127 protein-coding genes, 1 tRNA gene and 1 pseudogene (2 of these 129 running past the window's edge) are annotated in these 109811 nt (G+C 63.6%); 55 read left to right on the top strand and 74 right to left on the bottom strand.

Going from position 1 to position 109811, the window contains the following annotated elements:
- The 14 genes from HNP60_RS09435 to HNP60_RS09500 all read left to right on the top strand — a co-directional run.
- A protein-coding gene (locus HNP60_RS09435; protein ID WP_184152883.1) for a hypothetical protein crosses the window boundary here: on the top strand, positions 1 to 2603 show its 3' portion. 1003 nt of this gene lie to the left of the window's left edge; only the last 2603 of its 3606 coding nucleotides appear in the window; its start codon lies beyond the left edge, outside the window; its stop codon occupies positions 2601 to 2603.
- On the top strand, positions 2600 to 3196 hold the full coding sequence (locus HNP60_RS09440) for a DUF4376 domain-containing protein (RefSeq protein WP_184152886.1): 597 nt from the start codon (positions 2600 to 2602) through the stop codon (positions 3194 to 3196). The genes HNP60_RS09435 and HNP60_RS09440 overlap by 4 nt, the downstream gene beginning before the upstream one ends.
- Positions 3193 to 3453 carry a hypothetical protein gene (locus HNP60_RS09445; protein ID WP_184152889.1) on the top strand — a complete coding sequence of 87 codons (261 nt, stop codon included), beginning with the start codon at positions 3193 to 3195 and terminating at the stop codon, positions 3451 to 3453. Before HNP60_RS09440 ends, HNP60_RS09445 begins: the two co-directional genes overlap by 4 nt.
- A gap of 13 nt (positions 3454 to 3466) precedes the next feature.
- Positions 3467 to 3739, top strand: a complete 273-nt coding sequence (locus tag HNP60_RS09450) for a hypothetical protein (RefSeq protein WP_184152892.1) — start codon at positions 3467 to 3469, stop codon at positions 3737 to 3739.
- A gap of 67 nt (positions 3740 to 3806) precedes the next feature.
- Positions 3807 to 4730, top strand: coding sequence for a phage BR0599 family protein (locus HNP60_RS09455; RefSeq protein ID WP_184214994.1), 924 nt, complete (start codon positions 3807 to 3809; stop codon positions 4728 to 4730).
- A 6-nt stretch (positions 4731 to 4736) separates the two neighbouring features.
- Positions 4737 to 5081 (top strand): hypothetical protein, encoded by a 345-nt coding sequence (locus HNP60_RS09460; protein ID WP_184152898.1) that lies wholly within the window; start codon positions 4737 to 4739, stop codon positions 5079 to 5081.
- A complete protein-coding gene (locus HNP60_RS09465; RefSeq protein WP_184152901.1) occupies positions 5078 to 5272 on the top strand; it encodes a hypothetical protein in 195 nt (64 codons plus the stop codon). The genes HNP60_RS09460 and HNP60_RS09465 overlap by 4 nt, the downstream gene beginning before the upstream one ends.
- The gene (locus tag HNP60_RS09470; RefSeq protein ID WP_184152904.1) at positions 5269 to 7686 is read left to right on the top strand and encodes a phage tail protein; all 2418 of its coding nucleotides are present in this window, start codon (positions 5269 to 5271) and stop codon (positions 7684 to 7686) included. Before HNP60_RS09465 ends, HNP60_RS09470 begins: the two co-directional genes overlap by 4 nt.
- Positions 7687 to 7746: 60 nt before the next feature.
- Positions 7747 to 8016 carry a DUF7940 domain-containing protein gene (locus tag HNP60_RS09475; protein ID WP_184152907.1) on the top strand — a complete coding sequence of 90 codons (270 nt, stop codon included), beginning with the start codon at positions 7747 to 7749 and terminating at the stop codon, positions 8014 to 8016.
- Positions 8009 to 8509 carry a lysozyme gene (locus HNP60_RS09480; RefSeq protein WP_221414615.1) on the top strand — a complete coding sequence of 167 codons (501 nt, stop codon included), beginning with the start codon at positions 8009 to 8011 and terminating at the stop codon, positions 8507 to 8509. Before HNP60_RS09475 ends, HNP60_RS09480 begins: the two co-directional genes overlap by 8 nt.
- On the top strand, positions 8509 to 8973 hold the full coding sequence (locus HNP60_RS09485; RefSeq protein WP_184152910.1) for a hypothetical protein: 465 nt from the start codon (positions 8509 to 8511) through the stop codon (positions 8971 to 8973). The genes HNP60_RS09480 and HNP60_RS09485 overlap by 1 nt, the downstream gene beginning before the upstream one ends.
- A gap of 99 nt (positions 8974 to 9072) precedes the next feature.
- Complete coding sequence (locus tag HNP60_RS09490; RefSeq protein WP_184152915.1) at positions 9073 to 9384, top strand: hypothetical protein; 312 nt, start codon at positions 9073 to 9075, stop codon at positions 9382 to 9384.
- Entirely contained in the window at positions 9381 to 10613 is a 1233-nt protein-coding gene (locus tag HNP60_RS09495; RefSeq protein WP_184152918.1) for a hypothetical protein, read from the top strand. The genes HNP60_RS09490 and HNP60_RS09495 overlap by 4 nt, the downstream gene beginning before the upstream one ends.
- A 468-nt stretch (positions 10614 to 11081) precedes the next feature.
- A complete protein-coding gene (locus tag HNP60_RS09500) occupies positions 11082 to 11531 on the top strand; it encodes a hypothetical protein (protein WP_184152922.1) in 450 nt (149 codons plus the stop codon).
- Between the two features lie 52 nt (positions 11532 to 11583).
- On the opposite strand, the gene HNP60_RS09505 is transcribed toward HNP60_RS09500, so the two are convergent.
- From HNP60_RS09505 to HNP60_RS09555, 11 genes are all read right to left on the bottom strand, one after another.
- Positions 11584 to 12786, bottom strand: coding sequence for a DNA methyltransferase (locus HNP60_RS09505; RefSeq protein ID WP_184152925.1), 1203 nt, complete (start codon positions 12784 to 12786; stop codon positions 11584 to 11586).
- The gene (locus tag HNP60_RS09510) at positions 12783 to 13085 is read right to left on the bottom strand and encodes a hypothetical protein (RefSeq protein WP_184152928.1); all 303 of its coding nucleotides are present in this window, start codon (positions 13083 to 13085) and stop codon (positions 12783 to 12785) included. Before HNP60_RS09510 ends, HNP60_RS09505 begins: the two co-directional genes overlap by 4 nt.
- A gap of 228 nt (positions 13086 to 13313) precedes the next feature.
- Positions 13314 to 13574, bottom strand: coding sequence for a DUF2312 domain-containing protein (locus tag HNP60_RS09515; protein ID WP_184152930.1), 261 nt, complete (start codon positions 13572 to 13574; stop codon positions 13314 to 13316).
- A 156-nt stretch (positions 13575 to 13730) separates the two neighbouring features.
- On the bottom strand, positions 13731 to 14051 hold the full coding sequence (locus HNP60_RS09520) for a hypothetical protein (protein ID WP_184152933.1): 321 nt from the start codon (positions 14049 to 14051) through the stop codon (positions 13731 to 13733).
- 7 nt (positions 14052 to 14058) lie between these two features.
- The gene (locus HNP60_RS09525; RefSeq protein WP_184152936.1) at positions 14059 to 14838 is read right to left on the bottom strand and encodes a deoxynucleotide monophosphate kinase family protein; all 780 of its coding nucleotides are present in this window, start codon (positions 14836 to 14838) and stop codon (positions 14059 to 14061) included.
- Complete coding sequence (locus HNP60_RS09530) at positions 14835 to 15290, bottom strand: hypothetical protein (RefSeq protein ID WP_184152939.1); 456 nt, start codon at positions 15288 to 15290, stop codon at positions 14835 to 14837. Before HNP60_RS09530 ends, HNP60_RS09525 begins: the two co-directional genes overlap by 4 nt.
- Positions 15291 to 15299: 9 nt before the next feature.
- Positions 15300 to 15500, bottom strand: coding sequence for a hypothetical protein (locus HNP60_RS09535; RefSeq protein WP_184152942.1), 201 nt, complete (start codon positions 15498 to 15500; stop codon positions 15300 to 15302).
- Complete coding sequence (locus HNP60_RS09540) at positions 15493 to 16137, bottom strand: hypothetical protein (RefSeq protein WP_184152945.1); 645 nt, start codon at positions 16135 to 16137, stop codon at positions 15493 to 15495. The genes HNP60_RS09535 and HNP60_RS09540 overlap by 8 nt, the downstream gene beginning before the upstream one ends.
- A gap of 12 nt (positions 16138 to 16149) precedes the next feature.
- The gene (locus HNP60_RS09545) at positions 16150 to 16542 is read right to left on the bottom strand and encodes a hypothetical protein (RefSeq protein WP_184152948.1); all 393 of its coding nucleotides are present in this window, start codon (positions 16540 to 16542) and stop codon (positions 16150 to 16152) included.
- Between the two features lie 22 nt (positions 16543 to 16564).
- Positions 16565 to 16858, bottom strand: coding sequence for a hypothetical protein (locus HNP60_RS09550; RefSeq protein WP_184152951.1), 294 nt, complete (start codon positions 16856 to 16858; stop codon positions 16565 to 16567).
- A 12-nt stretch (positions 16859 to 16870) separates the two neighbouring features.
- Complete coding sequence (locus tag HNP60_RS09555) at positions 16871 to 17113, bottom strand: DUF7220 family protein (RefSeq protein WP_184152954.1); 243 nt, start codon at positions 17111 to 17113, stop codon at positions 16871 to 16873.
- A gap of 127 nt (positions 17114 to 17240) precedes the next feature.
- Here HNP60_RS09555 and HNP60_RS09560 point away from each other — a divergent pair, with 127 nt between their 5' ends.
- Positions 17241 to 17492 (top strand): hypothetical protein, encoded by a 252-nt coding sequence (locus HNP60_RS09560; RefSeq protein ID WP_184152956.1) that lies wholly within the window; start codon positions 17241 to 17243, stop codon positions 17490 to 17492.
- Complete coding sequence (locus HNP60_RS09565; protein ID WP_184152959.1) at positions 17492 to 21802, top strand: Ig domain-containing protein; 4311 nt, start codon at positions 17492 to 17494, stop codon at positions 21800 to 21802. Before HNP60_RS09560 ends, HNP60_RS09565 begins: the two co-directional genes overlap by 1 nt.
- A gap of 266 nt (positions 21803 to 22068) precedes the next feature.
- Here the strand turns inward: HNP60_RS09565 and HNP60_RS09570 are convergent, their stop codons facing one another.
- The 36 genes from HNP60_RS09570 to HNP60_RS09740 form a co-directional block, all read right to left on the bottom strand.
- A complete protein-coding gene (locus HNP60_RS09570; RefSeq protein WP_184152967.1) occupies positions 22069 to 22350 on the bottom strand; it encodes a hypothetical protein in 282 nt (93 codons plus the stop codon).
- Complete coding sequence (locus HNP60_RS09575; RefSeq protein ID WP_184152969.1) at positions 22347 to 22517, bottom strand: hypothetical protein; 171 nt, start codon at positions 22515 to 22517, stop codon at positions 22347 to 22349. The genes HNP60_RS09570 and HNP60_RS09575 overlap by 4 nt, the downstream gene beginning before the upstream one ends.
- Positions 22514 to 22705, bottom strand: coding sequence for a hypothetical protein (locus HNP60_RS09580; protein WP_184152971.1), 192 nt, complete (start codon positions 22703 to 22705; stop codon positions 22514 to 22516). Before HNP60_RS09580 ends, HNP60_RS09575 begins: the two co-directional genes overlap by 4 nt.
- Positions 22702 to 22908 carry a hypothetical protein gene (locus HNP60_RS09585; RefSeq protein ID WP_184152973.1) on the bottom strand — a complete coding sequence of 69 codons (207 nt, stop codon included), beginning with the start codon at positions 22906 to 22908 and terminating at the stop codon, positions 22702 to 22704. Before HNP60_RS09585 ends, HNP60_RS09580 begins: the two co-directional genes overlap by 4 nt.
- Positions 22905 to 23252, bottom strand: a complete 348-nt coding sequence (locus HNP60_RS09590) for a hypothetical protein (RefSeq protein ID WP_184152975.1) — start codon at positions 23250 to 23252, stop codon at positions 22905 to 22907. The genes HNP60_RS09585 and HNP60_RS09590 overlap by 4 nt, the downstream gene beginning before the upstream one ends.
- Positions 23253 to 23442: 190 nt before the next feature.
- Positions 23443 to 23931, bottom strand: a complete 489-nt coding sequence (locus HNP60_RS09595) for a Lar family restriction alleviation protein (RefSeq protein WP_184152976.1) — start codon at positions 23929 to 23931, stop codon at positions 23443 to 23445.
- A complete protein-coding gene (locus tag HNP60_RS09600) occupies positions 23928 to 24641 on the bottom strand; it encodes a hypothetical protein (RefSeq protein WP_184152979.1) in 714 nt (237 codons plus the stop codon). Before HNP60_RS09600 ends, HNP60_RS09595 begins: the two co-directional genes overlap by 4 nt.
- Positions 24634 to 25113: a hypothetical protein gene (locus HNP60_RS09605; RefSeq protein ID WP_184152981.1), complete on the bottom strand. Its 480-nt coding sequence runs from the start codon at positions 25111 to 25113 to the stop codon at positions 24634 to 24636. The genes HNP60_RS09600 and HNP60_RS09605 overlap by 8 nt, the downstream gene beginning before the upstream one ends.
- Complete coding sequence (locus tag HNP60_RS09610) at positions 25106 to 25483, bottom strand: hypothetical protein (RefSeq protein ID WP_184152984.1); 378 nt, start codon at positions 25481 to 25483, stop codon at positions 25106 to 25108. The genes HNP60_RS09605 and HNP60_RS09610 overlap by 8 nt, the downstream gene beginning before the upstream one ends.
- Positions 25476 to 25766: a hypothetical protein gene (locus tag HNP60_RS09615; protein ID WP_184152986.1), complete on the bottom strand. Its 291-nt coding sequence runs from the start codon at positions 25764 to 25766 to the stop codon at positions 25476 to 25478. The genes HNP60_RS09610 and HNP60_RS09615 overlap by 8 nt, the downstream gene beginning before the upstream one ends.
- Positions 25763 to 26065: a hypothetical protein gene (locus tag HNP60_RS09620; protein ID WP_184152988.1), complete on the bottom strand. Its 303-nt coding sequence runs from the start codon at positions 26063 to 26065 to the stop codon at positions 25763 to 25765. Before HNP60_RS09620 ends, HNP60_RS09615 begins: the two co-directional genes overlap by 4 nt.
- 30 nt (positions 26066 to 26095) lie before the next feature.
- Entirely contained in the window at positions 26096 to 26779 is a 684-nt protein-coding gene (locus HNP60_RS09625; protein ID WP_184152990.1) for a MazG nucleotide pyrophosphohydrolase domain-containing protein, read from the bottom strand.
- Positions 26776 to 27135, bottom strand: coding sequence for a DUF3307 domain-containing protein (locus HNP60_RS09630; RefSeq protein ID WP_184156990.1), 360 nt, complete (start codon positions 27133 to 27135; stop codon positions 26776 to 26778). The genes HNP60_RS09625 and HNP60_RS09630 overlap by 4 nt, the downstream gene beginning before the upstream one ends.
- A 3-nt stretch (positions 27136 to 27138) precedes the next feature.
- Positions 27139 to 27657 carry a MazG-like family protein gene (locus HNP60_RS09635; protein ID WP_184152991.1) on the bottom strand — a complete coding sequence of 173 codons (519 nt, stop codon included), beginning with the start codon at positions 27655 to 27657 and terminating at the stop codon, positions 27139 to 27141.
- Positions 27654 to 27941 (bottom strand): hypothetical protein, encoded by a 288-nt coding sequence (locus HNP60_RS09640; protein WP_184152993.1) that lies wholly within the window; start codon positions 27939 to 27941, stop codon positions 27654 to 27656. Before HNP60_RS09640 ends, HNP60_RS09635 begins: the two co-directional genes overlap by 4 nt.
- Before the next feature lie 75 nt (positions 27942 to 28016).
- Positions 28017 to 28331, bottom strand: coding sequence for a hypothetical protein (locus HNP60_RS09645; protein WP_184152995.1), 315 nt, complete (start codon positions 28329 to 28331; stop codon positions 28017 to 28019).
- Between the two features lie 237 nt (positions 28332 to 28568).
- Entirely contained in the window at positions 28569 to 29207 is a 639-nt protein-coding gene (locus HNP60_RS09650; RefSeq protein WP_184152997.1) for a hypothetical protein, read from the bottom strand.
- Positions 29204 to 29365, bottom strand: coding sequence for a hypothetical protein (locus tag HNP60_RS09655; RefSeq protein ID WP_184153000.1), 162 nt, complete (start codon positions 29363 to 29365; stop codon positions 29204 to 29206). Before HNP60_RS09655 ends, HNP60_RS09650 begins: the two co-directional genes overlap by 4 nt.
- Positions 29362 to 29655: a Y16D family protein gene (locus HNP60_RS09660; protein ID WP_184153002.1), complete on the bottom strand. Its 294-nt coding sequence runs from the start codon at positions 29653 to 29655 to the stop codon at positions 29362 to 29364. Before HNP60_RS09660 ends, HNP60_RS09655 begins: the two co-directional genes overlap by 4 nt.
- Positions 29652 to 30014, bottom strand: a complete 363-nt coding sequence (locus HNP60_RS09665; RefSeq protein ID WP_184153005.1) for a VHS/ENTH/ANTH domain-containing protein — start codon at positions 30012 to 30014, stop codon at positions 29652 to 29654. Before HNP60_RS09665 ends, HNP60_RS09660 begins: the two co-directional genes overlap by 4 nt.
- Before the next feature lie 20 nt (positions 30015 to 30034).
- Positions 30035 to 30160 (bottom strand): hypothetical protein, encoded by a 126-nt coding sequence (locus HNP60_RS19945; protein ID WP_260394813.1) that lies wholly within the window; start codon positions 30158 to 30160, stop codon positions 30035 to 30037.
- Positions 30157 to 30525, bottom strand: a complete 369-nt coding sequence (locus HNP60_RS09670) for a DUF1523 family protein (RefSeq protein ID WP_184153008.1) — start codon at positions 30523 to 30525, stop codon at positions 30157 to 30159. The genes HNP60_RS19945 and HNP60_RS09670 overlap by 4 nt, the downstream gene beginning before the upstream one ends.
- Positions 30522 to 30911: a hypothetical protein gene (locus HNP60_RS09675; protein WP_184153011.1), complete on the bottom strand. Its 390-nt coding sequence runs from the start codon at positions 30909 to 30911 to the stop codon at positions 30522 to 30524. The genes HNP60_RS09670 and HNP60_RS09675 overlap by 4 nt, the downstream gene beginning before the upstream one ends.
- 784 nt (positions 30912 to 31695) lie before the next feature.
- Positions 31696 to 31863, bottom strand: a complete 168-nt coding sequence (locus HNP60_RS09680; protein WP_184153014.1) for a hypothetical protein — start codon at positions 31861 to 31863, stop codon at positions 31696 to 31698.
- Positions 31857 to 32093 carry a hypothetical protein gene (locus tag HNP60_RS09685; protein ID WP_184153018.1) on the bottom strand — a complete coding sequence of 79 codons (237 nt, stop codon included), beginning with the start codon at positions 32091 to 32093 and terminating at the stop codon, positions 31857 to 31859. Before HNP60_RS09685 ends, HNP60_RS09680 begins: the two co-directional genes overlap by 7 nt.
- A 12-nt stretch (positions 32094 to 32105) precedes the next feature.
- Positions 32106 to 32711 (bottom strand): hypothetical protein, encoded by a 606-nt coding sequence (locus HNP60_RS09690; protein ID WP_184153021.1) that lies wholly within the window; start codon positions 32709 to 32711, stop codon positions 32106 to 32108.
- A 27-nt stretch (positions 32712 to 32738) separates the two neighbouring features.
- A complete protein-coding gene (locus HNP60_RS09695; protein WP_184153024.1) occupies positions 32739 to 33569 on the bottom strand; it encodes a hypothetical protein in 831 nt (276 codons plus the stop codon).
- 28 nt (positions 33570 to 33597) lie between these two features.
- Positions 33598 to 33837 carry a hypothetical protein gene (locus HNP60_RS09700; protein ID WP_184153027.1) on the bottom strand — a complete coding sequence of 80 codons (240 nt, stop codon included), beginning with the start codon at positions 33835 to 33837 and terminating at the stop codon, positions 33598 to 33600.
- A 269-nt stretch (positions 33838 to 34106) separates the two neighbouring features.
- Positions 34107 to 34247: a hypothetical protein gene (locus tag HNP60_RS09705; RefSeq protein WP_184153029.1), complete on the bottom strand. Its 141-nt coding sequence runs from the start codon at positions 34245 to 34247 to the stop codon at positions 34107 to 34109.
- On the bottom strand, positions 34244 to 34435 hold the full coding sequence (locus HNP60_RS09710; protein WP_184153032.1) for a hypothetical protein: 192 nt from the start codon (positions 34433 to 34435) through the stop codon (positions 34244 to 34246). The genes HNP60_RS09705 and HNP60_RS09710 overlap by 4 nt, the downstream gene beginning before the upstream one ends.
- A gap of 375 nt (positions 34436 to 34810) precedes the next feature.
- Complete coding sequence (locus HNP60_RS09715) at positions 34811 to 35074, bottom strand: hypothetical protein (RefSeq protein WP_184153035.1); 264 nt, start codon at positions 35072 to 35074, stop codon at positions 34811 to 34813.
- A gap of 85 nt (positions 35075 to 35159) precedes the next feature.
- A complete protein-coding gene (locus HNP60_RS09720) occupies positions 35160 to 35459 on the bottom strand; it encodes a hypothetical protein (RefSeq protein WP_184153038.1) in 300 nt (99 codons plus the stop codon).
- A 62-nt stretch (positions 35460 to 35521) separates the two neighbouring features.
- Positions 35522 to 35713: a hypothetical protein gene (locus HNP60_RS09725; RefSeq protein WP_184153041.1), complete on the bottom strand. Its 192-nt coding sequence runs from the start codon at positions 35711 to 35713 to the stop codon at positions 35522 to 35524.
- 45 nt (positions 35714 to 35758) lie between these two features.
- Positions 35759 to 36208, bottom strand: coding sequence for a hypothetical protein (locus tag HNP60_RS09730; protein WP_184153044.1), 450 nt, complete (start codon positions 36206 to 36208; stop codon positions 35759 to 35761).
- 930 nt (positions 36209 to 37138) lie between these two features.
- Positions 37139 to 39628, bottom strand: a complete 2490-nt coding sequence (locus HNP60_RS09735; protein WP_184153047.1) for a VapE domain-containing protein — start codon at positions 39626 to 39628, stop codon at positions 37139 to 37141.
- Positions 39628 to 39909, bottom strand: a complete 282-nt coding sequence (locus HNP60_RS09740) for a hypothetical protein (protein WP_184153050.1) — start codon at positions 39907 to 39909, stop codon at positions 39628 to 39630. The genes HNP60_RS09735 and HNP60_RS09740 overlap by 1 nt, the downstream gene beginning before the upstream one ends.
- Positions 39910 to 40070: 161 nt before the next feature.
- Here HNP60_RS09740 and HNP60_RS09745 point away from each other — a divergent pair, with 161 nt between their 5' ends.
- From HNP60_RS09745 to HNP60_RS09805, 13 genes are all read left to right on the top strand, one after another.
- Entirely contained in the window at positions 40071 to 40622 is a 552-nt protein-coding gene (locus HNP60_RS09745; protein ID WP_184153053.1) for a hypothetical protein, read from the top strand.
- 169 nt (positions 40623 to 40791) lie between these two features.
- On the top strand, positions 40792 to 41085 hold the full coding sequence (locus tag HNP60_RS09750) for a hypothetical protein (RefSeq protein WP_184153056.1): 294 nt from the start codon (positions 40792 to 40794) through the stop codon (positions 41083 to 41085).
- Complete coding sequence (locus tag HNP60_RS09755; protein WP_184153059.1) at positions 41079 to 41573, top strand: methyltransferase domain-containing protein; 495 nt, start codon at positions 41079 to 41081, stop codon at positions 41571 to 41573. The genes HNP60_RS09750 and HNP60_RS09755 overlap by 7 nt, the downstream gene beginning before the upstream one ends.
- Positions 41570 to 42808 (top strand): DUF2800 domain-containing protein, encoded by a 1239-nt coding sequence (locus tag HNP60_RS09760; RefSeq protein WP_184153062.1) that lies wholly within the window; start codon positions 41570 to 41572, stop codon positions 42806 to 42808. Before HNP60_RS09755 ends, HNP60_RS09760 begins: the two co-directional genes overlap by 4 nt.
- Positions 42809 to 42810: 2 nt before the next feature.
- The gene (locus HNP60_RS09765) at positions 42811 to 43467 is read left to right on the top strand and encodes an ssDNA-binding protein (protein WP_184153065.1); all 657 of its coding nucleotides are present in this window, start codon (positions 42811 to 42813) and stop codon (positions 43465 to 43467) included.
- A 51-nt stretch (positions 43468 to 43518) separates the two neighbouring features.
- Positions 43519 to 43863, top strand: a complete 345-nt coding sequence (locus tag HNP60_RS09770) for a winged helix-turn-helix domain-containing protein (protein ID WP_184153067.1) — start codon at positions 43519 to 43521, stop codon at positions 43861 to 43863.
- Entirely contained in the window at positions 43860 to 45215 is a 1356-nt protein-coding gene (locus HNP60_RS09775; RefSeq protein ID WP_184153070.1) for a DNA cytosine methyltransferase, read from the top strand. The genes HNP60_RS09770 and HNP60_RS09775 overlap by 4 nt, the downstream gene beginning before the upstream one ends.
- Entirely contained in the window at positions 45212 to 45898 is a 687-nt protein-coding gene (locus tag HNP60_RS09780) for a DUF2786 domain-containing protein (RefSeq protein WP_184153073.1), read from the top strand. The genes HNP60_RS09775 and HNP60_RS09780 overlap by 4 nt, the downstream gene beginning before the upstream one ends.
- Complete coding sequence (locus HNP60_RS09785) at positions 45895 to 47892, top strand: hypothetical protein (protein WP_184153076.1); 1998 nt, start codon at positions 45895 to 45897, stop codon at positions 47890 to 47892. Before HNP60_RS09780 ends, HNP60_RS09785 begins: the two co-directional genes overlap by 4 nt.
- Entirely contained in the window at positions 47889 to 48359 is a 471-nt protein-coding gene (locus HNP60_RS09790; RefSeq protein WP_184153079.1) for an SLOG family protein, read from the top strand. The genes HNP60_RS09785 and HNP60_RS09790 overlap by 4 nt, the downstream gene beginning before the upstream one ends.
- Before the next feature lie 29 nt (positions 48360 to 48388).
- Positions 48389 to 49867 (top strand): DEAD/DEAH box helicase family protein, encoded by a 1479-nt coding sequence (locus tag HNP60_RS09795; RefSeq protein WP_184153082.1) that lies wholly within the window; start codon positions 48389 to 48391, stop codon positions 49865 to 49867.
- Positions 49864 to 50223: a hypothetical protein gene (locus tag HNP60_RS09800; protein WP_184153084.1), complete on the top strand. Its 360-nt coding sequence runs from the start codon at positions 49864 to 49866 to the stop codon at positions 50221 to 50223. The genes HNP60_RS09795 and HNP60_RS09800 overlap by 4 nt, the downstream gene beginning before the upstream one ends.
- Before the next feature lie 42 nt (positions 50224 to 50265).
- The gene (locus HNP60_RS09805) at positions 50266 to 50961 is read left to right on the top strand and encodes a hypothetical protein (protein ID WP_184153087.1); all 696 of its coding nucleotides are present in this window, start codon (positions 50266 to 50268) and stop codon (positions 50959 to 50961) included.
- Between the two features lie 227 nt (positions 50962 to 51188).
- Here HNP60_RS09805 and HNP60_RS09810 read toward each other — a convergent pair whose 3' ends face one another.
- Entirely contained in the window at positions 51189 to 51968 is a 780-nt protein-coding gene (locus HNP60_RS09810) for an alpha/beta fold hydrolase (protein WP_184153090.1), read from the bottom strand.
- 412 nt (positions 51969 to 52380) lie between these two features.
- Here HNP60_RS09810 and HNP60_RS09815 point away from each other — a divergent pair, with 412 nt between their 5' ends.
- The gene (locus HNP60_RS09815; RefSeq protein ID WP_260394826.1) at positions 52381 to 53877 is read left to right on the top strand and encodes an aldehyde dehydrogenase family protein; all 1497 of its coding nucleotides are present in this window, start codon (positions 52381 to 52383) and stop codon (positions 53875 to 53877) included.
- Positions 53878 to 53927: 50 nt separating this feature from the next.
- Here the strand turns inward: HNP60_RS09815 and HNP60_RS09820 are convergent, their stop codons facing one another.
- Positions 53928 to 54878: a 1-phosphofructokinase family hexose kinase gene (locus HNP60_RS09820; protein ID WP_184153096.1), complete on the bottom strand. Its 951-nt coding sequence runs from the start codon at positions 54876 to 54878 to the stop codon at positions 53928 to 53930.
- A gap of 228 nt (positions 54879 to 55106) precedes the next feature.
- Between HNP60_RS09820 and HNP60_RS09825 the strand changes: the two genes are divergently transcribed.
- Complete coding sequence (locus tag HNP60_RS09825) at positions 55107 to 56501, top strand: MFS transporter (protein WP_184153099.1); 1395 nt, start codon at positions 55107 to 55109, stop codon at positions 56499 to 56501.
- 49 nt (positions 56502 to 56550) lie between these two features.
- On the opposite strand, the gene HNP60_RS09830 is transcribed toward HNP60_RS09825, so the two are convergent.
- The gene (locus HNP60_RS09830; RefSeq protein WP_184153102.1) at positions 56551 to 57177 is read right to left on the bottom strand and encodes a TetR/AcrR family transcriptional regulator; all 627 of its coding nucleotides are present in this window, start codon (positions 57175 to 57177) and stop codon (positions 56551 to 56553) included.
- Positions 57178 to 57343: 166 nt separating this feature from the next.
- On the opposite strand from HNP60_RS09830, the gene HNP60_RS09835 reads away from it, so the two are divergent.
- From HNP60_RS09835 to HNP60_RS09850, 4 genes are all read left to right on the top strand, one after another.
- Positions 57344 to 59656 carry a TonB-dependent receptor gene (locus tag HNP60_RS09835; protein WP_184156992.1) on the top strand — a complete coding sequence of 771 codons (2313 nt, stop codon included), beginning with the start codon at positions 57344 to 57346 and terminating at the stop codon, positions 59654 to 59656.
- 26 nt (positions 59657 to 59682) lie between these two features.
- The gene (locus HNP60_RS09840; protein ID WP_184153105.1) at positions 59683 to 60555 is read left to right on the top strand and encodes an alpha/beta fold hydrolase; all 873 of its coding nucleotides are present in this window, start codon (positions 59683 to 59685) and stop codon (positions 60553 to 60555) included.
- Positions 60556 to 61836 carry a spinster family MFS transporter gene (locus tag HNP60_RS09845; protein ID WP_184153108.1) on the top strand — a complete coding sequence of 427 codons (1281 nt, stop codon included), beginning with the start codon at positions 60556 to 60558 and terminating at the stop codon, positions 61834 to 61836.
- A gap of 95 nt (positions 61837 to 61931) precedes the next feature.
- Positions 61932 to 63179, top strand: a complete 1248-nt coding sequence (locus HNP60_RS09850) for a glycosyltransferase family 4 protein (RefSeq protein WP_184153111.1) — start codon at positions 61932 to 61934, stop codon at positions 63177 to 63179.
- Here HNP60_RS09850 and HNP60_RS09855 read toward each other — a convergent pair.
- From HNP60_RS09855 to HNP60_RS09880, 6 genes are all read right to left on the bottom strand, one after another.
- Entirely contained in the window at positions 63147 to 63485 is a 339-nt protein-coding gene (locus HNP60_RS09855) for a DUF4919 domain-containing protein (RefSeq protein WP_184153114.1), read from the bottom strand. The two genes, HNP60_RS09850 and HNP60_RS09855, sit on opposite strands and share 33 nt — an antisense overlap.
- Positions 63485 to 64753 carry an ATP-dependent Clp protease ATP-binding subunit ClpX gene (gene clpX / locus HNP60_RS09860; protein ID WP_184153117.1) on the bottom strand — a complete coding sequence of 423 codons (1269 nt, stop codon included), beginning with the start codon at positions 64751 to 64753 and terminating at the stop codon, positions 63485 to 63487. The genes HNP60_RS09855 and clpX overlap by 1 nt, the downstream gene beginning before the upstream one ends.
- 342 nt (positions 64754 to 65095) lie before the next feature.
- On the bottom strand, positions 65096 to 65731 hold the full coding sequence (clpP, locus tag HNP60_RS09865; protein WP_014076371.1) for an ATP-dependent Clp endopeptidase proteolytic subunit ClpP: 636 nt from the start codon (positions 65729 to 65731) through the stop codon (positions 65096 to 65098).
- 104 nt (positions 65732 to 65835) lie between these two features.
- The gene (locus HNP60_RS09870; RefSeq protein WP_184153120.1) at positions 65836 to 66798 is read right to left on the bottom strand and encodes a glycosyltransferase family 2 protein; all 963 of its coding nucleotides are present in this window, start codon (positions 66796 to 66798) and stop codon (positions 65836 to 65838) included.
- A gap of 11 nt (positions 66799 to 66809) precedes the next feature.
- Positions 66810 to 68408 carry a trigger factor gene (gene tig / locus HNP60_RS09875; protein WP_184153123.1) on the bottom strand — a complete coding sequence of 533 codons (1599 nt, stop codon included), beginning with the start codon at positions 68406 to 68408 and terminating at the stop codon, positions 66810 to 66812.
- A 72-nt stretch (positions 68409 to 68480) separates the two neighbouring features.
- Positions 68481 to 68565, bottom strand: a tRNA-Leu gene (locus HNP60_RS09880).
- Between the two features lie 126 nt (positions 68566 to 68691).
- Here HNP60_RS09880 and HNP60_RS09885 point away from each other — a divergent pair.
- The gene (locus HNP60_RS09885) at positions 68692 to 68883 is read left to right on the top strand and encodes a hypothetical protein (RefSeq protein ID WP_014076374.1); all 192 of its coding nucleotides are present in this window, start codon (positions 68692 to 68694) and stop codon (positions 68881 to 68883) included.
- A gap of 6 nt (positions 68884 to 68889) precedes the next feature.
- On the opposite strand, the gene gatB is transcribed toward HNP60_RS09885, so the two are convergent.
- The gene (gatB, locus tag HNP60_RS09890) at positions 68890 to 70389 is read right to left on the bottom strand and encodes an Asp-tRNA(Asn)/Glu-tRNA(Gln) amidotransferase subunit GatB (RefSeq protein WP_184153126.1); all 1500 of its coding nucleotides are present in this window, start codon (positions 70387 to 70389) and stop codon (positions 68890 to 68892) included.
- 124 nt (positions 70390 to 70513) lie between these two features.
- On the opposite strand from gatB, the gene HNP60_RS09895 reads away from it, so the two are divergent.
- A complete protein-coding gene (locus HNP60_RS09895) occupies positions 70514 to 73048 on the top strand; it encodes an AMP-binding protein (protein WP_184153129.1) in 2535 nt (844 codons plus the stop codon).
- A gap of 20 nt (positions 73049 to 73068) precedes the next feature.
- Here HNP60_RS09895 and gatA read toward each other — a convergent pair whose 3' ends face one another.
- The 3 genes from gatA to HNP60_RS09910 are packed head-to-tail and all read right to left on the bottom strand — an operon-like array spanning position 73069 to position 76668.
- Positions 73069 to 74550, bottom strand: a complete 1482-nt coding sequence (gene gatA / locus HNP60_RS09900; protein WP_184153132.1) for an Asp-tRNA(Asn)/Glu-tRNA(Gln) amidotransferase subunit GatA — start codon at positions 74548 to 74550, stop codon at positions 73069 to 73071.
- The gene (gatC, locus tag HNP60_RS09905; protein ID WP_014076378.1) at positions 74550 to 74837 is read right to left on the bottom strand and encodes an Asp-tRNA(Asn)/Glu-tRNA(Gln) amidotransferase subunit GatC; all 288 of its coding nucleotides are present in this window, start codon (positions 74835 to 74837) and stop codon (positions 74550 to 74552) included. The genes gatA and gatC overlap by 1 nt, the downstream gene beginning before the upstream one ends.
- A 31-nt stretch (positions 74838 to 74868) precedes the next feature.
- A complete protein-coding gene (locus tag HNP60_RS09910; RefSeq protein WP_184153135.1) occupies positions 74869 to 76668 on the bottom strand; it encodes an ABC transporter permease family protein in 1800 nt (599 codons plus the stop codon).
- A gap of 154 nt (positions 76669 to 76822) precedes the next feature.
- On the opposite strand from HNP60_RS09910, the gene HNP60_RS09915 reads away from it, so the two are divergent.
- Genes HNP60_RS09915 through HNP60_RS09940 form a run of 6 tightly spaced genes read left to right on the top strand, consistent with a single transcriptional unit; the run spans position 76823 to position 81546 of the window.
- On the top strand, positions 76823 to 77947 hold the full coding sequence (locus HNP60_RS09915; RefSeq protein ID WP_184153138.1) for a DUF3089 domain-containing protein: 1125 nt from the start codon (positions 76823 to 76825) through the stop codon (positions 77945 to 77947).
- Positions 77929 to 78405 carry a Holliday junction resolvase RuvX gene (gene ruvX, locus HNP60_RS09920; protein WP_184048775.1) on the top strand — a complete coding sequence of 159 codons (477 nt, stop codon included), beginning with the start codon at positions 77929 to 77931 and terminating at the stop codon, positions 78403 to 78405. The genes HNP60_RS09915 and ruvX overlap by 19 nt, the downstream gene beginning before the upstream one ends.
- Positions 78406 to 78449: 44 nt before the next feature.
- Positions 78450 to 79031: a hypothetical protein gene (locus HNP60_RS09925; protein WP_184153141.1), complete on the top strand. Its 582-nt coding sequence runs from the start codon at positions 78450 to 78452 to the stop codon at positions 79029 to 79031.
- 7 nt (positions 79032 to 79038) lie between these two features.
- Complete coding sequence (locus HNP60_RS09930; RefSeq protein WP_184153146.1) at positions 79039 to 79311, top strand: DUF1294 domain-containing protein; 273 nt, start codon at positions 79039 to 79041, stop codon at positions 79309 to 79311.
- 34 nt (positions 79312 to 79345) lie between these two features.
- Positions 79346 to 80332 carry an aspartate carbamoyltransferase catalytic subunit gene (locus HNP60_RS09935; protein ID WP_184153148.1) on the top strand — a complete coding sequence of 329 codons (987 nt, stop codon included), beginning with the start codon at positions 79346 to 79348 and terminating at the stop codon, positions 80330 to 80332.
- Positions 80323 to 81546: a dihydroorotase gene (locus tag HNP60_RS09940; protein ID WP_184153152.1), complete on the top strand. Its 1224-nt coding sequence runs from the start codon at positions 80323 to 80325 to the stop codon at positions 81544 to 81546. Before HNP60_RS09935 ends, HNP60_RS09940 begins: the two co-directional genes overlap by 10 nt.
- Positions 81547 to 82159: 613 nt before the next feature.
- Here the strand turns inward: HNP60_RS09940 and HNP60_RS09945 are convergent.
- The 3 genes from HNP60_RS09945 to HNP60_RS09955 are packed head-to-tail and all read right to left on the bottom strand — an operon-like array spanning position 82160 to position 84976.
- Complete coding sequence (locus HNP60_RS09945; RefSeq protein ID WP_184153155.1) at positions 82160 to 83590, bottom strand: SPOR domain-containing protein; 1431 nt, start codon at positions 83588 to 83590, stop codon at positions 82160 to 82162.
- A 13-nt stretch (positions 83591 to 83603) separates the two neighbouring features.
- Positions 83604 to 84272 (bottom strand): hypothetical protein, encoded by a 669-nt coding sequence (locus HNP60_RS09950; protein WP_260394829.1) that lies wholly within the window; start codon positions 84270 to 84272, stop codon positions 83604 to 83606.
- A complete protein-coding gene (locus HNP60_RS09955) occupies positions 84272 to 84976 on the bottom strand; it encodes an AAA family ATPase (protein WP_184153159.1) in 705 nt (234 codons plus the stop codon). The genes HNP60_RS09950 and HNP60_RS09955 overlap by 1 nt, the downstream gene beginning before the upstream one ends.
- Positions 84977 to 85226: 250 nt before the next feature.
- Here HNP60_RS09955 and HNP60_RS19950 point away from each other — a divergent pair.
- Both HNP60_RS19950 and HNP60_RS09960 read left to right on the top strand, forming a co-directional pair.
- Positions 85227 to 85394, top strand: a pseudogene (locus HNP60_RS19950) (SPOR domain-containing protein); the annotation flags it as partial.
- A gap of 70 nt (positions 85395 to 85464) precedes the next feature.
- The gene (locus HNP60_RS09960; RefSeq protein WP_260394830.1) at positions 85465 to 86247 is read left to right on the top strand and encodes an SPOR domain-containing protein; all 783 of its coding nucleotides are present in this window, start codon (positions 85465 to 85467) and stop codon (positions 86245 to 86247) included.
- Positions 86248 to 86288: 41 nt separating this feature from the next.
- Here HNP60_RS09960 and serB read toward each other — a convergent pair whose 3' ends face one another.
- Complete coding sequence (gene serB, locus HNP60_RS09965; RefSeq protein ID WP_260394831.1) at positions 86289 to 87167, bottom strand: phosphoserine phosphatase SerB; 879 nt, start codon at positions 87165 to 87167, stop codon at positions 86289 to 86291.
- A gap of 4 nt (positions 87168 to 87171) precedes the next feature.
- On the opposite strand from serB, the gene miaA reads away from it, so the two are divergent.
- The 8 genes from miaA (at position 87172) to HNP60_RS10005 (ending at position 95395) form a co-directional block, all read left to right on the top strand.
- On the top strand, positions 87172 to 88110 hold the full coding sequence (gene miaA / locus HNP60_RS09970) for a tRNA (adenosine(37)-N6)-dimethylallyltransferase MiaA (protein ID WP_260395036.1): 939 nt from the start codon (positions 87172 to 87174) through the stop codon (positions 88108 to 88110).
- Between the two features lie 158 nt (positions 88111 to 88268).
- Positions 88269 to 89474 carry a collagen-binding domain-containing protein gene (locus tag HNP60_RS09975; RefSeq protein ID WP_184156997.1) on the top strand — a complete coding sequence of 402 codons (1206 nt, stop codon included), beginning with the start codon at positions 88269 to 88271 and terminating at the stop codon, positions 89472 to 89474.
- Positions 89475 to 89736: 262 nt separating this feature from the next.
- Positions 89737 to 91482 (top strand): acetolactate synthase 3 large subunit, encoded by a 1746-nt coding sequence (locus HNP60_RS09980; protein ID WP_014076392.1) that lies wholly within the window; start codon positions 89737 to 89739, stop codon positions 91480 to 91482.
- Positions 91482 to 91832 (top strand): hypothetical protein, encoded by a 351-nt coding sequence (locus tag HNP60_RS09985; protein WP_014076393.1) that lies wholly within the window; start codon positions 91482 to 91484, stop codon positions 91830 to 91832. Before HNP60_RS09980 ends, HNP60_RS09985 begins: the two co-directional genes overlap by 1 nt.
- A gap of 15 nt (positions 91833 to 91847) precedes the next feature.
- Positions 91848 to 92360: an acetolactate synthase small subunit gene (ilvN, locus tag HNP60_RS09990; protein WP_014076394.1), complete on the top strand. Its 513-nt coding sequence runs from the start codon at positions 91848 to 91850 to the stop codon at positions 92358 to 92360.
- Between the two features lie 104 nt (positions 92361 to 92464).
- Positions 92465 to 93484, top strand: a complete 1020-nt coding sequence (ilvC, locus tag HNP60_RS09995; protein WP_184153168.1) for a ketol-acid reductoisomerase — start codon at positions 92465 to 92467, stop codon at positions 93482 to 93484.
- Between the two features lie 76 nt (positions 93485 to 93560).
- Positions 93561 to 94682, top strand: a complete 1122-nt coding sequence (locus HNP60_RS10000; RefSeq protein ID WP_184153171.1) for a glycosyltransferase — start codon at positions 93561 to 93563, stop codon at positions 94680 to 94682.
- Positions 94683 to 94777: 95 nt separating this feature from the next.
- The gene (locus tag HNP60_RS10005; RefSeq protein WP_184048722.1) at positions 94778 to 95395 is read left to right on the top strand and encodes a YceI family protein; all 618 of its coding nucleotides are present in this window, start codon (positions 94778 to 94780) and stop codon (positions 95393 to 95395) included.
- A gap of 86 nt (positions 95396 to 95481) precedes the next feature.
- On the opposite strand, the gene HNP60_RS10010 is transcribed toward HNP60_RS10005, so the two are convergent.
- The 7 genes from HNP60_RS10010 to HNP60_RS10040 are packed head-to-tail and all read right to left on the bottom strand — an operon-like array spanning position 95482 to position 103815.
- Positions 95482 to 97242 carry an MFS transporter gene (locus HNP60_RS10010; protein WP_184153174.1) on the bottom strand — a complete coding sequence of 587 codons (1761 nt, stop codon included), beginning with the start codon at positions 97240 to 97242 and terminating at the stop codon, positions 95482 to 95484.
- Complete coding sequence (locus HNP60_RS10015) at positions 97226 to 97999, bottom strand: FkbM family methyltransferase (protein WP_184153178.1); 774 nt, start codon at positions 97997 to 97999, stop codon at positions 97226 to 97228. Before HNP60_RS10015 ends, HNP60_RS10010 begins: the two co-directional genes overlap by 17 nt.
- On the bottom strand, positions 97996 to 99165 hold the full coding sequence (locus HNP60_RS10020; RefSeq protein ID WP_184153180.1) for a glycosyltransferase family 4 protein: 1170 nt from the start codon (positions 99163 to 99165) through the stop codon (positions 97996 to 97998). Before HNP60_RS10020 ends, HNP60_RS10015 begins: the two co-directional genes overlap by 4 nt.
- Entirely contained in the window at positions 99162 to 100481 is a 1320-nt protein-coding gene (locus tag HNP60_RS10025; protein ID WP_184153183.1) for a hypothetical protein, read from the bottom strand. Before HNP60_RS10025 ends, HNP60_RS10020 begins: the two co-directional genes overlap by 4 nt.
- Before the next feature lie 13 nt (positions 100482 to 100494).
- Positions 100495 to 101235, bottom strand: a complete 741-nt coding sequence (locus HNP60_RS10030) for a class I SAM-dependent methyltransferase (RefSeq protein ID WP_184153186.1) — start codon at positions 101233 to 101235, stop codon at positions 100495 to 100497.
- 54 nt (positions 101236 to 101289) lie between these two features.
- Positions 101290 to 102429: a glycosyltransferase gene (locus HNP60_RS10035; protein ID WP_184153189.1), complete on the bottom strand. Its 1140-nt coding sequence runs from the start codon at positions 102427 to 102429 to the stop codon at positions 101290 to 101292.
- Positions 102430 to 102453: 24 nt separating this feature from the next.
- Positions 102454 to 103815 (bottom strand): exopolysaccharide biosynthesis polyprenyl glycosylphosphotransferase, encoded by a 1362-nt coding sequence (locus HNP60_RS10040; protein WP_184153209.1) that lies wholly within the window; start codon positions 103813 to 103815, stop codon positions 102454 to 102456.
- Between the two features lie 165 nt (positions 103816 to 103980).
- Here HNP60_RS10040 and HNP60_RS10045 point away from each other — a divergent pair, with 165 nt between their 5' ends.
- Complete coding sequence (locus HNP60_RS10045) at positions 103981 to 104664, top strand: CDP-alcohol phosphatidyltransferase family protein (protein WP_184153211.1); 684 nt, start codon at positions 103981 to 103983, stop codon at positions 104662 to 104664.
- A 13-nt stretch (positions 104665 to 104677) separates the two neighbouring features.
- Here HNP60_RS10045 and wecC read toward each other — a convergent pair whose 3' ends face one another.
- From wecC to HNP60_RS10060, 3 genes are all read right to left on the bottom strand, one after another.
- The gene (wecC, locus tag HNP60_RS10050; RefSeq protein ID WP_184153214.1) at positions 104678 to 105988 is read right to left on the bottom strand and encodes a UDP-N-acetyl-D-mannosamine dehydrogenase; all 1311 of its coding nucleotides are present in this window, start codon (positions 105986 to 105988) and stop codon (positions 104678 to 104680) included.
- Positions 105978 to 107102: a non-hydrolyzing UDP-N-acetylglucosamine 2-epimerase gene (wecB, locus tag HNP60_RS10055; protein WP_184153216.1), complete on the bottom strand. Its 1125-nt coding sequence runs from the start codon at positions 107100 to 107102 to the stop codon at positions 105978 to 105980. The genes wecC and wecB overlap by 11 nt, the downstream gene beginning before the upstream one ends.
- A 68-nt stretch (positions 107103 to 107170) precedes the next feature.
- A complete protein-coding gene (locus HNP60_RS10060; RefSeq protein WP_184153219.1) occupies positions 107171 to 108637 on the bottom strand; it encodes a LytTR family DNA-binding domain-containing protein in 1467 nt (488 codons plus the stop codon).
- Between the two features lie 195 nt (positions 108638 to 108832).
- On the opposite strand from HNP60_RS10060, the gene HNP60_RS10065 reads away from it, so the two are divergent.
- Positions 108833 to 109811: the 5' portion of an acetamidase/formamidase family protein gene (locus tag HNP60_RS10065; protein WP_184153222.1), read on the top strand. The gene runs 251 nt beyond the window's last position; the window shows 979 of its 1230 coding nt (coding positions 1–979); its start codon is at positions 108833 to 108835; its stop codon lies off the right edge, out of view.

Raw genomic sequence — 109811 nt, forward strand, 5'->3', positions numbered from 1 at the left:
CAGGACTTCTTGCAAACTACAACTATCATGGCACCGCATCCGCCGGCAGCAGCGTTACCAATCTGACGCAGGATGCATGGACTGAAATCACCTTCACGCTCTCCGCAGCAATAGTCAACTCATGGCTGGCTCTCGCCACTCCGCCGGTATACCTGCGTGCGCATGTGCGTTTCGGTGGGACGACTTCAACATACGAAGCCGCGTCGCTGTTGTTCGAAGACATTACCGAGAGCGCTGCAGCAGGAAGTTACGCCTCTGCCGCCGCCAGCAGCGCGTCAACCGCCACGACGCGTCGGAATGAGGCCAGCGACTTTGCTGCGGCCGCCAGTGGCAGTGCGACTGCGGCGTCGACCTATAGCAGCAACGCTCAGGGGCATGCGAACACTTCCCAGAGCTGGGCGAGCCAGTCCGAGGCGTTCCGGAACAGCGCAGAGCAATATTCTCAGTCGGCGTCGCAGTCGGAAGTTTCCGCGCGTCTGACGGCAGCGAGCATGCTGCCCAGTGATTTTCAGCAGGATGGAAACTTCTGGTGCGGCACTGTGATTACAGGCTCACCCGCAAGCCAGAGTCCGATCACTGCGAACAGCACATATTCATTCCTCGATGTAACTGGCGTCGGCCGTGTCATTCAGGTATCGACGCAGCCGTGGACCTACGTTGACGTGACTGCGATTGGGGTCGTCAGACTAAGCGCCGGAAGAACCTATAGAATTTCTGCCAGGGTGCGCTCGCTGACAAGTGTCGATGCCCCAGTGGCTACGATCTACGGCATAGGGCAGACATCCTCCTATGGCTATAACAGCCGAACAGTCAACAGCACGAGCTCGGTACTCACCGCCAACCAATGGGCGGAAGTATCGGTAACCCTGACTCCGCCCATCATTGCCACCTGGTTGGCCGATGCGACGCCGTCGGTCTACGTTCGTCCGAAACTGCGTCTCTTCGGTATCAACGACATCTACCAGGTCGCCGAGATTCGCATCACGGATGTAACCGAGAGTACGGCAGCCGGAGACTACGCCACTGCCGCCGCCAGCAGCGCGTCAACCGCAACGACGCGGCGGAATGAGGCCAGCGACTTTGCGACCGCAGCGAGCGGGAGCGCCACCGCAGCGTCGACGGCGAGCGGCACTGCCCAGAGTCATGCGAGCACCGCCCAGAGCTGGTCTTCGCAGGCTGAGACGTTCCGTAACCAGGCCGGCGGTTATGCCACGGCGGCGAGCGGTAGCGCCATAGCGGCGAGCAATTCCGCTGGTCAATCGTCGACATATGCCGGGCAATCGAACGACGCGCGTGTGCTGGCGGAACAGTCGGCTGCGGCTGCATTCAACAGTCAGGTGCTTGCGGCGTCAGTTGGTCTTAATTCTATCAATCGCAACCCGGTATTTTCGGCATGGTCCAATGCATCTGGTCCGCCGGATAGCTACGTCGCTGAAGAGGTGGCGGGGGGATCAAGTTACAGTCGGGTAGCTGCGCCGCGCGGTGGTTACGCCCTGCGCATCGTGGCCGCAGCCAATGCGAATGCTTATTTCAGGCAGGCTTGGTACGAGAGCCCGCCATTCGACCAAGGTAACATTTCATCCGGCTATTATGTGCTCGAGGCCGAAGTCAAACTGGAGAGCGGTTCGCTTCGCGGCGCAGGTCTGTGGTTTTCGAGCACTAATTCCAGTTACGGAGCACTGGAAGGGCGCGCTCTCAACTTCTATAGCGATCCTGACAGCAGTGGCTCGCCGGTTGGAAATGGCACAGTCGGAAAGACTTATCGTTTCGCCAAGCTCGTTCGTCTGACCGATACGGCCGCCTCGGCCGGCGCATTCTACCCGATGGCAAATTGGGACGGACTGGACACGCGCGTCGCCAAGACGATCCAGTTCATCAGAGCCAGCGTGCGTTCAGCCACTCAGGAGGAGATCGCCAAGCTCACCGTCCTCGAACCCCTGGGCGTCACGGTGTCGCAGAACAGCGGTGCCATAGCCGAAGTCTCCGGGCGTGTTGCCGGCTACTGGGCTTTCAAGCTGGACGCCGGCGGCGTTGTGACTGCGATCGAGGCTATGGCTGAGGGCGGCGGCGTGCCGGTATCGAAAATCAAGTTCACTGCTGCCAAGGCCGAGTTCACCGGCGATGTTATGGTCGATGGCTCACTGGTGGCCAGCAAGTTCATGACCAACGCGGGTGTCGACCTGGCAGCCATCGTCCCCGGTTCGATCAACACCGCCACCAGTGCGACGCAGGTGAGCCCGGTCAATATGAACGATACGAGCAGTTCCAGCCTACCGCTGCTCGCGACATCCGGCATCGCGTGCGGCGCCGATGACTTCATTTATCTCAGAATTCGCGCGCAGATCACTGCGGCTTCAAGTTTCATCGGCGGCGTCTACGTCGACCGCTACGTCAATGGCGTTCTGAGCTCGACGCTCGGCGGCTACATCGGGGACAGCACCGGCTTCCTGAGCGTCTCTGCACCCACCACGCGAACGTTCACTGTTGAGGACGGCACCCATCCGGCCGGACTGATTCACTATGTGCTGCGTGCTGTATGCGCTGGCGGGACTGCCACCTTCAACGGCTCCTACATCTCATATCGAAGGTTTGCGATGAAATGACCGTTCACCTGTTCATCGTCGACGAAGAGACCGGAGAATCGCGCAGTCGTGTCGAGGTTCCGTCCATGGATTTCGTCCCGCATTACCCAACACCCGACGGATGCGTTCTATTCGAGTTCGACACCGCGCTCGGCGATCCGGCAGACTTCCGCACGGAGAAGGACGGCGACGATATCGTGTTCGTTCCGATCGTAGCCGATCCGGTGGAGGCGTTGAGCGCGGCCAAGCTGAGCAAGCGCGCCGCGCTCAACGCTATCCGGGACGCGAAGATAAACGGCGTCTGCTCGACGGACTTCGGCCTGGTCGACATGGACGACTCCTCGCCGCGAGAGAGCCGCCGTAAACTCCATGGTGCCGTGAGCGGAGCTATGATCGCGCTCCAGTTCGGACAGCCGTTCAGCGTCACATGGACGATGGCCGACGATCAGGACGTCACCCTGGACGCACAGCAGACCATCGCAATGGGCATGGCCGTGTTTGCTTTTGTCGACGCATGCCACCGGAACGCTCGCGATATCAAAAGCCTCATCGACGAAGCGCCGGACATGGCGGCGCTCGAAGCCATCGATATCAGCAGCGGGTGGCCGGCATGATCCGTCGCATCGGCCATGTAATGATCGCAGCGCTCATCGTGCTGGACATTATCGCCTGCTTTGTCTGGCTCGCGCCGCTCTATCTCCTGGGGCTGGCCTCACGGCCGAACGGTCGCCAACTCATTTCGGCCTACACCGGCCGCGCCGCCATCAATGGCCATCGCTGGGCTCTGCGCCTCGAGAGGGTCATCGATCGTGTCCTCGGTAAAGGGCACTGCCGACAAACCGCCGAAGCCTACGCCGGCTTCGCTGACTGAAAGGAACCAGACTATGACGATTGATGCACGACAAGCCTTCGAAGAAGCCAAGGCAAATCTGCGCGAAGCCGAAAAGCGCTGCGCCCAGGAGTGGCTCGATTTCCTCGAAACGAGTGAAGCATCCGACCTCATCGACAAGATCCGCAGCTTCGAAGGATCGACCGTCGAGAACAGCCCGTTCGAACAGTTATGCATCAGCATCATTTCGTGCCTGGGCTCGCTCGAAAACTGCGCGCGTGACATGGTGGCGCCAGTACCCAGCCTCCCCGTTCCCCCGTCCGCCTGAGTTCGAGAGGCGCAAAGTTCCATGACCTGTAGCTTTGCGCCTCCACTATCACTATTATGGTGACACCATGGCTTTCGGCACGCACGAGAACAGCAGAGACCTGGGCGAACCGATCCAGCTATTCCTGTTCAGGTATGGACCTGATCCGGAGCACATCTACGCGTACACGAACGGCGAGACTGCGATCGAGATGGCCGTCGGTGACGATATGGTCGAGTTCGTTCCGGCCCCCATCGCCAGAGGCGAAATCAGCAGTTCCGGAACGCTGGACAACCAGCGCCTGACAGTCGTCTTTCCGGAGAGTCTCCTGGTCTACGAGCTGTTCCGCGACCGCTCGCCATCGTCAGTGGTCAACATCATCATCTGGCGCGGCCATGCGAACGATCCTGACGAGCAGTTCGTCATCGAATGGAGCGGGCGCGTCGTCTCGTTCAACGACACGAATTACGAGGTAGAGCTCTCCTGCGAAGCTGTCGCGACGATGATGGGCCGCAACGCTCTGCGTCGCCGCTGGCAGTATGGATGCGCGCACGCGCTCTACTCGCAGGGACCGGGCATGTGCAATGCGAACCGCGCGGCGGCCACCACGCCATTCGTCATTGGAGCGGTAAGCGGAACCTCCGTGACGATCGATCTCGCGGCCAGTGAGGCGGCTTACGGAGCGCTGCCGCGCTACGCCGATTTCGCCACGCCAAAGCGACTATACTATGTCGGCGGCGTTCTTGAATATATCGACGACGCCGGCCGCAAGGCGCTCCGCTCGATCATTCATGTGATTGACGCCACGTCGATCCGTATCGGTGCACCGGTCCCCGGCATGGCGGCCGGCGCGCATGTGAAGCTGGTCTTCGGCTGCAATCACAAGACCGGCATCTCGTCGCTCAACGATGGTGGCCATTGCGGCCCGGTCCACAACAACATCCAGAACTTCGGCGGACAACCATGGATTCCGCTCAAGAGCCCGATCGGGCTCCGCAACATCTATCGGTAGGCGCACATGATCCTGCTCAACCTTATCTTCTCGTCCGCCGTGGCGCTGTGGATCACATCCAGGCTGTGCCGCTCGTCTCGCTGGCGCATCCTCCGCACCGCGTCGAACAGCATCACCCAGCTCGGGTGGTTCGGCATGCTGCTGATCTCCGTGGCTGTGTCCGCTGCAAGCTACGTCATCATGCCGAAGCCGAAGCAGGCCAGACCTGCGGCCGCCAAGGAGATGGACAGCCCCGTCGCAGAGGCCGGCAAGCCGATCGCCGTTGTCGCCGGAACCATAACTTGCAGCGAGCTCAACGTGCTGTGGACCGGCGACAAGTCGATCAAGAGTTACGACGTGACCGTGTCATGATCATTCGCATCGAAGATGTTCGGCGGACGGGCTTTTGCGTTCGCGGCGCGCGCGACTGGGCGAACCAGAACGGCATCGACTTCAATCGTTTCCTGCGCGACGGCATTGATGCCGCAGAGCTCGAAGCGACCGGCGACGCCATGGCGAGCAGGGTCATCCAGAACAAGATTTCCCGGGAGAGCGAGGCGTGAGCGCTGGCGGCAAAGGCTCTGGGAAACAGAGGGTAAACGAGTATTACCTGTCCATCCACTATGGCATCTGCCAGGCGCCGTTCATCTTCAAGAAGATCACCTACAAGGACAAGGTGATCTGGTCCGGATCGGTCTCATCGCCGAGCTATGTCGACGTCCATCTGCCAAATCTCATGGGCGGCAGAACGCAGGAGGGCGGCGTCTCCGGGCGCATCTACTTCATGCCCGGAACGCCCGACCAGGTGGCGCCGGACGCGCTTGCTCGCCGTCTCGGCCTGACGCCAGAGACCTGCCCGGCGTTCCGCGGCGTCGCCTCTGTGTTCTTCACCGGCGGAGCGCTGCAGATATTCAATCCGAACCTGCCTTACGGGCAAGGGGATATCATCTACAACGACATCTCGACGATCCAGAGCGAGGCCGGCTTCTACTGGACGGCCAACAACCCCTTCCTCGAAGGCGTAAAGATCGAAGGTGAATCGATTCATGGTGCCCTCGGTAGCACCTACTCGGTTATCGGCAGCGGCCAGCATAATCCGGCGCATTTCATCTATGCGGCTCTGATCAGTCAATCATGGGGCATGGGTGGCGCGGAATGGTTTATCGATAAGCCGGCCTTCCTCGATGTGGCCGAAGCGCTCTACATTGAAGAGTTCGGACTATCGCTGAAATGGAATCAACAGGAGCCGATCGAGACGTTCGTCGGAGAGGTACTCGACCACATCCAGGCGACGATATTCGTCAACCCGACGTCAGGTCTCCTGTCGATAAAGCTGCTGCGTGGCGACTACGATCTGAACGACCTGCCGCAGATCAACGCCGGCAATGCAAAGCTCGTCAAGTACGAGCGCAAGCTGTACGGGCAGACGGCGAACGAGGTGGTCCTCTCATGGACGAACCCGGAGAACGAGCAGACCGAAACGATCAGCGCCCAGGATCTCGCCAATGTCGAGATACAGGGTTCTCCGGTTTCAACGAACCGCGATTATTACATGATCCGATCGGCAGCTCTCGCGCAGCGCATCCTCGATCGCGATCTTCGCACGGTTTCCGCACCGCTCGCCTCGCTGGAAATCGAGGTGGACCGCAGGGGGAGCAAACTCGTCCCTGGCGGTCTCGCGCGGGTCGATTTCCCGGAACGTAAGATCTACGACATGATCTGCCGGATCGGCCGGATCGATTATGGCAAGCCACTGGATTCGCGCATCAAGATTTCCTTGATCGAGGATATCTTCGCGCTCGATCTCCCCGAGCCGACGACGCCGCCGCGCTCAGCATGGGAGAATGTGCAGGTTCCGCCCTCCCCGGTCGACCACTCGCAGGTCATCACAATCCCGGCCTTCTTCGCCAACAGGCTAGCCGCGAACATGCAGTATCCCGAAGTGATCGGCGGCGTTCTGGCGGCGAAGGACGGCATGGACGTGATCGGTTTCGATCTGCTGTCGGAAGCCGTCGATGTGACCGGCGCGTCGCAGTGGGCGAACCAGGGCGAAAAGACCATGCTCGGCCGAGCGCAGATTCTCACGCCGCTCTATCAGGAGGCACAGAGCCTCATCACCGGTATTCCGCTCACACGCTCCCTGCGCAACCCACACGTCGGTGCCTTCGTTGCGATCGGCAGCGGCGGCGACCATGCGATGGAGTTCGCGCTCATCAGCGCCTATGACGAAGAGGCCAACGCGTGGGTGCTTGAGCGCGGGATCCTCGACACGGTGCCGCGGTCGTGGGAAGTCGGAACCCCTGTATGGTTCATCCCGATCGATGCGAACATTGCCGACACGAAGGACTTCAAGGCCGTCGGCGAAACGGTGAGCTTCAAGCTGCTGACCAGGACATCGCTGGGCACTCTCCCGTTCGATGACGCCGATGAGGTTTACGGCATGATGTCGGCGCGGCCGCATGCGCCTCTGCGGCCGGCAAACGTAAAGATCAACGGCGTTGGTTTCGGCAAGGTCGACGCCACCGGCGCCACCGAGCTGGTCGTGTCGTGGTCGAACCGCAATCGGCTATATGAAGACGGCCAGGTCGTGCGCTGGAATGAAGGCAACGTGACGCCTGAGTATCTCCAGCAGACGATCATCACCGTTTTCCGCCAGAACGGCGATCTGATGTATTACCGCAAAGGGCTCTGGACCGAGACGCAGTTCACCATCCCGATCGCGTGGGTGCAGAGCGAAACGAAGATATTCGTTCGCGTGTCGTCTCAGCGCAAAGGGCTGGCATCGATTCAGTCCTACGGTCTGTGGGTCGAGAACATCCCGCAGGTAGCCGATCCTGCGCCGCCGCCGGCATCAGACGATGGACCTGCGCCGCCGCCTCCGCCGGATGATCCCGAAGACCCGACGCCTGACCCGATCGATGGCATCGAGGATCCGCCGCTGCCAGATCTCGGCGGAGGACCGGGCGGCTGGAACTAGCATGTTTGCATTATCACTATTATAGTGATATTTCCTCCGTGAAAGCGGAGAACTGCAACCATGAGCTTTATCGATCGCATCCGGGATCGGATGGCCGATGGATGGGAGACAGCATACCGCTGGGCGTCCATCCGTATTTCAGCCGCAGGCCTGACCATCTTCAGCGTTCTGGCGGCGTTCCCGGGCCTCGTCTCGGAGATGTGGAATGCGCTGCCGCCTCCGCTGCGGGACCGTCTTCCGGACAACTTCGGCTACGTTGTGGCTGCCGTCATCTTCGCCGGCACGATCGCCGGTCGCCTTCACAAGCGGAAGGATCGCAACGATGGGTGAGCCGCTGAGCCCCAAAGGCGCAAAGGTCGTCAAGGCCACGACCACCTCCGGAGCCTTGATCGCATTGGCGATGGCGCTCGCGGTGCCGACCATCGAGAAGTGGGAGGGGACGAAGACGACTCCCTACCGCGACGTGGTCGGCATCTGGACGGTTTGCACCGGCGAGACGCGCGTCAAGATGCGCACATACACCAAGGCCGAATGCGAGACGATGCTCAAGAGCACCCTCGACAACGAATTCGCGCCCGCCGTGCGCAAGGCCGTCCCGAAGATCGTCGAACATCCGCACGCATACGCGGCGTCCATCAGTCTCTCCTACAACATCGGCAACGCGGCCTTCGCTCGCTCGACGGTGGCGCGGCGTTTCAATGCCGGCGACTGGAAGGGGGGCTGCGACGCGTTCCTGATGTGGAACAAGGCCGGCGGCCGCGTCGTCCAGGGTCTGGTCAATCGCCGCCAAGCTGAGCGCAAGCTCTGCCTTACGGGTCTGTAATGAGCCCCATCCTCCTGCGCTTCCTGCCCCACGGACTGGTCGCTGTTGCCGTCATCGGCGCGTATCTATGGATCGACCATCGCGGCTATGAACGCGCGACACGGGATCGCGAATTCGAGCGCCAGGTCACAGCGCTCATGCTGACGCGCGCCGCGCGCGACGTCGAACAGAACCTCGGCGCCTCCATGGCGAAGCGCGACGAAGAATATGCGGCGCAGCGTCGCTCCATCGAAACCGTTCGAACCACCCATCAGTCCATTATCACGAAGGAGATCGGCCGAGATGCGCGCCTCTCTGATCCTGCTCTCGGCATTACTGACGAGCTGCGGGAAGCCCTCAACGCCGCCCGCCGGGAGACTGGCGCCTGTGCCCCCACCGCTGCCGGCGGAATTCGCTGCGCCCTGCCCGCCCCTGACGGAACTGGCCGGGAAGAGCATCGGCGAACTGACGCAGGCGGACTTTGACGCCGTGCTGATCTACGCGATATGCCAGAGGCGACACGCCGCTGTGGTCAACGCCTATGTCGGTGCACGACAGGCGGCCGTTGACTGGAACGCCGGTCAGTGAGCGAGGACTCGGTGGCGTATCAGGCCCTCAATCTCGCCCACAGCGTCGACCAGGCCGTGAAGAGCCACGAGGCGATATGCGCAGAGCGCTACGCCGGCATTCACAGCGCCATCAAGGACATCAAGGCTGTCCTATGGAAGGCCGGCGCCGGTGCGTTCGGAATCATCCTGAGCATGCTGGCCTACCTGGTCGTGCAGCAGATCGCCACCAACGACAAGCTGCACGATGAGCGGGAAAGCGCGATCCGAGCGCTGCAACAGCAGCTCAGCGACGAACGCATGGTGAGGGCAGCGGAGAACCGTCGTTGATAGATGAAGCCCTTCGCGAGTTCGCGACTCCGCGGCAGATCGAGTTCATCGACGCCATCAACAAGCACGGCAGCGCTGGCGCGGCCGAGCGCGCTCTTGAACTGAGCGACGGACTGATCAGAAAATCAATGCGGCGTCTCAAGGCGAACGCTGCGCGCAAAGGCTATGCGCCTGGTCACTGGGAAGGCGGCACAGCGCCCGGCTACCTGATGGGCAAGGTGACGGTCCATCGCACGCCAAAAGGCGTCGTTCAGCAGTGGGAGCGCCAGCATCCCGATCTCGAACTATTCGAGCAGTTCAAGGAAGGCGTCAAGACCTTCATCGGCGACACCGTCGGCCCGATTGTCCCTGCGCCGCCGGTTGCCGGCCGGGATAATGATGTCATCCCGTGGATCAACATCGGAGACGGCCACCTCGGCATGCTCGCCCACGAGGCAGAGACCGGCGCCAATTTCGATCTGAAGATCGCCGAGCGCGAACTCTGCGCCGCGATTTCGATCGCCGTTGACGATATGGTCCACCATGACCGCGCTGTCCTCCAGGACATGGGAGACATGACGCACTACGAGAATTTCTCCGGGACGACGGAGGCCAGCGGCCACGCGCTGGACTATGATACCCGGTTTCCGAAGATGATCCGCGTCTACAGCCGCGTGATGCGCTTCATCATCGACAAGCTGCTCGAGAAGGTCAACACGCTCGACGTCATCATCAACCAGGGCAACCACAGTCGCACGAACGACATCTGGATGGCCGAGCTTGTCCGCGTCGCCTACGGTGCGAGCGGGCGCGTCAACGTGCTCGACAACGACAACAAATTCATTGCCTATCGCATGGGCAACACGTTCGTGATGTGCCATCACTCCGATAAGTGTCGCCCTGCGCAGCTCGCTCATGTCATGGCGACCGACTTCGCGCGCGACTGGGGCGAGTGCCAGTATCGCTACATCGATATTGGCCACATCCACCATAACATGGTGCTCAAGGAGCACCCGGGCGTCGTGATCGAGTCCTTCAACCAGTTGGCGAACAAGGATCTCTGGGCTCACGACGGCGGGTATCGATCCAGGCAGTGCCTGACGATCATCAAGCGCAGCCGCACCTACGGCGATATCGGCCGGCGCATCATTCCTATCGGTGAAGTGCGGGACAGGATCGCAGCAGCCCATGCTGCCGTTGGTTCCGCCGCCCCCTATGTCCCAAAGGAGCGGCGGGCGTTCACCGTTTAAGGCAGAACGTGTTCACCGAGTCTGTGGAAGAATGCGCGTTCCATCGGTCCGATCTGCCCGACCCTGGCTATCGCGTCAGCCACGAACGGAAGCATGATCGGGTGTCCGCTCACCCGCATGGCGATGACAAGTGCGTCAGCGCGGGATTTTCCCTCGAAAATGAGATCCTGCCCACTCTTGTCCGAAGGGGGCCAATAATTTATCAACCCCTCCCGGGAACGTTCTGCGAAGTAGGGTGTTTCCAGCTTAACTTGATCCATGATGCAGTCCTAAGTGCATTGGTTGGAGATGGTTTACGAAGACGTCACCCGCGGCAACGGGTGACGTCTTTTTGCTGTCACATTAACCGGCCATGATGTTGACCCCTCTCTTAAGACGCCGACTCGCGGCGTCTTTATTTGTGCCCCATAGTTGCACATGTCTTCCTAAAAAAGTAGAAATATCTGCGTCGCAACGGGGGAATCCAGAATGTATGCGTGGCTGATGCAGGGGGCGCAAACCGTCATAGCCGAGTGGATGAAGGCCTATCTGGCCAGATCCGGGAAAACTGCGAGCGAATGGTCCGCGTCCGCCGGCCTGCACAAGACGACCGTAAGCCGCGCGATGAAGGACGACTTCAACTCGGTCACGTCGATACCCACCCTGCACCGCCTCGCCTCCGCCGCAGGAATTCCTTCCGTGCTCGATTTTCTCAGAGCGCAGGCGGTGGAGCAGGAACTCCCCGATCTTACGATAGAATTGCTCAGAGAGACGCTGGCGATGCTCGGATGCACGCTTACCGATGCCGATTTCAACTGGCTTAGCACCGTGATGCTCTCGGCCAGGGCTATGATCGACAAGCTCGAGCCCGACATGCGTTCCAACCCGACCTTCAGAAAGGCCGTGCTGAAAGCCGTGGTCGAGAAGGCGAATCGATGACATGGCCTGAGTTTGTTCTATTTTTGTTCCTGTAGGAAATAGGCTTTTTCAGCTAGACCAGAATATCGTCGAACTCCGACGACGCCCCCTCTCCCCCGATGATCTCGTCAAATTCGTAATCGAACGAGGTGAAAATATCCCTGCAGGATATGCCGAATCTTTTTCGAATGTCAGTAACATATGTTAGATCAGCCTCCATCAGAATGCAGTCGAAGCCTTCCTCCTGCGCAGCGGCGCCGGTGGTTCCACTGCCAGCGAATGGGTCCAGGATCGTACCGCCCGGTGGCGTTACGAGGCGGCACAACCACTGCATGAGACGCTTCGGCTTCACTGTCGGATGCTTTGATCCGGCGCGATCGGCTTTGCCTGCCTTGGCGTGGTAGAAGATCGGATTTGATTCGATCGATTCGACCAGTCCGAGTTCGATCATCATGTCGATGTCGTCCTCGCTCAGCGGGAAGCCGTTGAAGAACCTGGCCGCGCTGCCGCTGTCGCCTCGCGGTTCCATCTCTGCGCCCGGCGCGCCGCGACGCATCTCGCCGTAGGTGTTCTGGTTCTCGCGGGACTCGCTGCTGCTGCTGCGTGCGAGTTGTCCCTTGGAGTCCGGAAACATCGCGACGACATCGGCCGAGCCGTCGTGAAGCAAGTTGGCTGGAATGCGTCCGACGCCACCGACCGTTTCGACTCGACAACCGTCGATATTTATTCCGCCAACTCCATGCTTGCACCAATTCGACGTCCCGTTTTTCTCGCTGAACGCCCTCTGCGCAAAATAGATAGGCTCAAGCGCAGGCTTTGTGGCCTGCGCTCCGTACTGCCATCCATCGGCTGCCCCGAGTTGGAATTTGTGCCCCTTTGGCATTCCTGTTCCATAAACCCACCCAAAGAACGGATGCATGACGAAACCCGCCATCTCCATGGCGCAGGCCTGCCAGTGGCCGGTGCGCGGAGACGAGAAGGCCAGCACGTAGCCACCTGGCAGCAGGATATCGTAGATCAGCTTCCAGAACTCGGGGTCGCGCTCGATGCCGGACGCGTCCCACTGCTGGTTCATGAAGCCGCCGGACGCGCGCTTGAAAACGCCGGTCGGCCCGTTCGACTTGGCGGCAGCGCTGCCCTCCTTCCCGAACCGCTTGACGGTCGAGACCAGACCATATGGCGGATCCGTGACGACAGAATGCACGCGCACACCCTGGTCGATCAGGCGACGCAAAGACTCGCGGTTGTCGCCTTCGTAAAGGGTGATGCTGCTCATCCGATCAGATCCTCGAATTCGGCGGAGGCGATCGCCTCTTCAATGTCGGTCTGCGCCGCGGCTCTGGGCGCAGAGGCGTAGCGGCGCTCCATGTCACGGGTCTTCCGCGCATCTTCCAGGAGCGCCTTGCGCAGCGCCTCGACCGGATCAGCGAACACCTTGCTGTCGGTCTGCCGCATCGCCTCAGTCGTATCCGCCGGGTAGTGGCAGACACTTGCCTGCCACCCGCCATTGTCACGAAAGAGCTGGATGTGCCCGTAAACCAGGGTGCATTCACGCAGCAGGGTTTCGAGGCTCATCGGCCGCCCTCCCCAAAACACGATGCGACCAGTAGAGACCTTCCGGCCCGCATCGGTCCTTGTTGAAGAAGCGGCCGGGTGATTTGCGCTGCTCGCGCGCATATCGCAGATCGACGGTATCCCCCTCGACGAGATCAAATCGCTTGATTCGTGCGCATAGCGGCGAGCCTGGGTGAGGCTGCGGGCGATAGTGAACGCATGTCACGCATGCCGGAGGACGAAGCTGGCTCATTCGATCATGCCCAGCGCGATCATGTAGGTTTCGAGGATAGCCTCCGCATTCTGGCGATCGTCCGCCGGTATCTTCCGCAGCCGGATGATCTGCCGCATGATCTTGACGTCGTAGCCGGTGGCCTTGGCTTCGAGATAGACGTCCTTGATGTCGTCGGCGATGCCCTTCTTCTCTTCTTCCAGGCGCTCGACGCGCTCGATGAGAAGGCGCAACTGATCCGCAGCGACGGCGTCGCTATTGTGTCCGATGGTGCTCATCTTTGTTTCCTCCGTTCATATGCTTGCAGTGCAGCGAGCAGGCGCGCTGAACCGGTGGTCGCTTGCCTTTCGAAAATTTTCTGATCGCGCGTTCCGATTGGATCGCCGGCAACGCCAGACTCGATCGTCTTCCGGTTGTGCCCCGGCTTGCGACGACTATGCATGCGCCTGATCCATGCCGGCGCGGATGTCCGTCGCGCGCGCCCGGTAGAGGATTGCCACCATGCGATGGAACGACTCCGGATTCTCCGCGTCTTCGGATGCGACCGCATCGCGGTGGGCGGCGCGCTCATCGAACCAGCGCGCGATGGCGTCGCCGTCGAGCGGCTCCATGCCTTCGATGTCCTTCGCCCTGTTCTGGTAGAGCACAGCGACGCCGCGATAATAAGACGCACCGCGCGGATCGCTCTCGGCAAGACGCAGCGACGCCGCGCTCATATCGCGCAGCCAGCGCGCAACGGAGTTGTTTCGTGTCATTTTATCCCTAAAATGTTGACACCCAGGTGTCGACAGCGACCAACAGGTCCGACAATCTGGATGTGTTGTAGAATTCGTCCATCCGGACGGCGTCGAGTTGCCCCTCCGAGGCATGGCCACTCGTGACCTGAGCGCCAGGGCGCACGATGCGCCACGGCTCTCCGCCGTGGTAGATCACCGCCGCCAGTTCGTTGGGGAAGCGCATATCGTCGATGACGACATGGTGACCTTCGTCGCGGAGCCTCTGCGCCGCTGCCATAGTGATGTCGCTCCACAGCGACTGGCGGATCATCTCCCGTCCGAACTCGGTGCCGATCCGCTGCTGAAGCTGGCGGCATGTTATCGGCGCCGGGCCGAAAACGTGTCGGTGCAGAAAAACGCGGAACAACCTGGATATCTCGATCGTCGCAAACAGCACTCCGGGGACGATATCGCTGCGCCCGGCGCCGTACATGCGTTCGACCACTTCGGCCGCGGTCATGCCGAGCGCATCGAGCAGGCCTTCGATCGCCATGTTGACTGCGCGATCAATATCCAACGGCCGGCCGCCGAGCCGATGCAAATCCGGGATCGGCTCTTCCTTGCGGTCGCCGTAGACCCGATCCCGGATTTCTTCGAGGGGTAAGATATCGAGCGATTCGAGCAGCCCCTCGGTCATCTGCTTGAGCGGCGTCGCAAAGGCGATGCGCTTGAAGCCGTGCCGCTCGACCAGTCGATTGGCGAATGTCGTCTTCCCGCTGCCCATGGCGGTGGCGCAGAGCGCAACGAGGCGTGGTCCCCTAGTCATCCGATCAGATCCTCGAAATCATCTTCGTCATCGGCGGCAGGAGCGCCGCCGAGCAGTTCTTCGAATTCGTCGATCGCGGCCGGCGGAGGTTGCGGCGGCGCAGGAGCGTCGGGGGTCCAGCCATCGCGAAGCCGCTGCGCCCATAACTCCGTTTCCTCGTTGCGATATTTCGCAGCGGCTTCGCTCTCATAGGCGTTGAGCACGGCCTCGATCGGACTTCGCGCTTCGCCATCGGCGACGTGATATGACCACCACTGGTCGCGCACCTTGCCGAGTGTGAAGGCCACCGCGCCATAGACGCGCGTTTTGCCCTTGCGCTCGACATGGTCGAAGAACAGGTCGCGCTTGCCGCACGCTCGATGGAAGTGTCGCCACGCCGGAACGCGCCGCGCCTCTTCGACAAGGGGGTCCACTTTCCAGAGCACTTCAGGTATCGTGGTGTATGGGCGCACGGACGATGCTCATGAGCGAGCTCCCTGCCAGGTGAAGATGTCACGGCGATAGATCGCTCGCCGGTAGACGTGGTTGCGGAGGATCATCGGATCGGTCGCGATGGTCCGAAGGCTCGGCGCCTCCAACTCGATGAAGTCGCCGCCGTCGTGCTGGACGGTCTTTCCGTCCGCCGGGCCACCGAGCAGCGTGATCGTTTCGCTGTCAGTCATCGACGTGGCTGCTGTAGATCGGGTGGTCGGCGGGAAGCTGGTATTCAGCTACGTACCTCCAAAAGGAAGTCGCGAAGCCACCGTCCAAGTCGCCTATAGTGGGTTCCTGCCACTTCGACTGACCGGCCCATCGCCAGCGGAATCGAACGAACGGGTGGATGTAGTTTGGTGCGCGCAGAGACGTGTTGAAGATGGACGCGCCCCATTTGATAGGCGCGGGCTCCTCCGATTTGAGGGACGCTGCGACCCGCTCGGCGAGCCGTTTCGACAGTTCGGTCAGATCGGACTGCTGCTTGAAAGGTTTGGCGCCCATGTCCTCAGAAACTTCAGCCGGCTTGGCGGTTTTGCCTTCTTGCTCGGCGGACCCTCTGGTCTTCAATTTGAGTTGCCATATGAGCTTCTCGATGTCGGCCGTGGAGGGCACGGTAACGCTGATGGGCGGTGATGCCGCCAGCTTCATCCGCTCCTTCACCCATTCGTCGTAGCTGCGTCCTGTCGACTTCGACGCCTTCAGCGTTCGGTTCTCTTCGACGAGGCGATTGTTGGCTTCCAGCAGATCCTGGACACGAACGCGCAGCCGATCGACTTCGTAGACGAGTCCGGCGATCTCGCGCTGGCCGGGTGTGGGGTAATCCATGGTCGAGCCTCCTCAGCGAAACATGCGAAAGGTCTGCCACCCGCCGGGCATCGACGGCTCCTCGGGCTGTTTGAGCAGCACCGGGTTTCCATGCTGAGCGGCGGCGCGCGCGATGTCGGTCGCGTCGCTCATCGTGAAGTCGGAACGCAGCAGCAGGATCGGCTCGGCCGGGATGAGGCGCGCCGGGTTCATGCATCGCACCATGATGTGCGTGTCGTTCACTGCCAGCAGCTCGAAGAAGTGGCCGGCGAACGATGCATCGCGCTTGGGCACCAGGGTGTAGAAGCGCCCCGGCTTCATGTCGTCATCGGACTTGGCGCGGCTGGGCTCTTCGACTGCCGTCACTACCGAATAGGCCGGCAGCGAACATTCGCCGACGTAGCTGCCGCTGAACATCTTGAGCAAGTTCGATGGTGTTGGCCACGCTTCATTCGGGAGCGCCACAGCGCTCTGCGTCTGTCGCTTGTGTTTCCGTTTCGCCATGTTGTTCAATCCCTATAATGTTGACACCTTGGTCACGCAGAAATATCGGCCTCGGTCGCGCGTGCGTCTCACGGATGAGAGCGCGAGGCCTATTCGAGATATCCTGACGCGCCAGAGCTTTGCCGTCGCGCATCTGAATATGGCACACGTCGTAGCCTTGACTGCGCAACAGGTCTGCGATCGAGTCACCGACACCCTGTTCGCTCGTGATCTCGATCGTGATGTCGTAACCGCCCATCTTATCGCCCCTTCAAACTCCAAGACGCTCGCGCGCCCAGCGGTACGGCGAACGGCCGTTGCAAATCCTGCGGATCACGTACTGCCGCGCGACCGAAACCACGGTGAATGCCGCGACGATGCCGAGGTGTGAGCCAACACCGACGTGGATCCCGTAGAGCGGAAAGATCACAGCCTGGGCGGCCAGCGACACGGCGGCGCCTATCAGGATATTCACCGCCACTTCGATCGCCGAGTCCACTCGCGACTGCTTCATCTGCCCCGCTCCGAATCACTATGATGGTGACAGTATCAATCCTGAGCGGCGTTGTCACTATCAGATTCGACTTATCACTATGATAGTGATAATTCTGGCCATCCTTCCATGGCTTCGGGAGTGGCCTGTGCCCCTTCAAATCGTAGAGTTCAACGATCTCACGCCGCTGCACAATGGCGTCGCCCAGGTCACGCTGGGCGCCCCCATCGCCAACACCGATGGCGAAATCACCGGCGAAGTGACGCTGAGCGCGAAGACCCGGCTCATCAAGATCGTGGGCGACGGAACGATCGACTGGGGCAACGACACCCATCCGGAGCCGTTCCGCGGCGTCGAGTTCCGCGGCGTTACGCCCGGCATCCAGTTCACGGTCGCCTGATGTTCGGAACGCTCGGAACCGGTGGCGCCAGCGGCGTCTCGACGCGTGCGCGCAACGTTCGCGTCGCTGCGAACTCGACGGGCATCGTCTACACCGTGCGCCGCCTGCTCGGCAGCACCTCGACGATTTCTCTGACCGCAGCGACCAATGCGAACCTCAGCCTCGACGGGGACAATATCGAGGCTGAGAGCGGCATCGCGCTGAACGAGACGCAGAAGGCTGTCGTCCGCGAAGAGCTCGGCGATCAGGCCGTCGAATATGCGGTCAACGTCACCGGTATCCCGGCACTGGTCGATCTGACCATTTCTCCGGATACTGTCGTGAACGGCGTTGAGACCGAAATCGATATCGTTGGTGCGGCCGCAGGCTCGACGATCACCGGAGCCGTGCCCGCAGGTCTCACGCTGAACTCGGGATCGCGCACGATCACCGGAACGCCGAGCGCCAGCGGAACATACGAAATCACACTGGTCGAAACGCTCGCCGGAGCCATCGGATCTCCGCGCGTCTCGACGATCACGCTCACCGTCGAGACGGTCGAACCCCCGGCCGCGATGACAATCGATACGATCACGCCCGGTCCCGGTTCGCTGACGCTCGGCGTCACGGAGGGTGCTGCGGGCGACGCTCCGATCACCGATCACCGAATTTACCTGTCCTTCGACGGCATTGATTTCTTCCTGTTCGACACGCGCGCCCCTGCCACCGAACACGAACTGACAGGCCTTGCTGGATATGGCGAAGTCCATATCTACGTCACCGCGCTGAATATCGGCGGCGAAGGTCCACACTCCAATGTCGTCAGCGGGACGCCAGGCGCTACGGCGCCTCTCGCAGGCACGCTGTCCCTCGAACCGGGGGTGGGTGAGATCATCGCGCGTCCGACCAGTGGCGATGACGGCGGTTCCCCTGTGACGCAGCGCGTTTTCTACATCGGCGATACGGCCGGCACTCTTGTTCGCCAGACTCCGACGACTGTCGGCGCCGAATACCCGTTCCTCTACGCTGGTGGCACGACCAAATATTTCGCGTTCGCCGATATCAACATAGTCGGAGAGGGTGCGCTTTCCAATATCGTCAGCGAGACATCTCTGTCCTCGGCGACGATACCGGGCGCATTCACCGGACCGATGTGGGATCTGGACAATGTCGGAGACGGGACGAGCCTGCGCGCCGTCATCAACGGCTATCCTTCTGCAAACGGCAGCGAAATCAACGATATCGAATACTCGCTCGACGGCGGCGTGACTGAAATCAGCAGTGGCGGAATCGTTGATTTCGATATCGGCTCGCTGGCAACCAGTGTTCCTCAAAATACGGTCATTCGCGCAGTCAATGGTGTCGGCCCCGGCCCATGGAGCGACGTGAAGACGCGCGCACCAGAAGTCGCAGTGGATGGTATGCGTCTCGGCATGGGGCTTGCTGGCGTTTCGAGCTTCAGCCGCGCCATTCCGTTCCGCAATATCCTGTGGACTGCTGCCAACTGGTCGAAGGACGAACCTTCGATGTCCGGCACGATCTCGCGCGGGTTCGTCACTGGCACGACGGGCTATAGCGACACATTCTATCGCCTCATCAAGAAGGACACCGTCGCAACAGCTCTCAAGACGGGCACCTATCACGTCCTCCAGTTGACGGAAGGGCCGAAAGCGTCGCTTCGGGTAAACGTCTCTGGCCAGCCCAACGGCGCGTGGTACACGTCGGACTTCACCTTCGAGGTAGTCGGCGGGCAAAATCAGGTAATGCTCAACCTGCGCGGCGATCTGACGCACCAGATCGCTATTGTTCACGCCGACGACCTGGCGGCCTATCTTGCGGGCGGCGCAGACAAGGAGTTCACGCCCGAGTTTATCGAGGCGATCCAGGCGTGCAACCTGACCGGCCCGTTGCGCATGATGGACTGGCTGGGAACCAACGGAAACTTCATCCGCGAGTGGTCGCAGCGCACGGCTCTCACCGACAACGCCCGCTCGTTCGGCATGATGCCCTACGAGATCGTGATCGACGCCTGCAATCTGCTCGGACTCGATCTGTGGCTCAACATTCCCGGCATGGCGTCAAACGACTATGTCGCGAACCTCATTGCCTTGATCAAAACACGCCTCGATCCGGCGCTTAAGGTGCACGTCGAACTGCACAATGAAATCTGGAACAACGGCGACGCGTTCCTGATGAATACGCTGTGGTTCACCTATGCGGACTACACGCGCTATAACACTCCACGGGTCGAAGGCGAGGACGCCTATTATCTCGAAGGCCATGGCTTCGCCGATCTCGATCCGGTCGCGGTGTGGTATGGCCCGGCGCAGAACGGCACCTATAACATGGTGCTGCGGGTCATCGACGAGAACAAGTTCCGCTTCCAGCGCAGCGGCTCTCCGAACCCTGCAAGCGGCACGGGGAATGCCGTTTTTGTGCGCACCAACGAAGCCGGCAAGTCACCGAACCACAACGGCAACATCGGCTATGCTGTCCGGTCCATGGAAATCTGGGCGCTCTTCGACGATGAGGTTGATGGCCTCGGTCGTGCTCGCGTCATCCACGAGATGGGCAGCATGCTCACAAATTCATCGGGTGTCGCCAAGCAGCGCGTTCAGCAACCCGGCGCACTTGCGGCGCTCGATCACCTTTCGGTCGCGCCTTACAACCGGACATACTATGTCTGGGGCAACTGCGTCGACGTGTCCGACGGTGCAATGACGCTGAAATCCTGGCTCGGTTTCCCGGGCAGCGGGTCGGCAGCGCGCACAATCAAAGCACTTGTCTATGAGCCCGGCAGCGTACCGACGACGCGCCAGCTCATCAATGGAACGGGTGCCGGCTTTGTTGCCACTCGCGATATCGCAGTCCCTGCCTCGCCTGCGGACTTCGTTGCCGGAACAGCAATCACTGGCCTCGACAATACGAAGGCCTATGAGGTGTTCTTCGTCTACGAGAGCCGCTGGGTAGCCCACAAGTCCATAACGCCGAACTCCACGCGGACGGAAGGCGTCATGGAGGACTTCAAGGACCATCTATACCGCAGCCGCAGTCACCTGTGGGGCACCATTGTCAAGGCACTGGATGACAATATCGCCCTGATCGGCGACAAGCCCCTATCGCTCTATGAGGGCAACAAGGATGACCAGACGTCGGCCGAGATGCCGCCGCTCATGGAACAGTACATCGCAGAAATGGTCGATAGCGATGTCGGCTCCGATTATTTCATGGAAATTCTGAAGGCCTGTGCAACACGCAACGTGGATGTCGCGTGCTGGTTTACCGACCTCACGGCCAACTGGTACGGCGTGTTCGACCTGTTCTCCAGCTATCTGGACTATGATAGCCCGCGTCAGCAGAAGCTCGCGGCATTCAATGGTGTCGTGCCGCGCGATCAGGCGCTCATTGTGGCGAATCCGTCCGATATTACGCTCAACTCGGCGCCCGGTTCATACCCCCATCTTCTGCTGACGATGCCTGATGATAGCCTGACCTATCGGTTCGCCGGATCCAACGTGGACGGCTATTTCGCCTGGCTCGGAAACCAACTCTACCTGACAGGCGACGTCGGACTGAACTGGTCGATCGTGAACGATATTGCGCTTTCATGCGATGCCTATAGCGACAATTCTGGCGCCAATTTCTCGGTGAGATGCCTGCTTGGTGGAAGCTGGGCCAGCCCGTATTCCGTCTTCGTCTTCGACGCTGAAGAGGATGCCGACACGGCTGCGCTCAATCCGATTGTAGGCGGAACGCTGGCACTTACTGGGACGGCGGCAACTTACGATTCCACCAACAAGATGTGGAATTTCAACGCTGCCGGGCGCTATTCGAACACGTCCACGGCGACGAGCGCTACGGTATCCAAGAGCCTGCCGTTGTTCATCGCGATGGTTCTCGACAAGGACGACCAGAACGAAGGCTTCACCCGCACCGTGGCGCGGTTCGGCAACGTCACAAACAGCGTCGTATTCGAACGCACGGGCGCGAATCTCCTACGTGCACGCTGGGTCGACAACGACGCAGGATTTAACGTGGCAATGAACTGCCACAGTGCCATGCCGAGCGGAAAGCTGGTCGCCTGGACGTTCAGGGCGGCCGATGGAAGAATCTACGCTGGCTATAATTCCAGTGGTGCGAATCACACGTCAAGCAGCCTCTATCTCGGCAGTTCGACAGCGTTCCCCAGAGAAGTCTCCATCGGAGGCACGTCCAGTTCGACGGAAAGCCGGATGAAGCACGGTTCTATTGTCATCGTCTCTCAGGCTGATCTCGATCTTACTTCTGTTCTACTCCATGTCGCCACCCTGGAGGCAAAGGAACTGGCTTAGGGTCATCCTTCAAAAGGTAAGTTATCCAACTCACAGCGAAAAAGAACAGCGTGAACCACAGGAAGCAACCGTCAGTTTTCATCAAAACATTGCCCCGTTACACGGGCCGCAATGTTCATTGGTGCCGCGCTTCTGTCCGCATTGGCCGCAATAGGTCAGATCGGCCGCGATGGTTCGCAGCATGATAAAAATACGACGAATCATAACTTCCTCCGTGGTTTGAAGCATAACATTACGCCTTCGCGTTAGGAAAGCGGTAATTTCCGCTATCCGTCATCTTCTGACACAAGAACCTTAATCGTTTCGACGTGCCCAGGATAAGTGCCAGCGCACACCTTGCGAGGAACGATGAATTGCGGCATTTCCCATTGCTGGTGGCAGTTGGGGCACTCTACAGCGTCGGCGAAGTCACCGTCATAGTGTGATTGTTCGCCGCAATCGCAGCGGAAGTCCATGCAGATATTGGTATTCTTATACTGGATAAACGCGTGCGTGCTGGCGATCACGGGGTTTGGCTGACCATCTTCGTTGTCGATGAAATTGCTCATTTCCACTCCATAACTCTGAGATTAGAAGCAAGAGCACGCTCGATCTCGTCGGCCATCGGCATCCGATCATCAGCCTTCCGATCGTCATAGGTCACGATCATTGACCGGATATAGCCGGTCGGCTTGAAGCGGCTGAGCACGTCTGCATTGCTGAGCGGTAGGATCATTTCCCTTCCTTTTCGATGATGGCGCGGACGGCTTTGCCTAGCTCGGTGAGTAGTCCGCGCTCATACAAGCCCTTCTCACGAAGGGAGCGTATTGTGCTTTTATGGTGATGGCCACCTAGGTAGAATATCGCGTTTTTCTGCGCCTCGCTCAGCCGCGCAGCTATCTCGGCAGGGGATGGGGTTGTCATCCGAATGTCTCCCGGCGCACAGCAGGTTGTGGCGTCGATGCTGCGAGTGTTTCACCAGTTAGGCGTAGCGCCATGAGATCAGCGGCAAAGGCCCCAATCCGCTCCAGATCGGCGGGCGTAATATGCGGGTACGCCTTTTCAAAGAAATGCCGCGTTTCCGTGGCCACCTGTTGAACGCGATCGAGGTGCGTTTCCCCGCTCACCCTTCCCCTCCCTCGGTCTGCGCTGTGCGAACATAACCGGCAGCGTCGAGCGCCAGCTTCCCTCGTTCGAAAGCTCGTTGGTAAAGTTCGATGATATCGACGTTCATCGCCTTTCCTATTTCTACCAAAACAGCGGGGTTGCACGCCTCAGCTAGCTGCTTCTCGGCACGCTCTGCGCGTTGGCGTTCGGCTTGGCGATGGCGCGCCGCCAACATGGCAGCGTCCCGCACCGCTACGACGCTGCCGATCTGCGCCCCACGAAAGTGTAACTTTACGATCTCGATAGCAAGCGCGTAGTCTTCGTCGCTCGGCTCCACCGCAGCATCTGTGGTCTGGTCGGTCATTTGAAGCACCCCTTTATGCAGCGTTTGCAGGTGTGTGCGCTATCAATTGCCTGAACGAATTTTGTATCGGCGACCGTCCAGTCCTCGCACTCGCGTCCGCAAAATGTCCGATAATCTCCGGCCAACCTTATGTGCAGCGCCGCATTCGGGTTCCCATATGGGATGACGACTTCATTGCCACTACGATCGCTCATGACGACTGTTCTCCTGCGAGAGAGCGGATGGCAGCAAGCATTGCCCTGTACGCCTCGCCACCAGTGCGGTATAGATCGGCGTTGGTGCCGCGCAGCTTCTCGTATGCATCCTCCAGAGCCTTTGCCCTGATTGATGAGGTGGCGGCAGAAAGGGCGGCGCGAGCAGCATCGCGGCAGAAGTCTGCGTAGTCGTAATTCAAACCGCCCTGCACATCATTGATCGCCTTCGCTACCTTCTCCACCAGCCCCTCATCCGGTTCTGCGGTAGGGGTGGAGGATGTGCGGGTGTTCCATGCGCGGACTGCATCAGCTTTGCTATGAAAGCCTTGGGCAAGCTCCTGCGCGCCACTGTAAAACGAGTGACAGCTGTGGCTGATCCCGAATTGGCGATACCATCCATAAGGGCCAAACACCTTTACGTTCTCACCACCACAGAACGGGCACGGAGATAGCTGCTCTACAGGCACCAATTCATTCTCGCTCATGACTGATCTCCCTTGGGCTGGCGGATTTGGGCGAGGGCTTTGGTGGCGACATTGCGGCAATGGACAATGCTTCCGCCATCCATTGCGGATGGCGCAAATTTGATCCGCTCCAGCGTCTCCTCCGCTATAGCCAGCTTGCGCAGAGCGTCGTTCCATTCGTCAGCGAGCACGTCGTTCTTGCGATCGGCTTCGATCAGTGCTTGCTCAAGCTCGGCTTCTCGGGAGGATGCGAGGCGTTCGATGGCCTTTTGTAGGGCGCCGTTTTCAACATAAAGCCGCCATGATTTTTCCGCGTCGACATGCTGCACATCGCGGCGAAGCTGGTTGCCTCGCCAGCCATCCCCATGGGCAGTTATGAAGATTTCGCGATATAGCTCCACCTCCTGCGCAGGCTTTGCGGGCGTGGCGACGCGGAGGCGATGAATGCATTCCGGCCTGTTGCAATCGCCCGAAAGTTTATCTGGCGCGAGCATTCCGCAAGCTTGGCATTTTGTTCCAAGCTCCACTTGCGCAGGCTTTGGCCGCTCTGCAGGGACCGGTTCGGAGGCGGTATCGAGCGCGGCAATCGCGGCGTCGCGCGCGATATACCAGTCATGCATCCTGTCAGCCTCATTCGCGTAGCCGTCGGCATCCTCCGTGATGGTCAGATCGGCAGCCTGCTTTGCAATCTCGCTCTTGAGGCGCTTCATGGCCTCGGTGTGGTCAGTCATTTTTCCACCTCCCATCACTCAGACAACAAATCGTTGTGATCATCATCCCCGCTAACCCGAGGATCCCGAGAATCCCCAGCACCAGAGAGTCGAACGCAAAGCTCGCAGCCATGACGAGCGGCGCCAGATAGAACACATCGAACCAGCGCAGCCCGTCCCAGAGGCGTCTCGGCTCCCACATCAGTCCCTCTTCGCCGCACAGGGTATCGTCGGGGTGGCCCCATCGCCTGGTGCGCTGGAGCGGCACATGTGGCGGAATGCCCCCTTCACTGATGCCGTCGCTCTTGACGTAGTTGAGCACCCGGAACGCAGGGTTTGTGCAACGATGCCGCTCATAGCCCCTGAAGTCGTTCAGGTAGTAGCGGCAGGCCCGGCAAGAGTGCCTGGTTGCCGTCCGGTCGTCCTTGATCCGAGCCTCTGCGGCGTCAATCTTCGCTTTGAGATCGTCGAAGGCGCGTTCGGTATCAGTCATTTTTCCACTCCGCCTCGGCGTACTCGCGCCATTTCGTGAGCAAAACTGGTAGCAGTTCTTCGAATTCGCCCACTGGGAAACAGCATCTCGGGCTTATACCATAATCTGCGAAGCCGAACGTGCAGAGCACCTCACGGAACATCTCGTGAGCCAGATTTTCGCCTTCGAGTGATCCCCATTTACGTTCCTGCATATTACTGAGAACGAGAATGGCCATATCGTCGAAAGCGGACGAATAGCTTCCGTAGAAGCACGGGAATATATTCCACGGATCGAAAACATCATCTGTCCCGCGCTGCCATCTTTCAGTCAGTTGCGGCTTTGCGATCTCGCTCTTCAGGCGCTTCATGGCCTCGGTGTGGTCAGTCATTGACAGCCTCCAGTTCGTCGCGCACGCGCCGTCCCCAGGCTTCAATCCAGTAGCCTCTGCCCATCAGCGCGCCGCTGTCTTCGTCGTGAAGCGGGCCATAGTCACAGAGTCCCTCCCGATTCAGCCACTGCAATGTGGCGCGCGCTTCGCCCATGGATATATCGAGATCGACAACCATGTGGCTCGGCCCTTTGCCATAGTGGCAGTCGAGAGCCAGAAGGACGTTGCGCTGCACCGGGGTAAGGGAGGCCGCCACCGCTGCTGGATCCGGGGTGGGGGTCATGACCACGCCCCTCTGATCCAGTCGTCATTTTCGTCGTGGCAGCGCTGCCACTTCGCCACGTCTTCCTCGCTGACCGGCATGCACTGACCATGGTAGCGCCCGGTCGATGCGCGCTCCTCGCCATTGTCGTAGTGGCTGATCGTGTCGTGAAAGGCGCGACCATAGTAGCGCCAGCGATTCATTCCATACGGCGCGCAGCCGGGTTGATCAGGCCCCATGTCGTGCACATAGTTGATCCGCATGACGGCGCTCGGGCCATAGTCGTAGCGAACCAGATCGCCGACTTTCCACGGCTCCATGCGGCCCGCTGCGGTTTTCGCCGTACCAGGTCATGCTGCATCCATGCCGTCGATGTGAGCGAAGAGTTCCTCGCGCGTCGGACAAACGTCGATCATCGAAGTCGTATAGAGCCTGCGGGCCGTATAGCCGCCGCCCGACACGGCGTTCCAATGCCAACCCTTATATTCGCCGGACAGCGCCTCCGGCACTATCTTATCCGCCCGCGCCTGCGCCGCCTGGTCGCTGTACCCATCGGCGTAGCGCTTCGACAGCTTGGCGATGTTGTGCTCGATCGTCTGCTCGCGGGTGAGGCCGTAGTCTCTGCGGATTCTGTCCATGACCCAGTCGAGGCCGGCAATGGCGCGACCGAGCGCTTCGACGTCGAGTTCCTCGTTATAGAGCACCCACTTCTTCACGGCGTCGAACACGTCGGCCGCCACACCTGGGAGTCTGTGCTCAGGTGGGCCGAAGCGCACCTTGTTCGGTATCTCGTAGCGATTGTAGCCGATGATCGGACGCGCGAGCCCCTCGATATAGAACTCCAGATCGCCGAGCTCTTCGATCAAATTCTCGAAATCGGCCGTCATGATCGCGTCGTAGAGCTCTCCCGCTTCGCCCGGGATGCACGAAGCCATGTGCCAGGCATGCGCCTTCTCGGGGGTGAGGCTGGCGAGGATGTCAGCGCCGGGCTTGGCGAGCGATGCGACGAATTCGGAATAGGTGGGGGTGGTCATGAGAACAGAATCCTTGCTGGCGAGAAGGCTGCCCAGGATACGGGCACGAAGAACCAGAGCGCCTTGCACGCGAGGTGGATCGCTTGGTCCTGGTTGATGTCGATGCGGCCCCGACATTTGGCATCGTCGGTCCAGAAGTGGATCAGCGCTTCGGCGAAGAAGAGCCACCAAACTCCGGTGATGAGAGCGACGGCCGCGCCGTGGATGGCAGCATGGGCGCCAAGCGCCTGCCACCATGGGAAGCCTGTGATTGGCGCCGTCCGGTTCTTCGCCTTGGAGATGAAGTCCCCCTGCAGCGGATAGTCCGCCACGAAGTGGGCACCGATCAGGGCAATGAGGATGAGGTGTGGGTCCATCACTCAAACCTCCAAGCGCTGCGGCAGGCCGACAGCGTCACTCGTCTTGTTGAACTTGCGCGCCGTCACCTCGGCGAGGCTCAGCCCGTAGCTGCGCGCGATGCTGTCCAGGCAGATGATGGCGTCGCCGATCTCGTCGCCCAGCTTCTCGATGGTGGTCCGGCTGCCGCGCCAGCCACGCGCCTCGCGGACCAGCTTCTTCACCTCGTTGAGGACTTCGCCCGCCTCGCCGCCGAACTCGTTCGCCATGTAGAGGGGGTCTTCCGGGGAGCCGTTCGACCATGCCGCGTAGCGCTCGCCGTTGATGCGGCGGAGTTGGTCGAGGAAGTCTTCACCGGTGGTATTGCGCGCCATCGACAAGCGGCAATATGCCGAGGCAATCAGAACACGACCGCCCAAAGCGATCTCGTGCTCCTGAAACTCCCTGTCGTCAATGCGTCGGATCATATGCGCAAGTGCCGAACGAAGACGCTCTGTATCGCCGAGGAACTCGTCGGTGATGGGTTCGCTGGTGGTGGTCATGCCGATTTCTCCGTGAGTTCGCGAAGCCTCAGCATCGCTGACGTTTGATCTCGGACGCCGAGGAGCGCCCATATCTCTGACAAGGCGGTGGTTTTCACCAGCGCCGCGACGCTGTCGCTCGAGTATCCCTTCGCCCAGTGGGGCCGCAGCGCTTCGAGGCGCTGGATCTTCTGTTCAGCCTTCGCCAGCTTGCCGCGCAGCTCGTCGAGCTCATAGGCCATGGCGAGCCAGCATTTGGCGCCGGCAGGCAGTTGGCCGAGCCATGCTTCGCCGTAGCGGAGCACATAGGCGTCGCCTCCCTCCCTCCCCCTGAATCAGCGTGTACTTGCCGTCGTCGATGTCGATGCGCAGCAGGTCTGTCATAGCTCGATCCACACCGCCTGGTCGCCCCAGACCCTCTGGCGGCGACGCAAAATGTTACCGAGCAGCCCCTCTTCCGTTTTCAGGCCGACGAGCTCTCCCGGGATGGTGACGCGAAGCGGCGACCGACCTGCCAAGGCGCGCACGCCGAGACTCGGCCAGTATGCGATCAGATGCTTGTGCACCGGATGGCGCTGCCCCTCGAAGCCAGCGTCCCTGGCCCTGTATTGGTTGTGGAAGACGATCATCTCCAAGGGCAGCGGCCGCGGACGTTCGAAGCCGAAGCGCGCGGCGATACGTTCGATCAGGGTCACAGCTCAACTCCTTCAAAAACAGTTCGGATAGATATTTCGCCGGATCGCCGCCGAGCGCGATGCACGCGCCGTTCCATGCGGCCTCCCATTCCTTGGCGACGCGTCCGGAGCATGACAGGGCAGGCTTGGTCTCGTCGCGGTAGCGCGGCACCACCTGGTCGGCGATTTCCGTGCAGCGGCTGGATAGGGTTTCGGGCGTCAGCGCGATGCGCTCGCCTGGCATGAGCCGTTCGATCGTCACCATGACGTCGGCACTCCATAGGCGTTGCCGACGAGGTTCAGAAACTGCTCGATCCGATGCCGCGCGTGATCAGGTGTCATCCGGTCGTAGAGCCCGTCGAGCGAAGGCGGAACGCGCGACCCGACGCGGCGCCAAGCCTGCGTGGGCACATCGATCGGGAGCTCGTCGGCGAACTGCTCGAGAAGCAGCACCGTTCCCTCGCAGCGGATGTTGAGCGTGTGTATCTGATCGGCGCGCGATCGGTAATAGTCGCCACGCGTGAAGACCCGGCTGCGCCCCTCTTCGACAAGGAACTCTTCGCGCTCCCACGTAAAGCCGTCACCACCGTTCAGAGGCGTGCGATACGAGAAACGGTCGTAGCGCGAGCTATGGAACATGTATTTGCTGAGTCTGGCTCCGTCCCCGTCCCCGATCGAGAAATATGTACGGTTCCGCACTGCGCCGGCCATCACCGTCGTCACGAAGGCGTAGCGGTGGTTGTGCGGGATCACCAGTTCCGGCAGGTGCGCCAGATCGCCGTCGAAGAAATAGACCTTGCGGGTCAACTCCAGCGTGCGGCTGAGGCACAGATAGTCGAACCCGCGAACGTGGAAGTTACGGTACGAGTTCGCACAGATCGTCTCGATGTCGTTCATCCCCAGAACCCTCCGGCGCCGAGCAGAACGATCCAGATGACGGCAGCGCCCGTCGCCGCGGGAAAGCTATACGGTTCGCGCGGCTGGCCGTGCTTGGCCAACTGGATACCAAGGCTCAGCGCGATGAGCACGATGGCGGTAATCTGCGGCCAGTTCATGATACCGGAACTCCTTTCCAGTTGATGTCGCTGCTGAGCAGCTCGCGTGTCGCGTTGAGCCATCGCGGCGAGAGCTGGCCGGCCTTGATGGCGACGGACACTGCGTCTCTGCGCGTCAGGAACCGGCCCGTGGACGACATGAAGCCGTCGATGTCGCCGGGCTGGCCGAGGTACGGGTTTTGATCGCCCAGAGCCATGCGCAGGTCGACGTGCGACTTGAAGGCACTGCTGGTGAGAGTGGGGCCGCGCTGGATCGCTACGGCGATGAGGCGTTCGACCGGCGCGCTCACAGCGTCTGCTCCCGTGAGGTCTTGATGGCTTTGAGTGCAGCGGTGAGCCTGCGCGCTTTGTCGTAGCGACCGGAGCGGTAATCGATCGCGCGCTCAAGACGCCCGATACCCTCGACCTGCGCCGCGCAGATTTCGCGGGCGAGCAACAGATCGGCGTCGGGCGGTGCGGCTTCGTGCTCTTCGATGTATTCGGCGAAGACGAGGATCGTCTGGGCTGAGATCATTGGATTTGACAACCTGGTGGCGCGCTTCACGTCCTCTGCTGTGAGCATGCTCGCTATGCTGGGATACAGCTCGGAGGAGTCGATCCTCTTGAGCACGCGCTCGATCGCCCAGTCGGCTGGGAGTTTCGCTTCCATGGTCATTTCTCCTTCCTGCCTCAGCCCCGCACCGCGCCAGCGATGACAACGCCTTGCGGCGGGACGACGTTGGTGATCAGCGCGTCGGCCACGAGCGCGTAGAGCGCCAGGACGATCAGCGCCGCGATGCATTCGCGCGGGGTCACGGCTGAATTTCCTGCATCGATACGATGTTCGGCTTCATGGAAAGCCATGGGACACGCCAGCCGATCGTCTCGACCCGGTAGCGCTTTCCGACCTGGAAGCGCGCCTGCATCGAGGCGCTGTCCCACTTGCCGTTGAGAATGCCGCTGTCACGGTTCTCGAAGACTTCGCCGTTCGTGCCGAAGACGACATAGTAGCAGTCCATGTCATCGCCGCTCGCGTCGCACTGACGCTCTTTGCTGCTGACCGTGAAGTCGTGCGTCTCGCGATGATTGTTCTTCACCACAGCGAAACCTACGCCGCATAGCGCAACGGCTGCGAAGAGGATCAGCAGCCCCGTGCAGCCGAAGGGATCATCGGACCTCATGCCTCAACACTCCGCGAGCAGAACCGGCCGCGGCGCTTCGCCTTCTCGCGCGCACCCTCGTGCGGCTTTCCGGTGTGGCGGTTGATGTGGGCGGAGTCGGAGCGCGGCGAGAGCGTCTTGCGCACGCCCTTCGTCGCCCGGTCGAGCATCATGCCCATGAGCTGCTGCGCCTTTGCGCGCTTGTAGCTGACCTTCTTCCAGCCGCGCGTCGGATGCAGTGTCTGATAGCCCGTTTCGCCGATGCGGGTCGGCTGCGGACGAACAGGCTTGTCTTCGCGCTCTGCCATCTTGCGCTCAAGGCGGCTCATGTGGCTGCCGGGGCTGTCCGGTACGATCTGGACCTTTGCATTCTTGCCGATCAGCGCCGAGTTCTTCATGTCGTCCATCGGTTCAACCTTCCGCTATGCTTGGAATCACTATAATCGTGATATGGCACCGACTCGCTGAGGCTGTCAACATAATAGTGACATCCTTCGATTTCTCCGGTGGGCCTGGCGACGCCGCCGGTCTCCAATTTCTCTGAGGTTTACCGATTTCCCCGAGAGGGGTGGCGCGGTGCGGCCTACCTCCGATTTCCCCGGGAGGGTTGACGCGGTGCGCTGTCACGTTTATAGGGATTGTCGCTTGTCATAGCGTTTCACCTGCCAGCGTTGCAACCGCGGGCAATAACCCCCGGATGGCCTTGCACGGCTGTCTGGGGGTTTCGCTTTTCAGTCTTCGTCAGACGTCGCGCGCAGCAAGCACAGGCGACACGTCACCTTCGCCGGATCCGCGGTAACCAGGATGGCCCTTACGCCCGACGCGTGACGCCTCACGGCCGTTTCGATCGGACGCGGGAAGGCCGAGCCGATGGCCATATGACAATGCGTTCTGTCATGCGTCTTTGCGCCGTGGATTGCTCGGGGACGGCCGCCGGCAGTGGCGTCGCGGGGCTTCCATGGGGCGCTATGGATTGGACAGCGCACGATACCAGGGCGCACGATCCAGCCGTCTGCCCGGGCGGAGGCTTCCAGTTCGCGAAGGCTTGACGTGCTGATGCCGCGGCGCGCGCCACATATGTCGCATTCGAGATCGTGAAGGCGCCCCATGGTTGCGCCTCTTAGCTTTGCGGGCTGGAATCGAAAAGGGCGCCCCGTGAGGCGCCCCCGTCGATCGATCGGGCTGGCAGGATCAACGCACGAGCGAGACCAGGATGAAAAGCCCTATCACGCTCAATATCGAGATCGGGATCCATTCGAGGCGCTTCACCATTGCGCGCGCTTCGCTTCGTTGCTCGGGCGTTGCGATGGCGTTGCCCATGAGCGCAAGCACGGCTACCAGGATTATGATTTTCAGCATGGCGGCGACTCCTGGCGCAGTCTCGCTATAACGCGATATCCTATAAAGTCCGCGTCGTCCGGATCGTCCGACCATTCCGGTTGCTCGTTGATTTCTTCCGATGTGCGTACCAATTCGAATTCCGGAAAAGCCGCCTCGAATCTTTTGATCAGACGATTTATGCAAGTGGTGCAACCGCCATCCGCCGTGCCGATTATATCAGCCGCCTTCTGTGCCTCTTCCAGTGTCATTTCTTTCCCTCTCTACCAGTCGAAGCCGGTGCAGGCTTCACGCGGGGCGCTGGCCGCAATGAATGCTTCCAGCTTGGCGATGCGGCCTGGCATAGCCTCATAGGCGGCGCGGACTTGTTCGGGGGATTCGCATTCCCTGCCGTCCGCCCATTTCGTCCCCTGCCCCGCGCCGACCAGACTCTTAGCATAGTCCATGCCGTCGCGCTCGAGCTCGATTTTATCCCTGGCGCGCTTCATTGCGCGCTCGGCGCAGTAGCCGCGGCCGCTCAACAGGGTTTCGATATCGTCGGCGATGACGTTGCATAGTGCCGTGAAGCCCTTCGCGGCGCGGCTTGCCTTGGTGAAATGATACGCGTTGACGTCTCCGAAAGCCGATGAAAAGGCCCATAGACTCCCGTGGTCAACGTTCCATGTAAGATCGTAATAGTCGGGAGACGGCGCCGAGCCGTCAAACTCGACGTGCACATAGGGGCCGCCCTCGACTTCGATTTTCAGGCGGATTTCGCGCGGATGCAGGGAATCCGGGCGCGTCACCTTTGCGCCCTTTTCGGTCGCGAGGGCTTCCAGGATATCGGCCATTTTCGCGCGATCGGCTTTGCGCTTTTCGGTCAGTTGCATGTTGATTTTCCCTCTCATGTTGACGGGTTAGGCGAGCGGAGACCAAAGCAGGCCGGCCGCTGACATGTCAGCACGGAAGGCCTCAATGAGCGCCGGCAGTCGCGCCTCAAGCGCCGCTTTCAACTCGTCCGGTTCGGCGCTCAACTCTTCGTCAGTCGCATCCGGCCATGCGGCGGATTGGCGCGCCGCGTCTAGGTCGCGCGCCTTCCCCTCCCCTTCGCGATACAGGGGAACCCATTTCAAAACCGGCGCTGGCGGTAAGTCTTCCTGCTGTCCGTCAAAGCCTTTTTCGAGGATGAACAACGGGACGGTTTCCGCGCCCCGATACATGTCACCGGTCGGCGTGCTCGAAATGCGAACCCCTTCCGCGTTGACCGCTTCAAGAGTCCAACACGGTTGTTTCGTGCGCCCATTGATGATTTGGCGCCGCTCTCCCGCCCGCAGGCCGTTATGGTCTCGATCGCCGGCATGGTAGATGGTATTGCTGATATAGTGCATCGGCCCGTCAGTACTGCACAAATGCCATTTGATGAGATGCGCCAACTCCGGAAAAGTCTCGGCGATTGCCTCATGGTGACAGCCGATTGAACCGTCATCGATGCGGCGCGCGGCGCCCGAAATTTCGGCGGTTATTGCGAATGACTGGTGCCCATTTTTGCAACTGTCATCGAATCGAATGACCGCATGCAGTCGAGCATTTGGGCCATATATCCGCGCCTCTCGGCCGCGGCGCCCTTCGCTTATCCACTTTTGAGCGCTGAAAAGATGCGGCGCATCCGGGCGAACATGACGGGCATATAGGCGCCCATCAATTCCGTTGATCGCATGGCGGGTTTCGTCGCTGAACGGCTTATTCATGTTTCATTCTCCCTATAATGTTGACAGGTTAGGCGCGCGAATCCGACCATGGAGCGCGCGTTGCGGTCTCGCCGTAGCGGCGCTGTCCGGCCGCAATGGCGTCCATCATCCGCGTGTAATAGCGGGCGCTGCATTCGCCTTCGGCCATGACGTAGCAATCACTGCCGGGCTTCGACCAGCACAAGCGCCAGAAACGCGGGTGCATGATGTCGCGCATGACGTAGAGGCGCTCCGACTGATCGGGCTGCAATCCTCTGTCTGCGGCCATGGCATAGGGGCGCATTAGCGTTGCCCCTTTTCGGCAGGCAGTTCCACCAGTCGCGCGCCACGGCCTTCAGACCAAGTGAAGCGAAGTCCCGAGCCATCCGAATAGCGCGCTTCCGTGAGCGTTACGCGCCCGGCGCCGTTGCGCTTTTCCTTGATGATCTTCGCGGCCTCAAAGAGGGTGCGGGCCGCCGCCGTAGTGGACGGCATAGCCGCCTTGCAGCGTGTAAGCCGCTGCGCCGCTGCAGGCCTTCGCGACGTCCAGTGCAATGCTCATTTCCCAAATCCTTCCATGTCGAGCGAGCGCAGCGCCTTGACGGCTTTTCTCCAGTGAGCGCGCGTCGCGTGAATGATTACGGCGATGGCGATCAGGCTTATCGTCGCTGCGCCTATGAGGTGGGCGATATGGTTCATTTCACGCTCTTGGCGCGCAGGCCGTTGCCGACTCCGACATCGTCGAGATATTTGCCTTCGCCGTGGAAGGTCGCGAAGCCGGGATAACCCTGGAAGATCGCGCGGACTTCGCGAAGTGCAGCTTTGCGACTGAGCCATTCCGGCGAGCTGAGCGTCAGCGTGACGACAATTTCTTTCCGCTTGGTCATGTTCCAGTATCCCCATTATATTGACGACTCGGATAGTCCGCGCCGTTTCCGTGACGCCATTTGCTCTTAAATCTTAGCGTCTGTCAACATTATAGTGACACGCTGTGCACGATCATGTGGTGCGAGTTTCTGCGCGTCCTGCATCCTGCGCCGCTCGGCCCATGTGCGGCCGGACGCGTCGCGCAACGGCCATGCGCTATCGGGCGATTTGCGTTTCATGTGCCGGACCCTTCCGTCTATCGTTGAGGCAGGCGCAGCAAGCGCCCGTCGACGTGTAGCGCTCGCCGTCATGGCCGCGCTTGCACATGGGGCCGACGTAGCGCGTTACGCCAAGTAGCCTGGCGGCTTCGCGCTCGCGGTCTATGGGGCGGCCTTTCATGCCACGAGACTCTTTGCCGCGTTAAGAACTTCGCGCCCTAGGTCTGTTATGGCGACTTCGCGCCAAATCTCATGAACCCTTCCACGCAACGGATCAGGGGTCGATATATCGAAGTCGCCGCGCAAAATCTCTTTGTCGATAAGCGTTCCGATGGAACGTGCAGCCTGAGCGTGAAAACAATGCGCGCCGCGAGAAACTAGCAACAGCTTTTCGTACTGCGCCAATGTCATTGCGCGCGCCAAACGTTCAGCCCGAGTCATTGCAACGTGCTCCCGATTACTTCGCGCTCTGCCGTGGCGCAGATGATCCTTACCGCTTCGCGCTCGCGGTCTATGGGGCGGCCTTTCATGGACGGCCGCAGCGCTCTGCAGCGCGCAGCTCGGCGGCTTTGAGGCGCAATTCCTCAAATGCGATGCGGGCAGCAGGATCAGAACGATCGATGCGCCCGTGCATCTTTTCGTCGACGAACGCGGCGAATTCGACGGCTGAGGCTTTGCGCTTGAAGCGGCTGGCGTAACCGTCACCGCTATCGCCCGTGACGGCGAAGGCATTGCTCGGCTCTTCGCCGTCAGTGAAGCGCCCCATGACAATCCACGGCGCCGCGCCGTTGCGCTTTTCGATATAGGTTTCAAACGTGCGGACCATGTCTCTATGCCTTCCATTTGGCGAAGAGCGTGCCGATTGGGCGCCCCTTGCGGTCATGCAAATCAGCATCGCAGCATGTCGGCGCATTCGATATCCCATGATGCACGCTGCAGTGCTTGGCGGACGGTCGGCGCCAATGACGGCGCCAGCACGCTGAAATCCGGAATGCGTGCCATGCTGCGATGCTTATAGGCGGGCACGCCATTATGAGTTTGGCGCAGCAATCCGCCGCTATGATATTCAACCGTGAACATGTTGATTATCCCTCTTGTGTTGACAGGCTGGGCGCGCGTTTAGCGTCAGTGGAACGTGAGGCCTCCGAGCGTCTTCCGGTCTAGCGCGGCGCAGATGGCCCTTGCGGCTTCGATCTCGGGCGCCGAGAAATACGGCGCTTCCTGCCCCAATTCGGCGAGCAACTCGGGCTCTTCCACCCATGTGATGATCTCAATGGCCCGATCTTCGTCCATGGACGTGGCGGCCATCTCGAGCACCTGCGCCCAATCGTCGGTTTCGAGCAGCGGCAGGGCGTCAGTGCTATGCTGCCCTTCCACCATGCGGATGACGGCGAAGCGCGGAGTATCGGGGAACTCTTTCTGCGCCGGATCGACATAGTCGATGAACACGCCCATGCTCTGACTGATCAGCCAGAACGGGCATGGATCGTTGTGCCAGCTTGCGTCCTGCCAATGGGCCGGGATGGCCGGCAGGCTTGACGCGTCATAGTCGGGGAATTCCGTGGCGTAGGTCATTTCGAATCACTCCGTTTCCTTGTCCCTATTTGCTCTTAAATCTTAGCGCCTGTCAACATTGTAGTGACAGGACTGCGAGCTCCGAGCTGTGCCGGCTGCAGCTCTGCAGCGCCTGGCGCCTTGGGGACGCGTGAGCTGTGCGCCTCTTAGTGCGTTTGCGTGTCTGTGCGTGTCTGAGGGGTGGCGAGGTGGAGGCTTGGCGCCTTTGCGGCTTTGCGTGTCTGTGCGTGTCCTGACGTGTCTGTGCGTGTCATCGTGAAGGCTTTGGGTCTCTTAGCCCTGCCTCGCAGTGTCCTGACGTGTCTGTGCGTGTCTGTGCGTGTCTGAGGCTTTGCGCGCTCTTAAGAGTTAAGAGTTAAGAGAAAAGCCTTTTATCCTTTGATCTCAATGGCTTAAGGTACTATGCCGTCGACCGCGGCAAGGGCGGGGAGCGCTGAGCGCGATTCTCGCAAGGTTCCGGAGGTGCCGCTGAGACAAATGCACCTTTTGCTAAGATAAAATAGCCTGGCACGCACAGACACGTCAGTGGAATGGGTCATCTGAACAGGGTGCAACAGGTGAACAGCCTCTGAAAAAAGCTGTTCACCCTCAAACCCGCAGAAATCCTTGAGTTTGAACAGGTGAACAGGTGAACAGCTTTTCCTATAACTTCTCTACAGGGAGGGGTATTTTGAATAAGCCGTAAAGGCACGGCACTGGTAGACCTCAGAGGCGCGAAAAAAAAAACACCCCTGTAGAGAAGTTATAGGAATCGGCCAAAAAGCTGTTCATCCTGTTCACTTCGCCATAACACATTGATTTTACAGTTAAAAATCCGCACAGGGTGGGTGCACAGGGTGCGCACAGGGTTCCGACCCTGTTGCACCTCACGCGCAACGAGAAAGGGCGCCGATCGCTCGACGCCCTCTTCGGTTCAGATGCGGTGGAACATCAACGCCTCAACTCTTTGCGCCGATAGACCCGCTGGCGCCCGATACCCTTCTTGAAGGTGATAAAGCTGCCCGGAGCTTCCCAGTTGGACAGCTTCGCCATAGCGCGTCCAAGCATCTGGGCGTTCTGCTGCGTATAGTCTTTGCGTTCGCGCTCGAGCGCTTCGCACCAGATCTCGACGAGGCAGGTCTCCTTGCGGATTTGCCCTTCATCCTCGCCGTCGATGCTGCCGGAACGGATCGGCGCGTCAAGCCATGCCTCGATCTGCCCGGCCATCGCGTCCTCGACCGTCTCCACCCTGGCGGATTCTTGAAGCCGTGCGGCGATATCCTGGGCTTCGGCTTCCGCCAGATAGAGCGGCAGCACGCCGCGCGGCTGGATCCGGCGCATCTCGCGGTAATGGACGACGGCCTCGGCCCAAAGCTGATCGACTTCGCGCTCAAGGCGATCCGTGTCGATGCTATCGACCTCGCAGACGATCGGCCAGAAGCGTCGGTTGCCGGTATCGTCCTTCAGGTACTTGAAGTCGTTGGTCGATCCGAAGAATATGCATTGGCGGTGGAATTCCTGCGCGCGCTTCGCATAGGCGAGACGCACCTTGTCCGAGCGGCGGCTGAGGAACGCCTTGATGTGGCGGACGTCGGCCCTGACGAAGCCGCCAAGCTCGGGCATCTCGAGTATCCATGCCCCCTGCATCGCCTCAACCATGGCTCTCGCGTCTTCGAACTCACCTTCGAGCTCAGCGAACCAGCTCTTCGCGAGGATGCTGATGAAGGTCGACTTGCGCTTGCCCTGCAAGCCCTGAAGAATGACCGCGCTGTCGAACTTCGCGCCCGGCTCGTACACACGCGTGACGCCGGCCGTCAGGATCAAGCGCGCAACGCTGCGAGTATAGGCGTCGTCAGGGGCGCCGAGATAGTCGACGAACAGACGTTCCAGGCGCGGAACCCCATCCCATTCGAGCGTGTTGAGATATTCGCGCACCGGATGGAAGGCGCTTTTGCGGGCAGTGATGTCGATGGCAGCGCGCAGGTCGCGATCGGACACCTTGATGCTGTAGCCACCCTGGGTTTTCGGCGCCTCGATCAACGACCTGATGGCGTTGTCCTTGTCCTCGGTCCAGAAATCTCCGTTCACGTTGTCGCGCAACGACCATGACGGCCCATCGAGCTGCAAGGTCGGCTTGGCGGACTTCTTGCGGGACGGCTTGACGCCCGGAACCCCGCGCTGGACGACCTCCTGGGTGAACTCGTTGAACTGCATGACGCCGGTGAACCGAACATCGTTCGCCACCAGCAGCCTGATATTGTGAAGGGTGGCTTTGATGCCGCCCTCTTCGGTGATTTCGAGCAGCGATTTCCACTCGAGATCGGGCGTTTCGTCCTTCGGTGCCTTGGCGTCGGCCTTGTCGAACTCATCCGCGTCATCGTCGTCGAGCGAATCGGCCTCAACCCCTAGCAAATCTGCGAATTCTTCGTCGATTTTGCTCGATTGCGCATCATCATCCGAGCCGGCCGTGTCGTCGTCCAGGTCATCGAGATCGTCGAGCTCGGCGGCCATAGCCGCGGCGCGGGCGTCCTGCGCCCACTGGCGGATCGTCGCCATCGTGACCGGGCGGCCGCGGTAGCGACCAAAGCTGCGCCACTTGATGCGGCGCATCTCGCGGTCCTGACGATCCCCGGTATATTTCTTCGAGCGCTTCGTGTGGTGTAGCCACAGATCGAAGCCTTCCTGACTGCCGCCCATCTGGTGGTGGATAGCCTGGCCGAGACGGATCCAGTCGTCATAGTGAAGATCAGAGACGTCGATCGCATCGAGATCGCGCTCCATCTGGCCAGGCTTGAAGTCCAGAGGCGGAACGGCCTCAAAGGCGTAAGCCGCATCCTCGACGACGCCCAGCGCCTCGACGTGCGAAGCCGAAACGAGCGGCCCGAACCCCAGATCGAGCATGTCGAGATCGAACGGGCGCTCCCAGCGATAAGGCTCACCGGTGTTTGGGTGGATCGACGGCGGCAGCACGACCTGCTTTCCCGAGCCGAACAGTTCCACTTCCCACTCGCAGGACCAGACGTCCTTGTCCTGAGCCTTGTCGAACCGGCGGAACTTCTCGGCAGAGGCGGCAAGGCGCCGGCTGCGGAATGGCTTTTCGGTGACGAAATAGAGGTGCCGGCTGGCGCCGCCGCTGCCCGATATGACAGAGGGGAACGACATGGCGTCCGGAAACAGCTCGAGCAGCTTCGCCATGGCCTCTTCGACCATGTCCGGCACGCGGATGTCGACGTCGAGCACATGCAGGTAGCCGCCTTCGACCTGCGACGGCTCTCCAAGTCGCACGCCTGCGTTCAGACCATCCCGATAGCTCGCGCGCAGAGCGTCAAGCGTCGCGACCGGGATGTCTGACCAGTTGTCCTTGATGGGACGTTTTGAGCGGGGTGCGAGCCAATGAACGGCGAACCCCGCGCGCACAAAAGGCGCGATCTGATCGAGCATCACGCAAACAGGAACTTCGAGAACTCTTCACGCGCAGGTGCGGTGCCGGGACTGAGTCGAACCGCGTATCCGTGGAGGGTCTCCACGCCAGCTTTGGACAGGCGGCCGCTGCGCATCCACTTATAGACGCCCTCCCGGCTCATCCCCATGTCTTCGGCGAGCTTGACGATCAGCAGGCCTCCCATCTCGTCGGCATAGGCCGGAAACACGCCAACCAGGAAGTCATGTAGCGGCGTGCCTATCCACTGGCCGGACGAATATCGATTTGAAGCGTAAGCCACAGGCACCCCATCGTGAAAACTTGCGTCCTTAAGAGGGTAGATAGCCCATCTCGACGGCGTTGTCACTATTTTGTTGATTGTGTCACGATAATGTTGATATATACCCCTCGACTCGCCGGGTTGGCGGGCATCGATATTCGGAAAGAAGGGACACGGGGCTTATGGCACTCGAAGAAGCACTGCTGGAAGCGACGAAGGGCATGGCCGCCCTCACGGAAATGCTGAAGATCACTGCGCAGAACCAGGAACGACTGATCGCCGGCCAGGCGGCCGCCATCGAGAAGGTGCAGCCGGAGACGCGCACGCGCACGCGCGCCAAGAAGGACGAACCGACGCCAGCCGCTGCACCCGCCGAGACCGAGACCGCCGAAGCGCCGCCGCCGGCATCGACCGACAGCTCGCCGACGTTCACCACCGAGGTGTCGGACGACGAGCTCAAGATCGTGGCCAGCACCTATCTCGCGGGCGAGAAGGACAAGGGCATGGAAGCCCTGCAGATCGCGAAGGACTTCATTCCCTCGATCGCGGCGGAATTCGGATCGCCGAAGCTGTGCGGCCCCGAATCCAAGCTCACCCCGGCCGAGCGCGTCAAGGCCTGGTTCTTCCTCAAGCGCAAGAGCGCCGGCCTGCCCGTCGATTTCAACGGTGACTACGATTTCGACGGCGATCCGACGCAGGGCGGCGAACCCGCCGCTCCCGAAGACGACTTCTGACGCAACCGGATCGGGCGGCACGGTTAGATTGGCCGCCCGGTTTCCGGAGAGCTGTGAGGCGTGGGCCGTTCCCTGCGCTGCCTGACTCTGGCCCGGCACGGAGGACCATTGCTCAGCCGCCGTTTCTTAGCGGTGTTCACAGCTCCCCCGAAACTGATGCGAGGTTTTGATGACCATGCCCGTCTACGTCAACTCCACCGCCTGGACTGGCCGCGCGCCGTGGGCCGGATCGCCGATCGATGTCGCTCGCCGCGTCGTCAGAAGCTGGCTCTACCCGACATTCGACTGCGAGAACTGCATCGGTATGCCGGAGCACGGCTGCTACTGCGCGGCCACCGGCGCCACATCGCCGAACGAAGGACCGGGCATGCTGCGCGCATGGCTGCGCATCGAACTGGACTGGTTCCTGAATCCGCCCACTCGACGCTGGGATGTGCTGTCTGACAACTGGACGGGGTGCTGATCATGGGCGCGATATTTCACCAGTCACAACTGGCACCATCTGAAAATAAGTTCCACGTCGGCAACGGCGATGACGGCAAGCATTACTGGCTGACCCCGCCGGAGCTTTACGCTGCGCTCGACGCCGAATTTCATTTCGACTTCGACCCCTGTCCATACCCGCTTCCCGATGGCTTCGACGGCCTCACATGTGAATGGGGGCAGTCGAGCTACGTCAACCCACCTTTCGGTTCGATCATGCACCAGGGTAAAAAGAAGGGACCGACCGCTTGGGTGCGTAAGGCAATCGAGGAGTGGCGCAAGGGCAAGCGCGTCGTTCTTGTCTACCCGGTAGACAAGTGGGTGTTGATGCTCATGTCCGCCATCCTTGGCGACCATGCGCAGGTCCGCAATCTCGGTGATGTGAAGTGGCTTGCCACCGAAGACGGTTCGGTCGGCAAGGGGACCGGCCGCCATATCGCCTGTGTTATCCTTGAACCGGTTCAATGACCCTCCCCGCACACGCCAAGCTCGCTCCCAGCGGCGCCGACACATGGATGACGTGCCCCGGCTCAGTCGAGGCGCAGGACGGCCTGCCCGACGACACCACCGAGTGGTCGAGCGAGGGGACGATGGCGCACGACGTCTCCGATTTCTGCCTCAGCTACGGCCTCGACGCCTATTTTTTCGTCGGCGCAACGTTCCGCGTTCCTGGCACCGAACTGGTTCGCAACGAGCACGGCCTTATCACCGGCCGGCGCAACCGCGTCTGGACCTACACCTGGTCGAACGAAGACGCGGACTTCCTGCAATCCGGCTTCGATCATCTGCTCGAGATGGGCGGAGAGCTTTACGGCGAACACAAGGTCGACATCTCCAACTGGCTGGGCGAGAACCAGTTCGGTACGCTGGACCGCGCGATCGTGTGGCGCGACGCCGACGTCTTCCTCATCAACGATCTCAAGTGGGGGCGCGGCATCCCTGTCAGCGTTCGCGACAGCAAGCAGTTGCGGCTCTACGCGCTGGGCTTCTGGTGGAATGTCGCCCGCTACTTCGAGAACATGAAGTCTGTGATCCTTGAGATCGATCAGCCGCGAAGCTGGGTGCAGGGCGGCCGCATCGAACTGACCATGGATGAGCTTCTGGAGTTCGGCGAGGAGGTTCGTCCTGCCGCTGAGCGCGCGCTGAAGCCCGGCGCAGAGCGCATCCCATCCAAGGCCGGCTGCTACTGGTGCAAGCGCCGCAAGGCGTTCCGCGGATGCTACGCCTACGACGCATGGATGCTCTCGCTGCTCGGCCTCACGCGCGCCGAAGTCATTGACATCGAGGAGTTTATCTTGGGCAAGACCTTCACGCAGGAAGAGCGCGCCAATCTCGTTCTGCACAAGACGCTGATCGTTTCGTGGCTGGAGAAGCTGCAAGACGATGCGGTGCAGGATGCGCTGACCATCGGCGACGTCCCGGGCGTTGCCAAGGCGATCGAGGGGCGCAAGCTCCCCGACGCGTGGGAGGACAAAGGTGCAGCCGACATCGCGCTCGCCAAGAAGCTGGGAGATCGTCGTTATAAGGCGCCCGCCCTCATCACGCCGCAGCAGGCGCTGAAACTCGTCGCGGGCGAAGACCGCAAAGACGTCGAGGCGCTCATCAAATTCGGCCTTCGAAAGACCGAGCTGGTGCCGATCGACCACCCGAAACCGTCGATCAAATCCCTGAACGATCAACTCGCTGAAATGGAGGACTTTTGACTATGGCCGAACGTGATCCCAGGACCGTGCTGCTCAAGCGCGTCCGTCTGTCGTTTCCCGATATCAAGGAACCTGGGCAGGCCGTCAAGGACGGCAAGCTGCGCTACGGGGCCAAACTCGTCATCGAGTTCGAGGGCGATGATTCCAAGGCGAAGGCTCTCGCCGCCGAGAACAAAGCCAAGGCCATCGCCGCCATGGAAGCCGCTGGCGATCAGGCGTGGAAGAACACCGCTGCCTACAAGGGCATCATGGAAGATGACCCTAAGAGGGTGTCGTTTCGCTCGGGCAAGCGTTTCAAGAACAAGGAGACCGGCGAAGTATACGCTGGATACGATGGGAATTTCGTCATTTCCGCATCAGGACCGGCTGGCGGCAAGAAGCGTCCCCAGCTCAAGGACCGCATGAAGCGCGACGTGGTCGAGAAGGATATCGAGGACGTCTTCTACCCCGGCACCTATGTCGACGCCTATGTCTCGTTCTACGGCACCGACGAGGGTGGCCGCGGCCTTTTCGCCTCGATCGATCTGCTGCGATCACACCAGGAAGGCAAGGTCACGGCCCGCACATTCACCTTCGATGACGACGAGCTCGACGATCTCGACGACGACACGCCCGAGCCCGGCGCAAAGGCTTCCGGCGACGATCTCGACGACTTCTGACCTCTGTCCCGGGGCGGCTTCGGTCGCCCCGGCTGTCAACATAATGGGGATATGACTGTGGCTTGCTGTCCGAATTGCGGCTTTGACATCACGAAGGACGACCTTGTCGAGCGAGATGGCTTCAAGCTGCACCCGCGCGAAGGGCTTGGATCATATCTCGGCCGTTCCATCGGACTGACTGGCTCAGAACTCGTGCTGCTCCACACCATCGGACAAGCCAAGCGCACGATCAGCCGCGAGGCGCTGCACAACCGTGTTTCTGACTGCGAGACCTTCCCTGAGATCGTGGGCACCTTCGTCTGCAAGATCCGCAGCAAACTGCGAACGGCCGGCGTTCCAGACCCCATCGAGACGGTGCGAGGCAAGGGATACCGTTGGAAGTCGGTGGCAGCATGACCGCCTTCTACAACGAGTGCGACCCCTACGCGGCGCAGTGGCTCCGCAACCTGATCGACGCCGGCCACATCGCGCCGGGCATCGTCGACGAGCGCGACATCCGAGACATCACGCCAGCGGAGCTATTCGAATATGACCAATGCCATTTCTTCGCTGGGATCGGCGTTTGGCCTTACGCGCTCCGTCGCGCCGGATGGGCGGACGATCGTCGGATCTGGACTGGATCGTGCCCTTGCCAACCATTCAGCGCGGCGGGCCGAGCAGGAGGGTTTGCTGACGAGCGGCACCTTTGGCCCCACTGGTTCCACCTCATTTCGCAGTGCAGTCCTCCAGTCATCCTTGGAGAGCAGGTTGCGTCGAAGGACGGCCTCGCATGGAACGATCTTGTATCGGTTGACATGGAAGCAGCGGGTTACGCCTTCGGGGCGGTCGATATCTGCGCTGCGGGCATCACCGTGGACTGGGAAAGCAGCCAAGCCGGGGAATGGTTACGCCGGGCCATTCACGATTGCTCAGATCCCGGCGTCACAGCCATGCTTCGCGATTTTGCCGATTGGGCTGGCGCAGGAAATCTCGGCGATGGCGGCGAGCACATTCGACAGCGGCAATACTTTGTCGGGGTGGCCGACGCCAGCAGCTCACGAGCCGGGCGGCACACCGGAGCAGCATCTGGCGCGGAAGCGCGCAGCGGCAGCACGTGGCATCCAGATGGGCACGACGGCGGTGACACACTGTTCACTGGTAGCTCAACTGGCAGGCTGGACCACCACCACCACCAGGGACCACAAGGACTCGCCGGGAATGACGGCGAAGCGCTCGGACAACGGCAAGGATCGGAACGACCAGCTTCCGAGGCAGGCGTATCTGACGGGCTGGACGACGACGACGACGACAGACGCGCTTCGGCATCCGTCACCGGACTTCGCGACGCCGAACATCACGCTGAACCACGCGGGGGTGCTCAGCGGATGGCCGACGGCCCGCACAGCGGACGGGGAGAAGAACGTCCGGACGTTGGAGGGATCGCTGTCGGAGATCGGACGCAAGGGCTCCCCGCAGGACACAGCAGCAGCAGCAGCAGCGATCACGACGCCAATGCGCCTCAGCGCGGACGGCCGGCTGTCGACTGGCTCTTCTGCCGGGATGGAAAGTGGCGGGCAGTTGAATCCGGCACATTCCCGTTGGCTCATGAAGCTCCCGCGCGAGTGGGACGCCTGCGCGCCTACGGCAACGCGCTCGACGCCGAAACGGCGACCGAGTTCATCAGCACCATCAAGGCGATCCTCGACGGTGAACCGGATGCTGCTGTTCGCAGCGATGGCGGCATAGACTTCGAGGATTTGATCGGATGACTGAACGCGAAAAGATCGCTGCGCGCATTCGTGCGCTGCGCGCCAAGACCGTCGAGAACGGTTGCACAGAGGACGAAGCCATTGCGGCCGCCGAGATGCTGGCCAAGCTCCTCGCCAAGCACAACATGACCATCGACGAAGCGGAGATGCGCGCATCTCCGTTCGAGCAGCACAGCCAGTCCCACGAAGACCGCGTCGGCGAGAGGCTCTGGAAGATCGCGGCCACCGTCTCGGAACTGACCGGAACGCGCTACTGGACGTCACGACCCGGAGTGTATCCGATCGAAATCACCTTCTTCGGCTTTGCGCACGAAGTCGAGGTGGCGCGTTACATGCTCGAGATCTGCGCTGGCGCCATGCGCCGCGAGCATGCCCGCCTGGAACGTGAAGCATGGCCTCGCATCCTGCGGCGCAGCAAGCTGCTTCCCTTCCTCGACGGCATGGCAGATCGTCTCGCCCTGCGCATCCGCGACCTGATCCCGCCGAAGCCGGTAGGCACCGGCCTCATGGTGCTCCATGACGAACTGGGCGCGGCGGCATCCCCGAAAACCGAGCCTTTGCGTGCACGCGGCAGTCGCAATCTTGAGACAGGCTATCTCGACGGCTTGGCGGCCGCTGACCGCGTCGCACTCAACAAGGGACTGACCGGCGGCGCGCGCCAGGCGGAGGCGCTGATCGGATGAGCAACCGCGAAGAAATCGCCGCAATTATCGACGCCGCCGGCTTCGACCCGGCGCGCACGCTCGTGTGCGACACCGAGTGCTATCCGAACTTCTGGTCAATCGGCTTCTGGCGCGTGAGCGACGGCAAGACACTGGTCATGGAGCATTCGGAGCGCAAGCCGTTCACCGACGCCAATCGCGACCGCATCCGCAACCTCATGCGGTCGAACACGATGATCGGCTACAATTTCCTGAACTATGACCAGGGCATGATCGCGCACGCGATCGACGGCGCCACTAACGCGCAGCTCAAGTCCCTCAATGACCGCATCATCCTTGGAAATCTGCGCTACTGGCAGCTCCGCGATCTCGACATCTACATCCCGGAAAGCTGGGACGTTGTCGATCTGATCGAGCCGCAGCCCAACGCCATCGCGTCGCTTAAGACCCTCGCCGGCCGCATGCACGCACCGCTGATGCAGGATCTACCATTCCATCCCGATCAGGTGCTCACCGAGGAGGAGATGGACAAAGTCCTGTTCTATATGGGCAACGATCTCCAGAACACCGATCTGCTGCGCCAGCACCTGATAGACGCGCTCCAGATGCGCCGGGCGATCGGCGCTGACTTCGGCCTCAACTTCATGTCAAAGTCCGACGCACAGATGGGCGAGGCAATGATCAAGAGCCGCGTCGAGCGCATGACCGGTTCGCGCGTCTACAAGGTCGAGACGCCGCCGGGCACGACCTTCAACTACAATCCCCCGAAGTGGCTCAAGTTCGAAACACCGCAGCTTCAGGCCATTCTCGAGCGCGTCCGCGGCAGCGAGTTCTATATCAAGGGCGGCAAGGACGCGGGCAAGGTCCAGGCGCCGAAGTGGCTCGAAGAGGAAAGCCGCATCGTCATCGGCGAGACCGAATATGCGATGGGCATCGGCGGTCTGCACTCGACAGAGAAGAACCGCGCAGTTCACAGCGATGAGGATTATGTCCTCTTCGACTTCGACGTTGCCTCCTACTACCCGGCTATCATTCTCAACGCCGGTCTGTATCCGAAGGCGCTCGGCCGCGAGTTCATCGACGTCTACCGCGAGATCCGCGACGAGCGCGTGGCCGCCAAGCGCGCGGGCGATAAGACGAAGGACAAGGGGCTCAAGATTGCCCTGAACGGCTGCTTCGGCAAGCTCGGCTCGAAATATTCGGTGCTCTACGCGCCGCACCTGATGATCGCGATCACGCTCGGCGGCCAGCTCGCCCTGCTCATGCTGATCGAGCGCGCCGAGCGCGCCGGCATCCAGGTTGTATCGGGCAACACGGATGGCGTCGTCTTCCGCTGCCCGCGCGAACTGGCCGGGAACGTCGTCAAACAGCGCCTCGACGGCGGCCTCCTCGCCGAGATCGTCGAAGAGTGGGAGCGAGAGACCGGCTTCGAGCTTGAAGCAACGGAATACAGCTCGCTCTACAACGAGTCCGTGAACAGCTATCTGGCCTTTCAGCCCGATGGGAAGGTCAAGGTCAAGGGCAAAGGCTGGACGGGCCGGCACGACAACGACATCCGCACCCAGCTCATGAAGAACCCCTTCGCCGAGGTGGTTACGCTGGCTGTCATCGCCTACATCCGCGACGGCGTCCCGCTCGAAGAGACGATCCGCGCTTGCACCGATCTGCGCGATTTCGTCAGCGTGGTGAACGTCAAGGGTGGCGGCACCTGGCGCGGCGAATATCTGGGCAAGGTGGTCCGCTACTACTGGTCTACGGACGGCGACGGCATCTTTTACAAGGAGGCCAACGAGTCGACGGGCAACCATAAGCAGGTGTCGAACACGGACGGCGCCAAGCCGCTGATGAACCTGCCCGCTGACGGCGCCTTGCCCGACGACATCGACTATGATCGCTACGTCCACGAGGCGCGCGAGAAGCTGATGAACATCGGCTTCGACAAGCGGCCCGAGAAGGTCCGCCCGCTGCGGATCTACAAATGGTCCGCCATGGCGTGGTTCGCAGTGGCGGTATGACGATCCTCGCGGTAACGGGTCATCGCCCCGACAAACTTGGCGGATATGGCCCCGAAGCAAAGGAGAAGCTCTGCAATTTTGCAGAAACCGTTCTCGCAGAGCTTTGCCCGAGGAAGGTGATCACCGGCATGGCGCTCGGTTGGGACCAAGCGGTCGCAAAAGCGTGCATCCTGTTCGACATTCCCTTCGTCGCCGCCCTGCCATTCCCAGACCACGGCAGCAACTGGCCTGAAGAGGCTCGGCGCATCCACGGGTTCTTGCTCGACCATGCCGTCGAAACAATCGTGGTGTGCCGCACCTATTCGACGACCGCCATGCAGCTTCGAAACATGGAGATGGTCGATCGCGCCGATGAGGTTCGCTCGCTTTGGGATGGATCGTCAGGCGGCACGGGCAACTGCGTGCGATATGCCAAGAGGCGTAAGAAATTCGCCGGAAATCACTGGAACGCATGGACCCAGCTCTAGCTGCCGCCGGCCTCGTCGTTCCACCCTGGGTGATCGACCGCCGCGATATCCCCGTCCACCCTGCCCTGCTGCTCGACATCGGGCTGCGGGACTATCAGTGGAACCTGCTGCTGCGGATCGCCGCGGCCATGCGCGCAGGCTACCGGCGAATTCTCGTCGTGGCGCCGACCGGCGCCGGCAAGACGGTGCTCGCCTCAGCGCTCATGATGTCGGCGGCGACGCTCGGGCTGACCTCTGAGTTCATTGTCCACCGCAAAGAGCTCATCAAGCAGACATCGCGCAGCTTCACCGAACGCGGGCTCGAACATGGGTTCGTCACCGCCGAAACGGCGTTCGGCTTCAACCCGCAGCAGATCACACTGGCCGGCGTGCAGACGCTCGTCACCCGGCTGCGCGATCTGTTCCCGCCGAACCTCGTCATCCTGGATGAAGCGCACCACGCCGTCGCCGGCACCTGGGAGCAAGTGCTCGAAGCCTATGCTGGCGCCTTCATCATCGGCCTGACCGCCACGCCTCAGCGACTGGACGGTCGCGGTCTCGGCGCGCAGTTCGACATCCTGATCGAGGGTCCGACCGTCGCCGAATTGATCCAGCGCGGCTTCCTCTCTCGCTATCAGTATTTCGCCTTCGTGGCCGACGATATGAAAGGCGTCAGCGCAACGCAGGCCGAGGAGAAGGCGGAGCGCCCGAAGCTGATCGGCGACATGGTCGAACACTATCAGCGCCTCGCTGCCGGCGAACAGGGCATCATCTTCGGGCAGAACCGGGCGCACAGCCTCAAGATCGCCCAGATGTTCAATGCGGCCGGCATCAAGGCAATGCACGTCGACGGGTCGATGAGCCAGAAGGAGCGCGACTATTTCGACGACGCCTTCCGCGCGCGCGACATCACGATCGGCTGCAACGTCAATCTGTTCGGCGAGGGCTACGACGTCCCGGGCATCACATATCTCGGCATCGGCGCGGTCACGCGCTCGCTGGTGAACCATAAACAGTGGTGCGGCCGCGTGCTGCGACCGGACGGCACGATCGCTACGATCTGCGACCACGTCGGCAACGCTCTGCCGGTTGCTCTCGGCGGCCGCGGCCTTGGACTACCCGACGACGACGTGGAATGGTCACTGGAAGGCGGCGCCCGGCTGAAGACCGGTGTGAGCGACGACGCCATCTCGATCACCCAATGCCTCGACTGCTATCGGATATACCCATCATCTGCGCCGCAGTGCCCTGGCTGCGGCGACGTGCGCCGCGTGAAGACCCGTGCGCATATCCAGCAGGAAGCCGGCATTCTCACCAAGCTCGAGCGCGAAGAGCTCAAGAAGCGCGAGGCGGCCCGCCGCAAAGACGAAGAGCGCTCCGTCACCAGCTTCGAGCAGATGGCGTCGCTCGGGCCGCGCGCGCGGCTACACCAACCCACGCGCATGGGCGTGGCGGCAGTGCAAATTCCGCCGCATCGCCATCCCAGGAAATTGGAGAACGATCAGTGTCCAGTGAAAAATCCATCATGAACCAGACGCTCATCGACGTGACGGCTCTGCCCGACACGATGGCGTACAGGCAGAATACCGGACAAGCCTGGCAGGGGGATGTCGTCGACAAGCCCGTCGGCCATTATGTCCGCATCGAACCAGGAATGAAGGTGCTGAGGAACGCGCGCCCGATCAGTTTCGGCATCCCCGGAGGCGGCGACATCGTCGGAACAAGGAAAGGCAAGGCGTTCCAGATTGAAACAAAAACGCTCACAGGTCCGCATGCGCAGCAACAAAAGACGTTCCAGAAAGTGTGGGAAAAGTGCGGCGGAATCTACATTTTGTGCCGCTCCTCCGCCGCAGCGCAAAAAGAATTGTTGACAAAAATCCCCTGAAACGCCACTTTGTCACCGAAATAGTGACAAGGAGTAAAAACTGTGGCGCGTGCTCGGACGGACGAAGGAACCTGGAAGAAGCTCAGGGATCCTGGATATGGGATCAGGCTCAGAGAAGCCTGTGACAATAGCCCGCATTGTCCGGACGAGAACTACGGTCGCGGACCATGGCTGCAGGAGGAACTGAAGAAGCGCGACATCATCGCGAGCAGGGAGTCCATCAAGCGCTGGCTGCATGGCGAGGTGCGCCCTCGCGAAGCGAAGTCGGACGCGCTGGCCGATATTCTCGGCGTCGACCGCACATGGCTGTTCGTCGGCAACTACAACACCATCGCGCCGCGAGATCGCAAGCAGTTGGCCTCATCCGCCTCCGGATATGTCAACATCGTTGCCGGGCTGATCCAGATCGATGGAAACTCGATCGCCTTTCCACAGACTGGCGACAAGAGGGCCGATCAGGAGAAGGTCGACTTCTACGCGATCATTCAGGGCGCCAACTACGCGATTCATGTCAGCGTCGGTGAAGCGCGAGAGGGCGGAACGATGTTCCGGCTGCCGTCCAACAATAGCGAACTGATCGTCATCGGGCTTATCCGCGACGGCATGAACTTCACGCTCATCGATATCGACCAGGACACCATCGCCGAAGGGAACGCCCGCGGTAGCTGGGTGGAAGTGACGCTCGACGAGCAGGCCGTGAGCCGGCGCCGCCTTCAGAACTTCACCAAGCGCTTCTGATGCCATCGAGATCGGATGTTGGTAGCTTTGTTGGTATGATGACGAGGAAATTGCCATAAATCGGCAGAAATACGTCGTCATTCGAATCCAACTCGGGGAGCCACTTCTTCTCTCGCAGGCCTTGGCCCGCGACTTTCCAGGCAGCAGATATCCCCCGCAAAAAGCACGTCGGCCCGCTGCGCCTTGAGCCCAGCGCCAGAGAGACGCCCCTCCCCGGCAACGCACCTTCAGTTCTGCCCCGCCGCGTCCAGAATCAGGCGCGCAATGGCGTCGGGCTGTGAAATGAGCGAGACATGGCTCGCCTTGAGCTCGATCGTCGTCGCGCCCATCCGCTTCGCCATGAAGCGCTGGAGATCGGGATCGATCGTGCGATCGTCCGCCGAGACGGCATAATAGCTGGGCTTGCTCCGCCAGGCCGCGCTGGCGACCCGTCCGGTGAGGAGCTCCCGTCGGAAGGGCTGCTGGACCGCATGAAGCGCTTTCGCTTTCGCTGCGGGCAGGTCCCCGGCGAAATCCCGCACGAAGGCCTCCTCGCTCAGCCGTCCTTCATCGCCATCATAGATGATGCCCGCGCTTGCAGGGGGCGTCGGGAACCTTGCCGCCAAGGCACCATAATCCTCGCCCGCATCAGGCGCGCGGGCCGCGACGTAGACCAGCGCCGAGACGCTCGGATGCATGCCTGCTTCGGTGACAATCATCCCGGAGAAGCTGTGGCCCGCCAGCACCGTGGGACCATCCTGCCTGTCCAGAACCCGTCGCGCCGATGCAATGGCCTCAGGCAGCGTCGTCAGCGGATTCTGGACCGATGTGACGGTGAGCCCCTTCGCCTGCAGGATGGGGATCACCTCGGACCAGGACGAACCGTCGGCGAACAGGCCATGCACGAGGACGACGTTGCGCGCCCTGCCCCCGGTCGCTGCCCTGACGGTCGCCGCCGGTCCGGCCAATGCCACTGTCGCGCCCAGGGCAATGGCGGCGTTCGTGAAGCCGCGTCGATCAATGCTCATCAGCGCCATTCCCTCCCAGTCACCGTGGACGAATTCACGTGCACGGATTGGCCATGATTTCCTGAAGCTCACCGTCCGAAAGCGGACCGTGCGGACGCGGCAGCTTTGCGGCGAGAAGACCTCGCTTGTACCGGAGAGAGACCAAGGGCGCCAGAGGGCGCAGCTCGTCCCGCCGAGCAGGCGCCGGGTAGTACGCCCTCAATCTCGCTAACAGCCGCGCTTTTCCCCTGTCCTACACCTCCTCCGCCATGGCAGGCCTGCCGGGCGCCTCCTCCACTCGACGGAGACAGGACCATGCACGGCTCTTTCTCATTGGAAGCGTTTCATCGTCCGGTCAGGCCCCGCCGGCTTGCCGGAACGGGCTCTGGCGTCGACCTGATTTGCGGCGTCCTGAAGTGCACGGAAGCGGAAGATGACACGGACGTGTCGTCATCTTCGTCAACTTCCAGAGCTCAGCGCAGTGTTGGACCGGCACGGCAGGCCCTTGAACTTCTGCCTCATAACGACCTACAAGTCCGCACATTTCAGCCCGTTCACAGGTAGACCCATGACCAGCTCCACGCAGAACACCACGGACATCTCCCAGGAGATCGCGCGCGTTTTCGCCCTGCAACAGGCGCATCAATGGGATGTGAAGGCCTCGAGCGCGGAGCAGCGCAAAGCGAAGCTCGCAAAACTGAAGGCCGCCGTGGAAGCGCATGCAGACGAGATCATCGCGGCCGTGCGGGAAGACACGCGCAAGCCCGAGGGCGAGATTCGCGTGACGGAAGTGCTGAACATCGTGAGCAACATCCAGCGGAACATCGACAATCTCGATGCGTGGATGGCGCCGACCGAAGTCACTCCCTCGCTCAATCCCAATGACAAGGCGCAGATCATTCATGAAGCGCGCGGCGTATGCCTCATCCTGGGGCCTTGGAACTTTCCGCTCGGCCTGACCTTCGGCCCGCTGGCCGCGGCCGTGGCCGCCGGCAATTGCTGCATGGTCAAGCTGACGGATCTTTGCCCGGCCACGGCCCGCGTGGCAGGCAAGATCGTCGGCGAAGTGTTCGACGAGAACGAGGTCGCGCTGTTCGAAGGCGATGTCGGCGTGGCGACCGCGCTGCTCGACCTTCCCTTCAACCACATCTTCTTCACGGGCAGCACGCGGGTCGGCAAGATCGTGATGGCCGCGGCGGCCAGGCACCTCGCCTCCGTCACGCTGGAACTGGGCGGCAAGTCCCCCGTCATCATCGATGAAGGCGCGGACATCGACAAGATCGCCGCAGACCTCGCCGGCGCCAAGCAGTTCAATGGCGGTCAGGCCTGCATCTGCCCGGACTATGTGTTCGTCAGGGACGATCAGCAGGCGCAACTCGTCGAGGGCTTCAAGGCCAATGTCGCGAAGAACCTCTATGCCGAGGACGGCACGATCCGGAAGGAGAGCATCGCGCAGATCGTGAACGAGAGCAATTTCGCCCGGGTGAAGGCGCTCTTTGACGATGCCGTCGCTCAGGGTGCGACGGTTGCCGTCGGCGGCGTGCTGGAAGAGGCGGACCGGACGGTCCATCCCACCATGCTCACCAATGTGACGCCGCAGATGAAGATCCTGCAGGAGGAAATCTTCGCTCCGCTCCTCCCCGTGATGACCTATGACAGTCTCGATCAGGCCATCGACTACATCGAGGCGCGGGACAAGCCGCTGGCGCTTTATGTCTACAGCGACAACGAGGCCAATGTGCAGAAGGTCCTCAACCGCACGTCATCGGGCGGCGTCACGGTCAATGGCGTGTTCTCGCATTATCTCGAGAACCAGCTTCCCTTTGGCGGCGTCAATCAGAGCGGCATGGGCAGCTACCACGGCTATTTCGGCTTCAAGGCCTTCTCGCATGAGCGGGCCGTCTACCTGCACCAGCACGCTCCCGCCTGAGTCGTTAGCCCGGGGACGGCGCATCACGCCGCCCCGGTGTCACGACCGCCTCACCCGATGACGCGTGCCTCGCTCAATGGCGCAACCTCCCGATACAGGCGCTCCACGTCTTCCCTGCGACACAGGTCCGTGCCCGGCGTCAGCACCGCGGCCGCACCGGCAGCAATCCCATAGCGGAATGCCTCGGTCACATCCCGGCCGTTGGCCAGGGAGAAGACCATGGCCGCCAGAAAACTGTCCCCTGCCCCCACCGCGCTCATCGCCTTCACGGCAATGGTCGGAAGGCAGACGACCTCATCTTCATGGGCAAGCAAGGCGCCTTCATGGCCCATGGTGACGGCCATGTAGTGCGTCTGGCCGCTCCGCACGAAAGCTCGTGCCGCGTCGGCGATTTCCCGCAGGCCCTCCAGCGGCTTGCTGACCAGCGCCTGCAACTCACCGAGGCTGGGCTTCACGAGAAAGACGCCACCCGCCTCCAGCGTCGCCTTCAGTGCGGCGCCCGATGTATCCAGCACGAACCGGATACCCCGCTGGCGGCACGCGGCAAGAGCCCGCGCGTAGAAATCCTCGGGCACCCCGGGGGCAAGCGAGCCGCTCGCAACGAAATAGTCGCACCCGGCCTGCGCGATCTCGGCGAGGCAGCGCTCGCATTCCTCTTCCGTGAACGACGGCCCCGCCGGCACGACCCGATATTCCTTGCCGCTCTCGCGATCGTAGAGGGATGCGCTGATCCGGGTGCTCCCGGCGATGGGAATCCGGTGGCGAACCATCTGGTGGAGATCGAGCAGGCCGTCGAGCGCCACGCCCGTCGCCCCGCCCGATGCATAATAAGCCCGCGCCGTTCCCCCGAGGCGAGCGATCACGCGCGATATGTTGATGCCGCCACCGCCGGGATCATAATGCTCGCCCTGCGTGCGCATCTTGTGCGTGTGAAAGACGCGGTCCGTCTCATAGGCCGCGTCGATGGTCGGGTTCATCGTGAAGGTGGCTATCCTGTCCATGGGACGAGCCTAGAGCATTTTGAGGCACGGAGGAAACAGCCCCCGGGTCGGAAAAATACCTAAGTCCGGACCTCCTGCTCGGCACGTGGCCACGAGCCCCCTATCATCAGGGCTGGACCCGGCGCGCGCCATGGGCGACATGGCCGGCATGATCGTCCGACACGATATCGCCCGATGCACCGAACGCCATCCCCCGGCTCGGGATCTGACCACCAACGGGACCGACTGATGGATCGCAGCGGCAACGGGCAGGCAATGGCGGCCTCCTCGACACCTGCTCACACGCCTTCCTTTTCCGACGGACTGCCGACACCCCGGCGCTACTGGGCACTGGCCGGCCTCTGGGCAGGGATGGCGATGTCGGTCATCGACGGGTCGTTCGTCAACATCGCGCTACCCTCGATCGCGCGTGACCTTTCCATCAGCCCCGCCTCGGCCACCTGGGTCATCACGACTTACCAGATCGCGATGGTGATGGGCATCCTGCCCTTCTCGGCGCTTGGGGAGCGACTGGGCTACGGGCGCGTTTATCTCGTCGGCATGTCGCTTTTCGTGCTGATGTCGCTGGTCTGCTCGCTTGCGCCGGACCTGGAAACGCTGGCGACATGCCGCTTCCTGCAAGGGATCGGCGCTGCGGCGATGATGGCGATCAATGGCGCGCAGATACGGCATACCTGGCCGCGATCCCTGCTCGGCCGGGGGATCGGCTATAATGCCGTCGTCGTTTCCAGTGTCGCGGCGAGCGGTCCGGCGGTCGCGGGGTTCATCCTGTCCTTCGCGAGCTGGCACTGGCTGTTCCTCGTCAACGTCCCGATCGGCCTTGCCGCGCTGACGCTCGTCATGCGCTTCGGGCCGCGCACGCCGCCCACGGCGACCACATTCGACTGGCAAGGCGCTCTGCTCAGCGCACTCATGTTTGCCGCTTTCTTCCTCGCCGCCTCGGATGCGGCGCATGGTCACTGGTCGGTTGGGATGAGCCTTGCCGTCGCTTTCGGCTTCGTCATGGGCTTCTGGCTGTTCCGGCGCGCCCAGTCCGGATCGCGCCCCATCCTCCCTCTCGATCTCCTGCGAATCGGCCGCATGCGCCTCGCTTATGCGGCGTCCATCTGCGGGTTCGGTTCTTTGATGGTCATGATGGTCGTGCTGCCCTTCTTTCTGGAAGGCACGCGCCGGATCGAGCCCGCCATGGTCGGGCTGGTGCTGCTCCCCCTGCCGATCGCCCTTGCCGTCTCCGCGCCGCTCGCGGGGCGCTTTTCGGACAGGAGCTGGGCCGGCCTGATGAGCGCAGCGGGCCTCACGCTGCTCGCGCTGGCGCTGGCCCTGATGGCATGGATGCTCCCGCATCACCCCCCGCTGAAACTCCTCGCCCTGCTGACCGGGCTTTGCGGCATCGGCTTCGGCCTGTTCCAGTCGCCCAACAACAATGTCATGCTGCGCACCGCGCCAATCGAGCGGGCGGGCGCCGCTGCCGGCATGCAGGCCATCTGCCGTCTGCTTGGCCAGACCATGGGCGCGCTGGTCGCCGCGCTCTGCCTGGGATCGACCGAGCAGGGGCCGCTGCTGGCCCTGGGCGTCGCCGCAGTCCTCGCCCTCCTGGCCGCAGCGAGCGCGAGCCGCCGCTGAAGCTCCTGGCGTCGCGGATTCGGCTGCCGACACCCTAAATCCCGCCGGTTCAGCCCGGCTGGCGCGTAATCCCCTTCTGGAGGATTGAGGCCGCGGCCTCGGTAATCTCCTCGATGGAAGCGTCTTCCGACCAGATGCAATAGCGCAGGCCCAGGAACACGTTCATCCCCATGATCGCCCAGGCATGAGCTTCTCCCAGCCCCTCGCGGAACTCCCCCGACTCGCCGCCCTTGCGCAGGCGCTCGCCAATGCGCTGCGCGGTCGTCTCGTAATGCCGGCGATAGCTGGCGGGATCGACGAACTCCGCTTCATCGACGATCCGGTAGATTTCCTTGTGGTCCCGGGCAAAGCCCAGAAAAGCGGCCAGCGCAGCCCGCTCCGTGGCCAGGGCCGTCATTTCTCCTGCCAACGCCTCGCGCGCCACCATCCGCACCCTGTCGCTCATGTCGTTGACGAGCGCGCGGAACACCTCGTCCTTCGAGTCGAAGTAAGTGTAGAAGGTCCCCAGCGCGGTGCCTGCCCGGCTGGTAATCCCGGTGATGGACGCGTCGTGGAACCCCTTCTCGCCGAACTCCGCCGCGGCGGAATCGAGCAGCTTGCGCAAGGTCCGGCGTCCGCGCTCGGTGCGCGGCTCCTTGCCGGAAGAGGGGGGAACGGGGGTCGGCACTGTTGTCATGAAAGCACAGCTAGAGGGTTCGATAGCCCAAGGCAAACAGGAGAAGTTGAAACTTGGTTCAACTATCAATATGAGTCGCACCAACCACAATGGTCCATGGGAGAGAGATGCAGTGAGCAAGGCTCATTTTCTCAAGAATTGCGCGAATCCGTTTGCTCTGGCGGCGATGGCCTGTTCCGGCCTCGCCTTTGGCATGCCCCTTCACGCCCAGACCGCGGGCGACAGTGCCTCGGACGATGACGCCGCTGCAATCGTCGTGACGGCCCGCCGCCGCGAAGAACGTCTCGTGGATGTTCCCATCGCCGTCACCACCTTCAGCGGTGCGGATCTCGAGAAGCGCGGTGCGCTCGACATAACGGATCTCGGCAGCACGACGCCCAACATCACCATGGAAGTGTCGCGCGGCACCAATTCCACCCTCTCCGCCTTCATTCGCGGCGTTGGCCAGCAGGATCCGGTGTCGGGCTTTGAGCAGGGCGTCGGCATCTATCTCGATGACGTCTATCTCAATCGCCCGCAGGCCGCCGTGCTGGACATCTATGACGTCGAGCGCATCGAGGTGCTGCGCGGGCCGCAGGGCACGCTCTACGGGCGCAATACCATCGGCGGTGCCGTCAAATATGTGACCAAGCTTCTGCCACAGGATTTCTCGCTGCGCGTGAAGGGCACTTATGGAAGCTACGATCAGGCCGACGGCATCGTCACGGTGTCCGGTCCGCTCGGCGACATCGTGCGCGTGGGCGCTTCGGTTGCCCGCCTGTCGCGCGGCGGCTTCGGCACGAACCTCACCAACGGCCTCGAGAACTACAACAAGGATATCTGGGCGGGACGCGGTACGCTGGAAATCGGCGGTTATGGCGAGCCCGTCCTGATCCGCATCTCCGGCGACTACACCAAGGATGACAGCAATCCGCGCGGCGGCCATCGCCTGATCCCGGGCCGCATCTCCGGCGCGCCGGTTCTCGACGATGTGTTCGACACACGCGGCGCGCTCAACGATCCCAAGCAGTTCGTCGAAGCTTATGGCCTTGCCGCGAATGTCTCGGCCGATCTTGGTGCGGGCTTCACCTTCCGCTCGATCACCGGCTGGCGCAAGGATGACAGCGCCTCGCCCATCGATTTCGATGCGCTCGCGGCCGTCGATGTCGACGTGCCGGCTTTCTACCGCAACGAGCAGTTCAGCCAGGAACTGCAAATTCTGTATGATAATGACGGCCCGCTCACCGGCCTCATCGGCGGCTATTATCTAAGCGCGAAGGCGGACACGCAGTTCGACGTGCGCCTGTTCACGACGCTGGCCGGCCTGACCGCCTTCACCGAGGCCAATGTCGACACCGAGACCTTCGCCGTCTTCGCCGACTTCAGCTACGACATCACGGATCAGCTCAGCCTCTCGCTGGGCGGCCGCTATACCTGGGACACGCGCAGGGCAGGCATCCTGCGCCAGAATTATCTCGGCGGCGGCTCGCCGGTCTTCGGCGGCGCGGGCGTGCCGCTCGGTGCTCCCAGCACCAATTTCAACGGAGAGCGGGATTTCAACAAGTTCACCCCGCGCGTTTCCCTCAGCTTCCAGCCCAACCGGGATCACAATATCTACGCAAGCTTCTCGCAGGGCTTCAAGGGCGGCGGGTTTGATCCGCGTGGCGTCGGTGTGAACGCACCGACCACCAACCCGAGCGGCGTGCCGAGCGAAGCCGAAGTCGCTGCCTATCTGAGCTTCCGTCCGGAGACGGTGGACAGCTACGAGATCGGCTACAAGGGCAATCTGCTCGATGGCGCGGTCTATCTCGCGCTCGCCGCTTTCCGCATGGACTACAAGGACGTACAGATCCCCGGTTCGGCGGGTTGCACCGTTGGCGGTATCCCCACCTTCTGCGGGATCATCACCAATGCCGGCAAGGCGCGCTTCCAGGGCGTCGAGGCGGAAACCAACATCCGCCTCGCCCGCAGCTTCATGACCGCTGGCGACCGGCTGACCTTCGCCGGGTCGCTTGGTTATATCGATGCCAAGTACAAGGAGTATATCACGCAGATCGCAGGCGTCGGCCCCGTCGACGTCGCGGATTTCCGTAAGGTGCAGAACACGCCCCGGTGGACCGCCAGCGGCACGCTCGCTTACGTGACGCCGATCGGCGATGGCGATCTGAATCTCAGCTCCACCGTTTCATGGCGTGGCCGGACCTACCAGTTCGAGATCCCCAACCCCTATATCGACCAGTCGAACTATGCGCTGTGGGATGCGAGCCTTGTCTATACCGCGCCGGACGATCGCTGGAGCATCGGCGTCCATGGCAAGAACCTGACGGACAAACGCTACAAGACGTCCGGCTACACCTTCGTGGCGGCCGATCCTCGCACCGGCGCGCTGATCAGGAATGCCAACGGAAATCTGACGCCGACGCTTGGCACGGAAGGCACGTTGACCGCTTTCTACGGCAACCCGCGCCAGGTCTTTGTGACAGCGACGCTGGGCTTCTGAGCGACGATGCCCGAGCACCACGCGCGATGAACGACGTCACCGCCTACGAGTCGCACCGTTTTGTCAGCGCAGACGGTCGGCTCGGCCTCTTCGCCCGGATTTATCCGGGTGAAGAGGCACCGCTTCTGCTGATGCACGGGCTCACCCGCAACAGCGCCGACTTCGAGCCTCTCGCTCGGCATCTGGCCGGACACTACCGGCTGATCGTGCCCGATCAGCGCGGGCGGGGCCTGTCGGCGCGCGACAGCGAACCGGAAAATTATCGACCGGACATCTATGTGGCCGACATGTTTGCCCTGCTGGATGAGCTGGGTATCGAGCGCGTCGCTTTGATCGGCACGTCGATGGGCGGGCTCATGGCCATGATGATGGCGGCGATGCAGCCGCAACGCATCAGCGCCATCGTCCTCAACGACATCGGCCCGAAGCTCGATCCCGAGGGGCTTGCCCGCATCCAGGGCTATGTCGGCGGCGGCGCGGCCTTCCCTGGCTGGAAGGATGCGGCGGACCGTTGCGCGGCGATCAACGCCGAGGCCTTTGTCGACTTCGAGGATGCGGACTGGATGGCCTTTGCACGCCGGACCTGCCGGGAGATGCCCGACGGAACCGTGCGCTTCGCTTATGATCCCGCCATCGCCGTCAGCATCAGTGGCGATGAACCGGCCACCGTTCCACCCGATTTGTGGCCCTTGTGGGACATGCTCGACGCAGTGCCCGCGCTCGTCCTTCGTGGCGCCTTGTCGGACCTCCTTGCACCGGAAACGGTCGCGCAGATGGGCGAGCGCCATGGTGGCCCCTTCACGGGAGTCGAAGTGCCTCTGCGCGGCCATGCGCCCTTGCTCGACGAGCCGGCGGCGCTTAGCGCCATCCTGCCCTTCCTGCGGGAGCATGCCGGATAGATGAGCAAAGCAGTCTCAACCCACGCCCGATCGGCGCGGCCCGGCGTGGTGCTGGCGATGCTGCTGCTCGTCTATATCTTCAATTTCGTCGACCGGCAGATCCTCGCGATCCTCGCGGCGCCCATCCAGCGGGACCTCGGCCTCAGCGACGGGCAGATGGGCCTGCTCGGCGGCCTTGCCTTCGCCCTCCTCTACTCAACTCTCGGCGTCCCGCTCGCGTGGCTGGCTGATCGCACGAGCCGGAGCTGGGTCATTGCTGGCTCGCTGGTGCTCTGGAGCGGCTTCACGGCGCTCTGCGGGCTGGCGCATGGCTTCTGGCACATCTTCCTTGCCCGGCTGGGCGTCGGCATTGGCGAGGCGGGCGGCGTTGCGCCCTCTTATGCGCTGATCGCCGATTATTTCCCCAGTCACAGGCGCGCTTTCGCCCTCTCGATCTATTCGCTCGGCATCCCGCTGGGCTCGGCGGCCGGGGTGCTGGCGGGCGGCTATATCGCCGCCACCGTCGACTGGCGCGCCGCGTTCATCGCGGTCGGCTGCGTGGGCATAATCATCGCGCCTCTGTTCAAGCTGCTGGTTCATGATCGGCGGATGCCCGCGCCTGCCGGTGTCGCGGCGCCCGCAGTGCCTCGCTTCGGAGAGGTCGCGGCCATCCTCGCGCGCAAGCCGAGCTTCTGGCTGCTGTCCTTCGGGGCAGCGTCGAGCTCGATGGTGGGTTACGGACTGGCCTTCTGGCTGCCGAGCCTGCTCCAGCGCAGCTTCGGCCTCGATCTCGTCCACACGAGCTGGTTTATCGGCGCGGTGATGCTGCTTGGCGGCGTTGTCGGCATGTTGATGGGTGGCTGGGTCGCAGACAGGCTCGGTCGGCGTGATCGGGCATGGATGTCCTGGGTGCCGGCCATTTCCTTTCTTGTCGGCGTCCCCCTGTTCGCCGCGGGCATCTACAGCAGTGACGTCATCATGGCCTTCGTGCTGTTCCTGCTCCCGCAGGCCCTGGTCTATGTCTGGCTGGGCCCCGTATTGTCAGCCGTGCAACATCTCGTCGCCCCGCCCGCCCGCGCGACTGCCTCTGCGAGCTTCCTCCTCATCAATAACCTCATTGGCCTCGGTGGTGGCATCTATGCGCTCGGCGCGCTCTCCGACGCGCTCCGGCCCGTCTATGGCAATGAGGCGCTGCGCTATTCCATGCTGTTCGGCCTGTCCCTCTATCTTCTGGCGGCGCTGCTCATGGCCCTGGCAGGACCGCGCCTGCGCCGGGACTGGGTGACGGACAGCGCGGGCTGATCCCTCGGGCGCCGTCGCATCCCACGGCATCCCGGCAAAAGAGCGTTAGCCGCGTTGACAGGCCCGCCTCCCCCGCCCCATGACCGGCCCCATCCATGAAGCTCGCTTATCTCCTCAACACCTATCCGCTCATCAGCACGACGTTCATCCGGCGTGAGATCGCGGCCATCGAGGCGCTCGACCAGCCCGTCGAGCGCTTCGCCATGCGGCATTGGGATGGCGAGCTGGTCGATCCGCAGGACATCGCGGAGCGCGAGCGGACTCATTATATCCTGACCGGAAGCAACGCCGCCCTCGCACGGGACGTGGCGCTCACCTTGCTCGCCCACCCCCTGCGCACCCTCAGGGCCTTGCCGCTCTGGTGGCGGATATGGCGCAATGCCGGGCGCGAGTTCGTGGCGCATTGCGCTTATCTGATCGAGGCCATGGCTTTCGCCCGCCGTGCCCGCGCGCTCGGCATCGACCATGTGCATGCCCATTTCTCGACCAATGCAGCGACGGTGGCGCTCCTCGCGCACCGCCTGGGCGGGCCGGGCTACAGCTTCACGGTTCACGGACCGGATGAGCTCGTGCCCGGCGAGCCGGCGCGCCTCTCCATCCGCGAGAAAGCGCGCGAAGCAGCCTTCATCGTGGCGATTACCCGCTATTGCCGGGACCGGATCGCGCAGGAAGCGCCGGATGCCGTCGAGAATATCCGCATCGTCCATTGCGGCATCGATCTGGCGGATTTCCCCTATGATCCCGCGCCGCCAGCAAGCAGCCGCGTGATCTGCATCGGTCGGCTTTGCGCCAACAAGGGGCAGGTCCACATCCCGCCCGCCGTCGCACAGGTGATCGGAGAGTTCCCCGATCTCGTCGTGGAATTGATCGGCGGCGGGAGCGATGAAGAAGAGGCGGCAGTACGCACGGCGATCGCCGAACATGGTGTGCACGATCATGTCATTCTCCATGGCTGGGGCACGGGGGGCTATGTCCGCGAACAGCTTCTCGCCGGGAGGGCGATGCTGCTGCCGAGCTATGCGGAGGGTTTGCCGATCGGCATCATGGAGGCGCTCGCCATCGGGCGCCCGGTACTGACGACCACCGTCGCGGGGATTCCCGAGCTGGTGGACAGTGGCTGCGGCTGGATCTTCGCGCCCGGGGACGAAGATGCCATCGCTCAGGCCCTGCGCGGTGTCATGCGTGCGACGTCGCAAGAGCGTGCTACGCTCGGCGCCCAGGGGCGCCGCCGCGTGGAGGATCGTCACGACCTGCACAAGCAGGCCCGGACGTTGCTGGACATGTTTCGTGCCGCCGTGGGCGGCGTAAGGTCAGAGCCCGAAACCCCGGCCGAAAAAGGCTGAAATGTCGAACCAGATCGACCGCGTCTCACCGGTCGCCGGATCGACAGCCTCGATCACGTCATAGGCCTTGCCGCGCTTTGGCGTCATCAAGGACTGGCTTCGCGCTTCGAGGTGAAGCGCTTTCAGAACCGCATATTCCTCGCTCACGGAGCGGACCTTGTAAGCGGTCTCCTGGGAGGCACCGTCGGTCGAGGCGATCAGCTTCGCAATACGCTCCTCGCTCCGCGCGCCTGCGTTGGTCGCAGGCAGCGCGATGAGCGAGACGACGAGCGCGGCCGAAACCAGCCTCGCCGATGGTCGGCCCATCAGGCCGCGTCGCCGGCCTTGCGCTTGGCTTCGGTAAACACCCGCACGGGGTCCTTGCGGCCCTCCACCACGTCCTTGTCCACCACCACTTCCGTCACGCCTTCCATGGTCGGCAAGTCGAACATCGTGTCGAGCAGGATAGCTTCGATGATCGACCGCAGGCCACGCGCACCGGTCTTGCGCTCGATGGCGCGCTGGGCAATCGCGGTCAGCGCGTCATCGGTGAAGGTAAGGTCCACATCCTCCAGTTCGAAGAGCTTGCCATACTGCTTCACCAGCGCATTCTTCGGCTCGGTCAGGATCTGCACGAGCGCGGCAATGTCCAGATCCTCCAGCGTCGCGATGACCGGCAGACGGCCAACGAACTCGGGGATCAAGCCGAACTTGAGCAGATCTTCCGGTTCGCTCTGCTTGAGCAACTCGCCCGTGCGACGCTCCTCGGGAGCGGCGACATGGGCGCCGAAGCCAATGGATTTGCCTTCCAGACGATCGCCGATGATCTTCTCCAGCCCAGCAAAGGCGCCGCCGCAGATGAACAGGATGTTCGTCGTGTCCACCTGCAGGAATTCCTGCTGCGGATGCTTGCGTCCGCCCTGCGGCGGCACGGAAGCGGTCGTGCCTTCCATCAGCTTGAGCAGTGCCTGCTGCACGCCTTCGCCCGACACGTCGCGCGTGATCGAGGGATTCTCGGCCTTACGGCTGATCTTGTCGATCTCGTCGATATAGACGATGCCGCGCTGGGCCTTCTCGACATTATAGTCGCTGGCCTGCAACAGTTTGAGGATGATGTTCTCGACATCCTCGCCGACATAGCCCGCCTCGGTCAGCGTGGTCGCGTCGGCCATGGTGAACGGGACGTCGAAGGTCTTGGCGAGCGTCTGTGCCAGCAGCGTCTTGCCGCAGCCGGTGGGGCCGATCAGCAGGATGTTGGACTTGGCCAGCTCGACGTCGCCCGCCTTGCCGCCATGCTCAAGCCGCTTGTAGTGATTGTGGACCGCGACGGAGAGCACGCGCTTGGCGCGCTTCTGCCCGATCACATAATCATTGAGCACGTCGCAGATCGCCTGCGGCGTGGGCACACCACCTTCCTTCCGGCCGACGAGACCGCCCTTGGTCTCCTCGCGGATGATGTCGTTGCACAGCTCGACGCATTCGTCACAGATGAAAACGGTCGGTCCCGCGATCAGCTTGCGCACCTCGTGCTGCGATTTGCCGCAGAAGGAGCAGTACAGCGTGCTCTTCGAATCCGATCCTGTCAGCTTGGTCATTCAATGCCTTCCTTGGCCCGGCGGGCAAGCCCACATTGCCCGCGCCGGACTATCTGGCCCCAGGGCCATCCTAAACCGGGATCCTGCCACATCACAAGTGTCGATAATATCGCCGATTAGCGTAAATTTGCCGTTGCTCGCCGTGAACTTTGGCTTGCCATGCCAGATGGGCGCGACTCAGTCATATTACAATATGATGATGCAACCCGGCAGCGCTGATCCCTTCCGTTCGCCGCAATCCATGTCCGATGACAGCAGCTTGCCCGGATAGAACGCGCCGATGAAACAGCGCGGCGCGTGAGCGAGCATCATGGATGAGGCGCGCCCACGCCATCCACTTGCTCAGGTCGCGGGTTCGTCAGAACCGACAGGCCGCTTGTCATAGACCTGGTCCACCAGCCCGAACGCCTTGGCTTCGTCAGCTTCCAGGAAGGTATCGCGATCCATCGCGGCTTCGATCTTGTCGAGCGGCTGACCGGTATATTTGACGTAGAGATCATTCAGGCGACGACGAATGCGCAGGATTTCCTTGGCCTGGATCTCGATGTCGGATGCCATGCCCTGCGCGCCGCCCGAGGGCTGGTGAATCATGATTCGCGCATTGGAAAGGGCGAAACGCATGCCTGGCTCGCCGGCCGCCAGCAGGAAGCTGCCCATCGATGCGGCCTGCCCGATGCACACGGTCCCCACCTTGGGGCGAATATACTGCATGGTATCATGGATCGCCATGCCGCTGGTCACCACGCCACCCGGCGAGTTGATGTACATCCAGATGTCCTTCTTCGGATTTTCCGACTCGAGGAACAGGAGCTGGGCGACGATGAGCGACGCCATATGGTCTTCCACCTGGCCGGTCACGAAGATGATCCGCTCCCGCAGCAAGCGCGAATAGATGTCAAAGCTGCGCTCGCCGCGATTCGATTGTTCGATGACGATTGGCACCAGCGCGCCGAGCGGATCAAAGGGAGTGTCGGTCATGATGTTCTTTCTTGATTGGCCGTTGCGGTGCCTACATCGGACGTCTTACCGAAGCCTTCAAGGGCTTTAACCGATCGACGCAGAGCGATCGGTGCTGCCGGTCGTCAGAGGCGCGGCGCGGGGTGAGCGAGATAGGCGAGCCGCTTCATTTCCTGCCGGCCGCGCGTCACCGTATCCAGAATGAGGCCGGTCATCAGATTGAGGCCTGCCACGATGCCAAGGCCGACGATGGCGATCACGGTGGGAAAACGCGGGACCAGCCCGGTCTCGAGATAGGTCAGCACCACCGGAATGCCGAGCACGACTCCCAGCACGGCGAAGATCAGCCCGATCAGCCCGAAGAACCACAGCGGTCGCTCGACGCGGTAAAGCTGGATCATCGTGCGCAGGATCCGCCAGCCATCGCGGAAGGTGCTGAGCTTGGATTGCGAGCCTTCCGGCCGGGCCGCATAAGCGGTCACCACCTCGCCCACCGGCATGCGCAGCTCAAGTGCGTGGACGGACATTTCCGTCTCGATCTCGAACCCTGCCGAGAGCACGGGGAAGCTCTTCACGAAGCGCCGCGAAAACACCCGATAGCCTGAAAGGATATCCGTGAAGCTCCGGCCGAAGAGCTGGCGCAGCAGGCCGGTGAGCAAACGGTTGCCGAGACGATGGCCGAGCCGATAGGCCTCTTCCACTTCGGATCGGCGAGCGCCGACCATCATGTCGAGATTGTCCTCGATCATCGCCGCGATCAGCACGGGCGCCGCGGCTGCCTCATAAGTCGCGTCGCCGTCGGCCATGACATAGATGTCAGCATCGACGTCGGCGAACATGCGGCGCACCACATGGCCCTTGCCCTGCTGGCGCACGCGCCGGACGATCGCCCCCGCCGCCTGCGCGACGGCGATGCTCTCGTCCGAGCTGTTGTTGTCGAAGACGTAGATCGCTGCTCCCGGGAGCGCCCGGGCGAACTGCTCCACGGTGTGGCCGATCGCCGTGGCCTCATTGTAGCAGGGCAGCAGCACGGCGACGCGCAACGTTTCCGGCAAGGCAGGCTCTCCGGAAAGATGCGCGTCGACCATGAGTGTATGCGTCAGCCTTCGGCCTTGGCGGCCTTCTTCTTCGGCGCAGCCTTCTTGGATGCGGGCTTTTCATCCGCATCCGCGGCCTTCTCCGCTGCAGCAGCCTTCTTGGGCGCGGCCTTCTTTACCGGAGCCTTGGTTGCTTCAGCCGGTGCCTCGGCAGCGGCGTCCTCGGCTTCGCCCTTCTTCGCGGCCGGCTTCTTCGCCGCAGCCTTCTTGGCGGGCTTGTGGTCACGATCGTGATCATGTCCGCAATCGGGGCCATGGACGTGGAAATCCGTGTCCTCGCTCTCGATCGCTGCTTCCAGATCCTCACGGGCGACGGCGCGCTCGCTGATCTCAGCCTTGCTGAACAGGAAATCCACGACCTTGTCCTCATAGAGCGGCGCGCGAAGCTGCGCGGCGGCCATGGGCTCGTTCTGGATATACTGCACGAACCGCTCGCGGTCCTGCGGCGAATATTGCTGCGCGGCCTGCCCGATCAGACGGTTCATTTCGGCCTGGGTGATCTCGACACCATTCGCCTGGCCGATTTCGGACAGCAGCAGGCCAAGGCGCACGCGCCGCTCGGCGATCGCGCGATAGTCGTCCTTGTCCTTCTCCATTTCGGCGAGCGCGGCAGCCGGGTCTTCCTCATGGCTCGCTTCATGCTCGAGCTGAGCCCAGATCTGGTTGAACTCGGCCTCGACCATGCCCGGAGGCACTTCGAAATCATGGCCTGCAGCCAGCTGATCCAGCAGGCGGCGCTTCATATAGGTGCGCGTGAGGCCGTTATGCTCCTGCTCGATCTGGCCCTTGAGCAGCTCCTTGAGCTTGTCGATGCTGTCGAGACCAAGCTGCTTGGCGAACTCGTCGTCCGGCGCCTTCTCGCTCGGCAGCTTCACGGCGGTGATGACCAGATCGAACGTCGCGGCCTTGCCGGCGAGATTCTTGGCCTGATAGTCCGCCGGGAAAGTGACCTCGATCGACTTTTCCTCGCCGGTCTTCACGCCGACCAGCTGGTCCTCGAAGCCCGGGATCAGATTGCCCGAACCGATGACGACCGCCATGCCGGAGCCTGTGCCGCCTTCGAATGCGACACCGTCGACCTTGCCGACGAAATCCATGACGACCTGATCGCCATCCTTCGCTTCATGGCCTTCCGGCGCATCTTCGAAGCGCTGGCTCTGCGAAGCGAAGCGGTTCAGCGCCTCGTCCACCTGCTCGTCGCTCACCTCGACAATGAGGCGTTCGAGCTTCAGCCCTTCGATCTGCGGCGTGGGCACGGCCGGCAGCACTTCCAGCGCGACCTTGATCTCGGCATCCTTGCCGACCTCATAATCGTCGCTCAGCTCGACCGAAGGCTGCATCGCGGGACGCAGCTTGTTGTCGGCAATCACCTTGTCGACACCGTCGCGGATCGACTTTTCCAGCGCTTCGCGAGCGAGCGCGGCCCCATGCATCTTGCGGACCAGGTTCGCCGGAACCTTACCGGGGCGGAAGCCGGGCATGCGCACCTGCGGCGCAATCGACTTCACCTCTTCCTCGACGCGGGCATCGATATCCCCCGCCGTCACGGTCAGCGTGTAGGCGCGCTTGAGGCCCTCATTCAATGTCTCGACAATCTGCATATCTCTACTCAACGCTTTCCAAGCTCAGCTAAGAATCTCGTGGGACCAGAACGGGGCGAGAGGCCACACAACTGGTGCGGGCGAAGGGACTCGAACCCCCACATCTTGCGATACCAGAACCTAAATCTGGCGCGTCTACCAGTTTCGCCACGCCCGCATTGGTCGCCGGTCGGCGGGCCATAGTCCAAAGCCTCGAAAAGGGCAATCCCGCTTGCTACCTCTCAAGCCGCAGGAACGTTCGGAAAAGCGATCCGTTCTGAACCATCAGGAAAGGACATCAAAAATGGCCAGCCAGCCGGAAATCCCGCCGCCCGACACGATCAATCCCCAGTCCCCGCCGGAGGCCCCGCCGATGGAGCCGATTCCCGAGCAGCCCTTCAGGGAGCCGCCCGAGATCGTGCCTGATACACCGAATGTGGACGAGCCCGGACAGGGCCCCGACGAACTGCCCGGCATTCCGGCCCCGCCAGACTGAGGAGCGTCAGCCCAGCGCTTTCCTCAGCAGCTCGTTCACCACCTGGGGATTGGCCTTGCCTTGCATGGCCTTCATCGTCTGCCCGACGAAAAAGCCGAAGAGCGCTTCCTTGCCGCCCTTGTACTGCTCGACTTTGTCGGCATTCTCGGCAAGGATTTTCGCCACTACCGCTTCGATCGCACCGGTATCGCTCGTCTGCTTGAGGCCTTTATCCTCGACGATTCTTGCGGGCGCATCACCGGTTTCAAGCATGATCTCGAAGACCTGCTTGGCGATACTGCCCGAAATCGTTCCATCCGCGACGAGAGCCAGCAGCTCGGCGCCCCGTTCCGGGTTCACCGGGCTTTCCTCAAGCGTCTTGCCGAGCCGGTTGAGGGCGCCATAGAGTTCGGAGAGCAGCCAGTTCGCGCTCGCGCGCGCCACCTCGCCCTCACTTTTCTTCTGGATGCGCGCGCTCTCGGCCAGCAGCGCCTCGAACCAGCGGGCCGTTTCCGCCTCCGCCGTCAGCACCTGCGCGTTATAATCCGATAGCCCCAGGCCTTCGACATAACGCTTGCGCTTGGCGTCCGGCAGCTCGGGCAGCGAGTGACGGCAATCCTCCACAAACGCTTCGTCCAGTTCCAGCGGCAGCAGGTCCGGATCCGGGAAATAGCGATAATCGTGGGCATCTTCCTTCGAGCGCATGGACCGCGTCGTGCCGCTGTCCGGATTGAACAGCCGCGTCTCCTGCACGATTCGTCCGCCGCCCTCCAGCACATCGACCTGGCGCTGCGCCTCATATTCGATCGCCTGCATGACGAAACGCACCGAATTGACGTTCTTGGTCTCCGTACGCGTGCCGAATTCATCGCCAGGCTTGCGCACGGAGACGTTCACGTCGGCCCGCATTGAGCCTTCCTCCATGTTGCCGTCGCACGAGCCGACATAGCGCAGGATAGCGCGCAATTTGCGCAGATAAGCGCCGGCCTCGGCGGGCGAGCGCATGTCCGGCCGCGAAACGATTTCCATCAGTGCGACGCCCGAGCGATTGAGATCGACATAGGAGCGCGTCGGGTGCTGGTCGTGCATCAGCTTGCCCGCGTCCTGCTCGACATGGATGCGCTCGATGCCGATATCCTTGTCGGCCGGGATACCGGCTTTCTCGTCCGCCTCGATGGTCAGCTTCCCCTCGCCCACCAGCGGGTGATAGAGCTGGCTGATCTGGTAGCCCTGCGGGAGGTCCGCGTAGAAATAGTTCTTCCGGTCGAAGCGGGACCAGCGGTTGATCTGCGCATCAAGCGCCAGGCCCGTGCGCACCGCCTGCCGGATGCACTCGCGGTTCGGCACGGGAAGCATGCCGGGCATCGCGGCGTCCACGAGGCTGACCTGCGTGTTCGGCTCCGCACCGAAAGCCGTCGCCGCGCCCGAAAAGAGCTTCGCCTGACTGACCACCTGGGCATGAACTTCAAGGCCGATGACGACCTCCCATTCCCCGGTAGCGCCCTGAATGCGATAGTCCTTGCTCACGTCCGTTTCATCCCTCGATCTTGCGCGGCCCCGAATGGCCTCTCTCCCACGCAATTGCAATCGTCCTCTCCGGTGTTAGAGGATGCCCGGAGGTGACGCAGCCCCCGGGGGGAAATCAGGCCGCATGCATTTCTGGGACCAGCTCGACCTGTTCGGCGATCGCACGGCGTTAATCGATTCTAATGGGCGGGAATGGTCTTATCGGGAGATCATTGAAGCCGCCGATTCGATGATGGAGGGGTGGACGGGCCGACATCTCCTGCTGCTGGAGATGGCTAATCGAAGTGATGCCATCATCGCCTATATTGCTGCCCTGCGCGCAGGATGGCCGGTCCTCATCGTCAGTGAAGGCGATGAAGCCGCAGCCACCCGGATCGTGGAGGTCTTCCGGCCCGCCATGCGCTGGCGCGCGAAGGACGGATTTGTGGCCACCGAAGTGAACGGGCCGACTACCGACCTGCATCCCGATCTCGCCGTGCTTCTTTCCACGTCCGGCACGACCGGCAGCACCAAGCTTGTCCGCCTTTCGGCCCGCGCAGTCGATGCCAATGCCCGTTCGATCGGAGATTATCTGGGACTGAGCCCGGACGAGCGAGCCATAACCACATTGCCTCCCAGCTATTCCTACGGGCTTTCCGTACTCAATTCGCACTTGGCTGCGGGCGCGACGCTCGTTCTTAACGATGCCTCTGTGATCGAGGCGTCCTTCCGCGATCTTGTCGACCGGCATAGTGCCACCAGTTTCGCCGGAGTACCCTATACGTACGAATTACTGGAGCGCTCGGGCTTCCTGAACGCGCTGCCTGCTTCCATCCGCACGATGACCCAGGCCGGTGGGCGCATGCCGACAGATCGGGTGGAGCGCGTCGCTGCCCTAGCGCGTGCTCACGGGGCCCGCCTATTGGTGATGTATGGCCAGACCGAAGCTACCGCGCGCATGGCATGGCTGCCTCCCGAACGCTTGCCGGAACTTGCCGGATGCATCGGGCAAGCAATTCCCGGAGGTCGTTTCGACCTCGTCGATCCCGATACCGGCACACCAACCGGAGGCGCGGGGGAGCTGGTCTATTCTGGCCCCAACGTCATGATGGGCTATGGCGAGGAAGCTGGGGATCTGGCGCGCGGACAGGAACTGGAAAGCCTGCGCACTGGCGATCTCGCCGAGGAGGTGGAGCCGGGCATCTTCCGCATCACAGGACGCAAGAACCGCTTCATCAAGATGTTCGGCCTGCGGCTCTCGCTCGACGAAATCGAGCGTGAGGCGGCCAGATTCGGCTATCCCATCGCCGCCACTGGCACGGATGAGCTTCTTGTCCTCGCCAGCGAACACCCCATGCCCGACAACCGCCTCATCAGCAGGATCGCGGAGCGCTATCGCCTGCCCGAAGCCCAGATCGTTCACTGCCCATATGAACGGTTGCCGCGTCTCGCTTCGGGCAAGGTGGATTATCGCACATTAACGCAAGCGGCTAAGCGTTCTGCATCTGCTTCGGAAGCCGGGGCGCAGAGCGACCCGCTAGATGCAGTCCGCGCTGTCTTCCGCCGCTCCTTCCCCACCCGGACGATCGCCGACGACGACAGCTTCCTGAGTCTCGAGGGGGACTCGCTCACCTATATCAATTTCGTGCTGGGCCTCGAAGCGTTGCTCGGGCCGCTTCCCCAAGACTGGCAGATGCTCACCGTCGCGCAACTCGCGACACTTGCGCAGCCCGGCCTGCAGCCGGAGACGATCGTTACCGTCGAGCCGAATGTCTTCGTGCGCGCCGCGGCGCCCATCATGGTGGTGTGCTCGCATGCCGGGATCGATGCGCTGAGTGGCGGCGCGGCGCTGCTGATGATTGCGGCGGGGCAGAGTTTCGGCAAGTTCGGCTATGGTGATCTTGCTGCTGGCCGGCCCGGCAAGGTCCTGCGCAGCTTTCTGCTGAGCGTACTCATCCCCTATTGGCTAATTCTCATCGGCTATCAGGCCACGCGGGGCGGTTTAAACCTGCCGGACATCCTCCTCTTCAACAACTTCGTTCCGCAACGCGGTCCGAAACCATTCGAGACATGGTTCGTCCAGGCCCTTTTCCAGGCGATATTGCTCGTGATCGCCCTTTCGCTCATTCCTTCTGTCCGCAACCTGCTCCGGCAGCGCCCCTCATCCGCAACGCTGGCCTTACTGGTCTTTGCCGCCATGATCGGCCTGGTCCATCGCTTCTTCCTGATGGATGTGCTGTCCAACCATGGCGAAGAAATGACCTATGTCTTCTGGCTATTCGCGCTCGGCCTTGCCGCGCAATTCATAGAAACTCCGCGCGCGCGACTGACCGCTCTTGCGCTGGCCTGCATCATGGCGGTGGCTATCTATGGCGATGATCGCTCGCGCATGGTGAGTGTGGGACTTGGCGCAATCTTCCTGCTTTGGAACCGCCGCATTCCAGTACCGCGTCTGCTGCTGCCGGTACTGACGCTCATCGGTTCGGCAAGCCTGTTCATTTACATGATGCATGGACGAGCGCCGGTAAACAGCATGACCGCCGACTGGCCGATCGATATCATCCGAATAGGCAGCGGTGTCCTGCTCGGCGTCGCGGCCTATCTAGCCTACGACTGGGTCGCGTTGCGCGTGCGCCGCATTCTAAGCGAAAGGCGCGGCCCTCGGATGCGTCCTTCCTAAACGTCCTCTTTAGCCGGTTATCACCACCACTTGTCCGGCCGCGCGACGAAGCCGGCGCGCTCTTCCAGCGCGAGCCCCGCGTTCAGGACCGCCTGCTCGTCGAAAGCCGGGCCGATGATCTGGAGGCCAAGCGGCAACCCATCCTTGCTGAGGCCGCCGGGCACGGACATGCCGGGCAGCCCTGCCAGCGATGCCGGCACCGCGAACACGTCGTTGAGGTACATCGACAGCGGATCGGCCGTCTTGTCGCCCAGCGCGAAAGCGGCGCTCGGTGCGGTCGGGGCGAGGATGACATCGCAGCGCTCGAACGCCTGCGCGAAATCGCGTGCGATCAGCGCCCGCACCTTCTGGGCCTGCGTATAATAAGCATCGTAGAAGCCTGCCGAGAGCACATAGGTGCCGATGATGATGCGGCGCTTCACTTCCGGGCCGAAGCCGGCGGCGCGGGTCGCGGCGTACATCTCCTGCAGGTTCGCGCCATCGGGCAGTTCGCGCAGACCGTAGCGCACGCCATCGTAGCGCGCGAGGTTGGAGGAGGCTTCCGCCGGCGCAATGATGTAGTAGGCCGGCAAGGCATATTTGCTGTGCGGAAGGGAGACCTCGACGATCTCCGCGCCAGCGTCCTTGAGCCAGGCGATGCCATCGTCCCACACCCGCGCGACATCGGCATCAAGGCCTTCGACCCGATACTCCTTCGGGATACCGACCCTCTTGCCGTTCAGATCGCCGGACAATCCCGCTTCCCACTGGGGCACAGGCAAATCGAGCGATGTCGCGTCGCGCGCATCGAAGCCGGCCATGTTCTCCAGCATGATAGCGCAATCGCGGACCGTGCGGGCCATCGGACCGGCCTGATCGAGCGAGCTGGCAAAGGCGATGATGCCCCAGCGCGAGCAGCGACCATAAGTGGGCTTGATGCCGGAAATGCCGGTGAAGGCCGCAGGCTGACGGATCGATCCGCCGGTGTCCGTGCCGGTCGCCGCCGGGCAAAGCCGCGCGGAAACCGCAGCCGAGCTGCCACCCGAGGAGCCGCCGGGAGCCAGCGGCGCATTGTCGCCGCCGCCCCGCCGCCAGGGTGAGATCACATTGCCGAAATAGCTCGTCTCGTTGGACGAGCCCATGGCGAACTGATCGAGATTGAGCTTGCCGAGCATGCCCGCGCCCGCATCCCACAGCTTCTGCGAGACCGCCGATTCATAAGTCGGCTGGAAGCCTTCCAGCATATGACTGGCAGCCGTGGTCTGCACACCCTGCGTACAGAACAGGTCCTTCATGCCGATGGGAACGCCCGAGAGCGGCTTCAGCGTGCCTGCCGCGCGATCGCTGTCCGCCTTATCGGCAGCGGCGAGCACATGATCCGGTGTCTCGACGATGAAGGCGTTCAGGGCCTTGGCAGCAGCGACATTCGCATTGAACGCCTCGGCAACCTCGCGCGCGGAGAAAGTGCCGGCACGGAAGCCGTCACGGATTTCCGCGACGGTGAGATCGGTAAGGTCCGCCATTATTCGATCACCTTGGGTACGGCGAAGAAGCCGTGCTCGGCCTGCGGCGCGTTGGCCAGCACCTTGTCGCGCACATTGCCATCGCTCACGACATCGTCGCGCAGGCGCAGCGTGTTGGGAATGACGGCCGTCATCGGCTCGACGCCCGTCACGTCCACTTCCCCCAGCTGCTCCACCCAGTGGAGGATGCCATTGAGTTCGGGCACCAGCGCCTCGGCTTCGTCCTCGCTCACGGCGAGCCGCGCCAGGCTGGCGATCTTCTTCACGGTTGTCAGGTCAACGCTCATGCCGGCGCGCTAGCACTGCGCCCGGCGGTCATCAAGGCGCATCAGGCTTGCCGGGCACATTGCCCGCCATCGGCAGCGTTTCGCCCACCGCCTCGCCGCCGATGAAGAGCTGCCGTCGCACGACGGGACGAATGACGACATCGCCGGTGCGGATGCGCGCCGCCATGGCCTGCGCGACATCGCCTTCGGCCAGATACTGGCTCGCATCCGACCAGACACCGTTCACGGTCCAGATGAGGCGTACCGATGGCGTGCATCCCGCGCACGACCGGGCGGGATAAGCGACCACAACCGCGAAGTCCTCGCCCGGCACATGATGCAGCAGGCAGTCGCCGACGTCGCCACAAGCATCGAACCGCACCAGCCTTGCGCGCAGCCGTTCGTCGAGTGGCACCGGAGCGGGGAGAATGGTCAGCCGCTCGTCAAGGGCATGGCCTGCCCGCACCGCACGTTCGGCGGGCCCGTCTTGCCATGGGTCGGTCAGCTTGCGTGTTTCGCCGGCGAGGTTGCGGACGGTCTCGTCGGAGGATCCCGTAGCCAGCTTTTCGATAGCGGCCCGTCCCGGCTGCCCGAACCGGAACCAGAGCGCCCGGTAATCGAAATCCGCGGGAGAGACGCGCCCGTTCGCGAGGCGGGCAAGCTGGTGACTGGTCGCGATCCGGTCGAAACTCAGCAAGGGCGTGGAGAGCAGTAGGCCGAGTCCGGCGAGCAGGAAAACGAGATGCAGGTTGGTGCGCCGCAGCCGCCCGAACCATCCGCGCGCACCCAGGATCGCGACAGCATAGGCAATGGCAGCCACGCTCGCCACGATAATGAAGGTGAGCGCCCACAGCCGATCGGGGCTGAGGCCGTGCTGGTGAATGCGCAGGCCCGAAGAGAAGGCCGCGATGCCGACCATCGGCAGAAGGAAAAGCCCGAGTGCAGCGGCGCTGGCACTGAGCACGACGGACCGCGATTCGTCCTCGGGCGCATCGCCGACCACAGCATTCACAAGGAACAGGGCCAGCATCGCTCCCGTCAGCATGATCGGAGTCGTGCCGCCCGTCTCCCAGAGTGGCGCGAGGCCAGTGAACGGCAGCGCGCCGAGGAACAGGAAGATGCCCACCGCCAGTACGGGCGCAAGCACCCGCAGGACCAGCATCGTGACCCGCCGCAGCGCGGCGATGATCGGCCCGCGATCGCGCAACAGGCCCAGCGCCGCCCCGAACCCTGCGCCGACCAGCGCGGCAGTGAAAGCCGATTCGCGTAGCAGGTCACGCAGGAAACCAAGCCTCACCAGCCAGAACATCTCCGCCAGCAGATGGGCGATGCCGAGCACCAGTGCCGCGAACAGCGCGCCGGCCCCCAGAAGCAGTGCGTTGGACCACAGATGGCCGTGCACTGCCGGATAGCGGAGCACGCCCAGCCGCTCGCGCAGCCCCGCGAACGAGCGGGACGGGACAGTCGCTCCTTCCCCGTCCTGCATCGCCTGGAACAGAACGAGCGTTAAGGCCGATGCCAGCAGTCCGCACGTAAGATACCAGTCGGGGCCGAGGCGCGCCTCACCGGGCATGCCGCTCCACAGGAATGTTCCGGCGGCGATCACACCCGCAACCAGAGCGGCGGAAACGGCGAAGGCAAGCCGCCCTCGCTCCCAGATCAGCCCGAAGGCCACACCGCCCACGCCCAGCAGGAAGCCGAGCCCGGGCGCCAGCCGGTCCCGCCAGGCCGGATCACTGCCCAGGCGCGTGTCGATCTGCTGGATCGCAAGGGCCAGGAGCGCGCCGAGCGCCGCCAGCACCCAGGTTCGCAAGGGCCATCCCTTGTCCGGGGTCGATGCATCCTCAGCCATCTGCGCCCCTCTCCTTCCGCTCATGCCATCTGCACGGCGCGTCCGCGCGAGAGAGGCCTAACAGGTTCGCGCAGCAACACAATCGGCGCTCGCTTGCCTCATAGCGCGGGTGCAGGCATGACCAGCACATTCCCAATGACGGAGTCGTGCCCGCTTGGCCCGCAAGTTCCTGTATGTCGTCGCGTTCCTCACCGCCCTGGCGATCGCCGCGATGATAGCCTTCTCCTTCTTCGGCCCGAAGCTGATGCAGAGCGCCATGGTGCCGCGCGGCGGCTTCGTCGAGCCCGCACCTCTCCCGCCAGGCTTCTATGACCGGGCGGAAGGCTGGATCAGCCGTCCGGGCAACCGGCGCGACGATCCGGCCCGCTGGCAGCCCGCGACGCTCAAGACGCCCCCTGCCGCGCCCGATGTCGTGAAAGCAGCGGTCTTCTTCGTTCACCCGACGAGTTCGTTCGAGACGACGCGCTGGAACACGCCGGTCAACGATCCTGTCTCCTCGGCACAGGCGGAGCGCTTCGTGCGCCTGCAGGCCAGCGCCTTCGCGCCCTCGGGCGAGGTCTGGGTGCCACGCTACCGACAGGCCGTGTTCGGTGCCTTCCTCACGGAGAAGGCCGATGCGACCCTCGCCATGGAGCGCGCTTATGTGGACGTCCGGGCGGCCTTCGCGGCTTTCCTGGCTGACAATCCGGATGGGCCGGTCATTCTCGCCGGCCACAGCCAGGGCAGCCGCTACCTGCTGCGGTTGCTGAACGATCATCGCGGGGACGCAGCACTGCGCGCGCGGCTCGTGGCGGCCTATGTGGTCGGCTGGCCGGTCTCCGTTGAGCATGACTTGCCCGCGCTGGGACTTCCCGGCTGCGATGGGCCTGAACGAACCGGCTGCATGCTGAGCTGGCAGAGCTTCGCCCAGCCGGCGGACCTTTCGGGAGTCGAGGCCGTGTTCGATCGGGAGCGCGGATTCGACGGCGTCTCGCGCAAGGGCTCGGCCATGTTGTGCACCAACCCGCTGAACGGCGGCGCCGCTCCGGATGCACCGGCCGACGCCAATCTCGGATCCCTCATGGGCGACGGCAATGCCGCCACCACCCAGCTGATGCCGCCGGGCAGCGTGGGCGCGCGGTGCGAGGGGCGCGGCTTCCTGATCCTCGACAGCGCGCCGAAGATGGGCAGCTTCGTGCTGCCGGGCAACAATTACCACGTCTATGATTATCAGCTCTTCTGGGCGAATGTCCGCGCGGATGCGATGCGGCGACTGGCGGCATGGCAAGCGACGCGCTGATCACGACAGACAAGGCGGCTTTCCTTGCCGCGCTGCCGGATGGCGGGCGCTTGCTGGGGCTTGATCTGGGTACCCAGACCATCGGCCTCGCCCTGTGCGATGCGGGCTGGAGCATTGCCAGCCCGGCGCACACCCACAAGCGCGGCAAGTTCACGGCGGACAAGGCCGTGCTGGCCGCATTCGTGGCGCAGCAGTCGGTCAAGGGGCTCGTCATTGGGCTGCCCCTCAACATGGACGGCAGCGAAAGCCCCCGCAGCCAGGCAGCGCGTGCCTTCGCCCGCAACATCGCGGTTCTGGGCCTGCCCGTCCTCTTGTGGGACGAGCGCTGGTCCACCGTCGCAGCCGAGCGCGCCATGATCGCGCAGGACATGAGCCGTGCACGCCGCGCGGAGAAGATCGACGCCCATGCCGCCGCGCTGATCCTGCAGGGCGCCATCGACGGGTTAAGCTACGCTTAGGCTGTACCTGCTATCGCCCGCGGGCAAGCGGGAGTGCACACGGAATGGCAGTCAATCATTTCGAGGAACTGGTGCGCGCCGCTCTCAATGCGCAGGGCTATCTCACATTCGAGAACGCGGCTTATCGTCTGCATGGCAATGCCAAAAGCCTTGCCGGGCAGGATAATCCCCAGCTTACGGCGAGCGATATCGACCTGATCGGGTTCGCACCAAGAAAGAAGGGGCCGCAGCGCGTCCTGGCTATAAACTGCAAAGGCAGCAGGGAAGGCCTGCGATTGCCGGCCGATGCCGAACGGATCAGTGGTAGGACGAGAGCGCCAGTCGCCGGCTGCGTCCCCGAGACAGGTTTTCGGGAGCTGTGCCAGCCCGACTGGGCGATCGCATTCAAGGACTGTATCTACCGCTGGACAGGCGAGAGAAGCTTCATGCACGTGATGGCCGTCCGCAGTTACACGGGTGAGAAGCGACTGTGGAGCTGCCACCCGCCTTTTCAGCAGATGCTCACCGAGCATCTGGACATCTGGGACCTTGACCATATCGTCCGGAAAATTCACGAGGGCCGCGAACGGCTCCACGTCAGCAACAGCGTGCTCAAGCTGGTTGACCTCCTCTATCGCCCGGCTTGAATTTCCCATGCCCACCACCGCTCTCTGGCTCTACATCGCCGCCATCAATCTCGTGACGCTCGCTGCCTTCCGCTTCGACAAGGCGCGGGCGGTTGCCGGGATGCGGCGGGTGCCCGAGCGTGACCTGCTGCTGCTCGTCGCGCTGGGCGGCACGATCGGCGGCTGGGCGGGGATGCGGCTGTTTCGCCACAAGACTCGCAAGACCAGCTTCTCGGCCGCCTTCTTCATGATCGCCGTGGCGCAGGCGATCATCCTCATGCTGATCGACATGCGCCCTTGAGTCCGGCCTTTCCCCTCTCTATCGGGGGGCTTCGATGACAGTGTCACCCTCCCCCTCCACCGGCCTTGTCGGGCGGGCCAGTTTCCCGCACCGGCATCTCCTGGGAATCGCCAGCCTGGCGCCCCATGAAATCCGCTTCCTGCTTGACGAAGCCGAGCATTGGGCAGCGCTCAATCGGGCGGATACGCGCAAGCATGACGGCCGGCTTGCCGGGCTCACGCAGATGAACGCCTTCTTCGAGGCCAGCACGCGCACGCTGCTTTCCTTCGAGGTGGCGGGCAAGCGGCTCGGCGCCGACGTGGTGAACATGCATGCCGCCCAGTCCAGCGTGAAGAAGGGCGAAACCCTGATCGACACCGCCGTGACGCTGAACTCCATGCGCGCCGGCGTCATGGTGATCCGCCACATGAGTTCCGGCGCCGTGCAACTCATTGCGGACAAAGTGGACTGCCCGGTGCTCAATGCCGGGGACGGACGGCACGAGCATCCGACGCAGGCGCTGCTCGACGCGCTGACCATTCGTCGGCACAAGGGCAGCTTCGAGGGACTGATCGTCACGATCTGCGGCGACATCCTGCACAGCCGGGTCGCACGCTCGAACATGCTCTGCCTGACCGCGCTGGGCGCGCAGGTGCGCATCTGCGCGCCGCCCACGCTGATGCCGCCGGCGATCGAGCGCTACCGGGTGACGCCCTTCACCGATTTCGACGCCGCCCTTGAAGGCGCGGACGTGGCCATGGCCCTGCGCGTCCAGAACGAGCGGATGGATGGCGGCTTCATTCCCTCGTCCCGCGAGTTCCACATGCTTTACGGTCTCACGCCCGAGCGACTGAAACGCGCCAAGCCCGATGTGCTCGTCATGCATCCCGGCCCGATGAACCGGGGCGTAGAGATCACCAGCGGCGTTGCGGACGGTGCGCATTCCGCCATCACCGAGCAGGTGGAAATGGGCGTGGCCGTGCGCATGGCCTGTCTCGACGTCCTGACGCGCAGCGCGAGAGGAGTGCCGGGATGGGCCTGACCGCGATCGTCAATGGCCGGATCTGCGATCCTGCCGCCTCCGCGCTGTCGTCCGGCGCCGTCATCATCCGGGACGACAGGATCGAGGCGGTCGGCGCGTCCGACGTGCCGGCCGACGCCCGAATCATCGATGCGCGCGGCATGATCGTGGCGCCCGGCATCATCGATATCGGCGTGTTCCGCACGGACAAGCCGGCCTTTCATTTCTCCGGCATCACCCGCGCGGCGCTGATGCCGGACCAGTCGCCCGTGCTGGATGACCCCGGGCTCGTTCAGCATGCCGCGCGCGCGGGCAAGCCCGATTTCTGGGTTCATCCGCTCGGTGCCGCGACGCGGGGGCTGGAAGGACGCGAACTCGCCGAAATGGGCCTGATGAAGGCCGCGGGCGCACGGGCCATCGCGACCGGCCGGAGCTGGATCGCGGATTCGGGCGTCATGCTGCGCGTGCTGCGCTACGCCGCCGCGCTGGACCTCACGGTCATCACGCATGCCGAAGACGGCGGCCTGACGGCGAACGCGGTGGCGACCGACGGCGAGACGGCCTCCCGGCTCGGCCTCGCCAGCGCTCCGGCCTGCGCCGAAGCGATCGCCATCACGCGCGACATCGCGCTCGCCCGGGAGACCGGCGCACGCGTGCACATCCGCATCGTCACCACGGCGGCCGGGTTCGATCTGGTGCGGGCGGCCAAGGCGGAAGGCCTGCCGGTCACTTGCGGCATCACGCCGTCCTACCTTTTCCTCAACGATCAGGCGGTGAGCGATTTCCGCACCTTCGCGCGCATGTCCCCGCCCTTGCGCGACGAGAGCGAGCGCCTTGCCGCGATCGCCGCCGTCGCGGACGGGACGATCGACATTCTTTGTTCCGGCCATGATCCGCGCGGGCCGGAAGACAAGCGCCTTCCCTTCGCGGATGCGGCGCCGGGCGTGGCGGGGGCGGAAACCCTGCTCCCCCTCTCCCTCAACCTCGTGCGCGAAGGCAAGATCAGCGAAGCGCGCATGATGACGCTGCTGGCGACCAACCCGGCGCGCCTGCTCGGCCTCGATGCGGGTCGGCTCGCGCCGGGCGCCCCGGCGGACATCATCCTCATCGATCCGGACACGCCATGGATCGTCGATTCAGGCAAGATGGCGGCCGCCGCCGGCAACACGCCCTTCGACAGGCTCCCCGTGCAGGGCCGGGCAAGGATGATCCTGAAGGGCGGCGAGATCCGCTGACTCGCCGGTCCGGGCTCCAGAGGTCAGCCGACCAAAACGTGCAGCGCAAGCGAGCTTGAGCGCCTGCTCGGCCATTTGATTCGCGGAGCCGTGGCGAGACGACTGCCACGACGATCAGACGGAAGCGATGGACGGCGCGAGGGCCTGGCGATGCCGGTCCAACGCGACGCTGCGCTCTGGAAGTTTACAAAGTTGACGACACGTCTCCGTCAACTTCCGCTTCCGTGAACTTTCGACGAGATGGATGCCATAGCTTGTCCCGGCGAGCCTGTACGGCCCGACCGGACGATGAAAACCTTCCAGTAAGAGAAGCATGCATTGACCGTCCCTGTCACTTGTCGCCCGAACGAGGCGTCCGGCGGGGCTGCCATGGCGGCAGGGGTGTAGGACAGCGGAAAAGCAAGGCTGAGAGGGATGGAAGCGGGAGCATGACCGGCACCGGGCCGCTAGAGATAGCGACCCTCTTCCGGCGCTCTTCGGAGGCCAGGTTTCAACTGGAATCCCACGTGCGTCGGGATGACGAGGTGCCAACGCGGGAAATGACGATGTGCCAGATCGCATGTCGCTCCCGAGCAGACCGCCGCTGTTCGTCTACGCCACCTGGGCGGCGCTCTCAGCGCGCCGCGAGACGTGACGAACCGGCTGCCTGTTTCGCGGAAGCGACCCTGCTGTCCTCTCCCTTTGCCCGGGCACGGGCCATTCGGGTGCTGTCCGTATCGTCGAGACGCACGAAGCAGGGCTGGCCCGAGGCGCGGAGGGAATTGCACAGCGTCACCGCCGACGCACGATCGCCAAAGCCGCGAATGGCGAGGCGATGAAAGGCGCGACCGTTCAGCGTGACTTCGCTGTGGACCTCGTTGAAGCCGCCGACAGCATCACGGGTGCGGCTGAGCTTCGCCCACTTTTCCCGCGCCACCGCTTCATTGTCGTAAGCGCCAAGCTGGACGACCCAGTCACTTGCGCGCGCGTCGGCAACCGGAGCGACCAGACGGGCAACACGGCTCATGCCAGTGCGCGCAACTAGTGTCTGCGCATCCGAGCCGCCGGACCGCTGGAACGCATCCCGGACCGCGCGACGCATCGGGTCGGCCGGCGCGTGGATCATCGGCGAGGCCGTTTCATTGCCGGATTCGAAGGCTGCGGCCAGTGCGAGCGTATCGGGCGATGCCGGCTTCGGCTCCGCGGCGGCCATGGCCACCGGTTCGGCTGCCGGCGCCGCGGCCGGTTCGGCCGACGCCATGGAAAGCTCGGCGCGCGCCTGCGCGACCGGGTCGGCGAGCGCCGCCATCCGCGCGGGGGTCTCGCCGGTCCCGCGCAGCGCGAGGCGTTCGGGCTGGCCGGCATCGTCGGCGCGCGGAACGACGCCGATCATCGCATGGACGCGCGCGCCCTTCTCTTCGCCTTCCGAAATGCGGGACCATTGGGCAATGCGCTGCTCGGCCTCGCGCGCGGGCAGGTCCTGCCCGGCAACGAGTCGCGCCTGTCCCCACGCGCCACCCAGCGCAAGGGCATAAGCCAGATTCTGGCGAGTCTGCGCCGTCGCATCCGGCTCACGGCTCGCTGCAAGCAGGGCGCGGGCGCCTTCGCGCACGTCCCCGGCCATGGCCATGGCGAGCCCATAATCGGCAGCGGGCAGAGAGCCGGCATGCTCCGCGAGCAAGGCCCGGGCGGCTGCGTCATCGCCGAGCCCGGCCTGCGTCAGCGCAAGGCTGATGATCGTGCGCACATCCCGGTTGCCCAGCGTCATCGCATCGCTGAACGCAGTCCGCGCGGAAAGATAGCGCCCGTTGGCGAGATAGGCCCGGCCAAGCAGGGCCCGGGCATCCGCATCCTGTGGTGCGGCGGCCACCAGCGCTTCGGCCTGCAGCAGCGCGCGGGCATAATCTTTGCCGGCCAGCGCCTGCTCGACGCGCGCGCCAAGCGTCGGCGCCTGGGCCGCACTGATCGCCGGGCGATGATCCCGCCCTGCCCCGCTGCAGCCAACCATGGATGATCCGAGGATCGCCCCGGAAGCCAGCATGATCGAGAAGGTCCGTTTCGCCATGACCATTAATCCCTTATTTGCCGCGCGAGGCCGTACGGCGGGCCTCGACCTGCCGGGCAAGTGCGTTGAGCTGCTCGTTTTCGGTGATGAGCGTATCGAGTGCCTCGATGAGCAACTGTTGTGCCGAGCGGTTGCTCACTGCGCTCAGCAGGCGCAGGCGCAAATGCCGCTCCTGGTCGATGCGCAGCGTGAAGGCCGCCTTGCGCGCCGCTTCCGTCAACTTGGCCGGGCTCCGGCTCTCGGCCTTGCGCGGCGTGGTCCGGGCATTGATCCGCTTCGCGAGCGCCTGAAGCTGCTCCTCGATGGGCGAGACAGGCGCCGGCGAGGCTGGCGCGAGCGCCTCGGCAGCGGGCACGGCGGAAGCGCGTTCGGCCGTCATGCTGTCGTCAGGCGTGCGCGCGGCCTCCTCTTCGGTCACCTGCGCGGCTTGCGTCCCGGTTCGCAGCGCCACGGGCGCGGACGCGATGGTTTCGCTATCGACCGGGTCGATCTCCTCCCCGGGGCGGTCGGGCTCGCCCATGTCGTTCCACCCGAGATCATCGTTCGTCGGGAGCGGCGCGTGCAGGCCGCCCAGGGTCGGGCGGCGCATCGCCGGACGTGCGGTGCCGCGCCGGGCGAGCAGGCCAGCGGTCAGCGAGGCGGCGGGGCGCGGCTCGGGCATGGAATTCTCGGAGCCGCTCATCAGTTGACGATCCTTCTGCCAAAGCCGCCCTGGTGGCGGATCATGGTCGTGGGGTGGCCCGACGAGAAGACGGTGCGACGGAAGTTGCGCTCCAGCCGATCCGCGACATAGGTCCACAGAGCCTCGATTTCCCTGGCGGACTTGCCATTGACATCGAAGTCCATGACCGTCCGCCCGTCGATCATCGATGAGGCGAAATCGGTGCGGTGATGAACGGTGACGGGGGCGACCGTGCCGTGCTGGGAAAGGGCGATGGCCGCTTCGGACGTGATGCGCGCCTTCGGCGTCGCGGCATTCACGACGAAGATCAGGGGTTTGCCCGCACGTTCGCACAGGTCGACCGTGGCACCCACGGCGCGCAGGTCATGCGGGCTGGGGCGCGTCGGCACGACGATCAGCTCGGCCACGCCGATCACGCTCTGGATCGCCATGGTGATGGCGGGCGGCGTATCGATGACGGCGAGCTTGAAACCCTGCTGCCGGAGCAGTTCGAGGTCCGAGGCGAGGCGGGCCACGGTCGTCTGGGCAAAGGCGGGGAATTCCTCGGTGCGCTCATTCCACCAGTCGGCCAGCGAGCCCTGCGGATCGATATCGATGAGCACGACCGGCCCGGCGCCCGCGCGCTGGGCCTGGACAGCGAGATGCCCGGACAAGGTCGTCTTGCCCGAACCGCCCTTCTGGGACGCAAGTGCCAAGATTCTCACAGATTTCCCCTGGTCGTTCATCCGCCGGAAGCGGCAAGCTCTCATGAGGCGCCCTAAAATTCGGTTAAATCCGCCGTTTCGCGAGGGCAGGTCCGTCCGGGAAGGTCGCGTCGGGGTACGAGGGGCAGCGATCAGCCCTAGGATTTGATTAACCACAAGCCGCTAGGATTGACCCTGTTTCGGCCCGCGCCGCCCCGGAGTCATGAGCATGAGATCGATCAGCGCCACCATCATCCTGACCGGCCTCCTGATGTCGGGCGCCGCCCTCCAGGCCAGCGTCAAGACGGGCGTCGATGCCTGGAACCAGGGCGACTACGTCCGCGCCGTCGAACAATGGCGGCCGGAAGCGATCGGCGGCAATGCCGATGCGCAGTTCAATCTGGGTCAGGCCTACAAGCTCGGCCGGGGCGTGCCGGTGGATCTGCCCGTGGCGCTCGAATGGTATCGCAAGGCGGCCGAACGGGGCCATCAGAAAGCTGCCGACAATTATGGCCTGCTGCTCTTCCAGCAGGGGCGCCGGGAAGACGCCATCGCCTATATCAAGGCATCGGCCCGAGCGCGGCGAGCCGCGTGCGCAATATGTCTACGGGACAGCCCTGTTCAATGGCGACCTGGCCCCGCGCGACTGGGTGAAAGCCTATGCGCTGATGACGAGCGCGGCGCGCGCCGGCATCGGTCAGGCTACCGCCAGCCTCGCCGAGATGGATCGCTATATTCCCGAGGCGCAGCGAACGGAGGGACTGGCCATGGCCGCGTCCATGGCGTCCGGCGAAGCGTCGGAAGAGGCGCCGACTGTCCGGGCCGTGGCGGTCGCGCCGTCATTGCGCATCGCGCAGGGCTCCGCTCCTGTCCCGGTGCCGGCGGCCAAAGCGCGCACGGATCGCGCAGCGACAATGCCCGCATCCGTGCAGGCGCCGGTCCGTTCTGCGCCCGCGCCACAGGTCGCGGCGACGCCAGCCACACCGAACCCAACGCCCCCCCGGGTCACGCCTTCACCGGCGCCCGCGAACGCTCGCCCGGTGCCGCGTCCATCAGCCTCGGGACGCTGGCGTATCCAGCTCGGCGCTTTCAAGGAGCAAGGCCGTGCACAGGCGCTGTGGGCCTCGCTCGGCAAGAAGGTCCCTGCCCTTTCAGGCTTCCAGCCAGCGTTCATCGCAGCGAACGGCTTCACCCGGCTGCTGGTCGGTCCGCTGGACAATGCCGCCGATGCCCGGGCCCTTTGCGAGCGGATCCGCCCGACCGGGACGCCCTGCATGGCGACCAGCCAGTAGAAGATCATCGCTTCCGGCCCGGCGCCCTGCATCCGCTGGCGTCAGTCGTCCATCCACTGGGCCCGGGGAATGCCGAGCGCATGCAGCAGAGTGCTGAGATCGCCCCGATCGATCGCGACATCGGCGGCGGCGCGTGTGCGTGGCTTGGCATGATAAGCCACGCCCAGCCCCGCGGCCTCGATCATGGGAATGTCGTTCGCGCCGTCGCCGATGGCGATCGACTGGGCGGGGCTGATGCCGAGCGCATCAATGGCCCCGAGCAGCTCGGCCCGCTTGCGCGCCGCATCCACGATCGGCTGCTCCACCGTGCCCGCCAGCTTGCCGTCCGCGACATGCAGGATGTTCGCGACCTGCCGATGAAAGCCGATCGCCGCGCTCACTGGCCCGGCAAAGGGCACGAAGCCACCGGACACCAGGATGGTGCAGGCCCCGCGCGCAACGAGCGTGCGCACCAGCGCGCGCGCGCCGGGCATCAGCCGCACCCGCTCCTCGCGGCACTGGTCCAGCACGGCCTCATCCAGTCCCTTGAGCAAGGCGACCCGCCCCGCGAGTGCTTCGGCGAAATCGAGCTCGCCGCGCATCGCCCGCTCCGTCACTTCGGCAATCTGCGGCTTGAGCCCTGCATAATCCGCCAGTTCGTCGATGCATTCGATGGTGATCATCGTAGAGTCCATGTCCGCGATGAACAGGCGGCAATCGCGATTGGCCTGGGCGAGCACGAAGAGATCGGCGGGCAGCGCCAGCGCCTCGATCGCCGAGCGGGCCAGCGCTCGGTCACCGCTGAAGGCGATATCGACCGCTTCGCCCTCGTCGATCCACACCGGCGGCGCAGTTTCCAGCCCGGCAGCCACCAGCGCCTCGCGCGCGCGGTCCACCACCCCCTGCCCAAGTCCCTCATGCGCGACTAAGGTCGCGATCATGTCCATGCCGTCAGCCATTGAGAATTCCGTCTTGCACGACCCGGAGCGGCCGCCGGTCGCGCTTATTGCCGGGCCGACGGCCAGCGGCAAGAGCGCAGTCGCGCTGCGCCTCGCCGAAGCGACCGGCGGCGTGATCGTGAATGCCGATGCAAGCCAGGTCTATGCCGATCTTGCCGTGCTCACCGCGCGCCCGCCCGCAGCCGACCTTGCCCGGGCGGAGCACCGGCTGTTCGGCCATGTCGACGGGCTGGAGGATTATTCGGCCGCGCGATGGGCGAGCGAAGCGCGCGCGCAGATCGATGCGGCGCATGCGCAGGGCCGGTCCGCGATCCTGGTGGGGGGGACCGGGCTCTATCTCGACACGCTGCTGCGCGGGATCGCGCCGGTGCCGGAGATCGACCCGGCGATCCGTGCCGCTGTGCGCGCCATGCCGGTCTCGCAGAGCTGGCCCCTGCTCGCCCGGGAGGATCCCGAAGCCGCCGCCCGCCTGCGCCCGAGCGACACGACACGCGTCGCCCGCGCGCTCGAAGTGGTGCGTTCCACCGGCCGTCCGCTGGCCGAATGGCAGAAGCACCGCGAGGGCGGCATCATTGGGCGGATGCCGATCCGCGCCGCCGTCGTCATGCTGCCGCGTGATGTGCTCCATGCGCGCGCGGCGCAGCGACTCGACGAGATGCTGAAAGGTGGCGCGGTGGAGGAAGTGGCCACGCTGATGGCGCGCGATCTGCCGGCCGATCGCCCCGTGCTGCGGGCGCTGGGCGTCCGGGAGATCGCGGACATGCTGGCTGGGCGCACCACGCCCGAGGAAGCGCATGCCGCCATCTTCACGCTCACGCGCGCTTATCAGAAGCGCCAGACGACATGGGCGCGCAATCGCCAGCGCGACTGGACCATGCGCGCGCCCGGCGAGATCACAAGCATGGAGGATCTCGCGATCCTCTGAGGGCCCGCCGGGGCCCGGCCCCGTCACGGACCCGGAATTCTCCATATGGGACATCGGCAGGCCAGGGCAGCCGAAAGATCATGGTTAAACACCTTCAACCTTTGGCGCCCCACGCCTATCAGCCCCGCTGGATCTATTCTTGACGATGAGGAGGCTTCATGCGTCGTTCCTTCAAAGCTATCGCTATGGCCATGCTGGCCGCCACGCTGGGTTCCCCGGCGCTCGCCGCCGGCGATGCCGCCGCGGGCCTCGAGGCCTTCTCCCAGTATAATCTGATCACGCTCGGGGACTGGACGACCAACAGCCATGTCGACGGCAAGGTGCTTGTCGGCGGCAATGCCAAGGGCGGCAACGGCGTGGTGGGCGCCGGTGGCGGCGGTGGCTCGAACACGCCCGTCGAAACGCCGACCATCGTCATCCGGGGCGACAATCTCCTGTCCGGCCTTACGATCAACAATGGCTCCAATGGCGGCAGCCCGCTTGCCACCGGCCCGAGCGCGGTCATCGGCGGCAACAGTACGAGCGGCACGCTCACGCTCAATGGCTCGAAGCAGACGCTGGTCGTCGGCGGCAATTTCTCGACCACCAACATGAACGTGACCACCGGGGACACGATCAGCGTCGGGCGCAACGTGAATGCCAGCATCGCCGCGAACAACGCGCCGTCCGTCCGCATCGGCGGCACGTACAATGGCAACGCCAATAGCGGCCATCCGCTGATCCAGGCGAGCCAGGGCATCGATTTCAACGCGAGCGACGTGGCTGCCCATACCGGCATCTTCACCACGCTGGGAGCCGATCTGGCAGCCCTGTCGTCCTCGCTGGCGAGCGTCTCGGTTCCCTCGAACCCGAGCAGCTATTCCATCGCCGGCAATCTGCTGACGCTCACCGGCGTGGCCGGGGACAATGGCTTCTCGGTCATTTCGCTCACCGCTGCGGAGCTGAACAGCATCGGCCAGATCAAATATGATTTCGCCGGCGTGGGCGCCGATCCCATCGTCATCAACGTGGACGGCAGCGCGGCAGTCAATCTCAATGCGAATTTCCTCGGCGGCGCGATGACGTTTGCCCAGCAGGTGGTCTGGAACTTCCTCGGCGAAGAAGTGACGTTCAGCGGCAGCCAGTTCGTCGGCTCCGTCCTTGCGCCGAACGCCCATCTCACGCTCGCCAGCAACAATATCGACGGGAACGTCGCCGTCGGCTCGTTCACCCAATATGGCGAAGTGCATAATTACGGCTTCAACGGCAGCTTCCCGCCGCCGCCGGCGGTTCCGGAGCCCGCGACCTGGGCCATGCTGCTGGCCGGCTTCGGCCTCGTCGGCTCCGCGATGCGCGGCAAGAAGGCCCGGGCAGCGCTGGCCTGAACCGGCCCGGCCTTCCCGGCCGAAGCAGAGAAACATGGGGACGGCGCGGCATGGCCCGCGCCGTCCTTTTTGTTTGCCTGTCCGCGCCGCCATTCGCATGCCTGAACGATGCGCCATGATATGATTAAAGTGAGGCTCAAAACGTAATTTTGATACACTGTTTTTACTTGACATGACATTTTATGATCCATAGTGGCACCAGCCTTGCCAGCGCCATGGCTTTGGACCATGGCGCGGCCATCATTTCAAAGGAGCATGTCCCGTGGCCGAGAAGAGCGGCGCCGAAATCCTGGTCCAGTGCCTGATCGACCTCGGGGTCGATACGGTCTTCGGCTATCCGGGCGGCGCTGTACTACCCATTTACGATACCATCTTCGGTCATACGGCGATCAACCATGTGCTCGTCCGTCACGAGCAGGCGGCGGCGCACGCGGCGGAAGGCTATGCGCGTTCCACCGGCAAGCCGGGTGTCGTGCTGGTCACGTCGGGCCCGGGCGCGACGAATGCTATCACCGGGATCACCGATGCCCTGCTGGACTCGATCCCGATCGTGGTCATCACCGGGCAGGTCGCAACGCATCTCATCGGCACGGACGCTTTCCAGGAAGCCGATACGGTCGGCCTGACGCGCCATTGCACCAAGCATAATTATCTCGTGAAGGATCCGGGCAATCTGGCCCGCGTGGTGCACGAGGCTTTCCATATCGCGACCTCGGGCCGTCCCGGCCCGGTCGTGATCGACATTCCCAAGGACGTGCAGGTCGCGACGGCGGCTTATGAAAAGCCGGTGCTGAACGCGCATCCAAGCTATCGCCCGCAAATCGAGCCCGACGCCTCGGTCATCGAGCAGACCGTCGATCTCATCATGAAGGCGGAGCGACCGATCCTTTACACGGGCGGCGGCATCATCAACAGCGGACCCGGCGCGAGCCTCTCCCTGCGCGCCCTTGCCGAGCTCACCGGCGCGCCGGTCACCTCCACGCTGATGGGCCTGGGCGCTTTCCCGGCCTCCTCGCGGCAGTGGCTGGGGATGCTGGGCATGCACGGCACTTATGAAGCCAACTGGGCCATGAACAAGGCCGACCTCATCCTGTGCCTCGGGGCGCGTTTCGACGATCGCGTGACTGGCCGGCTGGATGCCTTCGCGCCGCACAGCAAGAAGGTCCATGTCGACATCGATCGCAGCTCGATCAACAAGACCGTGCAGGTGGATGTGCCAGTGGTCGGCGATGTCGGCCGTGCGATCGAGGCGATCATGGCGGGGCTGAAGGCGCGCGGCTTCCAGCAGCCCGATCTCGCCGAATGGTGGGCCCGGATCGAAGGCTGGCGCGCGCGCAAGTCCCTCGATTATGTCGAGGGCGGGGACGAGATCATGCCCCAGCGCGCGATCGCCGAGCTTTTCCGTGCGACGCGCGACCGTGACGTCATCATCACTACCGAAGTCGGCCAACACCAGATGTGGGCGGCCCAGCATTTCCACTTCGACAGCCCCAACAAGTGGCTGACGTCCGGTGGTCTCGGCACCATGGGCTATGGCTTTCCCGCCGCGATCGGCGCGCAACTGGGCAATCCCGATGCGCTCGTGATCGACATCGCCGGCGACGCCTCGATCCAGATGAACATCCAGGAACTCGGCACCGCGATCCAGTATCGCCTGCCGGTGAAGATCTTCATCCTGAACAACGAATATATGGGCATGGTGCGCCAGTGGCAGGAACTCACTTATGAGAGCCGCTACTCGCACAGCTATTCCGACAGCCTGCCCGATTTCGTGAAGCTGGCCGAAGCCTATGGCGCCACGGGCATCCGCATCGAGACACCGGACCAGCTCGTGCCGGGCATCCGGGCGATGATCGACACGCCCGGCCCGGTGATCGTCGATTGCCGTGTGGCGAAGCTTTCCAACTGCTTCCCGATGATTCCATCGGGTGCGGCGCACATCGACATGCTGCTCGATCCCAGCCAGGTCTCGGGCACCATGGACGACGAGGCCAAGGCCTTGGTCTGATGGGCGAGCCGGTCCGCTTCCGCCTCCATGTCAGCGAGCCGTTCGATTTCGAGCGGTGGAACGAGAGTGCCGACCTGTTCGGCACCACGCCGGACTGCGAGGACGAGGAAGCGGACGAGTGGGTGATCGATCTGGAAAGTAGCTTCTGCTTCAACGAGAAGGACTACAGGGTCGTGCTGGTGGCACCGCGCTATGTGGGGGAGCGCCTGACGCGCGTCTTCGACAGCATCGTGGGACAGCCCGTGCGCATTGCCCACAGAACGATGGACGGCTGGCATTTTTCGATGGCGGGCATGCTCTCGCTGGCGCCTCCCGCGCCGGATGAAGCCCCCGCCTCCACGGATTTTTGACAAGGACTTCAACAGATGCACATCCGGCAGGAAGACAGCGAGCGACACGTGCTCTCCGTCATGGTCGACAATGAGGCCGGTATCCTCTCGCGGATTTCGGGCCTCTTTTCCGCGCGTGGCTACAATATCGAGAGCCTCACCGTCGCCGACGTGAGCGAGGACCACAAGATCAGCCGGGTCACCATCGTGACCAACGGCCCGCCTCGCGTGATCGACCAGATCATCGCGCAGCTCGAGCGGCTCGTGCCGGTCCACCAGGTCACCGACCTGACCGAGATCGGCCCCTTCGTCGAGCGCGAGTTGGCGCTGGTCAAGGTCGCCGGCACTGGCGATGCCCGCATCGAGGCACTGCGGCTGGCGGACGTGTTCCGCGCGAAGGTCGTCGACACGACGCTCGACAGCTTCGTGTTCGAAATCACCGGGCCGACCAGCAAGGTCGACACCTTCGTGGGCCTCATGCGCGAGCTGGGGCTGGTCGAGGTCGGGCGGACCGGCGTGGTTGGCATGCTGCGCGGTCTGGCGGCCTGAACGGGGCCAAGTTCCATGGCGCCGCCGCAAGGCCGGCGGTGCTTCCATCACATACGTGCTGAAACAGGTTCAGCATGACGATCTGAGAAGAGAAGGGTTTGGGAATGCGTGTTTTCTATGATCGCGACGCCGATATCGGGCTCATCAAGGGCAAGAAGGTCGCCATCCTCGGCTATGGCAGCCAGGGCCACGCCCATGCGCAGAACCTGCGCGATTCCGGCGTCGCCGAAGTCGCCATCGCCCTGCGTCCCGGCTCGGCCAGCGCGAAGAAGGCGGAAGGCGCCGGATTCAAGGTGATGGCCAATGCCGACGCGGCGAAGTGGGCGGACGTGCTCATGATCCTCGCGCCGGACGAGCATCAGGCCGCGATCTACGAGAACGACATCAAGGGCAATCTGCGCCCGGGCGCCGCGCTTGCCTTCGCCCATGGCCTCAATGTCCATTTCGGCCTGATCGAGCCTCCGGCGGACATCGACGTCATCATGATCGCACCGAAGGGCCCCGGCCACACCGTGCGCAGCGAATATAAGCGCGGCGGCGGCGTGCCCTGCCTCATCGCTGTGCATCAGGATGCGACCGGCAATGCCCATGACATCGCCCTCTCCTACGCCAGCGGCGTGGGCGGCGGCCGCTCGGGCATCATCGAGACGAACTTCAAGGAAGAGTGCGAGACCGATCTGTTCGGCGAGCAGGCTGTGCTGTGCGGCGGCATCACCCATCTCATCCAGGCCGGTTTCGAGACGCTGGTCGAGGCCGGCTACGCGCCGGAGATGGCCTATTTCGAGTGCCTGCACGAAACCAAGCTGATCGTCGACCTGCTGTATGAGGGCGGCATCGCCAACATGCGCTACTCGATCTCCAACACCGCCGAATATGGCGACATCACCACTGGCCCGCGCATCATCACGGATGAAACGAAGGCCGAGATGAAGCGCGTGCTCGCAGACATCCAGTCCGGCCGGTTCGTCAAAAACTTCGTGCTCGACAACCGCGCCGGCCAGCCGGAGCTCAAGGCCGCGCGCAAGGCCGCTGCCGCGCACCCGATCGAGCAGACCGGTGCGCAGCTGCGCGCCATGATGCCGTGGATCGGCGCCAACAAGCTTGTGGATCAGGAAAAGAACTGATCTTCCGAGTCCGGCCGCGCTTTCGGTGGAAGCCGCCGGTTGACGAGGCCATCGAGGTCCGTGCAGGGGACGCGCCATGCGGCCCCTGCACATCCTCATTCCCTTTCCCGATTTCCACGGCGGCGGGCTCGAAGCCGTCGCGCTGCGCCTCGCCGAACGCTGGCGCGCAAGCGGACACAAAGTCACGATCCTTGTTGGGGCGAGCGACGGACCGATGCGCGGCCGGGTGCCCGCAGGCGTCGATGTGCGCATCCTCGAGCCGGAGCGACCCCGTGCCGCCTTTTCCGGCCTTTCGCTCGGACGTTACTTGGCGGAGCCCGCGCGCGGTCTCTCGCCCGATCTGATCTTCATTCCGGGCAATCATCACCTGCTTGCCCGTCCGCTCCGCGCGGCCCTGCCCGGCACACCGATCGTCGCAAAGATCAGCAATCCCTTGCTGATGCCACCGCTGTCGGATCCGCGCCTCACCTGGCTGGCACGGCCTGCGCTGCGCATCGCGACCTCCGGCATCGACTGGTTCGTGGCGCTTTCGCACGGACTTGCCGAGGAAGCGCGCTTCCAGCTCGGCCATGACCGAGTGAGCACTATCCTCAATCCGAATGTCGACGATGTTCCGCTGACGCATTTCCTCTTCCGCCCGCCCCTCGCCGCATCTGAGACGTTGACGATCGCGCTCGTCGGGCGGCTGGAGCCACAGAAGGATATTCCGCTCGCGCTGCGGACAGTGCAACGCGTCGCCGCCCGGCGCCCCGTGCATCTCCATGTCTATGGCGATGGCGGCGAACGCGCACGGATCGAGGCGCTTATCGCGCGGCTGGGCCTGCAGGAAACGGTCACCCTCGCCGGCTATACGGACAATGTGAAAGGCGCACTGGCCTCCGCGCGCCTTCTGCTCGTCACCTCCCGTTTCGAGGGCGTGCCAGGGGTCGTGCCGGAAGCGACCGCACTCGGCCTTCCCGTGATCACCACGCCCTGCTCCCACTTCGTGCGCGAGTTCCTGAAGAACGAGAGCCTTGGCCGTGTCGTGGAGGAGGGCACGCCGGATGCGCTTGCCGCGGCGATCCTGCGTCAGGCGGCCATTGCCGGCCCGGATGCTGCGCTGGCCGCGCAGGCGCTGGAGCCGCTCCGGCAAAGCACGTCTGCGGGGCACTATCTCGATCTCTTCGAACGGCTTCTCCGGGAGCGGGAAGCATTGTGACAAAGCAATCAAAGGGATGACATCTCGCCGATGCCCTTTATGCTTGACGCATCGCCGTGATGAAAACCGGCAGAAACGAATAGGAGACATGAACCATGCGCCTCATTCACGCCGCCCTCCCCGCCCTGCTGCTCACCGGCATTGCCGGGGCCCTCATCGCGCAGCCCGGCAAGCCGGACCCCGCCGCCATTTCCGGTGGCACCTACAAGGCGGATGCCGGCCACACGCTGGTGAAGTGGGAAGTCGATCATCTCGGCTTCACGCCCTATTTCGGCATCTTTGGCGATGTCACCGGCACGCTGCAATTCGACCCCAAGAATCCCGGCGCCGCCAAGGTCGACGTGACCATTCCCGTCTCCAAGGTGACGACCGCCAGCACTGGCCTCACCGCGCATCTCCTCAAGCCGGCGGAGGGTGGCAAGCCCGCCGACTTCTTCGGCGCCAGCCCGGCCGACGCACGGTTCGTTTCCACCAATGTCGCGGTGGATGGTCAGAGCGCCACCATCACCGGCAACCTGACGCTCAACGGTGTCACCAAGCCCGTCACCCTTGCCGCCAAATTCTATGGCGCGGGCATGGGCATGGGGAACAAGGAGAATGTCGGCTTCACGGCGACCGGCGCCATCAAGCGCAGCGAGTTCGGCATGAAGTTCCTCGTCCCCATGGTGAGCGATGACGTGAAGCTCGAGATCGTCGCTGCCTTCGTGAAGTGATCGCCCCGGAGCGCCGGTCTTCGATGCGGAGACGGCGCTCCGCGGTTCCGAGGCTCCCTATCCGGGCTGCCTGAGCGGACAATCGCCTATCGCGTGGCGCCGGCCGGCCCGTCGATGACCGGGCGACCGCAACCGATCCCGTCGAGAAGTGCGCGGCGCTGTTCGATCTGCTCGCTTCCCCGGAAATAAGGGGAGACGGGATGCACCCCTAGTGTTCCGAACTGCGCCCGGTCCATGATCGCGACGCTGCGCCCGGCGCAAAGCGTGCGAATCTGCGCGCCGCTCAGCATCTGCAGCGCCATCACCGCCGGCCGGGCGAGCCGCCCCTCGTCGAACCGCACGAGGTCGGTCATGTAGTAGCCGCCGCGCATGTCGACCAGCACCACATCGGCATCGCTGTCGCGGATCGCCGCCATCGTGCGCGCATAGCCCCGCAGATAGCGCTCCGTATCCTGCAGGAGCCATGCGCCCGAGACCAGAGCGACGGCACAGGATGCCGCGACCAGCACCATTTGCCGCGCGCCCGCCGGCATCACGGCGCGCCAGCCGAGCCCGGCGAGCAGGCACAGGGCGCCGATCTGCCCGTGCATGTAACGGAAGCCCCAGCCATAGCCCTGATAAAGCGCCAGCCCCATCCCCGCGACCGCGCCAAGGGCGAGCGGCACGGTAATCGGCACGGAACGCCTCAGTCCACGCCAGCGCACGCCGACCAAGGCGAGTCCCGCCAGCGGCAGGAGGAGGGGATTGTTCCACGCAATGAGCCGCGCATTGTTCAGCAGCGGCTGCCAGCTGTCGAGCCGGCCGAACAGGCTCGCGATCTTGTCGGTGATGCCATTGGTGCGATGGACGTCGCTCGGTGGCGGGGCGCCGACCAGATCGACCAGCACCATCGGCCAGAGCCGCGCCCACAGGATCATCATCGCCAGCATCGCCAGCGCATGGAAGGCCGCCGCGTCCCAGCGCCGGTTCGCGGCCATCCACAGGATGAAGGGACCGATGAACAGCAGCGGGAAATGCCACTGGTGAAGCCCTGCCGCCAGCAACGCAACGAGCGCGGCGAGGCCGTGCCCCAGCCTGTCACCGCGCAGGACGAGGGCCAGCCAGACCATGTTGAAGGCGAAATGGCTGGTCATCGCATAAGGTGTCATCGCCGTCGCGATCAGCTGGGTGGAGCTGAGTGCCATCGCCATGGTCACCAGCACCGCGTCCCGGCGCTCGGGCATCAGCTTGCGGGCGATGTGCCAGAGCGCCACGAGGCCCGCGCCGAGGACCGCCGGCGCCGCGAGATCGGCATTGCCAAGCCGGATGAACAGCGCGCGGATGGCGGCATGGACCGGCAGATAGATCGAGGTCCAGTGCGTATCCGCGCCATAAGGGCTGTAGAATTCCGGCATCATCGCGCGGCGGAACGGCAGCCATTCCGGCGGGATCGGCCAGCCGATCCGGCCGTGCGCGATATAAGCGCCAGCCAGCTCGACCATCACTTCGTCACGCGAGGGGCTGTAGCCGTGGAAGACCAGCGAGCGACCCAGCCAGCTCAGCACCACCGCGAGAAAGATGCCGAGCCCGATCGTCCAGCCCGGCAGGGGCGCAGGGCGCCCGGCCGGAGCCGCCCGCAAGTGCCAGGCCCAGCCTGCCATGGCTGCGAGCGCCAGCGCCTGGGCGTCGAGCACCCACATGTCCTGCCGGGCGAAGAAATACTCGGCGAGCCCGCGCGCCCGGCGTCCCTCGATATGCCAGGCCCAGCCGGCATAAGAGAACGCCAGCGCCAGCACCGCGCCGGTCAGCAAAGCGATGGCCAGTGCGCGCGGACGCGCCGCCGAGACTACCTCAGACGAGGGGAACATTGCCGTCCCGCGCCAGCGCCGCGCGCACGAACAGCCCGTCCAGCTCGACGAGCAGCGGGAAATGCCCTTTGTTGTTGACGAACATTGCATTGGGCACGAAACCTGCGTCCGCCAGCAGGGCAATCATGGCCCGGTAGTCCGTCGCGCCCTCATAGAGCGGACGGACCGCGAGCTCCGTCTGCACGCCGCTCATGCGCCCCAGCACCCCGGCCGCGCCGGCCATGACGACCGCATCATGCCCCTGCGTATCCATCTTGAGCAGGATCGCCCCGGCATCGCGAGCGCCCGGCAGGTCCGGCAGGATGGTCTCCAGCCGCGCGCATGGCACGCGCACGCTGCGCGCCACGCGGTTGCGCTCGGCAAAGATCGGTTCGAGCCCCGCATCGGGCGCATTCAGCGAACTGAACTGGTCCGCCGCCATGATGTTGAAGCTGGCTTTCCCGTCCCGGTCGGACAGGGCGATGTTGTGGACATGCCAGCGCGGGTCGCGCCGCGCGGTGTCTTCAAGCGCCGCGAAAACCGTGGGGTTTGGCTCGAAGGAGAGGATCGTCCCGCCGAAGCCCACGTCGCGCCGCAACATCGTCGCATATTGCCCCGCATTGGCGCCGACATCGATCACGCAGTCGATCCCGAAATGCGTGATGAAGCGCCGCAGCGCGACGATCTCGCCATATTGGTGCTGGCGTCCGGCAAGGCCGAGGCGGACCGCGAGCCAGCGATCGCGCAGTTCCCGGCGATATCGCGCGAGGCGGCTCATGCCTGCACCCCCATGCGCGCGCGGAACCGCGCCTGCGCGGTCTGATAGACCATCTCGGTCTGCGCCGCCGCCTGATCCCAGCCCGTCAGCGCAGCGCCATGGGCCCGGGCGGCCTCGCCCGCTTCCCTGCGCCGCCGCGCATCGGTGAGAAGCTGGCGCAGCGCCACGGTGAGCGCCTCGGCATTGCCGGCCGGAAAGCGGGAAGCCACGCCATCGGGCAATTCGCCGAACATGCCCGCATCGCTGGTCACCATCGCCGCGCCATAGCGCAGAGCGGAGAGAAAGGCACCGCTCGAATCGATGGCGCGATAGGGAAAGGCAAGGATGTCGGCCGCCCGCAGATGCGCATCGAGCCGCTGCTCGGTGAGAAAGCCGAGATCGGTAATCAGCCGCTCTCCGAAGCCGCTGCCGTGGATCGCGCCGAGAAAGGCCTCCACCGGCATGAAAGGCTTGCCGGCCAGCGCCAGCTCGAACTCGAGCCCGTCGCGCCAGAGGGTGAGGCAGGCCTGCACCAGCAGGTCGAGGCCCTTGTAGGGCCGGATCGTGCCGAAGAAGAGGATGCGCGGCAGGTCCCGCTTGGGTACGGCCGCGACATCTTCGGGACGCGCCTCGCGCAGCCGCATCGGCGGGTGTGGCACGGTGTGGATGCGCGCGTCGTCATGGCCCTGCGTCAGCAGCGCCTCGCGTGTCGCATCGCCATGCACGATGAGCGCATCGAAGCGCCGGAGCAGCTCGCCATAGCCCCGCGCCTGCACGGCCGCCATGCGATCGCCATGGAAAGGCGTGGCATTGTGCACGGTGTGGACCAGCGCCGTCCGGGGCGCGAGGCGGCGGAGCAGCACGCCATCCGCCGCGGCGAAGGGCAGCCACTGGAAGTGAGCGACATCCCCGTCCAACGCCGCCAGCGATCCGAAGCGCGCATCGAAGGCATAGTCGGCCGCCTTCACCGCCTGCCCGGGCCGCCCTTCCCCCAACACCGGCCGCAGCCGTTCGCCGAGGCGGAAGAAGCGCGGCACATAAGTGTAGCGCCGGGGCACGATCGCGTCCGTCTCGCGCATCGGCCGGCCGAGCAGCGTGACCTCATGACCCCGCGCGGCAAGGCCTTCGCACAGCCCGTCATCATAGCGGGGCGTGAACAGCGACTGGTCGACCATCGCGATTTTCATGTCGGCTGCTCCCGAGGCAGGCCGGCCAGCATCCGCGCATGGACGAAGCCGAGCGCGACGTGAACCGCCGCGTAGAGGATGATGAACGCCATGGCGAAGCTCCAGCCCGTCCGATCCGCCAGAGCGAGCGCAAGCGGCACGCTGAGCAGGCTCGCCAGCAGGAAGAGGAAGGATGGCGGCACCAGCGCGCCGAAGCGGCCAAGGCCATTCTGGAGATAGATCGAAACGCACATCATCGCGAGACCGCAGAGAAGCACGAGGATCGCGCCCAGTTCAATCCATGACGGTATCATCCGGCCGTCGAACAGCAGGTCCGCGAGGCCGCGCCCCGCCGCCAGCAGCACGATGACCGCAGCTGCGGTCATGCCAAGCGAGCGGAGAAGCCAGCGGCGCATCCCGCCGCGCAGCGCCGCCTCGTCACGCGCGAACCACGCACGGGTGAGCCCCGGCAATGCCGTTTCGGTCAATGCGCGAATGGTTGCGGAGAGCGCGCGGGAAAGCTTGAAGGCGAAATCGAACAGCAGCAGCGGGCGCGGATCCTGCGTCGCGGCCGCGATCGTGAAATAAGGCGCGTTATAGGCCGCGACGTCGAACAGCGTCAGTGCCCCTGTCCGGCTGAAATCCGCGAGATAATGCCGGCGGATATGCGCCGCGCCGCGCCCCACGCCAAGCCAGGCGCCGGCCGGCATCCCAAGCGTGCGGTGCACTGTCGAAACGCCGAGCCAGAGCATCAGCAGCGCGATGACGAGCTGGATCAGCACCGAATCGAGGAGCGGTAGTCCACCGAGCGCCGCCAGCAGCAGCGCGATGCCACTCAGGCGCCGGACGAGATCCAGCATTTCCCACCACAGATTGTGATCGAGCGCGGCCAGCGCGCGCCGGGCCAGCACGGCGAGCAGATTGACCGCCGTGATGCCATAGAAGGCCAGGAATAGCACCGGCCGCCCGGTCTCGATGAGGCCGGACGCCATGGCCGCCCCGAGCAGCGCGCCCCCAATCAGCACGATCCCCGTCATCGTCCAGGCCAGCGCGCTGATCTCTTCGTTGCGGAAGTCTCCTTCCCCCGCGACCCGCGCGCGACGCAGCCGGCTGTAGACGATGGAGGAAAGACCAAGCTCGGCCGAGACGGTGAAGTTGGCGAAGGCGACGAGGACCAGGAAGGCGCGGAACTCACCGATCGGCAGCAGCCGCACGAACACGAAGGTGACGACAAAGCCCCACGCCATCGCCAGCGCGACATTGGCGAGCTTGGCGGCCGCCAGCAATCCCGGGCGCCGCTCGAGCCGGCCGGAATGGGCGACGAGGCTGTCGATCACCGCCCCATGTCCATCATTCCGGGCGGGACGCCCGGAACAGCGTGTCGCCCAGGGCCATGCGGCGCACTTGCTGGGGGGCAAGCGACCGCGCATCGATCAGTTCGACGCGGAAGCCCGCCGCGGCGATGCGGTCGGCAAAGTCACGCCCATATTGCCGCACATGGTCCCACTGGCCGAAGCGACGCTCCCGCTCGCGCGGCGACAGATCGTCCGGCCCGTCCTCGCTCGGCTTTTCCCACAGGGGCACCAGCAGCCATGCCTCGCCGGCCGGCTGCAAGGCGCGGAACAGGTTGCGCAGAACCACTTTGTCGTCGGGCACATGCTCCATCACATGGCTGGCATAGATGCGGTCGAACCGGCTCTCGTCGGTCATCGCCATGAGGTCGAGCTGCTGCATGTCCGGCACGTCATAGCGCGCGGGATCGATGTCGGCGGGCACATAGTCACCCGCGCCGGCGGAGAAGCGCTTGACGAGGCTCGCCTCGTTGGGTGCGCAATGAAGGATGGTCGCGCCGGGTGGAATCGTGATGATGCCGGCATCGAGCAAGGCATGCATCAGCCGCTCGCGCGGACTGGCTCCGCAGGCGATGCAACCCCACTCCGCTTCCGCGCCATATCGGAAGAAACCGACGACCTCCCTGCGGCAGGCCGGACAATGCCGGTCGCGCCGCGCGCCCAGCGCCGCGCGGGCGCGCAACGCGGCGCGCGAGATGTGCTTTCCGGCAGCCTTGAGGACGCGCTGGGTCGTGATCATCCGGCCAGCCTATACAGCGAAGAATCGCGAATGCGAGCCTAACCGGCGGTAAAATCAGTCGCGCGATTTCGCGGGTGTCCAGGTCGTGAAAGTCTGGCCGCGCATCGCCATGCGGATGCCCCGGAACGTGGCGACATAAGCGAGCAGCAGGTCCATCAGCGCGGCGAGCGGCCCGCGCCGCGCCATGCTGCCCAGCATCAGGCCCATGATCGCCGCCGCACCAAGCGCGATCGCGGCGAGGGGCTCCAGCCGCCACGCCAGCAACAGTGCCGCCGCACCGCCGATCACCATCCAGGGCAGGCCGAACCAGCGCACGAGCTTGCGCGAGCCATATTTGAAGCGGTCGAGCCGGCTCATCCGCGCCAGCCCGGGGCGCAGATGGCAATGGGTGTGCCAGCTTCGCGCGGCGATCCGGATCTTGCGGCGATACTCGTCCTCCCGACGCGCCACCATCATTTCGCGCGCGAGAACGTCCCGCGCCTTGACGAGCCGCCTGCCCGCGAAGACGACCGCCATGGAGACCGTCAGGTCGTCCAGCACGCTGTCCGGGAAATCCGGGTAAAGATCGCGGCGGATCGAGAAGATGGACCCATCCGCGCCCATCACGTTACCGGTACGCGATTCGAGATCCTTGAGCTTTTCCTCCAGCCGCCAGTAGAGCGCGCCCACGGAAGCCGAGGCGCTGGTGCCCGCGCCCTCGTAGCGCAGCGATCCAAGCACGCCGCCGACCGCCGGATCGGTATAATAAGGCAGCAACTTCTCTATCGCGTCCTCGGCCAGCAGCACATTGGCATCGGTAAAGATGAGGATGTCGCCGCGCGCCATCGCCGCCAGCCGCTTCATGCCATGGGCCTTGCCACTGCGCCCCGGCCCGCGCACGAGCGTGAGCACATCGCGCGCCTGCGCCAGCAGCTCGCCCGTGCCGTCCGACGAGCCATCGTCGAAGGCAAGGATCTCCAGCCCGGGACAACGCGCCTTGAGCGTGCGCAGATTGTCGATCTTGGCAGGCAGCGACGCAGCCTCGTCATAAGCGCAGAACAGCAGCGACGCACTGGGCACTCCCGTTTGTTCCGTCAGCCGGACCGGGCGAGCGGGCAACAGCCGCAAGACGAGCGGATAGAAAACGAACGGCCAGAGCAGCAAGATGGCGGCGAGAAGGATGATGGCCAGCAGGGTCATGTCGAGAAGCGTCATGACCGCCCTCCCCTGTCCGCGCGCTCAGAAGGCATTATCATGCGCCAGCACCCCGAGCGTCGCCACGATGATCCGAAGATCGCGCCAGATCGACCAGTTGGTGACATATTCGAGGTCGGACTGGAGCCGGTTGATGAGATCCTCGTGCCGGTCCGTCGGCCCGCGATGGCCGCGCACCTGCGCCAGCCCGGTCATGCCCGGCTTGATGCAGTGCCGCGCCCAGTAGCGCTCGTCCACTTCCCAGTAGAGGCTCTCGGCGGCCTTGGCGGCGGGCGCATGGGGACGCGGGCCGACAATGCTCATGTCGCCCTTCAGCACGTTGAAGAGCTGCGGCAGCTCGTCGATGCTGCTGCGACGCAGGAAGGCGCCGACCCGTGTCACGCGCGGATCGTCCTTCTCGGTCAGCTTCTCGGCGGACTGGTCCGTGAGCGCCGTGTGCATGGTGCGGAACTTGAGGATCATGAAGGGCCGGGCATCTTTGCCGAGGCGCTGCTGACGGAAGAAGACCGGCCCCGGACCGGACAGCCGGACCGCGACAGCGGCCCCGATGAGGATCGGCCCCAGCAGGATGATGGCGGGCACGCAGATCGCGAGATCCAGCAACCGCTTGAGCAGCCTGTCCCGGAACAGTAGCGGGCCGCCCGCCACCACGATGGTCGGATGGTCATCGAACGCGCTCACTTTCGCCGGCGCGAAGCGGCGCATTTCGGGCACGAGAATCTCGCCCTTGGCGGAGAGCGCCGTCAGCGCCACGCGCCAGTCGGCGATGCGCTCCGGCGGGCAGGCCACGACCACGCGCTCCGCTCCGCCGATGCCTTCGGCGAGTCGCTCGGCCATCCCGGCATCGCGGCGCGCAGGATCAACGCCGATGGCGGTCGCGTCGATGCGGTGCGCCTCGCGCGGCGTCTCGATCTCGACGCCATCGACCAGCAGCACCGTGATATGCGGCACCTCGCCCACCAGCCGGAGGGCGATCCGCTCGATCAGATAGCGCGCGGCATAAAGCCCACCGGCGGAAAGCAGCAGACCCACGAGAAAGGTGAGACGCGACAGCTGCTCGGCGATCTTGCCCAGGAAGATGATGATGAGCGTCAGCATTGCTGCCTGGACCAGGCTCCAGATCGCCTTGACGGCGCTTGCCCGGGGATTGCCGATCATGCGGATGCCGTAGACGCCGCCATTGATGGCAAGGAGCGCATAGACCGGCGCGATCATGGCGAACATGATGAGGCCGTGCGGCTTGCCGGGCTCTCCCCAGAGCGAATGCAGTACCGCAAAATTGGCCAATGCGAACGCCAGCCCCAGCACCACGATGTCGAGGAGAATGCTGAGCATGTAAAGGCGCAGGCGCGCCGACTCCTTGGACGGCGCTGGTTTCGCGGTCATGGCCTCGCGCGCTATGCGCCGGCCGGGGTCAGGTCAATGGGCATGTTCGCGGGCGGCCGGCTCGCTCCGTCTCAGCTCCCGCAGCATATATCCATGAAAAGCCGCTCAAATCGATCAGCGCACTGGCGCATTTGAAATGACACTTCTATGACAGTGGGCAGAAACATGCTGACACCGCCCAATCTTGCCGCAAAACCGATCGAGAGGATTCAGAAAAACCTCCTGGCGGTGCCCGAGCGCAAGCTCCTCAACTGGCTGTGCAGGGTCATGCCTCCATGGGTGACGCCGGACGTTCTGACGTCCCTGGGCGTGGCCGGAGCCGTGGCCACCTTCGTCGGCTATGCCGCGAGCAATCTCGGAGTGGGTTGGCTGTGGCTCGCTATCGTCGGCTATGTGCTGCAGTGGTTCGGGGATTCGATGGACGGGAGCCTTGCCCGTTACCGACGCATAGAGCGGCCCTCTTATGGCTATTTCATCGATCATAGCTGCGACGGCATCGTCACGCTGCTGATCCTGGGCGGCATGGGCTTCAGCCCGTTCGTCCGGGTGGATGTCGCCCTGCTCGCCGTTGCGGGCTACCTGCTGCTCTCGATCCACGCCTATCTTGCCGCTCGTGTCATGGGCGAGTTCAAGCTGTCCTACGGCATCGCGGGCCCGACGGAACTGCGCTTCCTCCTGATCGGCATGACCATCGCGATGATGGTGTCCGGGCCGGAGCGCAACGCCACCGTCACCGGCTTCGATCTCGTTGTTGGCGCGGTGGGCACGATCTTCGTGCTGCTCTTCATTGGGCAGACGCTGTCGGCAGGGCGGCGCCTCGCGCAGGCGGAGCGGCCTCCCCTTCGCTGAATGGGCGTTTGCGTCAGCCCGCCCGGCGCAGGGCCATGTGCGGCGTTGCCGATGCCGGCTGGTCTGGCCACATGCCGCGGGTATCGTAGACCGCCTTGTCGGACCGCTCGTCGAGCGGCACGGACTTGAAGACGTCATGATCCACCAGCGCGACGAAGACACCGCACGTCTCGATGGCATCGTCGATGTCGATGAGCGTGGCACCGGTGCCGTCAAACGTGGCAGGTAGCGCCTGCGCATAAGGCTCCACGAGCCGTATCCGGGCGCCATAACGCTTCGCCAGCCGCTGCGCGACCTCGAGCGCGGGGCTTTCCCGGAAATCGTCGATATTGGGTTTGAACGCGAGGCCGAGGCAGGCGACCTGCGCGCCGGGATGATCGTCAATGAGGCGGCTGGCCTGCTCCACCACATAGTCCGTCTTGGCGAGGTTAACCTCGCGCGCGGTGCGGATGATCCGGCTGTTCGTCGGGTCGCCATGGACGAGGAACCAGGGGTCCACCGCGATGCAATGGCCTCCCACGCCCGGCCCGGGCTGGAGGATGTTCACGCGCGGATGACGATTGGCGAGCCGGATGACTTCCCACACGTCGATGCCCATCGTGTCCGCGATCACGCTCAACTCGTTGGCGAAGGCGATGTTCACGTCCCGATAGCTGTTCTCGACCAGCTTCACCATCTCGGCCGCCCGGGCATTGGTGGTGATGCATTCGCCACGCACAAAGCGACGGTAGAACGTCAGTGCCTTGCGCGCGCAGCGGGGCGTGATGCCGCCGATGCAGCGATCATTGTTGACGAGCTCGATGAGGATGCGGCCCGGCAACACGCGCTCGGGGCAATAAGCGATGGAGATGTCGGGGCCATTGCCCGCTCCGTTTGCTGCCGTCCCCGGCATGCGCAGATCCGGCCGTAACGCCTGCAACGCATCCCGTACCGCCTCGGTGGTACCCACAGGCGAGGTGCTTTCGAGGATCACGACATTGCCCGCTGCCAGCACCGGCGCGATCGTGCGCGCCGCCGCCAGCACGAAGGAGATGTCCGGCGCGTGGTTCTCGCTCACCGGCGTGGGCACCGCGATGACGAACACGTCGGCAGGCTCGATCTCGAGCGAGGCACGCAGCGTGCCGCGCGCAACGACGCCCTGCACCAGTCCGTCGAGATCGACTTCCTCGATGTGGACGCGGCCGCTGTTCACCGTCTCGACCACATGCGGAGTCACGTCGACGCCCAGCACCTTCATGCCCGAGCGGGCGATCAGCGCCGCCGTCGGAAGGCCGATATAGCCAAGGCCGATAACCGCTACTCTGGTGTCATGCTCAATGGGCATCGGCTATGATCCTCGCGATCCGGCTGGCGGCGTGGCCATCGCCGAAGGGGTTGTGCGCGCGCGCCATGGCGCCATAGGCGGCCTTATCGTCGAGAAGCGTGAAGATTTCAGCAACGATCCGGTCGCGGTCCGTGCCCACGAGCTTGGCCGTCCCGGCGCGCACGCCTTCGGGCCGTTCGGTCGTCTCGCGCATCACCAGCACTGGCTTGCCAAGCGACGGTGCTTCCTCCTGCACGCCGCCGCTGTCGGTCAGCACGATCTCGCACGCGTCCAGCAGCCCCACAAAGCCCGGATAATCGAGCGGTTCGATCATCGCGACATTGGTCAGGCCGGCGAGCGCCGCATCCATCACGCGGCGCACATTGGGATTGGGATGGACGGGAAAGACCACCGCCACGTCCTCGCGCGCCGCGACATCGCGGATTGCGCCGGCGATGCTGGCCATCCCGTCGCCGAAATTCTCGCGGCGATGGCTGGTCACGGCAATGATGCGCCGGCCCGCGAAGCGCGCGATGAGGTCCCCGATCCCGGCGGCGAGCGCGGGCATCTCGCGAATGCGCGCCCGCGTGGCGAGCAGCGCGTCGATCACCGTATTGCCGGTCACGTGGATGCTCGCTTCCGCGCGGTTCTCCGCCCGCAACGCATCCGCTGCCGCCTGTGTCGGCGCGAAGTTCATGTCCGCGATGCAGGCGACCACCCGCCGGTTCACTTCCTCCGGCCAGGGGTGATGGATGTCGCCCGAGCGAAGCCCGGCCTCCACATGGCCTACCGGGATCTTGCGATAATATGCGGCAAGGCTCGCGACCATCGTGGTCAGCGTGTCGCCATGGACGAGCACCCGGTCCGGCTTCTCCGCGTCGAAGGTCGCGCCCAGCGCGAGGATCAGCCGGGCGGTGAGATCATCCAGCGTCTGGTTGGCCTGCATGATATCGAGATCGATGTCCGGCACGATGCCGGCGAGGTCCAGCACCTGGTCGAGCAGTGCGCGGTGCTGCGCCGTGACGCAGACCCGCGTCTCGATTCCCGGCAGTGCCTGCAAGGCATGCACGACGGGGAACATCTTGATCGCCTCGGGCCGCGTCCCGAACACGATGATGACTTTCTGCCTGGACACGGGCCCTCATTTCCCCGGGAGACGCTCGTGCTCCCCTTAGTGGCGGAATGTGAAGGGGGCGTAAAGCATCACCGCCGGAGAACTGATCCGGCGGACAGGGAGGGATCAGGCAGCGACGACGGCGTGCCTGCAGTTTCCGCGATGCCCCTGCTCAGCGCGGCCGCATAAGTGCGCCCGACAGGCAATGTCGTTCCATCGGCCAGATGGACGACGCGCCCGCTCGGCCCCGGCCGCATGCCCGACAGATGCGCCATGTTGATGGCATGGCTGCGGTGAATGCGCAGGAAGCCCGCCGGCAGAAGGCTCAATATGGCCTTGAGCGTCATCGTCACCATGATCTGGCGCCCATCGGCCATATGCACGGTGCAATAATCGTCAGCGGCCTTGAGAAAGACGATCTGCGAAGGCGCGAGGATGTGACGACATGCACCATCGCGAAGCGTGACGGCGGGCTCGGTCATGGCGATGGAAAGCCGCCTCTCGATGACCTGAACCGGCCGCAGCACCGTCGCCAAGCCGAGCACGACCGCCGCGCCGGCAGCCGTGAGATAGTAGCCGACATCGAGGAAATTCGGCCCGACCTGCCACGCCCATGCCGCCAGTGCGACCGCCATTGCCGCCAGCGCGATCGCTTTCCTCTCGCCCCGCATCGCGGCCGGCATGGCCAAGGACATTGCGGCGATGAGTGCGATTCCGAACATGGCCAATGCCTGGCGGTCCGGCCCTGAAACGAACAGGCAGGCCGTCAGCATCGCAGCGGCCGTGAGGACCGTTGCGGCGCGGGCGCGCAAAGGCAGGACAAGCCGGCACGCGAGGAGGACCAGAAGCAGCCCCGCGATCGCCGTGAGGCCCGCCAGTACGACGAGGCGCGCGAGCTGCCAGGGATAAGTATAGGGCAGCACCACCTTGCTCACCTCGAGCAGCCCCTGCACGACCACCACCGCGAGGATAGCCATGGGCAGCAGGGCCGGCTTGCCGATCCGGCCGGCGATCAGCAGTGCGCAGAGCAGCAGCAGGACGCCCAGAGGCAGCGCGAGAGTGGCCAGCGTCGGGAGATAATGCCGCAGCGTATAGGCGTCGGCATCGAGCGGCGGACCAATGGCGAGCCGGTGGATCGGCTGAGCGACCGGCAGCCAGAGATGATGCGCGGACAATGTGATCGTCACGCGGTTCTCGCCGGCGCGGACGAGGGACGGCGGAACAGGCGCGCTGAAACTGAAACGCCCCGGCACTTCCGATGCCCGGTCGGGACCGGGCACGCCGTTGCGGCCGATCGGCACCCCATTCCAGCGAATCTCCACGCTTGCCATCGCATCGATATCCACCGCCAACGGCTCATGGATGGAATCGGGCGGAACGGTGACAATCGCGGAAAGCGTCGTGCGCGGCATATCCAGAGCAAGCTGCTCCGGCATCACCCGCCGACAGAGCGACGGCCGCGCAGCATCGCACTGCGTCCAGCGCACCGCAGGGGCCGCCCCCGTCGGTTCCGCGAGGCACAGCATCAGCAGCAAGAGTATGCGAAACGCCGTCATCCCGCCGCGCTATCATGAATGCGCAGGTCGTTCACCGACTCGTTCCGGCGTTCACCGATTGGCGCTTATGCGGTCCCGGAGCGCACGATAGGCCGTGCCGCCAACCAATCCCTGGGAGCCTGCCTGCCAATGTCGTCATTCCGCTCTGCCGCCCTGCTTCTGTCCGCCTCCACGCTGATACTGGCTGCTCCCGTTATGGCGGCTGAAACCTGGATCCTCCGGACCGACCTCTGGGGCAATCCCGCCTTTTCAACGCTCACCCTGGAGAGGCATGAGAACCGGGTGACCGGCGATCTGGACGGCGACCGGATCGAAGGGCGCTCGGCAGGCAATGAGCTGACGCTGACCGGCACGGACGGTCGGGGCCGCGTTTCGAGCTATCGGATGCGGCTGCGCGGGACGGACCTGAGCGGCATGGCCGACATGCCCGACACCAATGACCCCGCCGCCCGCGCCGCGCACGCGATCACCGGCTGGCGTGTTCCGGAGCGCAGCGGCGGCCCGCGAACCATCGACTTCACGCCGACCGACTATTCCAACAGCTGGAATGCCGACCGAAAGCCGGTGGTCGTCGTCTGGCCCGGCGACACGATCCATACGACGACGATCGATTCCGGCGGCGTCGACGAGCATGGCAAGACCCGCGCGCTGTTCGGCAATCCGCAGACCGGACCATTCTTCGTCGCCGGCGCAAGGCCGGGCGATACGCTGGTCGTGCATATCCGCAAGCTGGCGCTCAACCGCGACTGGGCCGACAGTCTCGATGCGTTGGTCGGGCGCGCGCTCGGCACATCGCTGGTCCCGGAAGCGGCCGCGCTCGGCAGGCCGGTCAAATGGCTGCTCGATCGTGAGGCCGGCCGCGCGCGTCCCGAAAAGGCGCAGGGGGCGCTTGCCGGCTACTCGGTGCCGGTGAGGCCGATGCTGGGCGGACTGGGAGTCGCGCCGGGGTTCGGGATGCCCGCCATCTCCACCGGCGATACCGGCCGCTTTGGCGGCAACATGGATTTCAACGAGGTCGTGGAAGGCAACACCGTCTACCTGCCCGTCCAGCAACCCGGCGCGCTGCTTTACTTCGGGGATGCCCACGCGCTCCAGGGCGATGGCGAGACGACGCAATATGCGCTCGAGACCTCCATGGACGTGACCGTGACGGTCGGCCTCATCCCCGGACGCA

This window comes from Sphingobium lignivorans, from assembly GCF_014203955.1.
Classification (GTDB): Bacteria; Pseudomonadota; Alphaproteobacteria; order Sphingomonadales; family Sphingomonadaceae; genus Sphingobium; species Sphingobium lignivorans.

Coding starts and splice junctions, on each gene's coding strand:
- HNP60_RS09440 (WP_184152886.1), top strand. CDS start 2,600: ATGACCGTTCACCTGTTCATCGTCGACGAAGAGACCGGAGAATCGCGC.
- HNP60_RS09445 (WP_184152889.1), top strand. CDS start 3,193: ATGATCCGTCGCATCGGCCATGTAATGATCGCAGCGCTCATCGTGCTG.
- HNP60_RS09450 (WP_184152892.1), top strand. CDS start 3,467: ATGACGATTGATGCACGACAAGCCTTCGAAGAAGCCAAGGCAAATCTG.
- HNP60_RS09455 (WP_184214994.1), top strand. CDS start 3,807: ATGGCTTTCGGCACGCACGAGAACAGCAGAGACCTGGGCGAACCGATC.
- HNP60_RS09460 (WP_184152898.1), top strand. CDS start 4,737: ATGATCCTGCTCAACCTTATCTTCTCGTCCGCCGTGGCGCTGTGGATC.
- HNP60_RS09465 (WP_184152901.1), top strand. CDS start 5,078: ATGATCATTCGCATCGAAGATGTTCGGCGGACGGGCTTTTGCGTTCGC.
- HNP60_RS09475 (WP_184152907.1), top strand. CDS start 7,747: ATGAGCTTTATCGATCGCATCCGGGATCGGATGGCCGATGGATGGGAG.
- HNP60_RS09480 (WP_221414615.1), top strand. CDS start 8,009: ATGGGTGAGCCGCTGAGCCCCAAAGGCGCAAAGGTCGTCAAGGCCACG.
- HNP60_RS09485 (WP_184152910.1), top strand. CDS start 8,509: ATGAGCCCCATCCTCCTGCGCTTCCTGCCCCACGGACTGGTCGCTGTT.
- HNP60_RS09500 (WP_184152922.1), top strand. CDS start 11,082: ATGTATGCGTGGCTGATGCAGGGGGCGCAAACCGTCATAGCCGAGTGG.
- HNP60_RS09505 (WP_184152925.1), bottom strand. CDS start 12,786: ATGAGCAGCATCACCCTTTACGAAGGCGACAACCGCGAGTCTTTGCGT.
- HNP60_RS09510 (WP_184152928.1), bottom strand. CDS start 13,085: ATGAGCCTCGAAACCCTGCTGCGTGAATGCACCCTGGTTTACGGGCAC.
- HNP60_RS09515 (WP_184152930.1), bottom strand. CDS start 13,574: ATGAGCACCATCGGACACAATAGCGACGCCGTCGCTGCGGATCAGTTG.
- HNP60_RS09520 (WP_184152933.1), bottom strand. CDS start 14,051: ATGACACGAAACAACTCCGTTGCGCGCTGGCTGCGCGATATGAGCGCG.
- HNP60_RS09525 (WP_184152936.1), bottom strand. CDS start 14,838: ATGACTAGGGGACCACGCCTCGTTGCGCTCTGCGCCACCGCCATGGGC.
- HNP60_RS09535 (WP_184152942.1), bottom strand. CDS start 15,500: ATGACTGACAGCGAAACGATCACGCTGCTCGGTGGCCCGGCGGACGGA.
- HNP60_RS09540 (WP_184152945.1), bottom strand. CDS start 16,137: ATGGATTACCCCACACCCGGCCAGCGCGAGATCGCCGGACTCGTCTAC.
- HNP60_RS09550 (WP_184152951.1), bottom strand. CDS start 16,858: ATGGGCGGTTACGACATCACGATCGAGATCACGAGCGAACAGGGTGTC.
- HNP60_RS09555 (WP_184152954.1), bottom strand. CDS start 17,113: ATGAAGCAGTCGCGAGTGGACTCGGCGATCGAAGTGGCGGTGAATATC.
- HNP60_RS09565 (WP_184152959.1), top strand. CDS start 17,492: ATGTTCGGAACGCTCGGAACCGGTGGCGCCAGCGGCGTCTCGACGCGT.
- HNP60_RS09570 (WP_184152967.1), bottom strand. CDS start 22,350: ATGAGCAATTTCATCGACAACGAAGATGGTCAGCCAAACCCCGTGATC.
- HNP60_RS09575 (WP_184152969.1), bottom strand. CDS start 22,517: ATGATCCTACCGCTCAGCAATGCAGACGTGCTCAGCCGCTTCAAGCCG.
- HNP60_RS09580 (WP_184152971.1), bottom strand. CDS start 22,705: ATGACAACCCCATCCCCTGCCGAGATAGCTGCGCGGCTGAGCGAGGCG.
- HNP60_RS09590 (WP_184152975.1), bottom strand. CDS start 23,252: ATGACCGACCAGACCACAGATGCTGCGGTGGAGCCGAGCGACGAAGAC.
- HNP60_RS09595 (WP_184152976.1), bottom strand. CDS start 23,931: ATGAGCGAGAATGAATTGGTGCCTGTAGAGCAGCTATCTCCGTGCCCG.
- HNP60_RS09600 (WP_184152979.1), bottom strand. CDS start 24,641: ATGACTGACCACACCGAGGCCATGAAGCGCCTCAAGAGCGAGATTGCA.
- HNP60_RS09605 (WP_184152981.1), bottom strand. CDS start 25,113: ATGACTGATACCGAACGCGCCTTCGACGATCTCAAAGCGAAGATTGAC.
- HNP60_RS09610 (WP_184152984.1), bottom strand. CDS start 25,483: ATGACTGACCACACCGAGGCCATGAAGCGCCTGAAGAGCGAGATCGCA.
- HNP60_RS09615 (WP_184152986.1), bottom strand. CDS start 25,766: ATGACCCCCACCCCGGATCCAGCAGCGGTGGCGGCCTCCCTTACCCCG.
- HNP60_RS09620 (WP_184152988.1), bottom strand. CDS start 26,065: ATGGAGCCGTGGAAAGTCGGCGATCTGGTTCGCTACGACTATGGCCCG.
- HNP60_RS09625 (WP_184152990.1), bottom strand. CDS start 26,779: ATGACCACCCCCACCTATTCCGAATTCGTCGCATCGCTCGCCAAGCCC.
- HNP60_RS09630 (WP_184156990.1), bottom strand. CDS start 27,135: ATGGACCCACACCTCATCCTCATTGCCCTGATCGGTGCCCACTTCGTG.
- HNP60_RS09635 (WP_184152991.1), bottom strand. CDS start 27,657: ATGACCACCACCAGCGAACCCATCACCGACGAGTTCCTCGGCGATACA.
- HNP60_RS09650 (WP_184152997.1), bottom strand. CDS start 29,207: ATGAACGACATCGAGACGATCTGTGCGAACTCGTACCGTAACTTCCAC.
- HNP60_RS09655 (WP_184153000.1), bottom strand. CDS start 29,365: ATGAACTGGCCGCAGATTACCGCCATCGTGCTCATCGCGCTGAGCCTT.
- HNP60_RS09665 (WP_184153005.1), bottom strand. CDS start 30,014: ATGGAAGCGAAACTCCCAGCCGACTGGGCGATCGAGCGCGTGCTCAAG.
- HNP60_RS09670 (WP_184153008.1), bottom strand. CDS start 30,525: ATGAGGTCCGATGATCCCTTCGGCTGCACGGGGCTGCTGATCCTCTTC.
- HNP60_RS09675 (WP_184153011.1), bottom strand. CDS start 30,911: ATGGACGACATGAAGAACTCGGCGCTGATCGGCAAGAATGCAAAGGTC.
- HNP60_RS09680 (WP_184153014.1), bottom strand. CDS start 31,863: ATGCTGAAAATCATAATCCTGGTAGCCGTGCTTGCGCTCATGGGCAAC.
- HNP60_RS09685 (WP_184153018.1), bottom strand. CDS start 32,093: ATGACACTGGAAGAGGCACAGAAGGCGGCTGATATAATCGGCACGGCG.
- HNP60_RS09690 (WP_184153021.1), bottom strand. CDS start 32,711: ATGCAACTGACCGAAAAGCGCAAAGCCGATCGCGCGAAAATGGCCGAT.
- HNP60_RS09695 (WP_184153024.1), bottom strand. CDS start 33,569: ATGAATAAGCCGTTCAGCGACGAAACCCGCCATGCGATCAACGGAATT.
- HNP60_RS09700 (WP_184153027.1), bottom strand. CDS start 33,837: ATGGCCGCAGACAGAGGATTGCAGCCCGATCAGTCGGAGCGCCTCTAC.
- HNP60_RS09705 (WP_184153029.1), bottom strand. CDS start 34,247: ATGAACCATATCGCCCACCTCATAGGCGCAGCGACGATAAGCCTGATC.
- HNP60_RS09710 (WP_184153032.1), bottom strand. CDS start 34,435: ATGACCAAGCGGAAAGAAATTGTCGTCACGCTGACGCTCAGCTCGCCG.
- HNP60_RS09715 (WP_184153035.1), bottom strand. CDS start 35,074: ATGACTCGGGCTGAACGTTTGGCGCGCGCAATGACATTGGCGCAGTAC.
- HNP60_RS09720 (WP_184153038.1), bottom strand. CDS start 35,459: ATGGTCCGCACGTTTGAAACCTATATCGAAAAGCGCAACGGCGCGGCG.
- HNP60_RS09725 (WP_184153041.1), bottom strand. CDS start 35,713: ATGTTCACGGTTGAATATCATAGCGGCGGATTGCTGCGCCAAACTCAT.
- HNP60_RS09730 (WP_184153044.1), bottom strand. CDS start 36,208: ATGACCTACGCCACGGAATTCCCCGACTATGACGCGTCAAGCCTGCCG.
- HNP60_RS09735 (WP_184153047.1), bottom strand. CDS start 39,628: ATGCTCGATCAGATCGCGCCTTTTGTGCGCGCGGGGTTCGCCGTTCAT.
- HNP60_RS09745 (WP_184153053.1), top strand. CDS start 40,071: ATGGCACTCGAAGAAGCACTGCTGGAAGCGACGAAGGGCATGGCCGCC.
- HNP60_RS09750 (WP_184153056.1), top strand. CDS start 40,792: ATGACCATGCCCGTCTACGTCAACTCCACCGCCTGGACTGGCCGCGCG.
- HNP60_RS09760 (WP_184153062.1), top strand. CDS start 41,570: ATGACCCTCCCCGCACACGCCAAGCTCGCTCCCAGCGGCGCCGACACA.
- HNP60_RS09765 (WP_184153065.1), top strand. CDS start 42,811: ATGGCCGAACGTGATCCCAGGACCGTGCTGCTCAAGCGCGTCCGTCTG.
- HNP60_RS09770 (WP_184153067.1), top strand. CDS start 43,519: ATGACTGTGGCTTGCTGTCCGAATTGCGGCTTTGACATCACGAAGGAC.
- HNP60_RS09775 (WP_184153070.1), top strand. CDS start 43,860: ATGACCGCCTTCTACAACGAGTGCGACCCCTACGCGGCGCAGTGGCTC.
- HNP60_RS09780 (WP_184153073.1), top strand. CDS start 45,212: ATGACTGAACGCGAAAAGATCGCTGCGCGCATTCGTGCGCTGCGCGCC.
- HNP60_RS09785 (WP_184153076.1), top strand. CDS start 45,895: ATGAGCAACCGCGAAGAAATCGCCGCAATTATCGACGCCGCCGGCTTC.
- HNP60_RS09790 (WP_184153079.1), top strand. CDS start 47,889: ATGACGATCCTCGCGGTAACGGGTCATCGCCCCGACAAACTTGGCGGA.
- HNP60_RS09800 (WP_184153084.1), top strand. CDS start 49,864: ATGAACCAGACGCTCATCGACGTGACGGCTCTGCCCGACACGATGGCG.
- HNP60_RS09810 (WP_184153090.1), bottom strand. CDS start 51,968: ATGAGCATTGATCGACGCGGCTTCACGAACGCCGCCATTGCCCTGGGC.
- HNP60_RS09815 (WP_260394826.1), top strand. CDS start 52,381: ATGACACGGACGTGTCGTCATCTTCGTCAACTTCCAGAGCTCAGCGCA.
- HNP60_RS09820 (WP_184153096.1), bottom strand. CDS start 54,878: ATGGACAGGATAGCCACCTTCACGATGAACCCGACCATCGACGCGGCC.
- HNP60_RS09825 (WP_184153099.1), top strand. CDS start 55,107: ATGGATCGCAGCGGCAACGGGCAGGCAATGGCGGCCTCCTCGACACCT.
- HNP60_RS09830 (WP_184153102.1), bottom strand. CDS start 57,177: ATGACAACAGTGCCGACCCCCGTTCCCCCCTCTTCCGGCAAGGAGCCG.
- HNP60_RS09835 (WP_184156992.1), top strand. CDS start 57,344: ATGGCCTGTTCCGGCCTCGCCTTTGGCATGCCCCTTCACGCCCAGACC.
- HNP60_RS09840 (WP_184153105.1), top strand. CDS start 59,683: ATGAACGACGTCACCGCCTACGAGTCGCACCGTTTTGTCAGCGCAGAC.
- HNP60_RS09845 (WP_184153108.1), top strand. CDS start 60,556: ATGAGCAAAGCAGTCTCAACCCACGCCCGATCGGCGCGGCCCGGCGTG.
- HNP60_RS09850 (WP_184153111.1), top strand. CDS start 61,932: ATGAAGCTCGCTTATCTCCTCAACACCTATCCGCTCATCAGCACGACG.
- HNP60_RS09855 (WP_184153114.1), bottom strand. CDS start 63,485: ATGGGCCGACCATCGGCGAGGCTGGTTTCGGCCGCGCTCGTCGTCTCG.
- clpX (WP_184153117.1), bottom strand. CDS start 64,753: ATGACCAAGCTGACAGGATCGGATTCGAAGAGCACGCTGTACTGCTCC.
- clpP (WP_014076371.1), bottom strand. CDS start 65,731: ATGACCGACACTCCCTTTGATCCGCTCGGCGCGCTGGTGCCAATCGTC.
- HNP60_RS09870 (WP_184153120.1), bottom strand. CDS start 66,798: ATGGTCGACGCGCATCTTTCCGGAGAGCCTGCCTTGCCGGAAACGTTG.
- tig (WP_184153123.1), bottom strand. CDS start 68,408: ATGCAGATTGTCGAGACATTGAATGAGGGCCTCAAGCGCGCCTACACG.
- HNP60_RS09885 (WP_014076374.1), top strand. CDS start 68,692: ATGGCCAGCCAGCCGGAAATCCCGCCGCCCGACACGATCAATCCCCAG.
- HNP60_RS09895 (WP_184153129.1), top strand. CDS start 70,514: ATGCATTTCTGGGACCAGCTCGACCTGTTCGGCGATCGCACGGCGTTA.
- gatA (WP_184153132.1), bottom strand. CDS start 74,550: ATGGCGGACCTTACCGATCTCACCGTCGCGGAAATCCGTGACGGCTTC.
- gatC (WP_014076378.1), bottom strand. CDS start 74,837: ATGAGCGTTGACCTGACAACCGTGAAGAAGATCGCCAGCCTGGCGCGG.
- HNP60_RS09910 (WP_184153135.1), bottom strand. CDS start 76,668: ATGGCTGAGGATGCATCGACCCCGGACAAGGGATGGCCCTTGCGAACC.
- ruvX (WP_184048775.1), top strand. CDS start 77,929: ATGGCAAGCGACGCGCTGATCACGACAGACAAGGCGGCTTTCCTTGCC.
- HNP60_RS09925 (WP_184153141.1), top strand. CDS start 78,450: ATGGCAGTCAATCATTTCGAGGAACTGGTGCGCGCCGCTCTCAATGCG.
- HNP60_RS09930 (WP_184153146.1), top strand. CDS start 79,039: ATGCCCACCACCGCTCTCTGGCTCTACATCGCCGCCATCAATCTCGTG.
- HNP60_RS09935 (WP_184153148.1), top strand. CDS start 79,346: ATGACAGTGTCACCCTCCCCCTCCACCGGCCTTGTCGGGCGGGCCAGT.
- HNP60_RS09940 (WP_184153152.1), top strand. CDS start 80,323: ATGGGCCTGACCGCGATCGTCAATGGCCGGATCTGCGATCCTGCCGCC.
- HNP60_RS09945 (WP_184153155.1), bottom strand. CDS start 83,590: ATGGCGAAACGGACCTTCTCGATCATGCTGGCTTCCGGGGCGATCCTC.
- HNP60_RS09950 (WP_260394829.1), bottom strand. CDS start 84,272: ATGAGCGGCTCCGAGAATTCCATGCCCGAGCCGCGCCCCGCCGCCTCG.
- HNP60_RS09960 (WP_260394830.1), top strand. CDS start 85,465: ATGGCCTGCTGCTCTTCCAGCAGGGGCGCCGGGAAGACGCCATCGCCT.
- serB (WP_260394831.1), bottom strand. CDS start 87,167: ATGATCGCGACCTTAGTCGCGCATGAGGGACTTGGGCAGGGGGTGGTG.
- miaA (WP_260395036.1), top strand. CDS start 87,172: ATGCCGTCAGCCATTGAGAATTCCGTCTTGCACGACCCGGAGCGGCCG.
- HNP60_RS09975 (WP_184156997.1), top strand. CDS start 88,269: ATGCGTCGTTCCTTCAAAGCTATCGCTATGGCCATGCTGGCCGCCACG.
- HNP60_RS09985 (WP_014076393.1), top strand. CDS start 91,482: ATGGGCGAGCCGGTCCGCTTCCGCCTCCATGTCAGCGAGCCGTTCGAT.
- ilvN (WP_014076394.1), top strand. CDS start 91,848: ATGCACATCCGGCAGGAAGACAGCGAGCGACACGTGCTCTCCGTCATG.
- ilvC (WP_184153168.1), top strand. CDS start 92,465: ATGCGTGTTTTCTATGATCGCGACGCCGATATCGGGCTCATCAAGGGC.
- HNP60_RS10000 (WP_184153171.1), top strand. CDS start 93,561: ATGCGGCCCCTGCACATCCTCATTCCCTTTCCCGATTTCCACGGCGGC.
- HNP60_RS10005 (WP_184048722.1), top strand. CDS start 94,778: ATGCGCCTCATTCACGCCGCCCTCCCCGCCCTGCTGCTCACCGGCATT.
- HNP60_RS10010 (WP_184153174.1), bottom strand. CDS start 97,242: ATGTTCCCCTCGTCTGAGGTAGTCTCGGCGGCGCGTCCGCGCGCACTG.
- HNP60_RS10015 (WP_184153178.1), bottom strand. CDS start 97,999: ATGAGCCGCCTCGCGCGATATCGCCGGGAACTGCGCGATCGCTGGCTC.
- HNP60_RS10020 (WP_184153180.1), bottom strand. CDS start 99,165: ATGAAAATCGCGATGGTCGACCAGTCGCTGTTCACGCCCCGCTATGAT.
- HNP60_RS10030 (WP_184153186.1), bottom strand. CDS start 101,235: ATGATCACGACCCAGCGCGTCCTCAAGGCTGCCGGAAAGCACATCTCG.
- HNP60_RS10035 (WP_184153189.1), bottom strand. CDS start 102,429: ATGACGCTTCTCGACATGACCCTGCTGGCCATCATCCTTCTCGCCGCC.
- HNP60_RS10040 (WP_184153209.1), bottom strand. CDS start 103,815: ATGACCGCGAAACCAGCGCCGTCCAAGGAGTCGGCGCGCCTGCGCCTT.
- HNP60_RS10045 (WP_184153211.1), top strand. CDS start 103,981: ATGCTGACACCGCCCAATCTTGCCGCAAAACCGATCGAGAGGATTCAG.
- wecC (WP_184153214.1), bottom strand. CDS start 105,988: ATGCCCATTGAGCATGACACCAGAGTAGCGGTTATCGGCCTTGGCTAT.
- HNP60_RS10060 (WP_184153219.1), bottom strand. CDS start 108,637: ATGACGGCGTTTCGCATACTCTTGCTGCTGATGCTGTGCCTCGCGGAA.